General features: G+C 47.0%; 98 protein-coding genes and 1 tRNA gene (2 of these 99 running past the window's edge). 77 read left to right on the forward strand and 22 right to left on the reverse strand.

What is annotated here, in order from left to right; genetic code table 11:
- On the forward strand, positions 1–65 hold the end of the coding sequence (locus MHI14_RS09885) for a hypothetical protein (protein WP_445670334.1). 214 nt of this gene lie to the left of the window's left edge; only the last 65 of its 279 coding nucleotides appear in the window; its start codon lies off the left edge, out of view; it ends in the stop codon at positions 63–65.
- A 75-nt stretch (positions 66–140) separates the two neighbouring features.
- On the opposite strand, the gene MHI14_RS09890 is transcribed toward MHI14_RS09885, so the two are convergent.
- From MHI14_RS09890 to MHI14_RS09900, 3 genes are all read right to left on the reverse strand, one after another.
- Positions 141–377, reverse strand: coding sequence for a DUF3892 domain-containing protein (locus MHI14_RS09890; protein WP_017687389.1), 237 nt, complete (start codon positions 375–377; stop codon positions 141–143).
- Between the two features lie 113 nt (positions 378–490).
- Positions 491–934 (reverse strand): GNAT family N-acetyltransferase, encoded by a 444-nt coding sequence (locus tag MHI14_RS09895; protein WP_338595004.1) that lies wholly within the window; start codon positions 932–934, stop codon positions 491–493.
- 238 nt (positions 935–1,172) lie between these two features.
- A complete protein-coding gene (locus MHI14_RS09900) occupies positions 1,173–1,430 on the reverse strand; it encodes a hypothetical protein (protein ID WP_133385507.1) in 258 nt (85 codons plus the stop codon).
- 129 nt (positions 1,431–1,559) lie between these two features.
- Between MHI14_RS09900 and MHI14_RS09905 the strand changes: the two genes are divergently transcribed.
- The 5 genes from MHI14_RS09905 (at position 1,560) to MHI14_RS09925 (ending at position 6,242) form a co-directional block, all read left to right on the forward strand.
- Positions 1,560–1,631 (forward strand) — tRNA-Val (locus MHI14_RS09905).
- A 243-nt stretch (positions 1,632–1,874) separates the two neighbouring features.
- Positions 1,875–4,085 (forward strand): M1 family metallopeptidase, encoded by a 2,211-nt coding sequence (locus MHI14_RS09910; RefSeq protein ID WP_133385505.1) that lies wholly within the window; start codon positions 1,875–1,877, stop codon positions 4,083–4,085.
- 213 nt (positions 4,086–4,298) lie between these two features.
- Complete coding sequence (locus MHI14_RS09915; protein ID WP_133385504.1) at positions 4,299–4,556, forward strand: hypothetical protein; 258 nt, start codon at positions 4,299–4,301, stop codon at positions 4,554–4,556.
- Between the two features lies 1 nt (position 4,557).
- Entirely contained in the window at positions 4,558–5,553 is a 996-nt protein-coding gene (locus tag MHI14_RS09920; protein WP_341130246.1) for a hypothetical protein, read from the forward strand.
- 2 nt (positions 5,554–5,555) lie between these two features.
- The gene (locus MHI14_RS09925) at positions 5,556–6,242 is read left to right on the forward strand and encodes a hypothetical protein (protein WP_091028587.1); all 687 of its coding nucleotides are present in this window, start codon (positions 5,556–5,558) and stop codon (positions 6,240–6,242) included.
- A gap of 171 nt (positions 6,243–6,413) precedes the next feature.
- Here the strand turns inward: MHI14_RS09925 and MHI14_RS09930 are convergent, their stop codons facing one another.
- Positions 6,414–7,625 carry a chromate transporter gene (locus tag MHI14_RS09930; RefSeq protein WP_091028588.1) on the reverse strand — a complete coding sequence of 404 codons (1,212 nt, stop codon included), beginning with the start codon at positions 7,623–7,625 and terminating at the stop codon, positions 6,414–6,416.
- Between the two features lie 257 nt (positions 7,626–7,882).
- Between MHI14_RS09930 and MHI14_RS09935 the strand changes: the two genes are divergently transcribed.
- From MHI14_RS09935 to MHI14_RS09955, 5 genes are all read left to right on the forward strand, one after another.
- Positions 7,883–8,302, forward strand: a complete 420-nt coding sequence (locus MHI14_RS09935; RefSeq protein ID WP_017687397.1) for an organic hydroperoxide resistance protein — start codon at positions 7,883–7,885, stop codon at positions 8,300–8,302.
- 171 nt (positions 8,303–8,473) lie between these two features.
- The gene (locus MHI14_RS09940; RefSeq protein WP_091034810.1) at positions 8,474–9,040 is read left to right on the forward strand and encodes a YdhK family protein; all 567 of its coding nucleotides are present in this window, start codon (positions 8,474–8,476) and stop codon (positions 9,038–9,040) included.
- 110 nt (positions 9,041–9,150) lie between these two features.
- The gene (locus tag MHI14_RS09945) at positions 9,151–9,330 is read left to right on the forward strand and encodes a hypothetical protein (RefSeq protein ID WP_017687398.1); all 180 of its coding nucleotides are present in this window, start codon (positions 9,151–9,153) and stop codon (positions 9,328–9,330) included.
- 474 nt (positions 9,331–9,804) lie between these two features.
- Positions 9,805–10,359 carry a copper amine oxidase gene (locus MHI14_RS09950; protein ID WP_036614723.1) on the forward strand — a complete coding sequence of 185 codons (555 nt, stop codon included), beginning with the start codon at positions 9,805–9,807 and terminating at the stop codon, positions 10,357–10,359.
- Positions 10,360–10,456: 97 nt separating this feature from the next.
- Positions 10,457–10,774, forward strand: a complete 318-nt coding sequence (locus MHI14_RS09955) for a DUF1292 domain-containing protein (protein WP_036614722.1) — start codon at positions 10,457–10,459, stop codon at positions 10,772–10,774.
- A gap of 209 nt (positions 10,775–10,983) precedes the next feature.
- On the opposite strand, the gene MHI14_RS09960 is transcribed toward MHI14_RS09955, so the two are convergent.
- The gene (locus MHI14_RS09960; RefSeq protein WP_047844430.1) at positions 10,984–12,459 is read right to left on the reverse strand and encodes an aminotransferase class I/II-fold pyridoxal phosphate-dependent enzyme; all 1,476 of its coding nucleotides are present in this window, start codon (positions 12,457–12,459) and stop codon (positions 10,984–10,986) included.
- A gap of 176 nt (positions 12,460–12,635) precedes the next feature.
- Between MHI14_RS09960 and MHI14_RS09965 the strand changes: the two genes are divergently transcribed.
- Together MHI14_RS09965 and MHI14_RS09970 are read left to right on the forward strand one after the other, a co-directional pair.
- Positions 12,636–13,928, forward strand: a complete 1,293-nt coding sequence (locus tag MHI14_RS09965) for an MFS transporter (protein WP_091028592.1) — start codon at positions 12,636–12,638, stop codon at positions 13,926–13,928.
- A 253-nt stretch (positions 13,929–14,181) separates the two neighbouring features.
- A complete protein-coding gene (locus MHI14_RS09970) occupies positions 14,182–14,781 on the forward strand; it encodes a hypothetical protein (RefSeq protein WP_091028595.1) in 600 nt (199 codons plus the stop codon).
- Between the two features lie 76 nt (positions 14,782–14,857).
- Here MHI14_RS09970 and MHI14_RS09975 read toward each other — a convergent pair whose 3' ends face one another.
- Complete coding sequence (locus MHI14_RS09975) at positions 14,858–15,463, reverse strand: suppressor of fused domain protein (protein ID WP_341130247.1); 606 nt, start codon at positions 15,461–15,463, stop codon at positions 14,858–14,860.
- Positions 15,464–15,725: 262 nt separating this feature from the next.
- On the opposite strand from MHI14_RS09975, the gene gndA reads away from it, so the two are divergent.
- A complete protein-coding gene (gene gndA / locus MHI14_RS09980; protein WP_091014235.1) occupies positions 15,726–17,135 on the forward strand; it encodes an NADP-dependent phosphogluconate dehydrogenase in 1,410 nt (469 codons plus the stop codon).
- Between the two features lie 595 nt (positions 17,136–17,730).
- The gene (locus tag MHI14_RS09985; RefSeq protein WP_223868845.1) at positions 17,731–18,240 is read left to right on the forward strand and encodes a shikimate kinase; all 510 of its coding nucleotides are present in this window, start codon (positions 17,731–17,733) and stop codon (positions 18,238–18,240) included.
- Between the two features lie 136 nt (positions 18,241–18,376).
- Here MHI14_RS09985 and MHI14_RS09990 read toward each other — a convergent pair whose 3' ends face one another.
- On the reverse strand, positions 18,377–18,682 hold the full coding sequence (locus tag MHI14_RS09990) for a rhodanese-like domain-containing protein (RefSeq protein ID WP_017687407.1): 306 nt from the start codon (positions 18,680–18,682) through the stop codon (positions 18,377–18,379).
- Between the two features lie 105 nt (positions 18,683–18,787).
- On the opposite strand from MHI14_RS09990, the gene aroA reads away from it, so the two are divergent.
- The 4 genes from aroA to ptsP all read left to right on the forward strand — a co-directional run bounded on the left by aroA (position 18,788) and on the right by ptsP (position 24,411).
- Positions 18,788–20,083 (forward strand): 3-phosphoshikimate 1-carboxyvinyltransferase, encoded by a 1,296-nt coding sequence (gene aroA, locus MHI14_RS09995; protein ID WP_047843705.1) that lies wholly within the window; start codon positions 18,788–18,790, stop codon positions 20,081–20,083.
- A 59-nt stretch (positions 20,084–20,142) separates the two neighbouring features.
- A complete protein-coding gene (locus MHI14_RS10000) occupies positions 20,143–20,577 on the forward strand; it encodes a CoA-binding protein (protein WP_017687409.1) in 435 nt (144 codons plus the stop codon).
- A gap of 196 nt (positions 20,578–20,773) precedes the next feature.
- On the forward strand, positions 20,774–22,654 hold the full coding sequence (locus tag MHI14_RS10005; protein WP_036674872.1) for a glucose PTS transporter subunit IIA: 1,881 nt from the start codon (positions 20,774–20,776) through the stop codon (positions 22,652–22,654).
- Positions 22,651–24,411, forward strand: a complete 1,761-nt coding sequence (ptsP, locus tag MHI14_RS10010; protein WP_036614699.1) for a phosphoenolpyruvate--protein phosphotransferase — start codon at positions 22,651–22,653, stop codon at positions 24,409–24,411. The genes MHI14_RS10005 and ptsP overlap by 4 nt, the downstream gene beginning before the upstream one ends.
- Positions 24,412–24,531: 120 nt before the next feature.
- Here the strand turns inward: ptsP and MHI14_RS10015 are convergent, their stop codons facing one another.
- Positions 24,532–25,056: a type 1 glutamine amidotransferase domain-containing protein gene (locus MHI14_RS10015; RefSeq protein ID WP_341130248.1), complete on the reverse strand. Its 525-nt coding sequence runs from the start codon at positions 25,054–25,056 to the stop codon at positions 24,532–24,534.
- Positions 25,057–25,331: 275 nt separating this feature from the next.
- Here MHI14_RS10015 and MHI14_RS10020 point away from each other — a divergent pair, with 275 nt between their 5' ends.
- The 4 genes from MHI14_RS10020 (at position 25,332) to MHI14_RS10035 (ending at position 28,136) form a co-directional block, all read left to right on the forward strand.
- The gene (locus MHI14_RS10020; protein WP_091014249.1) at positions 25,332–25,745 is read left to right on the forward strand and encodes a hypothetical protein; all 414 of its coding nucleotides are present in this window, start codon (positions 25,332–25,334) and stop codon (positions 25,743–25,745) included.
- Positions 25,746–25,867: 122 nt separating this feature from the next.
- Positions 25,868–26,215 (forward strand): bacillithiol system redox-active protein YtxJ, encoded by a 348-nt coding sequence (ytxJ, locus tag MHI14_RS10025; protein ID WP_091028599.1) that lies wholly within the window; start codon positions 25,868–25,870, stop codon positions 26,213–26,215.
- 92 nt (positions 26,216–26,307) lie between these two features.
- Positions 26,308–27,321: a catabolite control protein A gene (ccpA, locus tag MHI14_RS10030; protein ID WP_062835383.1), complete on the forward strand. Its 1,014-nt coding sequence runs from the start codon at positions 26,308–26,310 to the stop codon at positions 27,319–27,321.
- A 119-nt stretch (positions 27,322–27,440) separates the two neighbouring features.
- Entirely contained in the window at positions 27,441–28,136 is a 696-nt protein-coding gene (locus tag MHI14_RS10035) for a 5'-methylthioadenosine/adenosylhomocysteine nucleosidase (RefSeq protein WP_341130249.1), read from the forward strand.
- 138 nt (positions 28,137–28,274) lie between these two features.
- Here MHI14_RS10035 and MHI14_RS10040 read toward each other — a convergent pair whose 3' ends face one another.
- Positions 28,275–28,907, reverse strand: coding sequence for a GNAT family N-acetyltransferase (locus MHI14_RS10040; RefSeq protein WP_091028605.1), 633 nt, complete (start codon positions 28,905–28,907; stop codon positions 28,275–28,277).
- A gap of 295 nt (positions 28,908–29,202) precedes the next feature.
- Between MHI14_RS10040 and acsA the strand changes: the two genes are divergently transcribed.
- Positions 29,203–30,927: an acetate--CoA ligase gene (gene acsA / locus MHI14_RS10045; RefSeq protein ID WP_341130250.1), complete on the forward strand. Its 1,725-nt coding sequence runs from the start codon at positions 29,203–29,205 to the stop codon at positions 30,925–30,927.
- A gap of 241 nt (positions 30,928–31,168) precedes the next feature.
- On the opposite strand, the gene MHI14_RS10050 is transcribed toward acsA, so the two are convergent.
- The 3 genes from MHI14_RS10050 to rpsD form a co-directional block, all read right to left on the reverse strand.
- Complete coding sequence (locus MHI14_RS10050; RefSeq protein ID WP_341130251.1) at positions 31,169–34,273, reverse strand: transglycosylase domain-containing protein; 3,105 nt, start codon at positions 34,271–34,273, stop codon at positions 31,169–31,171.
- Between the two features lie 229 nt (positions 34,274–34,502).
- On the reverse strand, positions 34,503–36,608 hold the full coding sequence (locus MHI14_RS10055) for a methyl-accepting chemotaxis protein (RefSeq protein WP_341130252.1): 2,106 nt from the start codon (positions 36,606–36,608) through the stop codon (positions 34,503–34,505).
- Between the two features lie 188 nt (positions 36,609–36,796).
- Positions 36,797–37,396, reverse strand: coding sequence for a 30S ribosomal protein S4 (gene rpsD / locus MHI14_RS10060; RefSeq protein WP_062835377.1), 600 nt, complete (start codon positions 37,394–37,396; stop codon positions 36,797–36,799).
- 465 nt (positions 37,397–37,861) lie between these two features.
- On the opposite strand from rpsD, the gene MHI14_RS10065 reads away from it, so the two are divergent.
- The 5 genes from MHI14_RS10065 (at position 37,862) to MHI14_RS10085 (ending at position 42,929) form a co-directional block, all read left to right on the forward strand.
- Positions 37,862–39,853, forward strand: coding sequence for a sensor domain-containing diguanylate cyclase (locus tag MHI14_RS10065; protein ID WP_133385492.1), 1,992 nt, complete (start codon positions 37,862–37,864; stop codon positions 39,851–39,853).
- A 97-nt stretch (positions 39,854–39,950) separates the two neighbouring features.
- A complete protein-coding gene (locus MHI14_RS10070) occupies positions 39,951–40,841 on the forward strand; it encodes a hypothetical protein (RefSeq protein ID WP_341130253.1) in 891 nt (296 codons plus the stop codon).
- A 111-nt stretch (positions 40,842–40,952) separates the two neighbouring features.
- Complete coding sequence (locus tag MHI14_RS10075; RefSeq protein ID WP_341130254.1) at positions 40,953–42,068, forward strand: aminopeptidase; 1,116 nt, start codon at positions 40,953–40,955, stop codon at positions 42,066–42,068.
- A gap of 96 nt (positions 42,069–42,164) precedes the next feature.
- Positions 42,165–42,410: an HPr family phosphocarrier protein gene (locus tag MHI14_RS10080; RefSeq protein WP_036614658.1), complete on the forward strand. Its 246-nt coding sequence runs from the start codon at positions 42,165–42,167 to the stop codon at positions 42,408–42,410.
- A 225-nt stretch (positions 42,411–42,635) separates the two neighbouring features.
- The gene (locus MHI14_RS10085; RefSeq protein ID WP_017687426.1) at positions 42,636–42,929 is read left to right on the forward strand and encodes a YlaN family protein; all 294 of its coding nucleotides are present in this window, start codon (positions 42,636–42,638) and stop codon (positions 42,927–42,929) included.
- 359 nt (positions 42,930–43,288) lie between these two features.
- Here MHI14_RS10085 and cax read toward each other — a convergent pair whose 3' ends face one another.
- Positions 43,289–44,359, reverse strand: coding sequence for a calcium/proton exchanger (gene cax / locus MHI14_RS10090; protein WP_341130255.1), 1,071 nt, complete (start codon positions 44,357–44,359; stop codon positions 43,289–43,291).
- A 183-nt stretch (positions 44,360–44,542) separates the two neighbouring features.
- On the opposite strand from cax, the gene MHI14_RS10095 reads away from it, so the two are divergent.
- On the forward strand, positions 44,543–44,905 hold the full coding sequence (locus MHI14_RS10095; protein WP_017687428.1) for an Asp23/Gls24 family envelope stress response protein: 363 nt from the start codon (positions 44,543–44,545) through the stop codon (positions 44,903–44,905).
- 128 nt (positions 44,906–45,033) lie between these two features.
- Here MHI14_RS10095 and ftsW read toward each other — a convergent pair whose 3' ends face one another.
- Entirely contained in the window at positions 45,034–46,323 is a 1,290-nt protein-coding gene (gene ftsW, locus MHI14_RS10100; RefSeq protein ID WP_091014278.1) for a putative lipid II flippase FtsW, read from the reverse strand.
- Between the two features lie 13 nt (positions 46,324–46,336).
- Positions 46,337–46,684 carry a YugN family protein gene (locus MHI14_RS10105; RefSeq protein WP_017687430.1) on the reverse strand — a complete coding sequence of 116 codons (348 nt, stop codon included), beginning with the start codon at positions 46,682–46,684 and terminating at the stop codon, positions 46,337–46,339.
- 210 nt (positions 46,685–46,894) lie between these two features.
- Between MHI14_RS10105 and MHI14_RS10110 the strand changes: the two genes are divergently transcribed.
- From MHI14_RS10110 to MHI14_RS10145, 8 genes are all read left to right on the forward strand, one after another.
- Entirely contained in the window at positions 46,895–48,064 is a 1,170-nt protein-coding gene (locus tag MHI14_RS10110; protein ID WP_133385489.1) for a M20 family metallopeptidase, read from the forward strand.
- Positions 48,065–48,259: 195 nt separating this feature from the next.
- The gene (locus MHI14_RS10115; RefSeq protein ID WP_133385488.1) at positions 48,260–49,954 is read left to right on the forward strand and encodes a DNA repair helicase XPB; all 1,695 of its coding nucleotides are present in this window, start codon (positions 48,260–48,262) and stop codon (positions 49,952–49,954) included.
- A gap of 35 nt (positions 49,955–49,989) precedes the next feature.
- Positions 49,990–51,708 carry a helicase-associated domain-containing protein gene (locus tag MHI14_RS10120; protein ID WP_133385487.1) on the forward strand — a complete coding sequence of 573 codons (1,719 nt, stop codon included), beginning with the start codon at positions 49,990–49,992 and terminating at the stop codon, positions 51,706–51,708.
- A gap of 152 nt (positions 51,709–51,860) precedes the next feature.
- Complete coding sequence (locus MHI14_RS10125; protein WP_036614642.1) at positions 51,861–52,298, forward strand: YlbF family regulator; 438 nt, start codon at positions 51,861–51,863, stop codon at positions 52,296–52,298.
- Positions 52,299–52,328: 30 nt separating this feature from the next.
- Positions 52,329–52,592, forward strand: a complete 264-nt coding sequence (locus MHI14_RS10130) for a YlbG family protein (protein ID WP_026080981.1) — start codon at positions 52,329–52,331, stop codon at positions 52,590–52,592.
- 165 nt (positions 52,593–52,757) lie between these two features.
- Positions 52,758–53,195, forward strand: coding sequence for a hypothetical protein (locus tag MHI14_RS10135; RefSeq protein ID WP_017687436.1), 438 nt, complete (start codon positions 52,758–52,760; stop codon positions 53,193–53,195).
- A gap of 132 nt (positions 53,196–53,327) precedes the next feature.
- Entirely contained in the window at positions 53,328–54,251 is a 924-nt protein-coding gene (locus tag MHI14_RS10140; protein WP_076211396.1) for a selenium metabolism-associated LysR family transcriptional regulator, read from the forward strand.
- A gap of 67 nt (positions 54,252–54,318) precedes the next feature.
- Positions 54,319–55,188 carry a PHP domain-containing protein gene (locus MHI14_RS10145; protein ID WP_133385486.1) on the forward strand — a complete coding sequence of 290 codons (870 nt, stop codon included), beginning with the start codon at positions 54,319–54,321 and terminating at the stop codon, positions 55,186–55,188.
- 144 nt (positions 55,189–55,332) lie between these two features.
- On the opposite strand, the gene MHI14_RS10150 is transcribed toward MHI14_RS10145, so the two are convergent.
- Both MHI14_RS10150 and MHI14_RS10155 read right to left on the reverse strand, forming a co-directional pair.
- Positions 55,333–55,779 carry a GNAT family N-acetyltransferase gene (locus tag MHI14_RS10150; protein ID WP_091028636.1) on the reverse strand — a complete coding sequence of 149 codons (447 nt, stop codon included), beginning with the start codon at positions 55,777–55,779 and terminating at the stop codon, positions 55,333–55,335.
- 193 nt (positions 55,780–55,972) lie between these two features.
- Complete coding sequence (locus tag MHI14_RS10155) at positions 55,973–57,745, reverse strand: Rqc2 family fibronectin-binding protein (RefSeq protein ID WP_339310008.1); 1,773 nt, start codon at positions 57,743–57,745, stop codon at positions 55,973–55,975.
- A gap of 359 nt (positions 57,746–58,104) precedes the next feature.
- Here MHI14_RS10155 and MHI14_RS10160 point away from each other — a divergent pair, with 359 nt between their 5' ends.
- From MHI14_RS10160 to spoVM, 19 genes are all read left to right on the forward strand, one after another.
- Entirely contained in the window at positions 58,105–60,963 is a 2,859-nt protein-coding gene (locus MHI14_RS10160) for a cation-translocating P-type ATPase (protein ID WP_341130256.1), read from the forward strand.
- 182 nt (positions 60,964–61,145) lie between these two features.
- A complete protein-coding gene (gene dapF, locus MHI14_RS10165; RefSeq protein WP_341131691.1) occupies positions 61,146–61,979 on the forward strand; it encodes a diaminopimelate epimerase in 834 nt (277 codons plus the stop codon).
- Between the two features lie 214 nt (positions 61,980–62,193).
- A complete protein-coding gene (locus MHI14_RS10170) occupies positions 62,194–64,083 on the forward strand; it encodes a bifunctional homocysteine S-methyltransferase/methylenetetrahydrofolate reductase (RefSeq protein ID WP_091028643.1) in 1,890 nt (629 codons plus the stop codon).
- A gap of 19 nt (positions 64,084–64,102) precedes the next feature.
- Positions 64,103–65,002, forward strand: a complete 900-nt coding sequence (locus MHI14_RS10175) for a YicC/YloC family endoribonuclease (protein WP_076211386.1) — start codon at positions 64,103–64,105, stop codon at positions 65,000–65,002.
- A gap of 51 nt (positions 65,003–65,053) precedes the next feature.
- Positions 65,054–65,314 carry an extracellular matrix/biofilm regulator RemA gene (gene remA, locus MHI14_RS10180; RefSeq protein ID WP_006209218.1) on the forward strand — a complete coding sequence of 87 codons (261 nt, stop codon included), beginning with the start codon at positions 65,054–65,056 and terminating at the stop codon, positions 65,312–65,314.
- 13 nt (positions 65,315–65,327) lie between these two features.
- Positions 65,328–65,900: a guanylate kinase gene (gene gmk, locus MHI14_RS10185; protein WP_017687445.1), complete on the forward strand. Its 573-nt coding sequence runs from the start codon at positions 65,328–65,330 to the stop codon at positions 65,898–65,900.
- A 157-nt stretch (positions 65,901–66,057) separates the two neighbouring features.
- A complete protein-coding gene (rpoZ, locus tag MHI14_RS10190) occupies positions 66,058–66,270 on the forward strand; it encodes a DNA-directed RNA polymerase subunit omega (RefSeq protein ID WP_091028645.1) in 213 nt (70 codons plus the stop codon).
- 138 nt (positions 66,271–66,408) lie between these two features.
- The gene (gene coaBC, locus MHI14_RS10195) at positions 66,409–67,644 is read left to right on the forward strand and encodes a bifunctional phosphopantothenoylcysteine decarboxylase/phosphopantothenate--cysteine ligase CoaBC (protein ID WP_341130257.1); all 1,236 of its coding nucleotides are present in this window, start codon (positions 66,409–66,411) and stop codon (positions 67,642–67,644) included.
- Between the two features lie 3 nt (positions 67,645–67,647).
- Entirely contained in the window at positions 67,648–70,197 is a 2,550-nt protein-coding gene (priA, locus tag MHI14_RS10200) for a primosomal protein N' (protein ID WP_133385482.1), read from the forward strand.
- A gap of 116 nt (positions 70,198–70,313) precedes the next feature.
- On the forward strand, positions 70,314–70,802 hold the full coding sequence (gene def, locus MHI14_RS10205; RefSeq protein ID WP_017687449.1) for a peptide deformylase: 489 nt from the start codon (positions 70,314–70,316) through the stop codon (positions 70,800–70,802).
- Positions 70,803–70,814: 12 nt separating this feature from the next.
- The gene (fmt, locus tag MHI14_RS10210) at positions 70,815–71,768 is read left to right on the forward strand and encodes a methionyl-tRNA formyltransferase (RefSeq protein WP_249912202.1); all 954 of its coding nucleotides are present in this window, start codon (positions 70,815–70,817) and stop codon (positions 71,766–71,768) included.
- Positions 71,765–73,243 (forward strand): 16S rRNA (cytosine(967)-C(5))-methyltransferase RsmB, encoded by a 1,479-nt coding sequence (gene rsmB, locus MHI14_RS10215; RefSeq protein WP_341130258.1) that lies wholly within the window; start codon positions 71,765–71,767, stop codon positions 73,241–73,243. Before fmt ends, rsmB begins: the two co-directional genes overlap by 4 nt.
- 253 nt (positions 73,244–73,496) lie before the next feature.
- Positions 73,497–74,537 (forward strand): 23S rRNA (adenine(2503)-C(2))-methyltransferase RlmN, encoded by a 1,041-nt coding sequence (gene rlmN, locus MHI14_RS10220; protein WP_036614609.1) that lies wholly within the window; start codon positions 73,497–73,499, stop codon positions 74,535–74,537.
- Between the two features lie 7 nt (positions 74,538–74,544).
- On the forward strand, positions 74,545–75,321 hold the full coding sequence (locus MHI14_RS10225; protein WP_091028658.1) for a Stp1/IreP family PP2C-type Ser/Thr phosphatase: 777 nt from the start codon (positions 74,545–74,547) through the stop codon (positions 75,319–75,321).
- Positions 75,318–77,528 (forward strand): Stk1 family PASTA domain-containing Ser/Thr kinase, encoded by a 2,211-nt coding sequence (gene pknB / locus MHI14_RS10230; RefSeq protein WP_133385479.1) that lies wholly within the window; start codon positions 75,318–75,320, stop codon positions 77,526–77,528. Before MHI14_RS10225 ends, pknB begins: the two co-directional genes overlap by 4 nt.
- A gap of 61 nt (positions 77,529–77,589) precedes the next feature.
- The gene (rsgA, locus tag MHI14_RS10235) at positions 77,590–78,498 is read left to right on the forward strand and encodes a ribosome small subunit-dependent GTPase A (protein ID WP_017687455.1); all 909 of its coding nucleotides are present in this window, start codon (positions 77,590–77,592) and stop codon (positions 78,496–78,498) included.
- Between the two features lies 1 nt (position 78,499).
- Positions 78,500–79,159 (forward strand): ribulose-phosphate 3-epimerase, encoded by a 660-nt coding sequence (gene rpe / locus MHI14_RS10240; RefSeq protein ID WP_017687456.1) that lies wholly within the window; start codon positions 78,500–78,502, stop codon positions 79,157–79,159.
- A gap of 3 nt (positions 79,160–79,162) precedes the next feature.
- On the forward strand, positions 79,163–79,414 hold the full coding sequence (locus MHI14_RS10245) for a hypothetical protein (protein ID WP_091014322.1): 252 nt from the start codon (positions 79,163–79,165) through the stop codon (positions 79,412–79,414).
- 167 nt (positions 79,415–79,581) lie between these two features.
- Entirely contained in the window at positions 79,582–79,662 is an 81-nt protein-coding gene (gene spoVM / locus MHI14_RS10250; RefSeq protein ID WP_019424875.1) for a stage V sporulation protein SpoVM, read from the forward strand.
- Positions 79,663–79,856: 194 nt separating this feature from the next.
- Here the strand turns inward: spoVM and rpmB are convergent, their stop codons facing one another.
- Complete coding sequence (gene rpmB, locus MHI14_RS10255) at positions 79,857–80,045, reverse strand: 50S ribosomal protein L28 (RefSeq protein ID WP_017687459.1); 189 nt, start codon at positions 80,043–80,045, stop codon at positions 79,857–79,859.
- Positions 80,046–80,446: 401 nt separating this feature from the next.
- On the opposite strand from rpmB, the gene MHI14_RS10260 reads away from it, so the two are divergent.
- The 6 genes from MHI14_RS10260 to MHI14_RS10285 all read left to right on the forward strand — a co-directional run bounded on the left by MHI14_RS10260 (position 80,447) and on the right by MHI14_RS10285 (position 90,919).
- On the forward strand, positions 80,447–80,620 hold the full coding sequence (locus MHI14_RS10260) for a hypothetical protein (RefSeq protein ID WP_155985128.1): 174 nt from the start codon (positions 80,447–80,449) through the stop codon (positions 80,618–80,620).
- A 62-nt stretch (positions 80,621–80,682) separates the two neighbouring features.
- Entirely contained in the window at positions 80,683–82,494 is a 1,812-nt protein-coding gene (locus MHI14_RS10265; RefSeq protein WP_133385478.1) for a DAK2 domain-containing protein, read from the forward strand.
- 28 nt (positions 82,495–82,522) lie between these two features.
- Entirely contained in the window at positions 82,523–83,386 is an 864-nt protein-coding gene (locus MHI14_RS10270; protein WP_091028666.1) for a DegV family protein, read from the forward strand.
- Between the two features lie 10 nt (positions 83,387–83,396).
- On the forward strand, positions 83,397–85,442 hold the full coding sequence (recG, locus tag MHI14_RS10275; RefSeq protein ID WP_076250891.1) for an ATP-dependent DNA helicase RecG: 2,046 nt from the start codon (positions 83,397–83,399) through the stop codon (positions 85,440–85,442).
- Positions 85,443–85,557: 115 nt separating this feature from the next.
- The gene (locus MHI14_RS10280) at positions 85,558–85,845 is read left to right on the forward strand and encodes a stage VI sporulation protein F (RefSeq protein ID WP_036614589.1); all 288 of its coding nucleotides are present in this window, start codon (positions 85,558–85,560) and stop codon (positions 85,843–85,845) included.
- Between the two features lie 616 nt (positions 85,846–86,461).
- A complete protein-coding gene (locus tag MHI14_RS10285; protein ID WP_341130259.1) occupies positions 86,462–90,919 on the forward strand; it encodes a glycoside hydrolase family 3 C-terminal domain-containing protein in 4,458 nt (1,485 codons plus the stop codon).
- 33 nt (positions 90,920–90,952) lie between these two features.
- On the opposite strand, the gene MHI14_RS10290 is transcribed toward MHI14_RS10285, so the two are convergent.
- Both MHI14_RS10290 and MHI14_RS10295 read right to left on the reverse strand, forming a co-directional pair.
- Entirely contained in the window at positions 90,953–92,557 is a 1,605-nt protein-coding gene (locus tag MHI14_RS10290; RefSeq protein ID WP_341130260.1) for a response regulator transcription factor, read from the reverse strand.
- Positions 92,542–94,350 (reverse strand): sensor histidine kinase, encoded by a 1,809-nt coding sequence (locus MHI14_RS10295; protein ID WP_341130261.1) that lies wholly within the window; start codon positions 94,348–94,350, stop codon positions 92,542–92,544. Before MHI14_RS10295 ends, MHI14_RS10290 begins: the two co-directional genes overlap by 16 nt.
- 131 nt (positions 94,351–94,481) lie before the next feature.
- On the opposite strand from MHI14_RS10295, the gene MHI14_RS10300 reads away from it, so the two are divergent.
- The 9 genes from MHI14_RS10300 to glsA all read left to right on the forward strand — a co-directional run bounded on the left by MHI14_RS10300 (position 94,482) and on the right by glsA (position 105,546).
- Positions 94,482–95,813 (forward strand): ABC transporter substrate-binding protein, encoded by a 1,332-nt coding sequence (locus MHI14_RS10300; RefSeq protein ID WP_341130262.1) that lies wholly within the window; start codon positions 94,482–94,484, stop codon positions 95,811–95,813.
- 100 nt (positions 95,814–95,913) lie between these two features.
- Positions 95,914–96,777, forward strand: coding sequence for a carbohydrate ABC transporter permease (locus MHI14_RS10305; RefSeq protein WP_341130263.1), 864 nt, complete (start codon positions 95,914–95,916; stop codon positions 96,775–96,777).
- Positions 96,774–97,610 (forward strand): carbohydrate ABC transporter permease, encoded by an 837-nt coding sequence (locus tag MHI14_RS10310; RefSeq protein ID WP_091028676.1) that lies wholly within the window; start codon positions 96,774–96,776, stop codon positions 97,608–97,610. Before MHI14_RS10305 ends, MHI14_RS10310 begins: the two co-directional genes overlap by 4 nt.
- A 12-nt stretch (positions 97,611–97,622) precedes the next feature.
- Positions 97,623–99,176, forward strand: coding sequence for an alpha-L-rhamnosidase-related protein (locus MHI14_RS10315; protein WP_289389778.1), 1,554 nt, complete (start codon positions 97,623–97,625; stop codon positions 99,174–99,176).
- Positions 99,177–99,845: 669 nt separating this feature from the next.
- Complete coding sequence (locus MHI14_RS10320) at positions 99,846–101,498, forward strand: LytS/YhcK type 5TM receptor domain-containing protein (RefSeq protein WP_091034814.1); 1,653 nt, start codon at positions 99,846–99,848, stop codon at positions 101,496–101,498.
- A gap of 10 nt (positions 101,499–101,508) precedes the next feature.
- A complete protein-coding gene (locus MHI14_RS10325; RefSeq protein WP_341130264.1) occupies positions 101,509–102,309 on the forward strand; it encodes a LytR/AlgR family response regulator transcription factor in 801 nt (266 codons plus the stop codon).
- Between the two features lie 180 nt (positions 102,310–102,489).
- Positions 102,490–103,725: an L-lactate MFS transporter gene (locus MHI14_RS10330; RefSeq protein WP_133386007.1), complete on the forward strand. Its 1,236-nt coding sequence runs from the start codon at positions 102,490–102,492 to the stop codon at positions 103,723–103,725.
- A gap of 260 nt (positions 103,726–103,985) precedes the next feature.
- Positions 103,986–104,468, forward strand: a complete 483-nt coding sequence (locus MHI14_RS10335) for a GNAT family N-acetyltransferase (RefSeq protein WP_133385468.1) — start codon at positions 103,986–103,988, stop codon at positions 104,466–104,468.
- 136 nt (positions 104,469–104,604) lie between these two features.
- The gene (glsA, locus tag MHI14_RS10340) at positions 104,605–105,546 is read left to right on the forward strand and encodes a glutaminase A (RefSeq protein ID WP_017687474.1); all 942 of its coding nucleotides are present in this window, start codon (positions 104,605–104,607) and stop codon (positions 105,544–105,546) included.
- A 215-nt stretch (positions 105,547–105,761) separates the two neighbouring features.
- Here glsA and MHI14_RS10345 read toward each other — a convergent pair whose 3' ends face one another.
- Both MHI14_RS10345 and MHI14_RS10350 read right to left on the reverse strand, forming a co-directional pair.
- Positions 105,762–106,103, reverse strand: a complete 342-nt coding sequence (locus tag MHI14_RS10345) for a YolD-like family protein (protein ID WP_341130265.1) — start codon at positions 106,101–106,103, stop codon at positions 105,762–105,764.
- Positions 106,100–107,344, reverse strand: a complete 1,245-nt coding sequence (locus MHI14_RS10350) for a DNA polymerase IV (RefSeq protein WP_289389773.1) — start codon at positions 107,342–107,344, stop codon at positions 106,100–106,102. Before MHI14_RS10350 ends, MHI14_RS10345 begins: the two co-directional genes overlap by 4 nt.
- Positions 107,345–108,201: 857 nt before the next feature.
- Between MHI14_RS10350 and MHI14_RS10355 the strand changes: the two genes are divergently transcribed.
- The 5 genes from MHI14_RS10355 to MHI14_RS10375 all read left to right on the forward strand — a co-directional run.
- Positions 108,202–110,427 (forward strand): hypothetical protein, encoded by a 2,226-nt coding sequence (locus MHI14_RS10355; protein ID WP_341130266.1) that lies wholly within the window; start codon positions 108,202–108,204, stop codon positions 110,425–110,427.
- A gap of 26 nt (positions 110,428–110,453) precedes the next feature.
- The gene (locus tag MHI14_RS10360; RefSeq protein WP_091018251.1) at positions 110,454–111,662 is read left to right on the forward strand and encodes a HEAT repeat domain-containing protein; all 1,209 of its coding nucleotides are present in this window, start codon (positions 110,454–110,456) and stop codon (positions 111,660–111,662) included.
- Between the two features lie 22 nt (positions 111,663–111,684).
- A complete protein-coding gene (locus MHI14_RS10365) occupies positions 111,685–113,085 on the forward strand; it encodes a glycosyltransferase family 2 protein (RefSeq protein WP_176872555.1) in 1,401 nt (466 codons plus the stop codon).
- Positions 113,086–113,362: 277 nt separating this feature from the next.
- Positions 113,363–114,166 carry a response regulator transcription factor gene (locus tag MHI14_RS10370; protein WP_124116106.1) on the forward strand — a complete coding sequence of 268 codons (804 nt, stop codon included), beginning with the start codon at positions 113,363–113,365 and terminating at the stop codon, positions 114,164–114,166.
- A 92-nt stretch (positions 114,167–114,258) separates the two neighbouring features.
- Positions 114,259–115,343: the 5' portion of a nucleotide sugar dehydrogenase gene (locus MHI14_RS10375; RefSeq protein ID WP_124116107.1), read on the forward strand. 283 nt of this gene lie beyond the right edge of the window; the window shows 1,085 of its 1,368 coding nt (coding positions 1–1,085); it begins with the start codon at positions 114,259–114,261; its stop codon lies off the right edge, out of view.

A 115,343-nucleotide genomic window follows, 5' to 3' on the forward strand; every position in this document is an offset into this window, starting at 1 on the left:
TACAACAGCCGATTCGCAAAAGCCAGCCTTCCGGGGAGTCCGTAAAATATTTTACGGACTACTAATTCTAATAAGAAAACGCCAACCCGGATATCCTGATCGGCGCTTACTGTGTCACACATACGACGTGTGCATCTATTTTAGAAATGGGGAAGTTGGTCCAGGTTGTTGGTTGGGTCACCGTCGGCATCGCCGCGAATGTACATTTCGCCATCCTTGCCTTTAAATACATTCACACCGGCAATAGCTCCAGCCTTTACTTCTGCAAGTGCCTGCTGATAATCCAGTACACGTCCTGCTGAAGTCTGAAATGCTGTCAGGTCACCGTCGCCATTTTTCTGTACGGCTGTGAAACTCTCGCGTGTCGTTTGATCCATGATGTCACACTCTCCTTATATGACGAGATAGGAATCTGTTTACCTGATTAGCGTATCCGAATTCCTCGGAAGTATGCACCATATGCTGATAAAGACCTGCCCACGCCGAGGGTCTACAAGCTCTTTCTCATACGAACATGCAGAATATCTGCATCATAAAAAGGTTCTTCCGAAATCACTTCATAGCCCAGTTTTTCATAGAATTTCTGTGCCTGACATTGCGCATCCAGTACAGAATAGGTTAAGCCAAGTTCACGTGCCAGCTCCTCCATCGCGAGCAGAAGCACTCGTCCATAACCAAAAGAACGATGAGATTCAAGCACCGCGATCCGCTGCATTTTGGCCGTATCTTTGCTGTAATAGATCAGACGTCCTGTGGCTACAGCTTGCCCATCCGTACTTAACAATACATGATGCACATCTGGACTGATGACATCATATTGATCAATCTCAATCTCGGCAGGCACCTGTTGCTCGATCACAAAAACGTGATGGCGAATTTCCAGGGCTTGCTTCAGTTGTTCTTCTGTCGATACATAACTAATCTCAGCTGCCAATTCCATTCCTTCTTTCTGCTCTTGCGCGACATATCAGACTGAATTATACAAAAAAATGTTTTTCCTGTATAGTGAAGTCTGGAACATATTGGGAGAGGAGGGGGTAGTGATGGGCATGGCAGGCATCATGGTCATTACATTGTTAATGTCGGCGGGAATGATTGCTCTGTTGTATTACGTGACCAAGAAAGCATACTCACGCAAGTGGGATGAAGAGGAGTAACTAACCTGTTAACCTTCACGGTAATACTTCACTGCTTCCTCGTGGAGAATATACATCTTGAATAACAGATTTGGAGTATACGTCCAGCCAGACGGGTAGAGATTCAACATTCTCATTGGGTTGATTTAACTGTTGGAATTGAACCGTATGTTCATCCCGCTCCAAGCCGCAACCGGTAACGGTTGTAGTGAGGAACACAACACCAGCAAAGAGAAAGAAGCATTTGGTAAATGTATGTTTATTGGAATTGGACCGTTTTGTTGAGTTTCTCATAGGGGATTCACCTCGTTGTGTAAATGGTAATCTTTCCTTTATTGTGCACCATTTCGGATGAATTATAACCAAATAAATCATTGACAATGAACACGGTTACTTGATATGATACTGTTACTTGATTATTACAGGGCGATAGCTCAGCGGGAGAGCATTATCTTGACAGGGTAAGGGTCGTGGGTTCGATCCCCACTCGTCCTATATGTAAAATTAAAGGCAACTTCTTTTGAGAATTATATCTCAAGAGGAGTTGTTTTTTTTATATAATAATATGGCTACCTCCAATAATATGTGTAGGTGGTTTTTGTTGATAAAAAATTTAATGGTACAGTCTCTCTCTCTTCCTCTTTTTAAACAAAACTTAAATAAAACATAAATTCAGCGTAAGGTTCGTCTTCTATACTTGGTTCTGAGGTCAATATAGAACAGGAGAAGGAGAGAACTATGAATTATTCAAAACCATTTACATCAAAGTTAGCCAGAGTAGGGATCGCGGGTACACTGGCTTTAATACTGGCAGCAAGCCCACTTGCGAACATGAGGGTTGTTACCGCGGAAGCAGACCCAGCACCTGTATCTACGAAGATACATAACACACAGAAAGATTCTCTAGAGCAGACCCCGATTCAATACCAGATCCAGGCTCGGCTGAATGAGAAGGACATGACGATCCAGGGGAGCGAGAAGGTAACGTATCACAACACAAGCAAGGATACCCTCCAGCAGCTGGTCCTTCATACATATGCTGATGCAAACCTCTCCAAGTCTACACAGGCGAGCATGTACCAACAGCATAATGAAAAGATTAGTGAAGATCACCCGGAGAAGACAGCGGAGGACTTTCTGGGTGGCATCGATATTCAGGCTGTAACAGCAGATAGTCAATCGCTGGATTTCCATAAGGAAAACCAAGCGTTGACCGTGCAGTTGAAAGAGCCCGTTCAACCAGGCGAATCGGTATCATTCCAACTGGAGTTTCAGTTGAATATACCCTATGGCTCACAGCGAGTTTCCTACTACATGGACATGATCAATGGTGCGCACTGGTTCCCGGTGATGTCTGTATACGACGAGGTTAAACATCAATGGAACAAGGCACCGTATAGTCGAACATTTGAGAGCGATTATTACACCTCATCGGACTTTGAAGTTCAATTAAATGTTCCTGATGAGTACCAGGTAGCCATGCCAGGCACGATCACCACTCAAGACAGTACAGAACATGGACGTAAGATTGTATCTGCTGTAGCCGAGAATACGAGGGAGTTTGTTTTCTTTGCAAGTCCTAATCTTCAAGTGGAACGCGCTACCCGTAACGGTCTGACGGTGGAATACTATTATTACAACGATGATCCATCCAAGAAAAAGATAGTTGACCGGTACATTAATCAGGCATTCAAGGTCATTGATTTTTATAGTGAGAAATATGGCAAGTATCCTTATCCAGAGTTCCGAATTGTCGAGACTTATGTACAAGGCGTTGCCGTGGAGTATGCGAGGCTCATCCAGATGGGACAGATTCAAAATGGTGCTATTCCAGAAGAAGACACAACATTTGTTCATGAAATAGCGCATCAGTGGTTCCATGCATTGATCGGTAATAACTCGGAGACAGAATCCTTCCTGGATGAAGGCTTTGCTGATTTCTCCATGGTGTATTTTGCCGAGAAACAGGGAGACAAGTTAAATGGGTTCAGATCCATACAGTTTGATACTGCGCCCGTAGATATGGCGATTGCGTCAACAAACGATGAAGCTGGGGATTTGGCAGGTTTGGTATATTATCAGAAGGGAAGACAAGCGATCTATCAGCTTTACCGTTCCGTCGGTGAAGAGAAATTTGACGAGTTGATGAAGACATATTTCAAACGCTACGTGTACCAGAATGCAACGGTAGAGGGGCTGCTTCATACCATTGAAGATGTGCTTAGTAAGGAAGTACGTTCAGAAATGCAGATGGCCCTATATCAGCCTAACTTTGTCTTAAAGCCGGAATACCAATTATCACAGGAAGAGACCGCCGCCTATGTACATGACATGTTACAACAACAGTATCAGGCTGTCATGGGCATGATCCCTAATCTGCCTTATGAAGTGATGAATCGATTGATGGACAAAGTCCTTCAAGGCGAGGAATTAACCATTGTGCTCAGCGATCAGGTGAGTAAGCTTGCAACTAAACAACAGGAAGATATGGTTAATCAGTTGACCGGATTCCTTGATATGACCGGTATGAGATACGACATTATACGGGATCGCAAGGAACTGAAGCAAAAGATGAAAAAAGAGATTGGCAACAGCAATCTTATTGTCATTGGCAGTGCCAAGTCAAACGGATTGGTGCAGGCTTTAAAATTTAACATTATTGATCGGACGAAACAGACGGGTTTTCCTTGGAAAAATACCATGAATCAACCTCTCGCCGCGGGTGCATATGTTATCAAACATCCCTATAACCAGAATCGATTGATGCTTCACTATTTCTGGAATGAGGATCATCTGAGTGATGCGGCATTTGAAGCTTTTAAGCTGAAAATACAGGAGTCTATCGGATTCACTAACGACCTTTACCAGTACTATGTATTGGATAACCAAGGCAAAGAGAAATCCAATAAAAAAATAGCGAATCCCATATCTTCATTTTTTGCGGAGTAATAAGTAATTGGTTTTGCAGTTTCTTCGTTTAAACAGGTTAGCCAATTCGTATTGGTTAGCCTGTTTTCTGTTTAGTCATGTTTAACATAAGCAAACGGTTAGTTATATGAAAACCAGACTGAGAATAATAGGCTGTAAGATGGGCATAATGCTTTAACACAAAGGCAACTTCATGAATATACTTATCGGGAGAAAACAATAGGAGGGATTAATATGAAGGATCAACATTATCCGGGCATGCCATGGAAAGAGACAGTCACTGATCACAACGGTAAGAAAAGCAAAGGAATGAACAAAATGAAAGCGTATTCATATAATGCAGGCATTCGCTCTATCATTCGTTTTATTCAGGGGCCGGCTGCGAATATGGGTAATGTTGTTGATCTCTCAAATCTACTAAAGGGCACATCGGAATTAGTATACTTCTCTCCATTGGACATTGTCACCCTGCATGTTAAGGAGGTTGTGTAACATGTCAATGGTTGGAAAAAATATCCAGGCAGAACAGACTGCTAATGCAGCCAACAGTGTCACTTCGCCTTATGATTATTGCGATGCAGAAACCAGACGGATGTACACACCTCAATTTGATAAAAAAATGGACAATCCTATGTATACCGCTGCAATGGCGGGTCTTCAATCGATCTATTGGTTTCGGGCGATCAAGGTAAAGGGGCTTATCCCTGATGCAAAAGCAGATTATTATGCTACGTATTCTACCAACCATAATCACATCGGAGGAATTGGACTAGCCTATTCGAACAGCCCGACAGGACCATGGACCAAACACGGACAGGTGTATCTCGATACTGTGGTTGGGAATTCAACGGAAACTCCATTTGTGATCTGGAACGATGAAGAACAATTGTTCTTTATGTATTATCAACAAAACGGACTGGGGATCAATCAATCAACGGCACTTGCGACCTCTGTAGACATGATTAACTGGACAAGAGTGGGTTTGATTTTGGACAAACCTCCCGGGTTCCCAGGTGATGGTCATACTGGTTACTTCTCGTGTTTCAGAAATGGCGGCAAATGGATCGGTTTCTCAGTGATGGGCGGCGGTGACTTTGGTCGTAAATGTATCTGGCATTCACATGACGGACGTAGCTGGTTAGCTGATCCAAGACCATTAATGGGTGGTAATGATGCCACTTTAACAGCGGGAGAAAACATTTCGAGATCCAATGCTGGTGTATTTATGTACAAAGGGAGCATGTGGTGGCTGGGCATGTTATCGGCTTATGCTTCCGGTGGGGTTACGACAGTAGCTCGACCTGCCATTGCCAAGATCAGCGCAGACTTTCGTCAACTGCTGGACAAACCTACAGATATATATTTTCCGGCATTGACTTGGGAGACGACCAACATGCAATCCTTGATGGTGTCCGTTATGGACGGTGTAGTGTACGTGTATTACAATACCGATCATAATATCGGTGTAGCCTATTCGGTGGGGGTGTAGAGATGGTTATACGTGATGCAGCGGGTCAGATCGTGCCCTTTGGAAAGGTCCACAAACAGCTTGTGGCCGATTTTCTTTACGGAACGTTACCGGATTGGGTGGAGGTGGTGGGCACCCCTACGTTTGAGCCTTTGCCCGACAGAGGAACCATAACCGTTACAACACCGACAACGGCAGGAGCCACGGCAGAGTTGAAAATGAAACATCTGATTGACAGCTCGAAAGTAACAGCAATTGCAATCACTTTGGAAGCGCTACAATTAAACGGGAACATTGGAATCTCAGTTCAGGTTGGCATTAAATCGAAGGATAGCAAGGCCGGAATCACTTTTTTTCAAAACGTAAATCAGAAGTATGGTATGGTCCGTGCCTATAAAGCAGATGGAACGTACACGGATTTTAATCAAAACATGGTGTTCTTCACTACACATGGCGTAGCAGGAGATGAAGCACAGAACCGTAAGAATCTCACTGTGCTACTCTGTACCGGATTACAGTTCTCAGCTGGACTCGAGAGACCGTCCGTATGGCTTGGTGCGGATGATCAGTATGGTGGTGTTGCTGCTGACCTTAGCGGTGGGTTGTTCCAACATGGAGAACTGCAATGTCTTTTGAAACTGACTACAAGCAAGGCAGAGGCCAAGTATTTCAAATGTGCACAGATGAAAGTGGATATCTGGAGTAACTAATTAAACTGGAGAGATGTCTGAAGATGAACTAGGTGCATGATTTGAATTGGAATGCCGAAGAGAATAAATAGATAATCTGCATGGATCGGTAAAAAGACATACGTGCAGTGATTTGGTACCTAAGCACGGACACTTTGAAAAAGAAGTGCAGTGTTTGGGTACCTTTTTTATTTAGAGAAGGTTCATGATTGTACCGCCTGCTGCACCAGCAGCGACAACGATCCACGGTGGTACTTTCCAAAAAACGAGCATTAGAAACAACATACATACCAGTGCAAAATCAACAGGAGTTAGGATCGCAGTTGTCCAAAGCGGATCGTACAACGATGCCAACAAAATACCTACAACGGCTGCATTAATTCCGATTAATGCTCCTTGAATTTTTGAACTTTTACATAAAGAATTCCAGAAGGGCAATGCTCCTACGGTCAGAAGGAACGCTGGCAAAAAGATAGCAATCGTTGCAACCAAAGTACCTGGAACCCCACGCATCATCGCACCTAAATAACTGGCAAAGGTGAACAATGGTCCAGGTACAGCTTGTGCTGCTCCATATCCCGCCAAAAAGTCGGATTTGTTCATCAGACCTGCAGGGACGAATTCACGTTCCAGTAACGGAAGTACAACATGCCCTCCACCAAATACAAGTGAGCCTGAACGGTAGAAGCTATCAAAGAATAACAGCCACCCCGAACGATCAAAGGGTGTGAGTAACGGGAGAAGAACCAGGATTCCAAAGAACGTAGCCAAACAAATGATTGCCAACTTACGACTCACAGGGACAGACAAGTCTACTGTATTAATCCCTGTCATTTTTCTAAAATAGATCATACCTATCATGCCTGCAATAACAATAAAAAGGATTGGGGTGAACGCAGTTGGCCACACAAGAGTCGCCGCTGCAGTAAAGATAGCGATGGTTGCCCTGTAACGATCAGGAGTTAGTTTCTGCCCCATACCCAATATCGCCTGAGCGACAATAGCTACAGCAACAATTTTCAGACCGTGAATCCAGCCAGTACTGCTGATATCAAATCCTTGCATAAGGAAAGCAAACAAAACTAACGCAATGACAGAAGGAAGTGTGAAACCAAGCCAAGCCATCAGTCCCCCCAGCAAACCGCCGCGGATGATGCCAATTCCAATCCCGACTTGACTGCTGGCAGGCCCGGGCAAAAATTGACATAGCGCAACTAAATCTGCATAGCTTCGTTCATTCATCCACTTTCTACGGCGAACATATTCTTCATGAAAGTAACCAAGATGAGCGATTGGTCCTCCAAATGAAGTCAGGCCAAGTTTGGTTGATACAGCCAACACCTCAGAAAGTGCTCTGACTGTATGTTTGGGCTTGTCCGGGGTTAGAAATGAATTATTCTCCAAACGTGTTATTCCTCCTTAACGGTTCGATTTAGGTTATCCGATGGATGAAAGTTAAGGAAGGATACATTTCCTCTACCGATAACTACATTATAATCCTCCTCATCGCTATTCATTTAAACGCAGCATTAAACTATATTATTTTTTTATATTAGCTATTTACATACACAATTTAATTGTGTACAATGTAATTGTTGGTGATACAAAAGAGATCGAAATGTAGTCAAAATAAATCTAATTAACTAAAGGAGTTTTCACAAATGAAAACATTATATGAAACAACAGTCATTAATACAGGCGGACGTCAAGGAATCGTACAATCCCCAGATAACGTGTTTATGTTGGATGTTGCTGCACCACCTGAACTCGGAGGACAAGTGACGACAGCTACCAATCCGGAGCAGTTGTTTGCAGCAGGGTATAGTGCTTGTTTTAACTCCGCACTGGAGTTTCAATTGAAGAAACACAAAGTTGAAATTGAAAGAAGTACAGTAGCTGCTACTGTAATGTTGGTGACGGACTCTGAGGACAACGGTGTGAAGCTTCAAGTCGATTTGGAAGTTAAGATTCTCGGTCTGGATGAGGAAACAGCACAGAAATTTGTGAAACTTGCCCATGACTACTGCCCATATTCCAAAGGAATCAAAGGGAACGTGAATGTTAACGTGGAATTGGCGTAATCATTGAAACTATTTGTTGTTATAAGAAGCCTCCGAGAAATCGGAGGTTTTTTTGTATTATTTTGCTCCATTGTAAGATGTGCTTTGCCCAGAAAAAGCAATAATAATGATTACAATATACCTATAGGGGGTATAATGAATGATACAAATAGAATTAAAGGAGTGCAAACCATGAAAAAATATTTACTGACCCTATCGACTATATTGATTACAGGCAGTTTGATTTTGAGTGGTTGTGGCAAGGAGACTCGGCAAACTATTGAAAGCAACGATGACAGTCATACAGCTACCGCAGGTGAGATGCACCATTCTGAATCGGGAGAGCTACCGGAAGGACTGCGGGAAAAAAACAATCCCACCTTCCCAGTAGGAAGCCAGGCGCTGATGAGTGCCGACCACATGTCAGGCATGAAGGGTGCAAAAGCAAAGATCGTTGGAGCATATGAAACTACGGTATATGCAGTTACGTATACACCAACAACAGGCGGAGATCCCGTGCAAAATCATAAATGGGTTATCCATGAGGAAATACAGGACCATAAGGAACAACCGTATGCGGCAGGTTCTGAGGTAGTGTTGAGCGCTGATCACATGAAAGGGATGAAGGGTGTGAAGGCCACAATTGATTCTGCTGAAGAGACAACGGTATATATGGTTGATTATACCCCGACAACAGGGGGAGATTTGATTAAGAATCACAAATGGGTCACAGAAGAAGAATTAACTGCTATCCAATAGAACCATTTGTATAAAACAGCCCTTTTTATACAGAAAAATCAATTTAATACTCAATTATGGGTTATAATGGTATTAAGATTATACAAAACTGCTGAAAGGGGAATGTACTTATGATGGATTTTAGCAAACCGCCCCATGGCTCTGAGACCGATACCCACCGTCAGCGTCATCAGGAGAATGAACAGAAATACCTGTCCGGAGGCAAGAGCATTTGGTATGAAATCAGCAACTGGCTCATTCTTGGAGGTATCCTCCTTGTCATATTTTTATTATTTAAATACGTTTTCTAAATAGACACACAACCGGGCGAATCCCCATATGATGCATTACATCAGTAAGCACTTGGGGAAATGGGGAATCCGGGATGGCAAAGGCAAAAGGAAAGAAAGCTCCCGCATTAAAGAGTGATAAAATACGTGTATCCATGAAGTTGGTCACTTCGGATGTATGTGAGAGATGTAAGACACCATGTACACGAGGCATGGATTATGCTGCACGTATGAGAATTGAAGGGGCTTTAGGCAAGGGCGTTCCTTGTATATTGACCCGGCATACTTCTTCATAACTCTTCGTATAATCCCGTGTATATAACAATTATAGATCAGGGGCATCCTTTAATGAGGATCGCCTCTTTTTGTGCATTCCAAGGGGTGGAAAAAATTCTGGATAAAAAATGAAAAATGATGAAAAACAGCGCAACTTTGTGGATGAATCTGCAGTATAAATGTACAACAGCTAGCAGCAGGGGAGGGAATATTGACGGGATGAAATGGAAACGAATATTGCTTTGTGTCACGGTATTCTCCTTGCTCGGCGGGTCTTTATTGTTTGCAGATTCGGTGAACGAGAAGATTCGTGTTCTCATTAACGGCAAGGAAGCAGCTGATGGAGGTTATCTCATTGATGGAACGACCTATGTACCTGTGAGGGAAGCCGGAGGCGTCGTCAAATGGGACAGCAGTAACAAGAGAGTAACGGTGATCAAACCGAATGTACATATTTTTCTCTTCAAGGGAGACACTGTATTTGGCAACGTTAACGTAGGTAAGCTGAAATTCAATGTATTTTCTCAAGTGGACAGTCTGACAGCAGATGTAGCTGCGGTGAAAGTAACAATTACCAATCCAAGCGGTCAGGTGAAGGATATCCAGTCACAGGAGCTTACGACACAGAAGGATAACTTCTGGTTCCGCACATACGATTTTACGTACGATTTCAGTCGTGCCGGCAAGTATCAGGTCGGCTTTCATATTAAAGAAAATGCAAACAGCAGCTACGTCCTGGTAGCGGAGAAAATCATTACAGCGCTGAACGATTGAAGCGAAAATTACCCTGTGAGTTAAATTGACCTGGGTCATTGAACATGTTACGATATGCAAGGTTACACAATTTCTATTTATAAAGCGAGGTATTTCAATGAGCGATCACACACATGAACACGGCGATGGCTGCGGATGCGGGCAAGACCACGACCACGACCACGAGCATGAAGAAGTCCTTCTCACATTAACAGACGAGAACGGCCAAGACGTGGAGATGGTTTTGGTGGAGACGTTTGACGTGGAGAAGCATGTTTATGCGCTCCTGCTGGAACGTAATAATCCTGAAGCTGACGGCATCATCCTGCGTATGGAAGAAGAAGACGAGGAAATGGTGCTCTACAATATTGAAGACGAAGAAGAGTGGAACCGCGTTGAAGCGGCTTACAACGAACTCGTTGCATCACAAGAATAGTCATTCTTTTGGAACATAACATGAAGGCTCCTTGATCTCAGGGGGCCTTTTGTTTGTTTTTTAAGAGGTATACGAGCATTTACACCACCGATTTGAACGACGAAATAGACGGGAAAATGCAAACTCGCTTGTCCCATAAAATAAAAAAGGACCAAGCTTAAGGCTTGGTCCTTTAAGTTCATCCCATTTACAGCGCAAATGGGGTTGTTTTAGAAAATGGCATCGGCTTCCACGATCACTTTAACGTTGGTTACGCTGCGATCTTCGGGTCCTTTGACGGGTAATCCAACTTCGACATGATCGATGATGTAGTCGATGTTTTCCTGGGTGATAACCTCACCCGGTAACAGGATCGGAATTCCTGGCGGATAGACATAGATGAATTCCGAGATAATACGTCCTGCGGATTCCTTAAACGGAATCACTTCGGTATCACCGTAGAATGCATCACGTGGAGTCAGCATCAACTGTGGAATGTCCGGAACTTTTACGACCAGTTCATGGGCCGGGTTCACTTGATAATAGGTACGGGAGAGATCCTGCAAAGCGTTCAGCAAGATATCCACACTGTCATCCGTATCTCCTGGCGTGATGAGACACAGAATATTGTACATATCACTAAGTTCGACCTCGATGTTGTAATGTTCACGCAGCCAGTTCTCTGTCTCATACCCTGTAATGCCCAGATGGCGAACATGGATCGTTACTTTGGTTGGATCATAGTTGAAGGTTGCTTCTGTACCCAGCAACTCTCTACCGAAGCAATACAGGCCATCCATATCATTAATCGAACGTCTGGCAAACTCAGCTAGTTCAATGGCCTTCTGTGCAATTTCACGACCGTGGAGTGCCAGGTTACGTCTTGACGTATCGAGTGAAGCAAGCAAAATGTATGAAGTTGATGTTGAGGTGAGCAGACTCAGAATCGTCTGTACACGCTGTGGATTCACGAACCCATTCTTTGTATTCAAGTTGAGTACGGAACTCTGTGTCATGGAGCCACCAAGCTTGTGAACACTGGTTGCAGCCATATCGGCACCTGCTGCCATCGCAGACAACGGCAGATCCTCATGGAAATGAATGAGTACACCGTGTGCTTCATCAACGAGGACAGGGACTTGATAGCTGTGTGCAAGCTCAACAATCTCTTTTAGATCGGTAACCACGCCGTAATAGGTCGGGTTAATTACAAGCAATGCCTTGGCATCTGGATGACGCTCAAGTGCGCGACGGATAGACTGTGTAGTCACTCCGTGGTCAATGCCCAGATTGGCATCTTGTGAAGGAGAAACAAATACGGGTTTGGCGCCTGAGAAAATAATGGCGGACAAAACTGATTTATGCACATTACGGGGCACAATAATTTTGTCACCCGGTGAACATACAGACAGAATCATGGTCATAATGGCACTGCTTGTGCCTTGTACACTAAAATAGGTATAATCGGCTCCGAAGGCATCTGCTGCCAAAATTTGTGCTTCCTGAATGACACCGGTTGGCTGATGCAGGTCATCCAACGGTGCGATGTTAATCAAATCTATGGAGAAGGCATTATCGCCAATAAATTCACGGAATTCGGTATCCGCTCCCAATCCTTTTTTATGGCCCGGAATATGAAACTGTACCGGATTGAGTGCCGCATGATTTTTTAAAGCGGTAAACAGCGGCGTACGGTGGTGATTCATCAGTGCTGTCACAACCCTTCCTAATAAAATTGGTAAACAAAGATGAGTATAGCAAATTAAGAACCGAATGCAACAGTATAATCGACAATTTTTTGAATTGCCGAGATTTGGACACATTCCCCACGGTTACACTAAGGATAGGGAATAGGCAATTGAACGGCGAAAGGGGAAAAAGAATGCAAACCGATACAAAACCAGCCAAAATTTTGCGATCACCATTTTTTATCGCGATGTGGCTGACACTTTTTCTAGTTGAAATTATCAAAGGGGCCTTGTTGGTAGCTGTTTTGCCCGTCTATATGGACAATATACTGGGTCTGTCCGCAGGCGTCATTGGTGTGGCATTTGCTCTTCAATATCTGGGAGATAATCTGTTCCGGGCGCCTTCCGGCTGGGCAGCAGAACGGATCGGGTTCCGCGCAACGATGGTTACAGCACTAATCTGTACCTTAATCGCTGTTATTATGATCCTTTTTCTCAAAAGTGCCTTTGGCCTGGCCATGGCCTGTCTCATTCTTGGCATTGGTACGTCACCACTTTGGCCTTGCGCCATGACAGGGGTGACGGCGATGTCTGGCCCACAGAACAAAAATGGTACAGCAATGGGGGCGCTGGAGATGGCTGCTCTCGGCGGAACGGGACTTGGACCAATAGGCATGAACTGGCTGCTGGAGCGCACGCATCATGATTATCGAACTATATTCCTCGTGCTGATGGGTTGTGCCATTCTCGTTATTCTGGTGGCCATGATTCTTCCCGGACGTGTCATTGTTGAAGGCGAGCATGCCGAGCAAGCGGCGAAGAATAGCGATGCGAAATATCCAGCCAAACCGAATCTGCTCACACCGTTCATCCGGCTGCAAAAGAGTGTGAAGGGCACACTGCAACGGGTACGCAGCACGCTTAATGTTAATCCACTGGTGTATCCTGCCTTGTTTATGCAGTCGTTTGTCATCGGGCTGCTCAGTCCAGTCATCACGCTATATACACGCACAGACCTGCACATCTCACCGAACCTTTACAGTTTGTTGCTGATTGCGGGTGGTGGAATAACCGTTATTGCCTTACTGCCTGTTGGTAAAATGGTAGACAGGTTTGGCACGAAACCGTTCCTGAACGTTGGTTTTTTGATGGCGGCGGCGAGTCTGTTCGCATTCTCCTCCATAACATCCATTCCGGTGGTGTTTGGTGTTGTCATGCTGGTGGGGATCAGTTATGCCATGATTTTGCCCGCCTGGAATGCTTTTGTAGCCACTCTGATTCCCAAAGGGGAGCGGGGAGCAATCTGGGGATTCTTCCTTACATTGCAGGGATCTGGCATGGTTGTAGGCCCTATTGTTTCCGGGTTGCTGTGGGACCACGTTAGCCATCCGGCCCCATTCATTGGCAGTGCCATCGTCATGGCAGGACTTGCCGTTGTGCACTTTGTGTTATCCCGCAATCCGTTTCGCACCGCTCCGGCCAAATAAGCAAAAGAAAAGGGAGTTCCACCAACCGTCTTGGTTGTGGAGCTCCCTTTTTCGCGTCCATTATATCACGATAATCGGGGGCTTGCCCCTGTGCGTCTGCGGAAAGCTGCAATCCTGCGGTCCTTTCGGTGAAAAATAGTCAAATAACCAAGTACCCTTACATAAAATGAAGTATAAAATAGGGTAAGCCGATTGAGTAGAAGCGATTGAAGACGAGGGCCGGAGTTGATCCGGTACAGATGGAGGGAGTGCCGTGAATAAGAGTTATGAAGTTGAATATTGCAATCTGGAGCTGCGGTTCAACCGTCGGCATATCCAAAATTTGATCAGAGACCTTATTCGTGAGGGATATTCACTATATTGGAGCGAGGACGAATCCTTTTTTATCCTGTCAGTCCGGACCGGCCGCAAGCTGGTAAAGCTCCGCTTTCAACAGACACGCACGGGGAACTACAAGATGACTGGAGATTATATCATTAAGGATGCAAAACTTGCAGAGTGGCTGGAGAAGCTGATTGGAGATACACGCGGGCATGCGGTTGTGAAGCGGTTCAAGGATCAGCAGATGACCGTGGAGAATATTTTATTCGGTGAAGTCATTCGGCTCGTGGAAGTTTCCGGATTCAAACAGCGTGTCATTTTTCAAAAGGAACCTGCGCCGACGGCGGAAGAGATGGAAGAAATGTTCCTCTCGCGTGAAGGCGAGGAAAGGCTCATGTTGTTGCGCATGGAAGTGGACGATGAACTGGAGCGCCTGTATACGGCTGTTCAACTGAATAATACGGAAAAGGCAAATGCCTGCCGCGAAGCATTGAAACAGTTGTCTGGACATCTGTTAATGCTGGAAGGTTGATGAATATTTCTTTTGAAAGTCATCTATACCAAAGCCCCGGCGCAAGCCAGGGCTCTATTTTTGTGCCTAACGGGCATCACGGACGACAGGGGTTGATGATGGAATATTGCGAGCTTTCAATCCAGGCATCAAATTCATCCAATCCTTTGGTGAGCAACAGGTTGGCTTCAAAAGAAGTGATGGGTACTGCCCACAGTAATGCTATCGTTTCATGACCCACATGAATCTGTTCGAGGGATTCTTTTTCTCCCCGCAATTCATCAATGAGAAAGGCATTCGCATTCCATCGGGCTGGTGCTAATTCGCTTGATTCCATCACACGGGGAACCGTCGAATCCGGCACATTTTCGATGTGATGGGAGATCAGATCGACCAGGTACGTGTTGACACGCTCCACCTCTTCACCGCCAAGATCCGGTTGCAGCGCAAGCATCCATTCAGCAGCTACAAGCTCTCCTGAGGGCCGCGTTGCCTGAGACAACCCTACCGTCACGAATCTTGCGATGCCAGATTGAATTGTGGCCGGAAAATAATAGATTTCTACATGAATGTTTCTGTCTGGCTTCGAAAGAACGATCCTGAGCTCTGGCACCCCCCATTCATTCATATACGCCCCCAGAAGAAATGTTCTTCGAATATCCAGGGAAATCCGTTCCTCTTTTGAGAGCTGCTCTAACGCCATTATGTACAATCCTCCTTTTTGTTCGAACTTCATTGGATATAATTATAACATTGTACAATACAATATTGGATTACTTTGGCATGATGTATTGCCTTCACGGTTCTATTTATGAAAATACGATGAACACCTCAGCAGATTGGGGTGTTTTATCGTTGCGTAACGGTGTCACGGGGTTCACTTCTATACATAAAACCGTTAAAATAGGAGTATTGTTGAGAATTTATTTCAATAAAATTAATTGGAGCAAAGGATGGAGGACCAGATGACAAAACAACAAATTGGCGTAATTGGCCTGGCTGTCATGGGCAAAAATTTGGCCCTTAACATTGAAAGCAAAGGTTTCTCAGTATCGGTATATAACCGTTCCCCGGAGAAAACCAATGATCTTCTGAAAGAAGCTGAAGGTAAAAACCTGACAGGCTCATTCTCCATTGAAGAGTTCGTAGCATCCCTGGAATCCCCGCGCAAAATTTTGATCATGGTACAAGCCGGCAAAGCGACCGACGCTACCATTGAACAACTGCTTCCTCACCTGGATGAGGGCGACATCATCATTGATGGAGGGAACGCATACTTCCCTGACACGCAACGTCGCAGCAAAGAGTTGGAAGACAAAGGCATTCGCTTCATCGGTACAGGTGTATCCGGTGGTGAAGAAGGCGCACTGAAAGGCCCGTCCATCATGCCTGGTGGACAGGAAAGTGCTTATAAACTGGTTGAACCGATCCTGACGGCGATCTCGGCCAAAGTCGGTGACGATCCATGTTGTACATATATTGGACCTGATGGTGCCGGACACTATGTTAAAATGGTGCATAACGGTATCGAGTACGGAGACATGCAGTTGATTGGTGAAGCGTACCACTTGCTCAAATCCGTTTTAAACGTTTCTGTTGAAGAGCTTCATGCGATCTTTACGGAATGGAATCAAGGGGAGCTGGACAGCTACCTGATCGAAATCACTGCAGATATCTTCTCCAAATACGATCCGGAAACGGGCAAACCAATGGTTGACGTTATTCTGGACGCGGCTGGACAAAAAGGAACAGGTAAATGGACAAGCCAAAGTGCGCTGGATCTCGGCGTACCATTGTCCATGATTACAGAATCCGTATTCTCCCGTTTCCTGTCTGCCATGAAGGACGAGCGTGTAGCAGCTAGCAAAATCCTGAATGGACCAGCGACTGAAGCGTTCTCCGGCGACAAAAAAGCGTTCATCGAGAGCGTGCGTAAAGCCCTCTTTGCAAGTAAAATCGTATCCTACGCACAAGGATTTGCACAAATGCGTGCAGCTTCCGACGAGTATGGCTGGGATCTGAAATACGGCAACATTGCCATGATCTTCCGTGGCGGCTGCATCATCCGTTCGCAGTTCCTGCAAAACATCAAGGAAGCTTATGATAAAGACGCAGCTCTGAAAAACTTGCTCTTGGATCCTTACTTCCAAAACATCGTTGAGTCTTATCAAGGCGCATGGCGTGAAGTCGTAGCGGCTGCTGTAAAACAAGGTGTTCCGGTACCTGGCTTCTCCAGCGCTCTTTCTTACTACGACAGCTACCGTACAGAGCGTTTGCCAGCAAACTTGCTGCAAGCTCAACGTGACTACTTCGGTGCTCACACGTTCAAACGTGTGGACAAAGAAGGCAGCTTCCACCACAACTGGATGGAGTAGTACCACATATACTACAAGGCTATTAGATTTGGCCAAAGTGCCCTTAAGCAGGAGCTTTAGCCTGCTAAGGGGCTCAAAAGAGGTTTGGCGTTCCGGTGATTGCCGGTTAACGCTGGGCCTCTTTTTTTACTTTGTTATAAGTAATAGTGTTGATGGAGACGATATGTAGCTGATTCTAGACCTAATGAACAGGAGACACTCTATTTTGGCAAAATGAGCCGGTTCAATTTTTTAACGAACTCAGAAGGCACTATTTCAATAATTCGCAGCGAGATTTCGCTGTTTTGACGGTGATTTTTTGAAATAAGCTTACTGAGATTCGTTAGAAGTTTAACTGCGCCTATTTTACGTAAATAAGTTCATTGGAGTTCGTTAGTTTCCTGGGATGGTTACTGATTGAGACGTATGTGGGCTCAAAACTGCTTAAGGTGATCTAACGTAGGCTTAGATGCCGGGAGTTACTTGATCTGTCTTGGAAGTACTTGCGGATGGTCGAAAGGAAGTCGGTAAGGAGATGGTCTTTCCCAGTCCGCAGGGCTGTGTTATGATAGGACAAAAGTGCTCACGAATTGCTTGAATTAAAGGAGTGTACACCTTGAGCAAGTCTAACAATATTATTCTCATTGGTATGATGGGAACCGGCAAATCAACCGTCGCTGACATGCTTGCACGCGAGCTTGGTTATCGATTGATTGATGTAGACGCCGCGGTGGAAAAAGAGGAAGGCTGTACGATTCCAGAATTGTTCACTGGCAAGGGAGAGACGTATTTCCGTGATGCCGAGAGCCGCATGTTGTGCTCGATGCTGGAGAAGAAGTCACAGGTCATAGCGACCGGAGGTGGCGTAGTGCTGCGTTCGGATAATTGTGACGTGATGTTGAAAAATGGATGGGTTGTTGCCTTGACTGCTGATCCGGCAGTGATTGTAGAGCGTGTTAGTGGCTGTGACAATCGTCCACTCCTCGCAGGCAATGCAGAGGAACGCATTCAGGCAATTATGGAAGAACGGAAAGACGCATATCGGTTCGCACATTATACGGTGGATACAACGGAGTTATCCGCTGCTGAAGTGACTCGTTTAATTTTAGCGCATTACCGCGTCTAAGCTTGTTATCATCGAAGTTTGATGGTTGATAGGTGGTGGCAGATATAACAAAACGGGCCATATAGGCCCGTTTCTAGAAGTGGAGCAGAGCAGAAGTCATAAGGCTACAAATGACTTCGCTTCTCTCCTAGTTTCTCTAGTCTTCCTGTTGCCACTGAAGCATACCGCCGACCATGTTTGTACAGCCTTCATATCCCAGTTGCTGCAGATATTCACAGGCACGCTCACTGCGGTAACCGCTACGACAGATGATCACGATCTCGCCTGATTTCTCAATCTCAGACAGTCGGTCCGGAATCTGTCCAAGCGGAATATGCTTGGCTCCTTCGATCATGCCTTGCGCGACTTCATCGTCCTCGCGGACGTCTATCATCTGCAGCTTCTCTCCCGCCTGTAAACGGCGGCGCAGCTCAGACGTTTCAATTTCAGCTATTTGTGTCATATTCAGGTCCTCTTTTCTGTATGGACTTAACGCTATAATGATACCCAAGCGATGCACGGAATGTCAATTTGGCCACAATATAATCAATGAAGGAGAATTTCATCCATGGACGTTATTGTTAAACCAACCCCCACTCTGAACGGGGAAATCGGGGCTCTGTCCTCCAAAAACTACACGACTCGCTATTTGCTTGCTGCTGCGCTGGCAGAAGGCACAAGTACCATTCATTTCCCGGCACACAGTGAAGACAGTGACGCGATGCGCAGATGTATTCGCGATCTGGGGGCAGTACTTGAAGAAGACGACAGCAAGATTGTGATCCAGGGATTTGGCAGTCATCCCCGTGATGTACGTGAATTGAATGTCGGGAATGCGGGTGCTGTACTTCGTTTCCTGATGGGCGTTACAGCGCTCTGCCCTGACGTTACATTTGTGAACACGTACCCTGATTCGCTAGGCAAACGCCCTCATGATGACCTGATCGATGCGCTTGGCCAATTGGGTGTAGATGTACAACACGAACAAGGACGCCTGCCGATTACAATCAAGGGTGGCAATGCCAAGGGTGGACACATTCGTGTATCCGGCTCCGTCAGCTCCCAATATCTGAGTGCATTGTTGTTTGTTACGCCGTTGCTTGCAGAAGACAGCACCATCGAAGTGCTGAATGACCTGAAGTCCAAGGTTGTTATCGGACAGACCCTGGAAGTGCTGGAGCAGGCAGGCATCGTTATCCATGCAAGTGATGATTACATGTCCTTCCGTGTACCAGGTGGACAGGCTTACCAGCCAACGACCTACACGGTTCAAGGGGACTACCCGGGCTCGGCAGCCGTTCTTGCCGCAGCAGCGGTTACACAGTCTGATGTGAAAATTCTGCGCCTGATGGAGCAGAGCAAACAGGGTGAACGTGCCATCGTTGACGTGCTGCGCATGATGGAAGTGCCATTGACACATGAGAACGATGTTGTACACGTTCAAGGTAATGGCAGACTGAAAGCGATCGAATTCGACGGGGATGCCGCGACGGACGCCGTTTTGGCTATGGTAGCCGCAGCTGTGTTTGCGGAAGGAACGTCACGGTTCTATAATGTAGAGAACCTGCGTTACAAGGAATGTGACCGAATCACCGATTACTTGAACGAACTGCGGAAGGCAGGAGCGAACGTTGAAGAGCGTCAAGCTGAGATTATCGTACACGGACGTCCAGAAGGCGTTGAAGGCGGCGTTGAGATTAACGCTCACTACGATCATCGCGTAATTATGGCGCTCACTGTTGTTGGTCTGCGTTCCAAGGAGCCGCTTCGTATTCGGGATGCACACCATGTAGCCAAGTCTTATCCGCAATATTTCGATCATTTGCAGGCGCTTGGCGCCTCGGTTCAATGGGTAAAAGAGTAAATAACTGAAAATCAGTCTTTTGAACACGCACTTTAATCAGAAAAGGATGGTGCTTGAACATGGAATTTAACAACCCTACTCGTGAAGAAATTGGACAACTTTTGCGCAAGGCAGGCAACATCGCAGTCGTCGGCTTATCAGACAAATCAGATCGCACTTCCTATATGGTGGCAGAAGCCATGCAGAGCAGAGGTTATCGCATCATCCCGGTTAATCCACAGGTGCAAGGTGAAATCCTTGGCGAGACGGTATATGCCACACTCGCGGATATTCCAGAGCCGGTAGACATTGTCAATGTGTTTCGTCGCGAAGAGTTTTGCGCGGATGTCGCTCGTGACGCCGCTGCCATCAAAGCCAATGTGCTGTGGCTGCAGCTTGGCATCCATAGTGATGAAGCGGTCCAGATTGCTGCAGAGAATGGCATGACAGCGGTAACGAATCGTTGTATCAAGGTAGAGGATTCCATCGTTCTGCGCGGCGCTGGACGCGGCTGAGAGGCTCGTTCACCTGTGATCGAATGATCTCCTGATCTGAACCAATTGAATGATTATAGGATGAATCCCGTTAACTTGAAGTTGACGGGATTTTTTCTGCTCTATTTTTGCCGTTATAATTACCAATTGGTTACTGTTTTGCTTTGACAAAACGTTGCGTAAAGCTTACCATCTAGGATAGAAAGGAGAGGTCGCCATGAATTGGCTCGGATCCTTGCAGCAGCTCGGACGAGCGGTAATGCTGCCTACAATGGTCCTGCCCGCAGCCGCAATTTTGCTCAGTGTTGGCAGTCTGCCTTGGGACGCCTGGGGATTGGATATTGTCGGTGAAGTGTCTACCGTGGCCGGACACGGTATTTTTTATTTCTTACCGTATTTGTTCGCTGTCGGTGTAGCACTGGGACTCTCCAACCAGGCCGGACAAGCGGGACTTGCTGCTCTGGCTGGTATCGTGATATATGATCAGGTGACTCGGAACTTCGGGGATGGCACCGTTCAGCCCGCTTCCTTAATCGGAATCATACTCGGCGCGCTTGCCGGTGGGATGCATAATCGGTTTAAAAGCATTAAACTGCCTGAAATTTTACAATTTTTTGGAGGTTCAAGGTTTGTTTTGCTCATCGTCGGACTCTGTTCGGCATTGTTCTCCTGTTTTATGTTATGGCTCGCTCCGATCCTACAGCATGGATTGAACGGCATTGCTACTTGGGAATACAGTCTCGGGGGTTTTGGACTGTTCATTTACGGGGTGTTATACAGGGTGCTGGTGGCTTTCGGGCTTCATCACCTGCTTAACAATGTGTTTTGGTTCCAGTTAGGGACGTTTGAAACGCCTGATGGTAACATTGTGCAAGGGGATTTGCCCCGATTTTTTGCAGGTGATCCAACGGCAGGATTCTTTATGGCGGGTTTGTTTCCCATCATGATGTTTGCCATTCCGGCAATAGCCTTTGCTATTATTCAGGAAGCCAGGGAAGATCTGAAACCAAAAATCAAGAAAACTTTTCTGACATCGGCACTCGTTTGTTTTCTAACCGGGGTATCGGAACAGATTGAGTTTGCTTTTTTGTTCGCGGCACCTTATCTGTTCATCGTGCATGCAGTGATGTCCGGCGTTGCCATGTGGATTAGTTACTGGCTTGATATCCGGCATGGATTTTCTTACTCCGCAGGTATTATTGATTACATACTCAATTTCCATCTATCGGAGAATGCTTGGAAGCTCATTCCGATTGGCATACTATATGGGCTGGTTTACTACTTCCTGTTCCGATGGGCGATTCGTACGTTCAAGATTCCAACACCAGGACGTGAAGAGGGCTCCATGCTGGAAGATTGGGTAGGTAACATTCCTTATCAAGCACCTTTAATCCTCGAAGCATTGGGTGGGAAGAGTAACATTGTACAGGTTGAAGCATGTATTACACGTCTTCGCCTGACTGTGCATGATGACCGCCTGATCGACACGGGTGCCATGAAGAGTATGGGGTCCGCTGGGCTGATCAAGTTGGGTGGCGGTAACGTACAGGTGGTATTCGGGACCTACTCGGAATTGATTCGGGAAGAAATCGCGAAGCTGCTGGAAAGAGATCTGCAACAGGTTCTGTTCTGTGCCCCCGTTCAGGGCAAAATGCTCCCAATTGAAGAGGTGCCGGATCAGATCTTTGCAGCCAAGCTTGTGGGTGATGGTGTAGCCTTTGTTCCGGAAAAGGGAGAGCTGGTCTCACCCGTGTACGGAACGATTATGCACTTGTACCCGACCATGCATGCCTTGGGTATTTCTACCCGTGAGGGGCTTGAGGTGTTACTGCATATCGGCATCGATACCTCTCAATTGAAAGGCCATTTTGAAGCTTTTGTTCAGGAGGGCGATACGGTGGAGCCAGGGCAGTTGTTAATCAAGTTTGATCTGGCAGTACTCCGCGAGCAAGCGGCGTCACTGACAACACCAATGGTAATTACGAATCCGGATCGTGTAAAATCATGGAGTTTTGCTCCATTTAAGCAAGTTAAGAAAGGTCAGGCATCCGTTATGTCCGTGGTGCTCTATGACAGGAACGTTGGAGGGGTAGAATGAAGATACAAGGCATCAACGGAGCTGCAGGCATAGCCATCGGCAAAGCATTTGTCCTGCCCAGTTGGGAATGGGATCTGCCGGATCAGAAGATGGATTCGGTAGATCTCGCCCAAGAGTTCGAACGGCTGTATGAGGGCATACGGACATCTAAGGATGAGATCGAATATATCAAAAATGAGTTCAAGGAAGTTGTTGGTCCGGAGGAGTCCAGTATTTTTGATGCACATCTTGCAATCCTCGAAGATCCAGTATTCATGAACGAAATTCGCGGCATTATCGAGCGTCAATATAAGGCAGCAGAAGTGGCGGTCAAAGAAGCCATTGATCACTTTGTCACGATGTTTGACTTGCTGGAAGACGAGTATATGAAGGAGCGGGCAATTGACATCAAGGATGTGGGTAACCGTCTGCTCAAGCATTTGCTCGGTGCACCGGAGATTACACTTCCTTCGGATACCCAGCCGTATGTGCTCGTTGCCAAAGAACTGTCGCCATCTCAACTGGCGCATCTGAATCCGACCCATGTACTAGGCATTGTGACCTTGATTGGCGGGAAAACATCACATTCTGCGATTATGGCTCGTGCCCTTGGTATTCCTCTCGTTTCCGGTCTGGAAGCGAGTCTTGGCATGCCGGTAGAGACAGGGGATATGCTTGTGGTGGATGGTGACAATGGCTTGGTATTTACGGACCCGGATCGCAAGACGATTGAACGGTATACCATGCTTCGCAGCAAACAACTGAAGAAAAAGGAACAACTTCAAGTCCTTGCTACCGTGGATGCCGTAACCAAAGATGGGGCCGTTTTGCACTTGGCTTCCAATATCAGTTCGGTGAAGGAATTGGACCTTGCTTTGAAACAAGGAGCCAAAGGTGTGGGCTTGTTCCGAACAGAGTTTTTGTATATGGACCGTGCTACGTTCCCGGGTGAGCAAGAACAGTATGAGGTGTATCGTCTTGTGGCAGAGAAAACAGCAGGACAATCTGTTGTTATTCGTACACTGGATATCGGTGGTGACAAGCAACTCGATTACTTTGAACTGCCGGAGGAAGACAATCCGTTTCTGGGGTACCGTGCCATTCGGATTAGTCTGGACCGCAAGGATCTGTTCAAAACACAGCTTACAGCCATTCTGCGTGCCAGCGCTGCTGGAAATGTCAAAATCATGTACCCGATGATCTCTTCGGTGGAGGAACTTCAGCAGGCCAATGAGATTCTCCGTGAGGCGATGTCTGATCTGGACGAGCGCGGATTATCATACGACCCTCACATTCAGGTGGGAATTATGATCGAAGTTCCTGCAGCGGTGATGATTGCTGATCTGCTCGCAGAGGAAGCTGATTTCTTCAGTATTGGTACGAACGACCTGGTTCAATATGTACTGGCAGTAGATCGAATGAATGAGCAGATTGCTCATATGTATCACCCCTATCATCCGGCTGTTCTGCGGATGCTTCGTGCGACAGCAGATGCGGCTCATACGGCTGGAATTGATGTCAGTGTGTGCGGAGAGATGGCAGGGGACGAACGCGCCATTCCGCTTTGGTTGGAGCTTGGCATTCGCCACTTGAGTATGTCTCCACAATCCCTGTTACGTGTGAAGCACAGAGTGCTGAACACAACAGCATCAGCTGCCAAAGAAGAAGCGCGAAAGTGCTTCGCCTTACGGACCAGCGGAGATATTGAGGAGCGACTGCAAGTCTTTAATGACTCCACGGGAAGTCCAGATGAACAAAGTGGTTCGAACGCATCATGATTAGGTAAAATGGATATAAATACCTTTAAGTTAATATATTTACATTTGTGATAATTATTTATTGGAAAACTTGTTATATAAAATAACCCCAATGTGCATGAGAGCACAATGGGGTTATTTTTACTTGTCAGCGAGTGCATCACAGAATGCCTTGCCATAAGGTGGAAGGTCAGGCGGACGACGTGCCGAGATGATATGTCCATCAACAAGAACCGCTTCATCTTTCCAGATCGCACCTGCATTTTCCATGTCATCCCGAATGCCTGGTGTAGAGGTTACTGTAACTCCGTCCAGAATTTTGGCTGAAATCAGCACCCAGCCCGCATGACAGATCTGTCCAATCGGTTTCCGGTCTGCATTCATTTCCTTCACAAGCTCCAGTACTTTGGGATAACGACGCAGCTTGTCTGGCGCCCAACCGCCTGGCACGAGAATACCATCGTAATCTGAACTGTCGAGTTCATCGAAACTGTATTCGGCTTCAGCAGGCACACCGTATTTGCCAATATAGGTTTTTCCTTTTTTCTCACCAGCAAGATGCACTTCTGCACCTTCTTCACGAACCCGATGTACAGGGTACCACAATTCTAAATCCTCGAATTCTTCATCGACCAGAGCGATGACTTTTTTACCGGTTAACCTCATGTCCATCTCTCCTTTTTGCGGTGATATATCTGTTGCGTCTTTAATTGTAACAGATTCTCCAAGGGACTTCATGGAAGTGCATATTCAGTTTGGAGGAAGCGATTACAAGTCAGTAACTGCCTGCGTTCGACAACCTTCATCTGGAGGGAGTGGTAATTTGTGCAACCTTTCGTATATAGCAGGATTTGAGCCGAAATAGGTCGAATGGTACTTATATAGAGTATAGAACGAATGAGGTGATGGTGGTGCGCAAGTCGTGCAGATGTGGACATGTAATGGAGTTGGAATTAAGAACAGTGGTATACGCCAAAAAAGTGGAGATTCGAAACGTACCCGTATTTGCGTGTACAGACTGTGTATCATACGAAGTGCTTCCGCCGGTCAAGCCGGACTTAACAGAATGCATAAACACATTGGGTGAACAGCCCGTGAAGCAAGACGTATCTTTTGGTGAACGTAATGAACTGGCAGACCTGTTTCATGAGCTACTGCTGGCCTGGCCGGATGCGACCGATCGGGAGATGGAATATCGAATGCAGCAAGCAGTGGAGGAGCGTATCAATCTGTTGCTGGACATTATGGGTTACGCAACGAAGTCTGGTGATACAGCGTGGATTGAGACCACGGAGCGCAGATTAAGTCAATTATCCGGATTTGTGTGGCAGGAGTACTTCTCAAATGCTGTCTAATTTTGACGTGTAAAATGCTTGTTTTCATGAAAATTGGCTTTTTCGCGCACTTTTTGTTAAGATATCGAAGAGTGAAAACGCTCAACATAGCGGTATTCCTGGTAAAGGGGGATGTATATCTAATGGCTGACATGACTAAAATGACAAGTATTGAACAGCTAAACTCCGCAGTGGAGGCTACCGAGGATCAACCCTTGCTTCTGTTTAAGCATAGCACGCGCTGTCCGATCAGCTCGAACGCTTATCAGGAGATGAACGATTATTTGCTTAACAATGCCAATGAACAAGTGAAATATGGCATCATCTATGTTGTGGAAGATCGCCCGGTATCCAATGAAGCAGCAGACAAGCTGGGTGTTAAGCACGAATCTCCACAGGCAATCCTGATCAAAAAGGGAATTCCTGTATGGCATACTTCCCATTCAGATATTACTAGAACCACACTTACGAATGTTTTGAGTGAGTCCTAAAGCCTATTTTAATTGATTAATGCAAAAATTTGTCGTAATATAAATCTTAATGAAAATGGTATGAAAATTTACTGGTAATGGAGAGAAGTACTGTGACGGTAACCATTTATGATGTGGCACGTGAAGCTGGAGTGTCTATGGCAACGGTATCACGGGTAGTTAATAATAACCCTAATGTCAAACCGCAAACGCGGAAAAAAGTATATGAAGCCATCGAACGGTTGGGATATCGTCCGAATGCGGTAGCCAGAGGTCTGGCAAGCAAGAAGACAACCACGGTCGGGGTCGTTATTCCAGATATTTCGAACTCAACCTTCGCGGAGATTGCCCGCGGAATTGAAGATATTGCGAATATGTATCACTACAATATTATTTTGTGTAATGCAGATAAGAAGAAAGAAAAAGAAATTCGTGTTATCAACACGTTGCTCGAAAAGCAAGTAGACGGACTGCTCTTCATGGGTGGAACAGTAACGGACGAACACATTCAGGCGTTCCAGTCTGCGGCTGTGCCGATCGTACTTTGTGCAACGAGTGATGAGAAGGGCACATTCCCTTCGGTGGATATTGACCATGAGGCGGCTGCGTTTGACGCGGTAAACACCCTGATTCGTCATGGACACAAGGAAATTGCGATGATCAGTGGTACACTGCAAGATCCGGCGAATGGATATGCCCGTTTCCAAGGTTACAAGAAAGCACTGGAAGCAGCAGGCATGGAATACCAAGAAGATCTGGTACGTATCGGTAACTATCGTTACGAATCCGGTGTGGAAGCGATGAAATATTTCCTCGGACTGAAGAAGAAACCGTCGGCGATCTTTGCTGCAACAGATGAAATGGCGATTGGTGCCATTCACAGCATTCAGGATGAAGGTCTGAAAGTACCGGATGATTTCTCCATTATTAGTGTGGATAACATCCGTATGGCTTCCATGGTGCGTCCTCAGTTGACAACAGTGGCTCAGCCAATGTACGACCTGGGTGCAGTAGCGATGCGTTTGCTGACCAAGTTGATGAAGAAAGAAAATGTGGAGAACCCACGGGTTATTTTGCCGCATGAAACGATTCTTCGTCTGTCTGTAAGTCACGCAGATGTAGTTTAATCGGGATTATATACAGTAAGGGAGAAGTCATTCTCTCTACATAGTGGATATGCGAAAGCTCCGGAGACGGAGCTTTTGTGCTGAATGAGGTTAAAAGTGAAAACAGGAGGTATCGGAAGATGCGTGAAACGATTGGGATTATCGGAGCGATGGATGAGGAAGTCGAGCTTTTGCTGGCAGGCATGAAGCAGCTTGAGACGGTCAAACAAACCGGGATTACATACGTTGCAGGCGAGTGGCTGGGCAAGCAAATTGTCGTGTGCAAATCCGGCGTAGGTAAAGTCAATGCAGCAGTTACGACGCAGATTTTGATTGATCGTTTTCAAGTTGATCGTATTATCTTCACAGGTGTTGCGGGTGCAGTTAACCCGGAGCTGAACATTGGAGATATGGTTATATCGTCTGTATGTATTCAGCACGACATGGATGTAACGCCACTGGGGTTCGCACGCGGGGTTATTCCTTACCAAGAGACATCTGCATTCCCTGCCGAGGCTTCGCTTATTACATTGGCTGAAGAAGCGTGTAAAGCTCAGGGAGCCAATTACCTGATCGGTAAAGTGTTATCGGGAGACCAATTTATTGCGAATAAAGATACGGTTAACATGTTATATACGGAAATGGACGGTGCATGTGCTGAGATGGAAGGGGCTGCAGTTGCTCAGGTCTGTTACATGAATCGTGTACCATTTGTTGTCCTGCGTGGGATGTCAGATAAAGCGGATGGTTCGGCGCATGTTAACTTTGCTGAATTTACCGTGGAATCTTCTCAGCGTTCACACCGTATTGTGGAACATATGTTAGAAAATATGTAATGGCATAAGCTTCAGTTACAAAATCCATCCAAAATCAATGAAAAACCGCCTTTCGATTAGCTGTTCCATGAAGTATGGAGCAACGCTGCGAGAGGCGGTTTTTGTTATGTATATCTTTTTTTCGAGCAGATCATCGAATTAGTACATGAACCGATGGCGAAAGCGTACACGATCAAACTGTTCTTCCGATGTGATGGGCACCTGACTTCCGATACGTACCATCAAACAGTTCGCAGGATGTGAACAGATTTCGGGGTCGTCTGTTGCATACCACGTCATGTCGATCGTTTCCATCAGCCTCTCCATCATTTTGCGATAATCCCATACGTTTAGTCCGCTGCCCTTCAGATCCCAATGCCAATAATATTCTGTGGTGAAAATAATGTAGTTCTCCATGTATTTATCTTCCAAAGAGGTAAGCAACATCTCACGTCCAATGCCAAGCGAGCGATAGTCGTCCGCAACCTCGATTGCCCCAAGCTCAATCAGATCAGTCATATTACCCTCGGACCAGCGTTCACAATCATCCGCATAGTGAAAGGTTACATAACCAATAATCGTCTCATTTTCATGTGCAATGATAATTCGACCTTCAGGTAATGCAGCGATCTCTGCGAGAGCTTCCTGCTGCTCCGTTGGGCGCCGAAAGGCATCCAGATCCGGATGGAAGGCAAGACGGGTTATCTCCTCGGCCTGCACGGGGCCTTCAACAGTAATCCGGTGGCCGGACTTGAAGATGGAACGCATGTGATGTTCTTTGATATGTTCCATGGTTCATGCTCCTCTCTCTCCTACTTATAGAGGTTGTTCAAAAAGTCCGCTATAGCAAAAATCCAAAAAATTGAAAAGCCATAGACGACAATTGAAAAGATTTGCTATAATTGCGTAGACAAAAAATGTTCACAATTCAATACAGTATAGTTAACATCTGTTTGGCCGAGCAAGTACATGATGAGAAGTTCTCTCTACTAATGTAAGCGCTAACTGGAAGTTCAGTCAACACAAAGGCAATGAGAAATGACCCCTAACGGGAATCGAAATGTCGAGTTGAAGGAGGCTGGCAAGCATGAGTCAAGCACATGGTGAGATGCTGCAAACGGTTGTGTCTGAATCTAATCTGGGCGATTACACGGAGGCGAGAAGCCGGTTCGATTGGGAATCGGTGGAAAGGCACTTTACGTGGCACGCCAGCGGAAAAGTAAACATGGCGCATGAAGCGATTGATCGTCATGTACTGGAAGGAAGGGGCGGGAAAACCGCTTTATTGTATAGCGATGCTTCACGTGAAGAGTCCTATACTTTCGCTGATCTGAGTGAACAGTCGAGTCGGTTCGGGAATGTTCTCCGCAAATATGGCATAGCCAAAGGGGAGCGAGTGTTTATTTTTATGCCTCGAAGTCCTGAGCTGTATTTTAGTCTTCTGGGCATATTGAAAGCTGGAGCCATCGCGGGCCCTTTGTTCGAAGCTTTTATGGAAACGGCTGTGAAGGATCGGCTGGAAGATAGCGGAGCAGTAGCACTCGTCACAACTCCAGAATTACTGAAACGCATCAAACGTTCCGAGTTGCCCGAACTCAAACATATATTTATCGTGGGTGGGGGCGTACAGACTGAAGAAGGACTCATCGATTTTGATGCAGAGATGTCTGCCGCTTCGGATGAGATGGAAGTAGAGTGGCTGAATCGTGAGGATGGTTTGCTTATTCATTATACCTCAGGCTCTACGGGTAAACCCAAAGGGGTGTACCATGTTCAAAATGCCATGATTCAGCACTATTATACAGGTAAGGTTGTTCTGGATTTACGTGAGGATGATGTGTACTGGTGCACTGCTGACCCTGGTTGGGTGACAGGGACTTCTTACGGTATCTTTGCTCCATGGCTCAACGGAGTGACCAATGTGATACGGGGCGGTCGTTTCAGCCCTCAAGATTGGTACAGCACCATCCAGAAGAACAAAGTCACGATCTGGTACAGTGCACCAACGGCCTTCCGTATGCTGATGGGAGCGGGAGAAGAGACCATCGCCCAGTTTGATCTGAGCAGTCTGCGTCATGTCATGTCTGTCGGTGAACCGCTCAATCCGGAGGTTGTTCGTTGGGGATGGAAAGCCTATGGTCAGCGAATTCATGATACATGGTGGATGACGGAAACAGGTGCACAGTTGATCTGTAACTATCCCGGAATGCCGATCAAGCCTGGCTCCATGGGACGACCATTGCCTGGCATCGAAGCAGCGATTATTGATGATCGCGGGCAGGAATTGCCGCCGTACAGTATGGGTAATCTGGCCATACGAGCACCTTGGCCATCCATGATGGCGAAGATCTGGAATAACCCTGTGAAATACGAGGAGTATTTCAGGCTTACGGGTTGGTATGTATCCGGTGACTCTGCTTATATGGACGAAGAAGGCTATTTCTGGTTCCAGGGACGGATTGATGATGTGATTAATTCGTCAGGCGAGCGCATCGGACCCTTTGAGGTGGAGAGCAAGCTTGTGGAGCATCCTGCGGTAGCAGAGGCGGGTGTAATCGGTAAGCCGGATGTGACACGTGGGGAGATCATCAAGGCCTTTGTGGCGCTTCGTGAAGGATATGAGGCGACACCGGAGCTGAAAGAAGAGATCTATCGTTTTGTCAAAGAGGGCTTGTCTGCCCACGCTGCTCCGCGTGAGATTGAGTTTAAGGATAAACTGCCCAAGACACGTTCTGGCAAGATCATGAGGCGTGTATTGAAAGCCTGGGAGCTTGATCTGCCAGCAGGGGATTTGTCCACCATTGAAGACTAACGCAATAGTGCCAGGATCATCAATGTGTTGGTATCGATGCCGATACAAATGAGTGTGGGGAAGAGGTTAATACTCTGCGAATCCTAATACGGTGACTCTACCAATTAAAATCGGTTGTAAAAGCCTGCTTTATGCCAATGGCATGAAAGCAGGCTTTTTTAGCTGCTGCACAACCAAATAAAAAGCCGCACCCTCAGATACGGTCTGAGGATGCGGCTTGTTTTAGATCGCTATGCCTGAATCAGGGTTGAAAATGTACGGCCGCAGAAGGTTCGGACTCACCCGCACTGTTACTGGCAGATACCTTAAACCATCCACTGGTAGACGCAGGCACTCCATAATCCATGGTAGTTCCCGACGTTGTTCCAATTTTGGTATAAGGAGCTGAGCCTGTTTCACTGTAATATACAGCATAACTATCTGCGTTTGGAGTTGACGCCCATTGAATGCGCAGTCCTTGAGTGAGAGCAGATACGCTGACTTGACCAGGTGTGCCTGGGGCTGTCGTTGTTGTATTATCGGTCTGCGTTTCTCCCGGCGTAATGACTGTGCCTGGAACTTCAATCGGCTCATTAATCTCTTCTTCCACAGGAGGAGGTACACTTCCAGCACTATTTACTGTAGCGCTAGGAGCAGACTCTCTGCCTGCAACATCCACTGCGGTTACATAGAAGGCAAAGTTGCCACCTTGCGCTGCATATGCAGAGAATGATCTGGATTCACCAGTCAGGACAACCTGACCCTGGTTCTGGAATCCTCCACCGTTTACAGAACGGTACAGACGATAACCGACGACATCATTTTCAGGTGTGGCATTAAATGTAATGACTGCTCTGTCACCTGAGGTTGAGATGCGTACGTTGCCTGGTGCATCAGGAGCTTTGCCGTTATCTGTCCTTGGATCAATCTGTGTTGGCATGTCTGCATCAGCATCTTCAGGAAGGTAATAAGCAAGTGACTCATGTCGACTCATACGTGAGAATGCATTTTGCAATTCTTTGATGAGATCCGAGATTGGTTTTTTACGCTTGATTACTGTTTTTTCCTTCAACATGTCCGAAGGTGTTCCGTCACGCGGAATATAGTTTACACCATTGTAAGTAATGTACCTGGCTTTGGCTACACCGTCATCGCTATCCTTCGGAACAAACTTGCTGTTGAAAATATCCGTAACAAATTTGTCAGTCATGGATGTTGGCAACTTGCCGCTGTATGCCGACACCGTGCGTGTTTCGATGCCAGATGGTTTTTTGAACGAATCCGTGACGAACAGATCTTTTTGCGTATCGATCACTTCGTTCAGGATTTTCGACCACAGTTGCTGCGCACGTTTTCTCTGTGATTTACTTTCCAGCGTATTCACCGGCTGTTTGTATCCAACCCACACGCCAAGTGTGACATCTGGTGTATAACCTTCAAACCAGACATCTGCGTAGTTTTGAGTGGAACCCGTTTTACCTACGATTGGTACACTCTTGGAATATTTGTAATTTTCACGTACTTTATCTGCCGTTCCTTCTGTAATAACGCTCCGCAGCATATCGGTCATCAGGTATGCTGTCTGCTCCGAGAAGGCTTGGACAGGTTCAGTATCGTGTTTATAAACGATGTTGCCTTTGGAATCTACAATTTTGCTAATCATGTAAGAATCGTTATATACACCATTATTGGCGATCGCACCATAGGCACTGGTTAATTCTTCAACGGTTACACCGTATTGGAGACCTCCGAGAACACCGGTCTGAGCCTGATAGTCTTCCTTCTGAATGGTGGTAATACCCAGTTTCTTGGCGAAGGTCCAAGCCTTCTCGATTCCTACTTCTTCATTAAACAACTTCAGAGCCGGTATATTAAGAGAATAATTCAGTGCTCTGCGGGCAGTGACCAGTCCCTGATACCGGTTATTGGCATTCTTGGCAATGTGGTAGCCGCTCGGACCATTTTTGAGAATGATCGGTGAGTCATCAATAATAGAAGCAGGTTGGACAAGACCTTCATCTAGCGCAGGAAGATAAGCGGCTATAGGTTTCATCGTTGAACCTGGCTGACGTATCATCTGCGTTGCGTAGTTCATCTGTTCATCCTGGAAATTCCGGCCCTCAATCATACCCAGAATAGCACCCGTTTTGTGATTAATCAGCATGGCAGCAGTTTGTTCTTTTCCTTTGACAGGATCATCTGCTGAGAAATTGCTGTCATCTTCCGCAATGGTACGCATCGTTTTGTAGATACTTTTGTTGATGGTCGTGTAGATACGATATCCACCTGTCCGCAGTTGCGTCTGAGCTTCCTCTAATAATGCACTGCTTTCCTTTTGAGGTGTGTCTGCATCCGTAGCTTTGTCTGTGTCTGTAGATTCACCTGTGTCGGAATTCAACTGTTTCATCAAAATCTGTGCAGCTTGTCGTTCCGTTTCCATCATAAGATATGGATAAGTGTTGTAAGCCTTGATGGTCTTCGGAGCGAGAGAGCTTTTGATATCAAAAGCAAGAGCTTTGTCATACTCGGACTGATTGATTTTGCCCAGTTCAAGCATACGACGCAGTACCAGATGCTGACGGTTGATTGCGCGGTCAAAATTCTCCTCTACAAAATCACCTTTACCGTTAAAAGCGGAGTAAGAGGAGGGGAGTTGTGGCAATCCAGCAAGATAAGCAGCTTGAGCGATGTTGATTTTATCCAGATCGTTAATATTGAACAATCCTTTGGCGGCCGCTTTGATTCCGTAAACGTTGTATCCGCTGGAACCATTACCAAAAGGAACTTTGTTCAGATAGGCTGTCATGATCTCGTCTTTGGTCAGGAAACGTTCGAGTCGGAGTGAGAGCAAAATTTCTTTCACTTTCCGATCTTCTGTGCGATCCAGATTCAAAAACACACGACGCGCCAATTGCTGAGTCAGTGTGCTACCGCCGGTTTGTACTGATTCTTTCAGCACTTTCTGTTTCACGGCACGTAGTGTTCCGCTCATGTCTACACCTTTATGTTCGTAAAAATGATTGTCTTCAATCGAAATGACAGCATCAATAACCTTCTGTGGGATCTGGTCCGTAGTGACCGGACGCCTGTCTTCTTCCGTACGTAATTGACCGATCGGACTGCCGTCGGCAAAGTAAGCAAAGCCTGTGATGGAGTTTTCGCTGACTTTTTGTTCAATCAGGGCCCTTGAACGGACAGGCTCGTCTTTCACAATGGAACTGACGTATCCCATCAAAGCACCGCCTACAAATAGTGCCCCCATAAATCCAAGGACAACCATCCATTTGACGAAACTTCCCAGTCTGCGGGCAAAGCTGCGTTTGCGTACAGGCTGTTCATCGGGCTTTTTCTTATTAACATCAACCATTCAGTGTCTTCCTCCTTTTAACAGCACTTATTATAGCATAAAAAGGCGGGTTTGCATGCCTGAGAAATACAAGTAATGGTCGAAATTTGCCATTCTGCCATGCATTATGCTATATATGATGCGATATTGAAGCACATTTCATGAGTTGTAAGCCAAAATAAGCAGGCCACCTCCATGCTGAGGTGCATAGGGTGGCCTGAATGATTTGTCGTTTTGGAGGTCTCCTACATTAGGTTTTGAAGCGTTGAATCAGTTCTAATAGTTCCTGGGTAAGATTAGCCAGTGAGGCAGATGCCGCCGTAATCTCTTCCATGGATGCGAGTTGTTCTTCAGAGGCAGAGGCAACACGAGTTGCATGATCTGCTGTCTCATGACCAATGGTTTTGAGTTGCGCTAACGTGGCATCAACCTGCTGTGATCCAGCTGACATCTGCTGCGCAATGGCTGAGACATGCTCAATCTGCTCATTAACATCTGTAATCTGTGATGAAATGGAGAGGAATAGTTCACCACTCTCATTAATCACTTCCGCTATATGGCTTACCTCGGCGTTCCCCTGTTCCATATTTTCAACGAGAGAAAGGACCTCTTGCTGAACGCTATGAATCAACGCTGCAATCTGCGCTGCTGATGTTCTGGATTGTTCAGCCAGATTACGGATCTCGGAAGCAACAACACCAAAGCCACGCCCGTGTTCACCTGCTCGTGATGCTTCAATGGAAGCATTAAGGGCAAGAAGATTAGTTTGACGGCTAACTTCCGTGATCATGCCTGTAATATGACCAATCTCTTCAGAACGTTGACGGAAATTCTCCAGTGCGGTCATGGACGTCTGCACAGAAGAGGTGGCACTATCGACCATACGCATGGCGGACTGAATCTTATCGGTTCCGACAGTTGTTCGCTCAGCCACAGCTCGCGATGAATCCGATACATCGGAGGCAGCCTTTGCAATTCTTCCGATCCCTGCAGATATTTCATTCATGGAACGGGAGGACTCTTGCAGCTCCTGCACCTGTTTACCTGCTTTATCTGCAACTTCAACTCCTGTTAATGCAATCAGTTCGGCTGCTTTACCTGTTTCTTCGGCACCTGCGGTCAATTGTTGAGAAGTGGAGCCGACAGATAAAGCATGTTCGGATATAACCGAGATGGTATGTCGCAGTGTATCCATCATCTGATTCATATGACCCGCCATGACGCCAAATTCATCTTTGGATCGTACAGGTAACTTTTGTGTCAAATCCCCGCCAGCGAGCTGTCCAGCGACAATATTGACTTGATTCAACTGCCTTACAATGGAGACGATAGTGTAGGTAACCACACCTGCAAGCAGAAGTACTGCCAGTGCGGCAATCAGAATGGACCAATTCAAGCTGTCATAGAAAGGTTGAAGGATGTGGCTCTTTGGCAGCGCCGATACAAGGTACCAGTTTGAATCCGTTCCTTGTAACCTGGCGGGCTCGGCAATAAACAGTTCTTCCCCTACTTCAGGGTCTGTAGCGTAAAACTGGGACTCGCCAGACTGTATACGCTGAATGACTGTCTTCGTTTCAGATGGAATTACGGCTCCTTCATTAGCCAGTTCCGGTTTGGAGCCATGTGCAGCAATCTGTCCTTCACTAGTAATAAGCATGGCATAACCCTGATCCGGATTAAGTGATGCTATATTTTGCTGAAAACGATCAATGGTAAAGTCGGCCCCCACAATGCCCAGAAAAGTTTTGTTTTCATCTAATAGAGGGAGGACAATCGAAACGAGCAGTGTTTCTTTACCACCAACCGTATAGGTAACAGGCTCGGACCAATAGATGGATTTGGTTTTCTTTGGTTGCTGATAGTAAGTACTAGTTTCACCGCTTCCCTCATAAGTAGGCATTGGCTCAAAATGCAGGGAGTTGCCATCGCGTATAACGTATGGAACGAATCGACCCGTAGCATCATCATATTCATTTTTGTTGACGTGATCCGCATCGTTTCCATCAAAGGCGTCAGGTTCCCAACCCGTATAAAAGCCAAAAACTTTCTCGTCCTTTTTCAGATATTGTTCAAGAAGTCTGACGATTTCTTCACGGTTGAGTGATCCGTTCTGAGCAGCATCCAATAACGTGGTACTCATGGTGTCCAACGTGTTTTTGACCTGATTAATGTCAGTCATAAACTCATTCGTAGCCCGGTTTGCTGCCTGTCCAGCAACGGTTTCGCCGTACTGGAGGCTTTTGTCGTAAATGGATTTGGTATTAAATGCAATCAGGGCTCCAATACAACAGATTAATACGATCCCGAGTAAAAGTCCAAGCTTAACAGCGAGCTTGCGGTTGCGAAAAAAATGCATGTTTTAATCCCCCTCGATGTCATTCTTGTGATGTATATATGGATGTGTGCTTCTCCTGAAGGGAGTCTATATTTTATATCGTTATTTACGTTCCTATAATGAAGATAATTAAAAAAAAGCATAGAAAAACAGCTGCCGAGAAAATCTCGACAGCTGTTTGGATTGAAACTTTAATGTGATTGCAACGATTAACGGTTGTAGAACTCGACGATTTGTTTTTCATCGATGTCTTGGGACAATTCAGCACGCTCAGGCAAGCGGATGAATTTACCTTCTACAGCTGCTTCGTTGTATTCAACGTATGCTGGAAGATGCGAACGACCTTCCAAAGCTTCTTTAACGGAAGAAAGAGCGCGGCTCTTCTCACGCAAGCCGATTACATCGCCAGTGCTTACTTGGTAAGAAGCGATATCGACTTTTTTGCCGTTTACAGTTACGTGACCGTGTGCTACCAACTGACGCGCTCCAGCGCGGGAGTTAGCAAACCCAAGGCGGTAAACGAGGTTGTCAAGGCGGCACTCAAGCAAGAACATGAAGTTCTCACCGGCAATACCTTGCATTTTTTGAGCTTTAGAGAACAGTGTGCGGAATTGTTTCTCGCCCAAACCGTACATGTGGCGCAATTTTTGTTTTTCTTGCAATTGCATACCGTAGTTGCTCATTTTTCTGCGTTGGTTAGCTCCGTGCTGACCTGGAGGGAAAGGGCGTTTCAATTCTTTGCCTGTTCCGCTAAGGGAAATGCCGAGGCGACGGCTCAATTTAAATTTAGGACCAGTGTAACGTGCCATGTTTAAAGTAGCTCCTTTTTAGTTAAAGTTCATATTAGGGCTCTGTTTGCGCTCCAATTTGTTGATGCGGGCTTGGCCTCGCATAGAACGATCAGGAAAGTTCAGCCGCTGTCCTGAAAGCAACAAAAAGAATGAGGGTGACACAACCGGTAATGCCCAAATTTAAAGACCCATTAGTAGTCTTCATCAACAATTTATATTACAGTTTAAGAGAAACAAAGTCAAGCGTAGAATAAAAGCAAAAAAACGTCTAAATTTGTCGATAGGTCATTGGGCCTAAAATAATGGGACAATTTTCTGAAATATGGATGCAAAAAAGCTTTAAACAGAGTAAAATAGATTGTATCTTAACTTTAAATCATCTTTATGTAACAAGGTTATCGCAACAAATTTGCAGGTTTGCGATAACGTCTGCAGATTAATGCATCCTTGTGGATGCAAAAACGGTGCAAAGGAGCGCCTGACATGTTAGAACATCTAAGAAGTTTACCTGCCAGCTTGAATTCACGAAGTTCGGGCGATTCCGCATCTTTTGCCGCTCCTCGTTCTCATGAAGAGCATGTGTTGTGGATGCAAAAAATGGATATCACACCTTTTGATTTTTCATATTTGGGCAGCTTGCTAGAGCAGGCATACAGTGACTGGAACTCCAGAGTGGGTTCAAGGCTGGCCAGAACATCAACCTTTTACAGCGTGTGGAACACGGAAGGTGATTGCATAGGATACGATAGCGATCATGAAGCTGATCCGGGCGTAAATGCACGCAGGCTGGTATTGGAATGTTTGGATAAGAGACAGGTCCTGTCCCTTAAAGGGACAAGCGAACACGGAGAATATCTTATAATAACACATCCCTTATTCTCCAGAACAAACAAGGATATGTTTGCCGTATTCACTGCTGTGATCTATGAATCCAATGGATATGAAACGTCTGAAGCTGTGGTTCAATCTGAGGCATTGCATTATCGCACCTGCTTTTACCGAAGATTTGAATACATATTTATGACGGACCTGTTACATGCTCATGAACAAACAGCCCGTGAGGAACACCGGAGGTCCATCCTCTTTCAGATTGTTCAGCGAATGCATGACAAAATGGATGTCGAGGCTATATTGGATGAGGTATTTGACAGTATGGACTACTTGTACCCGGCGACTTATATCAAATTGTATATGTCTCAGGATCAGAGCAACTCTGATCCACGGATTAAACCGTTGCTTGTCCACGAGCGAGGAGAAGATATTTGTGTGCGTTCATTTATGGAAGGTAAGCTGATCGTTGCTCGCTCACATGATGCAGAGAACCGCATTGTAGATGTAGGGATTCCGCTGAAAGGCAAACAAGGCATATACGGTGTGTTCCATATCGAAATGAATGAAGAGATTATGGAAGAATCGGACTTGCAATTGATTACGATGATGGTAGACACTGCAGGAACGGCCTTTGAGAACGCCAAGTTGCATGAACAATCCAATATGTTAATTCAGGAACTTCGTTTAATTAATGATCTTACACAGCGGTTGAACAAAAGCCTGCATCTTTCGGAGATTTATCAACTATCCGAGCAAGAGTTGAAGGAAATATTCCAGGCCGAAACGTGTTGCATTCTTCAACTCAATGACAGTACCAATGACTTCGAAGTCATGTCTTCTAACGTGAAAGATGTTTTTCACCAATCCTTTTCTGTAGACTACGGTATCGCAGGCTTGGTGTACCGAACAGAGGAACCGCTTATTATAGTCAATTATGCGCAATATGATAAAGTGTCCTCCTTTTTCATGGAAGATACGGGATCCATGTCACTGATTGCATCACCGATCAGAGTTAATGGTGAAGTGAAGGGTGCCATTTTGCTTGGACACAGTAGAGAGCACTACTTTTCATATGATAACTATCGGCTCTTGCAGATGTTATCCATTCATATCGGGCTTGCCCTGTCGAATGCCACACTGCATGCCGAGGTTCGGCGCTTGGCTAATCTGGATATGTTGACAGGTCTGTACGTAAGGCATTATCTGGATAGTGTTATCCACGAGCGACAGGCTCATGAATTCTGTGGCTCTCTCATTGTGGTGGATATTGATCAGTTCAAACAGGTGAATGATACATTCGGACACCAGACGGGGGATCAAGTATTGAAACAAGTGAGTGAGATCGTCACCAGCTCTGTTCGCCCGGAAGATGTCTGCGCCAGATGGGGTGGAGAAGAACTGGCGATCTACATGCCACAGGTGAGTGTAAGGCAGGCGCTGGACTATGCGGAAGTGATTCGAAAGAGAGTTGCAGAAGAGACCAGACCGCTCGTCACGGTATCCAGTGGCATCGCAGAGTGGAATTGGATGGATGAAAAGGTCAGTGTAGAGTCCTTGTTTTATCGGGCTGATATGGCTTTGTACAGCGCGAAGAATGGTGGTCGGAACAGAATCGTTGTAGAGGAACAGGATGTAACGCGTTAAGAGAGAACAATTCCAATTGCGGAGTCGTTCTCTTTTTTTCGTCGGAGATCAAGTTGTGTATAGAAGGAAGTATAAGCGTATACGGGCGGGGCAATCTATGGAGAAAGTTCATGGAAGGGTGAAGATAGATATGCTTAACCGCCATTCGGTACGTACATTGTGGTTATTTGTGAGCATCGTGATTATTGGTGTTCCGGGTTGTGGATTCATCCAGCGAGATCGAACGCCCGAAGAGGTTTTTTCCCTGGCTTTATCGGGGATAGCGGGAAAAGAAAAATTGAGTTTTGAAGGAGAGGCAGGGCTTCGACGGGAGAACAGCGGGCTGTTCGAGAATCAGTTCAAATTTGAAGGCAAGCTGGAGAATCATGATCGTCTGACCCTTCAGACCCGATTACCTGGAGAAGTGACCGCTGTGGGCACAGGCATTCAAACAACTGCCGTAAAAAATAATGGACAGCCCAGTGGGTTTAGCGCCTCTTTCGAGCGGAAACAAGGGCAATGGATGGCATTGTCAGCGCAGCATGAGCCGCTGCGTGGGTCTCTTTCTCGTTTTAATCCAATTGCCCAATTGGAGAAGATCGATGGGATGCACAAAACCATTCAATCCGAGTATGGTGCTGGTCGTCGAACCAGAACATTACGGATTGAACTTGCTCCGGAAGACGCCAAATCATGGGCTGTAGCCCAGCTAAACGACGAGATGAACGCCATTCGGGCAGAATATATGCATAAGGCAGCTACGGTGAAAGGGGCGCGTAAGGAGAAGCTTGAGAAGGATCTGGAGAAAGTTTGGAAACAGGGTGAAACAACGATGCAACAGATGATGAAACAAGCGAGCGTGCAGACGGTATATCATCTCACGGTAGATCGGAAGAGCAGTCTGCCTCTTCGCTTATCCTCTGAAAGTCAGATGAGTTACACGGACAACAACCGTAAAAGTAACAAAGAAGCCCTTGTCACCGATGTTAACTTCAAGTCATATCAATAAACGAAGTGAGGGACTGCCTGCTGACGGGATGACTGTTCGCGTGCTACAATAGTATCGTAATTTACCGTTGTTCAATTCAAGTATGGCAGATGACAGGAGGATTTTACCAAGATGAAAGACCCGAGAATTCAAAAGCTTGCAGCAAACCTGGTGGGCTATTCAGTAGATGTACAGCCTGGTGAAAATGTATTGGTTGAGATGATTGGATCGGAACGTGATCTGATTAACGCCATTATTGAAGAGGTAGGCAAAAAAGGTGGTAACGTCTTTGTACAGTTGACTGATAAAACCGTACAGCGTGCGATGCTGAAAAATGCCACAGAAGAAATGATGAAAACATGGGCAGAGATTGATCTGAACCGGATGAAACAGATGGATTGTTATATCGGTATTCGTGCGGGAGAAAATGTGAATGATCTGTCCGATGTGCCGGAAGAAAAAATGAAAATGTACAATTCATTGTACTCCCACCCGGTACATAGTGAACAACGTGTCAAACATACAAAATGGGTTGTACTTCGTTACCCTAACGCAAGTATGGCGCAACTCGCCAACACGAGTACAGAAGCGTTTGAAGATTTCTACTTCGACGTATGTAACCTGGATTACGCCAAAATGGACAAAGCGCAGGACTCGCTCGCTAACCTGATGAAGCGGACGGACAAAGTTCGTATCACCGGACCAGGAACAGAGCTGAGCTTCTCCATTAAAGATATCGGTGCAGAGAAATGTTCTGGCCAAAAAAATATCCCGGATGGCGAAGTGTACAGTGCCCCTGTGCGTAATTCCGTGAACGGAACGATTAGTTATAACTCGCCAACGCTGTATAACGGAGTGACATTTGAAAATATCAAATTCACGTTCGAGAATGGAAAAATCATTGAAGCGACAAGCAACGATACAGATCGTTTGAATGAAATCCTGAATTCGGATGAGGGTGCTCGTCATATCGGTGAGTTTGCGATTGGATTTAACCCGCATATTCTTCATCCGATGAAAGACATCCTGTTCGATGAAAAAATCGCAGGTAGCTTGCACTTTACACCGGGTCAGGCATACGAAGAAACGGACAATGGCAACCGCTCGTCCATCCACTGGGATCTGGTGTTGATCCAGCGTCCGGATTATGGCGGCGGGGAGATTTATTTTGACGATGTGCTGATTCGTAAAGACGGTATTTTTGTTATTCCTGAGCTGGAATGCCTGAATCCGGACCGTTTGAAATAGGAACAGGATTTTGCTGTTGCTAGGAAAGCGGATTCACGGTATCATGTAGTGGTAATTAATAGATGATACCAATAGTAAAAAGACGGAGGGATTCCTATGTCGAGTAATAACGCGGCTGTAGTGGAAATTGCTCAAACAGCAGGCAAGTTTACTTCTTCAATCGTGCTTCATTCGGAGAACAAGTATATCGATGTGAAAAGTATTCTCGGATTGTTTACAACGCTAATCAGCACGCACAGCTATGAACTGCATGTTCATGGTCCAGATGCAGTTGAAGCGAAAGCAGCCATGTCAGAAGTATTTGCCAAGCATGGACTGAATGTAAGCATCGCATCTGAGTAATAGCTCTCAAGAAGCACCTTTGCCTTTTTAGGCAGGGGTGTTTTTTGGCATGGAATGATCTGAATACTCGTCTGGACGTGACTGGAACAGGTGGATTAAGCTTCAACAGAAGGCTTAACTTTGCGGGCTTATTTTGGTCAGGTTCTTGTATTAGCTCTTCATTTCGTCTAATATTAGAGGTAGAACGTCTTTACGCGATTTTTGGGACATAGGGGGGAAAAATGCATGACTTCATCTGATCTGCAGGACCAGCTGAATTTGAAAGCGATCAGTCTTCTTCAAGAAGATGCAGATAAAATACAGAAGCTTATTGAAGTACAGATGGAGAATCTGGCTACCCGCTACTGCCCTCTCTATGAGGAAGTATTGGATACACAGATGTATGGGTTCTCCAAGGAAGTTGATTTTGCTGTTCGTGCAGGGCTCCTTCCAGAAGGTGCAGGTAAGCAGCTGGTTAGCGCGCTTGAGCGGAATTTGGCAATTCTATATGAAGCCTTGAACAAGAAGAATGAGCAATAGCCTGCAGATGCGCGGGTCAGAATAGAAGGCATGCAGGCGTTTATGCATGCTTTTTTTGTGCGTCTGAACGGGATGGGGATGCAAGCCAGCCGGAAGGCGTATACAAGCAAAGAGACAGCACCGAAGGTAAATTCGGGCTGCCTCTTTTGTTATATAAATTAAACTAAACATTTACACAAAACGGAGAGGACAGAAATAACCTGAAGAAGCGGAGCGTTCGCCTTTATCCCCGGATTTAACCCTTTATAAAAGGAATCAAAAAAATCTGGGGATAACAGCGATCGGAAGGTTGTTCTGTTATCGGAGTGTCCAGTGTAAATATTCTTTAGTTCAACTTATATAGCTTGGTGAGGGCCTGGTTACACCAAGAAGAAGGATACACCGAGTATGATATATACCACGAGCAGGAGTAAACCTTCGTACCAATTCGTTGAACCATCTTGGGTAATGGACTTTGCAATAAATACGGATACGCCGATGGCGACCAGTTCAATCGTTGTGAATACGATATCCATGGTTCTGCCTGTGAAGTAGCTGACAAAAATCAGAACAGGAGCGACGAAGAGCGCGATCTGCAGGCTGCTGCCAACCGCAATCTCGACGGCTGCTCCGATTTTATTTTTCATGGCAAGCATGATGGCTGCACTGTGTTCGGCCGCATTACCGATGATGGCCACAAGGAATGCACCGACAAACAGCTCGCTAAGTCCAAATTCCGAAGTGAAGACTTCGAGCGTGCCCACCAGCCATTCACTGACAAAGGCAACCATGATTGTTGCGAGCACCAGGTAGAGAATAGATTTTTTCTTGGACCATGCCGGAGCATGCTCGTGGGGTAGCTCTTCATCGCGATCCTCAGTAACGTCTGCAAGGTAGTTCTTATGCGTCACCATGGAGAATAGCAACCAAGCAATATACGCGAGAATGAGCAATCCGGCTACAATGAGACTAAGGGTATTCGTGTCTTTCTGTGTAATGGAATGTGTATTAAGAAAGACTGCCGGGATAAACAGGGCAATGATGGCAACAATCATCAGGGAACCATTCAGACCTGCAAGTGAGACATTATAATTCTGAATTTTGAACTTGAGTCCTCCGGCAAAAATACTTAACCCAAGCACTAACAGCAGATTTCCGATAATGGAACCTGTCAGACTTGCTTTGACCATGTCGAACAGTCCCTCTTTCACGAGGAAAATGGCGATGATCAATTCGGCTGCATTGCCGAAGGTTGCATTCAAGAATCCACCCAGCCGCTGTCCGGCGTAGTGGGCCACATTTTCGGTGGCTTTGCCTAAAAAACCGGCCACAAAAATAACCGAAATGGCTGATATCACGAACTGTAGAATCGAATCCCATTTCAAGTAGTGGGCGATGGCACTGAGTGCAAAGAAAGCAATCAGCAAAATGGATGAAATCCGGTTTCTCACAACAAACACCTCGGTTATAAATTATTTTGTTTTAAATTACACTGTAAATCGCTTATGAGATTATTTTCATATTTCAATATAACCAAATGGTGGTAGGTTGTAAACGCATCTTTTTGAGTTTAATTTGCTTTTTGGGGTGGAAAGGATTTAAAATACGAGTAACGAAGTGAAGGAGGATGTGGCATGGCAGAACAACTTCAACTGGAGAGCGGAAACATCCGGATTGCCGATGACGTGGTTGCAAAAATTGCCGGAATGGCTGCAATGGAAACGCCCGGAATTGCCGCAATGTCTGGAGGTTTGTCAGAGGGCTGGGCGAAGCGACTCAGCGGTAAAAACGTACAGAAAGGCGTGAGCGTTGAGGTCGGCCAGCTGGAAGCAGCCATTGACCTGCGCATCATCGTCCTGTACGAAACCCCGATTCATGAAGTTTCCCGTATGCTTCAGCAGAATGTAAGAGAAGCGGTAGAGACCATGACCGGATTACGCGTGGTTGAAGTCAATGTAAAGGTAGAAGGCGTATCTTTCAAAGGCGACGATCTGTAGAAATCGCAATCCGCAATGGAGGACAGAGTCATATTGACCTGTTCTTCATCTTGATAGACAGAATAGTACCGAGTACACAGAAAAAGGCTGCGCATCCATTAGGTGCACAGCCTTTTTTGTGTTGTTCTTTATCGAATCCGACGGATGGACTCCCGTGAACGAAGAGCAGGAGAGGTACGAGTCTGTGTCTGTACAGTCACGGACTTCGTTTTCTCTTCCTTGATCACGTCCAGATTGTTGGTGCGTGAGATACTGAGCAGAATGCCCATGGCAACCATCATCACAAAGAGTGAGGTGCCTCCATAACTGATGAACGGAAGCGTAACCCCCGTCACCGGTATGGTCTGAGTTACACCACCAATGTTGATAAATGCTTGAATCGCAATCAGTCCCATGATACCTATGCCGACCAATGTTCCGAATGGATCGGGACAGCGGAGAGAGACAATAATTCCGCGCCAGATGAAGTACAGGTAAACAAGCAGGAATAATGCACTTCCTATGAATCCAAGTTCTTCCCCAATTACGGAGAAAATAAAGTCATTATAAGCATTTGGCAAATAGTGCAGCTTCATCGTACCTTGTCCAATCCCGGAACCTGTCATACCGCCATCACCAATGGCAACAAGGGAACGGTAGAGGTTAAGACTTCCGCCATTAATATCGGATAATGGATTCAGGAAAGCTTGAATACGTCCGATCTTGTAGTTCTGCTCCGCAGTGACTGCTGTTGTAGCAGTTGTTGTGTCGGAAGGAGACATGGAAGAAAACAGAGAATTCGCTCCAAACGCCAGTGCCCCACCGAGTACAACCAGGAGAATGGAACCCAGGATATGTTTCATACTGGCTCCACCGGCATAGATCAAGAGACCACAGGTGGACACCAGGATAAAGGTGGTACCGAAGTCTGGTTGCAGCATAATCAGTCCTGCGATGAATCCAACGATGAACAAGACGGGAAAATACCCTGTCTTGAAAACCCTGAATTTCTCACCTTTTTTGGTAATAAGAGCAGAGAGATAGAGAATAATAGCAATTTTCGCGAACTCTGCAGGCTGAAGACTAAAACCGAAAATGTGAATCCAGCTTCGTGCACCGTTCAATACTGCACCTGAGATCAAAACAATCACCAGCATGACCGTAGTGAGCAGGAAAAAGGGTGCATAGAGCTTTTTGTACTTGTTGAAGCGGATATTCATGGCAAAAAACATGCCAAATAGACCGATAATCGCCCACATAAGTTGTTTTTTCGTGAAGTAAAGGGCATCATTGTTAAATTTATCGCTTGCGATTGCAATGCTGGAACTGGAGCTGAATACCATCACCAGTCCAAAGCCCACCAACAATAAAGTGAGGATTAGCAGTTGAAAATCCGGCGTGCCTCTCTTCGTTTTCGTTTGGGCCGTTTGTTGTTTCATCGTTTGGCCCAGCCTATGCTTCCAGCAGTTCTTTGAGCTGCTGTAATTTTTGGGCTGCCAGCTTCACGACTGGTTGCGGAACGGAAGAGTCATAATCCAGGCCGTGAGGGAAAGTGGCTTTGCCAAGGTATACTGCTTCAACAGCAAGAACGGTATCCGGTTTTTCCAATTTGCCTTCCACAGCGCGGGTATTAATGCGTACAAAGTATTCTGAGTTGGTTTGTTCATCTTCAATTTTGTAGTCATATGTAGCACGGTAATATTCCCATTGCCACCGGACAAATCCGACTTTCTCGGCGCTCTCATCCAGGTATGCCAAGTCGCTCTTCAAGCCATCCAAGCCTGTATTCTCAAAAATCATAAGCGTTTGATCCTCCTCATAAGCTTCCGAGTATAATTTCTCGAGTATTTCTCTAGTTCATGATAGTATGTTTCCCCTTCCCGTGCAAGCTTTCCGAAGGCGTTTCGTATCGGTTTTCTTCCAATTCTGCTACAATATACAGCAATAGGTTTGAAGAGGAAGGTTCGGGCTTGATATAAGTCCCGTTCAAGATTGAAAGGGTGGAGAGAAATGACTAATAATATATGGTGGGAAGATCTGCAGATCCACATGGTGGAATGGCGGCGTCACCTTCATCGCAATCCAGAGGTTTCCTTTCATGAGGAGAAGACATCCTCTTTTGTAGCGGATATGTTGGAGAGTTTTGGCGTGGAAGTGAGGCGTCATGTTGGTGGTCACGGGGTCATCGGTACCCTTCGTGGGGACAAGCCGGGTCCTGTCGTCATGCTGCGAGCTGATATGGACGCACTTCCAATTCAGGATGAGAAGAATATCGAGTATGCATCACAACAAGCAGGAGCGATGCATGCATGTGGCCACGATGGTCATATCTCAATCTTGCTCGGTACGGCATTGTATTTCAGCCGTCACAAGCAGGAGATTCAAGGCGAGATTCGCTTTTTGTTCCAGCCAGCAGAAGAGCTGCTTCCGGGCGGTGCAGTCCAGGTCATTGCGGATGGTGCGCTTGAAGGCGTGGATGTTATATACGGAATTCATCTGTGGACCCCGCTGCCTGTAGGTGTTGTTGCCAGTAAAGCAGGACCGATGATGGCTGCGGCGGACGATTTTTACATTGAGATCAAAGGCAAAGGTGGACATGGCGGGATGCCACAATCCACGATAGATAGTCTTATTGCGGGTTCTGCGCTTGTGATGCAGCTTCAGACCGTTGTCAGTCGTTCGGTTGATCCATTGCAACCCGCGGTGCTGACCATTGGTACAATGCAGGCGGGCTCGGCTCAGAATGTAATTGCAGAGCAATGCAAAATGAGCGGTACGGTAAGAACGTTTGATGAAGAGACCCGAAACGGGATGAAAGAGCGCGTGCTTACCATGGTAGCCCAGACAGGGGCAGCTTATGGGGCAGAGACGCAAGTGAAATATATTATGGGATATCCGCCTGTGGTGAACGATGAACAGGAGACAGCGCGTTTCTTCAGAGAAGCTACAGAATTATTTGGGACAGAACGAGTGCAAGCATCCCCCATGCTGATGCCAGCGGAAGATTTTGCGTATTATCTGCAGAAGGTGCCAGGGTGCTTTATGTTTGTTGGAGCAGGCAACCCGGATAAAAATGCGATCTATCCGCATCATCATCCGATGTTTGATTTTGATGAAGACGCGATGCAGACTGCCGTAAGATTATTTATCGCCATGGCCAAGGGTTACACAGCCGAATGACTTTATAGCTAGTTGGGCATCCTGTTCATACCGAGGTATGGGCAGGATGTTTTTTTTGTGGATTTTTATAAATGTTGTTCAAAAAGTCCATCTTCTCGGTACTGAAAACCAGACTTTTTGAACTCGCAATTATACAGGTTCATTTTCGGAAGCTGCCGGAACTGGACTTTTTTTGTGATAGGAGGAAGGCTCCAAATGGAAGGAACAGAACATATGGTAAGGACAGATGCTTGTATCGTTCAGCGAGATTTTACAGTTTTGCTGGAAGTTGGCCACCCCGGATTCGAAAGAGCAAGAGAGCAGCTTGGGATGTATTCAGAACTGGTTAAGACACCGGCAGCGTTCCATACTTACCGAATCACTCCGTTATCGCTCTGGAATGCGGCTGCGCTGGGATGGAATGCAGATCAAGTCATCGCAAGTCTGGAGCTGGTATCCCGCTGGAACGTGCCTGCTGCACTAATACAGGATGTTCGGAGAATCATGGATCAGTATGGCAAATTAAAGCTGCATTCCGAAGCAGATCACACCAGAATGCGTCTTTACAGTGAGGATGAGCGGTTGCTGGATGAATTAAGTGGATTGAAAACGATAGCTGCCTTTCGGATGGAACGCAAGGACGCTCATGAACTTCTGCTCCCAGGAGAACAGCGAGGGTTATTAAAAAGGGAATTAACACGATTGGGTTACCCTGTGCTTGATTACGTGGGGTATCGGGAGGGAACCAAACTTTCATTTGATTGGCGGTCTAATGATCCAGGGGACCACTCTGAGCGATTTGCGCTGCGTTCTTACCAGAGAGAGGCTGTAGATGCATTCGAAGGCAGTGAGGGCATGGGAGGAAGTGGTTTACTCGTACTTCCTTGCGGGGCAGGAAAAACGGTCATTGGCATGGCGGTGCTGGAGCGGCTTCAATGTGAATGCCTTATTTTGACGTCCAATACAACGTCTGTGCGACAGTGGATTCAGGAAATTCAAGACAAAACCACGATTACCAGCGAACAGATTGGTGAGTATTCAGGTCAGAAAAAACAGGTGAAACCTGTGACTGTAGCTACATATCAGATTCTTACCCACCGGAAATCAAAGAACGCTGATTTTACCCACATCAAACTGCTCAGTGAGCGGCAATGGGGGCTGATCATATATGATGAAGTACATTTGCTGCCAGCACCAGTGTTTCGTGCAACTGCGGATATTCAAGCTACGCGAAGACTGGGATTAACGGCTACATTGGTTCGAGAGGATGGCTGTGAACAGGATGTTTTCTCGTTAATTGGTCCGAAGCTCTATGATATGCCGTGGAAACAACTGGAGCAGCAAGGGTGGATTGCTGATGTACAATGCCAGGAGATACGTATCCCATTTTCCCCGGAACTAAGATCGAATTATCTGCAAGCCGAGGTTAAGCACCAATTTCGATTGGCTGCAGAGAATCCGGCGAAAGTAAGTGTAGTCAAGCGTTTGCTTGAACGTCATCGGGATTTGCCTGCACTTGTGATTGGACAATATCTGGATCAACTCGAGTTGATTGCCCGGGAAATTGAAGCACCTCTAATCTCGGGGACCATGTCACAGCAAGAGCGAATCAAGTGGTTTGCCGCTTTTCGACGAGGAGAGATTAAAACGATTGTGGTATCCAAGGTTGCCAATTTTGCTGTGGATCTGCCCGATGCTGCTGTTGCGCTTGAGATATCCGGGAGTTTCGGGTCAAGGCAGGAAGAGGCACAGCGTTTGGGGAGAATTCTGAGACCGAAAGCTGGAGAAAATAAAGCATATTTCTATGCGCTGGTATCAGAGGATAGTAAGGAACAGGAGTTTGCATTAAACCGTCAGATGTTCTTGGTGGAGCAGGGATATGAATATGCCATCGTTCATGAGAACGAATAGTCCATTTATACTCGCGAAAAGAGGAGGATTGGGATATGTCTTCATTTGAACCAATAGATGAGCCTGTGGTACTGAACCTTGATTCATGGTCAAAGCTTGCTTTGGTGGAACAAAAAGTGCTTGGTGCAATTTTTCACAAACATGCGGGTCAGCCTTTTTCCTCCCTCCTGCCGCGAGAACAGTGGGCCATTGAAGGACTAAGTGTCGCAGAAGCCAAATCTTCATTCGCCAACCTTAGGCAGCAAAGATGGATTGAATCTGTATATAAGAGTTGGGGGGAGCGATTATTCTATATTCCTGCTTCGCTGATGGAGACGTTGACGATTGCTTACGCACAAAGAGTGGGTATAACTGTTGAAAAGATGGCACAGCATGCTCATGTACTTCAGGAAGGAAAGCCGGATCTCGCTGCAGAGTTGATTCATCTGATCGCTTGGATCCCAAGAGAAGGACTTCCTTTGACAGGTAAAGGTACGATACATAAGAGAATGGTTCAAAAATTAAGTGCAATAACAGTACTATCCGCCACAGACTTTGATGGTTTGGGCATCCAATATGAACATTCGGATTTGTATCCGACCCACGTAGCTATCCTTCTCGATCTACTGCTCAGTCTGAATCTCGTTCAGAAGTCAGATGATCGAATTCAGATTGTAGATCATCGATTACAAAAATGGTTGAAGCTCTCGTGGAGACAGATGCATCGGGAAATATATCAAGCGTGTATGGAAAGATACGGAGAAGCTGAACCCGCGTTGCAGCATTTCCGTTATCAATTGGCATTGTTTGCTCCAGAAAAAAACATATGGTGCCATATAGAGAATTCGGAATTGAAACCACGGGTCAGGGGCTGGCTTTGCGCACTAGCTTGCTGGGGTTATGGTGAAGTAGGAGAAGATCAGTCGGGAGAGCTGGCATTTCGCTGGCTGATCGAACCGCAGAGCCTGTTAAATCGGGAACAAGAGATGGTAAGTGAGAGGGAGCCGTCTGGATTTTACATGCAGCCTGATTTTGAAATGTTGGTGCCGCCGGAAGCAGGGCCTGATGTGATCTGGATGCTGGAGCAATACGCAGAACGGGTGACACGTGATCGAATGTCGATCTACCGTTTGACAAGAGAACGATTCATTTCGGCCATAGCCAGAGGGTATGGGTTACCTGAAGTGATAGAGTTTCTGGATCAATATGCGCTAACAGGTATACCGGAGAATGTACGGATTGCGTTAGCAGATTGGGGCAAGGAGACGGATGCTGCACCATTGACTGTAGATAGAAGTATGGAGGTAATGGAGGAAAGTACAGGCTCCACAGATGATCCGAAGTTATTAGAAAAAGATATGTTTAGCGGTGTATATTCTTCTTTCTACACACCGGATAATCAAGGTCTGGTTGATGTCCCTGCATTTCTGCATGGGTTGGAGCGTGATCATTCTGTCATTGAGAAGAAGTTCTCTCTGTTGGGATTTGAGGAGATACCGGAGACCTGGTACAGGGAGTGGCGTCGATATCATAGTTCAACAGCGCGACAGATTGCTACCAAAGCCATTGAGTGGCAGACCAAGCTGGGGATACAACAGGAAAATCGTACGCAATACCTCATTCCACATCAGGTAGAGGGTCATGAACAATGGACTTTAAGCGGTTGGTGCATGCTGGATTCAAATGAACATACATCAGAGACGGAATGGCGTACATTCTCCCCGTCAGAGTGGGATACAATGCGTCTTATCTTGCCAGATGATGTCATAACCTGACTATTTCACGTAAATATCAGGTTGAAAGGCGAATTTTCGAGCTCCCCCTATTTCTAATTGCAGGAAAAACTCTTCTTAACTATTCATGGATATGCTATGATGAGGTAGTCTACGTTAAGTAGAACTTTATATATAGATAGGATGAATATTTCATGAGCGTAGCGGAAATGAACACGGTCGATATGGCCCAAGTGTTAACGGGCGCATATGAACTGGGCGACATGATTAACCAATCTGCCGAAGTATCGGATTATTTATATTGGAAGCAGCAAGTCGAGACTACCCCTGAGATTCAGATGGGGATTCGGAAGCTGAATGCCAAGAAGGAATTGTTTGAAGAAACACAGCGCTTCGGTCATTTTCACCCGGATTATCATGCAGCAAAAGACCAGGTGAAGGCTCTGGAACAGGAGTTGGAAAATTTCGAGGCGGTAATCCGCTTCAAACAGGCAGAGAAGTCCCTGGATGATATGTTATTCCAGATGTCAGAGACCATTGCATTCGCAGTGTCAACAACCATTAAAGTACCGAGCAATGACCCGAATCCGAAGGGCGGCTGCGGTAGTGGCGGCAAGTGTGGTTGCAGTTAAGTAATCATTATAGAAGGGCGGGGAACGATGATGTTTGCGGAAAGGACAGGATTCATTATTTGGGTCAGTGATTTGAAGGCTGCCCGTAATCTCGAAAAATATGGCACCGTGCATTATATCTCCCGCCGTATGCATTATGTAGTCATGTATGTTAATGCAGAACGGGCTGATGATACGATGAAAAATGTGAAGCGACTTTCCTATGTGCGCAAGATCGAACGCTCGTATCGTAATGAGATCAAAACCGAGTATGCCAGCAAAACGATGGACAAAACGAGCTTTTACGGAATATAGACGAGAAACTGGAGGGACCCTTTGGGGTCGCTCTTTTCTTGAATTATGCACAAATGGACTCTTATGAAAAAAAGTTAAACTTACGCCTTGAGGTTGCGGGACTAATGTTGTAATATATTTGGTAATAAATAGATAGAAAGTCCTATCTGGTGGAGAGTGATTCCCATGCGTGATAAGGTGATGCAACGTTGGAGCACCTACGAGCCGTTTTTCGTGGCTCTTGGAGACAAGAAAGTGGCCGACATCGTCATTACCCATCATGCCAAGATGCGGTATGCAGACCGTATTGAGCCTGCACGTAGTGATGATGACCATATTGCGGCGTGGTTATGGGAGTGTCTGAAGCAGGACCGTATAACACCATACTACCGTAATGAACAGGACGTCTACCTGATTGATGAGGATCTGGTGGTGGTCGCCGAATTTTCCGAACTTGAAGGAGAATATGATATTGCGGGCAACCCGCTGCACAAAATGATTGTGGTTACGTTTCTGGGACGTATGTCGGAGACCATTGAGTTGAGGGACCTGAAATCATATTATTCATGGTTAAGACATTCAAGAAGAATGACGTTGGTCAAAAATAGCCGCAAGCATAAGTAAGCCTGAGTAGATTCAATATGTTGAAATCATAGATTCAAGTATTATCGCATGCAGACAAGCTGCATGCTTTTTTTGTTGCCAAGCGGGAAATCGGCTACAATGTAGAGAGTGTAATCGAAGAGGGGCGAAGATATGAATTTTCACCAATTGCATATTTTTTATACGGTAGCAGAGAAGGGGAGTTTCTCGGCTGCTGCACAAGCATTACATATGACTCAACCGGCAGTAACGATGCAGATTCAATCATTGGAGGACTATTTTGGGACAAAGTTACTGCATCGTTCCACCAAAAAAATAGAATTATCCGAGGCTGGCCGGACTTTATTGCCTCATGCGAAACGGAGTGTAGAGCTGGTCAGACAGACGGACGAAGCGATGTCGGCGTTTACTCAGATGTTACAAGGTCGACTCCAGCTGGGAGCCAGTTTAACAATCGGGGAATATGTGCTTCCGCGCATGCTCGGACCATTTGCGCTTCAATATCCGGATATTTCAATCGTCATGAAAGTGATGAATACAACGCAAATTATGGATGATATATTAAAGCACCAGCTTAATTTTGGTCTGATTGAAGCGCCAGTGCACCACCCGGACATGATTGTAGAGCCTGTCATGCAGGACGAGCTGAAACTGATTGTACCTGCCGGGCATGATCTGGCTAAGCGTAGCAAAGTGAATATTGAGGATGTCATGAATTATCCTTTTGTGCTGCGTGAGAAGGGCTCGGGTACTCGTCAGGTGATGGAAGACCAATTGCAAAAGAAAAAGATTGATCCACAGGATATGAATGTTGTAATGGAACTTGGCAGTACAGGAGCGGTAAAATCAGCCGTGGAGGCAGGGGTAGGTATTACGATGTTATCTCCTTCTTCGGTGCAGCATGAACTGGCTCTGGGACTTGTTCATATTGTGGATATCCGCGGACTCGAATTCAAAAGGCAGTTCTATGCCATCCATCTAAAATCGTCCTTGTTGCCCCTGTCAGCAGTCGCTTTCCTGAATTATCTGCGTCAGCAGGAGCAGCCTGAGTCGGTACATAAGACGGGAAAGGCATAATAGTTGGCAACATCAATGATAGATAAGATTGAATCATAATCAATTTTACACAAAGGAGCTGTTGTTCATGGATCAGCGCCAAGGACGCTGTGATCTTCATACGCATAGTCAGGCTTCCGATGGAATGCAGCCACCTGCTGATAATGTGAAGCTTGCCAAACAAAAAGGTCTATCTGCGGTTGCCCTAACGGACCATGATACAGTAGCTGGTGTAGCGGAAGCTCAGCAAGCGGGAAAAGAGTACGATATTGATGTTGTTGCCGGAGTGGAGATCAGCACTCGGGCTGGTGGGAAAGATATTCATGTGCTCGGGTATTATGTGAATACAGAGGATGAGCAGTTCCTGCAACGGTTGCGCGGATTACGAGAAGCACGAGATGAGCGAAATCATCTGATTATTGGCAAGCTGCAGGAACTCGGGCTTGATATAAGCTGGCAGGAGGTACTCGATGAGCTAGGACGGCCGTTAGAGCCGGATGAGAGTATCGGCAGACCTCATATGGCTGATGTGTTGGTGAAGAAGGGATATGCTGTAGACATGCGGGATGCATTTGATCGATATCTTGCTGAAGGCAAGCCTGGCTTCGTATCTGTACCCCGAGTTGCACCCGAGGATGCGTGTGAGTGGATCAGAGCCGCTGGTGGAGCCGCTGTGATTGCCCATCCGGGTCTCTATAATGATGATGAATTGGTGCGACGTATCATCGAAGACTCTCGTCCAGATGGCATTGAGGTGTTTCATTCGGACCATGGCCCGGAAGAGGAACGCAGGTATGGTAAGCTGGCCAAGGAATACGACCTCATTGAAACAGGTGGATCTGATTATCATGGCAAACGGCAAGGTGTTGTTTTCCACGGGGATCTTGGTAGCAAGACCGTGACGGTTGATGTGTTGGAAAGGCTGAAGGCAGCTGCTTCACAGCAAAAAGTAGAGTAAGCGAGACGTTGCAACGCTCTATCTGACTATAATAAATTCTGTATTACTGGCTACATTTTAAGATCGAAGGAGAAAAGGACATGCAATCATGATAGGGCTGAACCTTCATGTTTGCATGTCCCTTTTTTTTGTTTTCAAAAGAGTCTACGTAATGGAATAGTTTACCCAAGCGCCACGGTTAGCCCCAAGACGTTCGAATAATTGCTGTGCCCGCTCATTGGTCACTGCTGTGATCCAAGACATATATGCACATCCATGGTCACGCGTATACTGCTGACAGTGTGCAAATAATTTGGCTTCTGCTTCGCCCTCTCTGAATGTTTCCGTAACAAATAGGTCATTCATGATGGCGACACGCTCTGCTTTCATCGTGCTGTAAGTAAAGAACAGGGTGGAAAATCCGATAAGCTTCCCGTCCTCTTCTGCCACGAATTGAGCACCGATCTGCTGATTAAGCAGGTTGTTGATCAAAAGCTGGATGGATTGATCACCAGGCCAAGGGTTGTTGTAGAATCCCACCACATAGTCATGCATTAATGCCATCAGGGGTTTCAGATCATCAGGTTGAGTTTCTCTGATATGTATGGTCATGATACACTTCCTTAACAGTAGTTTTAATTATCACAATTGAATTATTATACATATAAATGAATTAATATTCAATGAGGAAACTAAATAAGCTGAGCTTCACATAACATTGAAACAAGTAGTGAAACCACAAAAATCCCCTGAACCGTTAATGGTCAGGGGATTCTGTCTTTGTTACTGTTACATCTATATAGCCTTATCCATTTTTAATGGTTGATGGCAGACTTTTGATCAATTCATCATTTGGAGTGACAAACAAGGTCTTCTGGTGATCATAGATCACAAAACCAGGCTTCGCACCACTTGGTTTGCGCACATGACGGATAAACGTGTAATCCACAGGCACACTGCTGGACTCCTTGGCTTGGCTGAAATAGGCAGCAAGCTGTGCTGCTTCTTCCAATGTAGCTTCACCAAAGTCCGTACTGCGAATAACGACATGTGAACCTGGAATGTCTTTGGTATGCAGCCAGGTGTCGTTGGAAGAAGCAAGACGGTTGGTCACATACTCATTTTGCAGGTTGTTTTTGCCCACAAGAATATCAATTCCCTCAGAAGAGGTAAACTGGTGTACGGTCGGACGGTCACTTTTCTTCTTCTTTTTACCCTTTTTATTGCGATCACGAAGGTATCCCTGTTGCACAAGCTCATCCCGTATTTCCTCAATATCGTTCATAGATGCGATGGACAATTGCTGCAACAGGTTATCGAGATAGTCAATCTCGTCTTTGGTTTTGCCAAGCTGCTCATGAATGACAGCCAGACTGTTCTTGTATTTGTTATACCGCTTGAAATAACGTTGTGCGTTGTCAGACGGTGTGAGCAGTGGATCAAGCTGAATGGTAATGTTGGCTTGGTCTTCATCGTAGAAGTTCACAAGCTCCACGCTCTTGTCCCCTTTGTGGACCTGATGCAGGGAGGCGAATAGCAACTCACCCCATAGTCTGAACTTGTCTGCATCGTCCGCTTCCAGCAGGTCCTTGTTCAGGTTGTCCAGCTTTTTGATGTTTTTGCTTCGCTCATTCTGCAGAAAACGGAGCAGATCACTTACTCTTTGTTTTACCGTGTCCCGCTCAGCTTTGTCTCCGTAATAATCTTCCATGCACTTGCTCATCGTGTCATAGGTTTTCTCCAAGTCCTGAATGCTCTGAAGATGAACGGCCGAGAAAATCATTTTGCCTTTGGCGTTTGTTCCGGTTACAGGCGTGTAGATATGATCTCTGACAGGTCCCATCACGGCTTCAAAAGCGTTCCAGAGTGCACCAGCCTCAACTCGGCTCTCACCCTCAACCACATCTGGAGTGCTCACGGTGCCTTCAAGAGCAATCCCACGGGCAGCAATCTCTCCCGCAATTAACGGGCTAAGACCGCTAAAGGAATTCACAAGCCAGCGTGATGCCTCTTCTTCAACGGCATGATAGCTGTCCTCGAATGCTGTCCGGCTCACTTCGAGCGGATTACTTTTATGTTGTTCGGGTGGAGCGGTATACGAGAATCCAGGCATGATTACCCGGTAGCTGCTGATGGAAGGAGTCACATGATGAATGCCATCCAGAATCGTTTCTGTAACGGGATCAAGCAAAATAATGTTACTGTGACGCCCCATCAATTCAATGATGATCCGTTTAACCGATACATCCCCTAGTTCGTCACGCTGGCGCACATTGATGTGGATGATACGTTCCATGCCAATCTGACGGATCTCCTCAATGATTGCACCTTCACAGTGCTTGCGGAGCAGCATGCAGAACATGGGTGCTTCCGTAGGGTTAAGGAATGTCTTTTCCGTAAAATGCACACGGGGATAGGTTGGGCTTGCCGAAACAAGCAATTTACTATTACCGCGTTGAGCACGTAGGGTGAGAACTACGTCATGGCCATTCGGCTGATGGATTTTGCTGATGCGTCCACCAATGCAGCCTTGCAGTTCATGAACAATGGCCCGTGTTACAATGCCGTCCAATGCCATTTTTTCCACTTCCTCTCTCTATCGAGCATCTGCATTTATCATGCCAAATGCTTCATCTATATAACTGAAACCGTGCAACCAGGTATGTAAAAAAACAAGGACTGGCTGCAGATTCTTCGTTGCTTGCCTGTTGAACGCTGGAATCGGTACTGCGCAGAACATCGCAGACTTTTATTTTAGCCTATTCTGTCCATCAGGGAAAGGATTCACCTTCCGGGTGCTAATCACAGACCTGTCCGAATACATATAGAGCAGGTAGTTTGTCCGGCATAGTGTACAGCCTGTCGACCAGCACGCCGGTGAAACATGTGAGCTTATTTTTTGCAGATGAAATACAGACTGGGAGGGAAACTTGAAGCATGGAACATACCAAGTGGCATCAACTTAGTGATGAAGAGCTTCGTAACACTCTTGGCGTCAGCCCGCAGGAAGGATTGACGGATGAAGCTGTAGCAGAGAAGAGGAAAGTGGTCGGTTCGAATGAGCTGAGCGAGGGGAAACGCATATCTCCGATTACATTGCTCTTGAATCAGTTCAAGGATTTTATGGTGCTGGTGTTGATGGGAGCAACGTTGGTATCCGGATTGTTGGGTGAGTATCTGGATGCAGTAACGATTGTGGCTATTATCGTACTGAATGCGATTCTGGGGTTTGTACAGGAATTCCGGGCTGAACGATCTCTTCGTGCATTGAAACAGTTGTCTGCACCTCTTGCCAAAGTGCTTCGTTCAGGCCAGGAAGTACACCTTGCCGCCAAACAACTTGTCCCCGGGGATATTATTATGGTGGAGAGTGGGGATCGTATACCCGCTGATGTGCGCTGGCTGCAAACAAACAGTCTGGATGTTGAGGAGTCAGCACTTACCGGGGAATCGGTTCCTGTAAGCAAACATTGCCTTCCGATTGCGGACGAGGATGTTCCGCTGGGTGATCAAAAGAATATTGGTTTTATGGGTACCATGGTCACTCGTGGTACAGCCAAAGGCGTGGTTATCCGTACGGGGATGGAGACGGAGATGGGCAAAATCGCCGATCTGATCCAGAATACGGAGGAGCAGGAAACACCGTTACAGCACAGGCTGGAACAACTGGGCAAAATTCTGATTTTTGTCGCATTGGGATTAACCATTATGGTTGTCGTCGCCGGGATATTACACGGTCAACCAGCCGTTGGCATGTTTCTGGCAGGGGTTAGCCTCGCGGTGGCTGCCATACCGGAGGGTCTGCCGGCTATTGTAACCATTGCACTCGCACTTGGCGTGCAGCGTATGATCAAACGTAAAGCCATTGTACGCAAACTGCCTTCCGTCGAAACTCTGGGCTGTGCATCCGTAATATGTTCGGATAAGACTGGCACGCTCACCCAGAACAAGATGACGGTAACGGATGTGTGGCTGGAGGGACGCAGCATCAAGGTTACCGGAGATGGTTACGCACCTGAAGGGCAGATGCTGGAGAACGGTCGAACGGTGGAACTGAAGAGTGATCAATCCCTACGCAGAATGCTCCAGATCAGCGCACTTTGCAACAATGCCAGTATTGTTGAGAGTGTTGCAAGCGAGGTGGGGAGCAAGAAAAAGGGCAAGGATAATAAAAAGGACGGCAAGAAAAACACGAAAAAAGGTGATCTCCAAGAAGAAACGGTCAAGCGAGACAATGTATTCTGGCAGCTGAAAGGTGATCCGACGGAAGGGGCACTGGTCACACTGGCCTCCAAAATGGGGCTTACTCCTGCCGGACTCAAAGAGTTGTATGCCCGCCAGCAGGAATTCCCGTTTGATTCGGAGCGGAAACGCATGTCGGTCCTGGTTCATCATCAGGGGGGCCGAATGATCTACACCAAAGGTGCACCGGATGTGTTAATCGGACACTGTAGTTATATTTTGTGGGAAGGTAAGGTCGTGCCTTTCACTGGAACACTGCGACAGAAAGTGATGGCAGCTAACGAGAGCATGGCTGGAGCAGCACTGCGTGTCCTCGGAATGGCCTACCGTGAAGTGCGGCCGGAAGAAAAAGTGGCTGACGAACACGCCGCCGAAAGTCAACTTGTCTTCGTAGGACTTGCAGGTATGATAGATCCACCGCGTCGTGAAGTGCGAGATGCAATTGCCACATGCCGCAAAGCGGGCATTCGTACCGTCATGATCACAGGTGATCATGGAACAACGGCAGAAGCCATTGCTCATCAGCTGGGGATTCTTCCCCGCGGAGGCGCGTCGTTAAGTGGTCAACAACTGGCAGGCATGACAGACGAGCAACTGGATAAACAGGTAGAGGGCATCTACGTGTTCTCAAGGGTATCTCCAGAACACAAGCTTCGCATCGTAAAATCGTTACAGCGCAAAGGGCATGTCGTCGCCATGACAGGAGATGGAGTCAATGATGCTCCAGCCATTAAAGCGGCAGACATCGGGATTGCGATGGGTATTACGGGTACAGATGTCACGAAGGAAGCTTCGGCGCTGATTCTGAGTGATGATAACTTCTCAACCATTGTGGCTGCCATTGAAGAAGGCCGTAATATTTATGAGAACATTCGCAAATTTATCCGTTATTTGCTGGCATCAAACGTGGGTGAGATTTTGACGATGTTCTTTGCAATGATGATGGGCCTGCCACTGCCGCTTGTACCTATTCAGATTCTGTGGGTTAACCTGGTGACGGATGGTTTGCCTGCAATGGCGCTCGGGGTAGATCAGCCGGAAAAAGATTTGATGGAACACAAACCCCGTGGAGCCAAGGAGAATATCTTTGCCCGCAGACTGGGTTGGAAAATCGTCAGCCGGGGTGTGTTAATTGGATTATGTACACTCGGAGCATTCTGGCTTACCCTTCAGGCTGCACCGGATAATCCGGGTCAACTCATCAAGGCACAGTCTGTAGCTTTTGCTACACTCGTTTTGGCGCAGCTTATTCATGTCTTTGATTGCCGTAGTTCGCGGTCCATCTTCCACCGGAATCCTTTACAGAACAAATATCTGGTTCTTGCCGTGATTTCATCGGTTGTACTGATGCTGGTTGTCATGTACGTTGAACCGTTGCAGCCGATCTTCAAAACCGTACCACTTGGCTTGCGTGAATGGGCGATCTGCATCGTTGCAGCGGGCATTCCAACGTTCCTTATGGGCGCAGGCAGCGTCTGGGGTGGTCGTCGTAACCGCCGCCGTATGGGTGGTTCTGGCCGCTTCGTACCGAAAAGTACAAAGTTTTCGGCATAAAATCAATACCTTTTCCTGACCTATTTCGTTATGCTATCCTCAAAATGATTCGAAGCGGGAGCTTTGGCATTTTGCAGGATAGCTTTTTTGTGTAAATGTTGAATATGAATTTCTATGGTAATCCTGTAGAAGAGCAAGAATATAGCTTTGGCAGCAGACTGCCAAAAGGAGTGGGCAAGATTATGGAATTTACGAAAATGCATGGACTTGGTAACGATTTTATCGTTGTATTTGGTGAAAAGGAGCTTCCGGCAGATGCAGCAGAACTGGCTGTGAAATGGTGTAACCGTTTCTTTGGCATCGGTGCGGACGGCCTGGTTTATATACTGCCTTCGGAGAAGGCGGACTTTCTGATGCGCATCATGAATTCGGACGGTTCGGAAGCAGAGCAGTGCGGTAATGCCATTCGCTGTGTATCCAAATATGTATACGATCATGGTCACGTGAACCAGGAGCAGATCACCATTGAAACGATTGGTGCAGGGGTACAACCTGTGAGTCTCAACATTCGTGATGGTAAAGTGGAAACGGTTCGTGTCGATATGGGTGAGCCGATTCTGAACGGTCTTCAAGTGCCTACAACGGTGGATGCCAACCCAGTGGTTGATCACTACATTGAAGCGAATGGACATGCGTTCAAATTCACTGCCGTATCCATGGGTAACCCGCATGCGGTTATCTATGTTGATGATGCTGTGAATTTTGACCTCACAACTTGGGGCCCACTTCTTGAAGTACATCCGATGTTCCCGAAAAAAATCAATGTGGAATTCGCCACAGTTCGTGACCGTGGATATGTGGACATGCGTGTATGGGAACGCGGAGCTGGTCCAACACTTGCTTGCGGAACCGGAGCTTGTGCAACACTGGTATCCTCTGTCCTGAATGGACATACGGATCGTACAGCAATCATCAGCCTTAAGGGTGGGGATCTCCACATTGAGTGGAATGAAGCTGACAATCATGTATACATGACTGGACCTGCTGAAGTTGTTTTTAAGGGAATCACTTCATAAAAAGTGGAAGGTTTAACCAAAGAGGCCTGTGGGCCTCTTTTTTTGTCAAAAAGGACAGGTCGTGTCTCCTGTACAGAGACATATTGGGGGCTGTATGGCAAGAAAGTCCATATGAGCTGGATACTCATCAAAAACCTGTGTTTTTCTTCGTTTTTTAGCGTTTTTTGTGTTACATTAGTATGTAAATGATCACAGCTAGGCGGGGGGAAATGGGATGAAGGCGGATTTGCGCAAAGTTATGCAGGAACGGGTTCTCGTTGGAGATGGGGCCATGGGAACATATCTGTACCAAATGGGGTTTCCAGTGGGGATTTCATATGAAGAATTGAACTTGATTTCACCTGAAGTAGTGGCGGATGTACATCGCCGTTATCGGGATGCAGGTACAGAAATATTTGAAACAAATACGTATTCTGCCAATTACGACAAGTTGTCCAAGTTCGGTCTGGAGTCCAAGGTGGAGGACGTGAACCGTGCCGGCGTACGCATTGCCAAAGAGGTAGCTGGGGATACCGGTTATGTGCTTGGTGCAGTTGGTTCCATCCGAGGTGGCAAGCGGACGAACGTGTCAACGAGTGAACTGAAGCGCTTTTATCAACAACAGATCTCTGCACTGCTTGATGAAGGCGTGGATGGCATTTTGCTTGAGACCTTCTATGATATCGAGGAAATGGATATTGCTCTTTTGCAAGCGCGCAAGCTAAGTGATCTGCCCGTGATTGGACAGTTCGCCGTAGAGGATGTAGGGCATACACTGGACGGATATACGATGCCTGAAGCCTTCCGGATCATGCGGGAGCAGGGCGCGGACGTCATTGGTTTTAACTGTCGCTCAGGTCCAAACGGGATTATGCGTGCCATGGAAACCGTCTCCGGACGTATTGGTATTCCAATGTCTGTTTATCCAAATGCGGGTGCTGCAGATTATGTAGATGGTCAGTTCCGTTATGGTGCAACTCCGGAGTACTTTGGTCAGACGGCAGTGCAATTTGCCGAACTGGGCGCTCGTATTATCGGCGGTTGCTGTGGTACGACACCTGATCATATTACCGCTATGAAAGAGGCGCTTGCTGACTATATACCTTCGCCTATTTTGGAGCCTGATCCGTCAGAATCCAAACCGCGTATTGTGTTGCATGAACATGTGGATGAGCGTTCCGGGCGTGGAGGACAGCCTACGATCGTTGATCTGGTCAAGCAGCGTCACACGGTCATTGTTGAACTCGACCCGCCGCGTGACTTGGACATTGCCAAGTTCATGAAAGGTGCCGAGACATTAAAAGCAGCAGGAGCCGATGCCCTGACACTGGCCGATAATTCACTCGCGGTTACACGGATGAGCAACATGGCACTGGGTCACCTTGTTCAGGATCGCACGGGCCTTCGTCCACTTGTGCACATTGCCTGCCGTGACCGGAACCTGATTGGAACACAGTCCCACATGATGGGGTTTGATGCTCTGGGCATCAATCATGTACTGGCTGTAACAGGAGATCCTGCAAGATTTGGTGATCTGCCGGGTTCAAGCTCGGTATACGATCTGACTTCTTTTGAAATCATACGCATGATCAAACAGTTGAACGATGGAGTGGCTTTCTCTGGTAAACCGCTGAAGCAAAAAGCGGGTTTTGTCATCGGAGCAGCATTTAATCCTAATGTGAAATATTTGGAAAAAGCTGTACAGCGTCTGGAGAAGAAAATTGCCTCTGGTGCAGATTACATTATGACACAACCGATCTATGATCCTGAGTTGATTGTAGCGATGCACGAGGCGACCAAACATCTGGATGTGCCCATTTTTGTAGGTGTAATGCCGCTGGCGAGTGGACGGAATGCAGAGTATCTGCACAACGAGGTTCCCGGAATTCAGCTTTCGGATGAAGTGCGTTCCCGTATGGCAGGTCTGGAAGGCGAAGAAGGCCGTGCGATGGGGGTAAAAATTGCCAAAGAATTGCTGGACGTAGCAACAGCGCATTTCAAAGGCATCTATCTTATGACACCGTTTATGTTCTACGGCATGACGGCCGAACTGACTCAATACGTATGGGAGAAGTCGGAGCATCAATGTCCTACTTGTTTCAACCCTAATAATCAATTACAATAGTAAAACGGATGTGATGCCGATGTCATTCAGTATGACCGGATACGGTCAATCCGCCTTTCATTTTGGCGGCTATAAGGTACAATTAGAGATCAAATCTGTTAATCATCGTTATTGCGAAGTGATGATGCGTCTGCCAAGAGAGTGGACGTATTATGAAGACGGTTTGAGGAAAATCGTACAGAGTCGTTTGAAACGTGGGCGGATTGATGTTTATGTAATGAAAGAAAAAGAGGAAGACCAGGCTCTTCCCGCTGTTCTGAATGAACAGACGGTCAGGGCCTATCTGCAGGCTGCAGAGCAACTGGAGACCCAATATGGAATGCAGGGCAAACCAAGTATTGTGGATATGCTTGGTCTGCCGGACGTCATGGTTCATTCGGATGGGACAAGTTCCATTCCCGAAGAGCAGAAGGACGAATGGGAGCGAGTTCTGCAGGAAGGATTGAAAGAGGCTCTGTCCAGCCTTGAACAGATGCGCGCTCGCGAGGGTCTTCATCTGGCCAGTGACCTGGAACGGCGGATTACCCGTCTGGAGTCACTGCATACCGAGATGCTTGATCTTGCACCGACTGTGGTAAGTGATTATCGCAACAAGCTAAGACAAAGGCTTACGGAAATGCAGGAAGAAGGCTCTTTCCCTTTTGATGAGCATAAATTGGGTATGGAAATTGCAATGTTTGCCGATCGTTCTAACATAGAAGAGGAGCTTACGCGTCTACAGAGTCACTTTGGACAGAGCAGGGAACTGCTGAAGAGTGATGAGCCGGTAGGTCGTAAGTTGGACTTTCTAATTCAAGAGATGAATCGGGAAGTCAATACGATTGGATCAAAAGCCAACCATTTGGCTCTGGTGAATCGTGTTGTCGAGATGAAGGCGGAACTGGAGAAGATTCGCGAGCAAGCTGCGAATATCGAATGATCGGCCAAATTTCGGCAAAAGAGTCGCATGTATAGGGGGAAGAACCTGATTATGGCAATCAAACTCATTAACATTGGATTCGGTAACATCGTATCGGCGAACCGGATTATATCCATCGTGAGTCCGGAATCGGCGCCGATCAAGAGAATTATACAAGAGGCAAGAGATCGTCACATGCTGATTGATGCAACGTACGGAAGACGTACTCGTGCCGTAATTATTACGGATAGCGATCATGTCATTTTGTCTGCAGTTCAGCCTGAGACGGTCGCCCATCGTCTTTCTTCGAAAGATGATGATAACGACGAATAAAATGGAGTGTAATATGTCTAAGGGATTACTGGTAGTGTTGTCCGGCCCATCTGGGGTCGGGAAGGGTACTGTATGCAGCGCTTTGCGCAAACGGGTTCCGGAATTGATCTATTCCGTATCGGCAACAACCCGTCAGCCTCGTCTTGGTGAAGAACATGGTGTGAACTATTTCTTCAGAAGTCATGAAGAGTTCCAGAACATGATTGCTGAAGATCAATTGTTGGAACATGCGGAGTATGTTGGTAATTATTACGGAACACCGCGTGATTTTGTAGAGAAAACGATTAACGAAGGCCGCGATATCATTCTGGAGATTGAGGTTCAAGGCGCGTTAAAAGTGAAAGAGAAATTCCCGGAAGGGATCTTTGTTTTCCTGCTTCCTCCTTCATTGGACGAGCTGAAAGATCGCATTCAGGGCCGTGGTACCGAAAGCCAAGCGACCATTGATCACCGGATGTCCGTGGCGGTTGATGAGATCAGTCTGCTGGAGCAGTATGATTACGCTGTTGTTAATGATGAAATTGATTTGGCGTGCAAGAGAATAGAAAGCATCATAATCGCCGAACATTGTAAGATCAATAAATAATCCCTTTTGCCGCTGCAGAATGCGATATAAGTGGGGCAGTTGTCATATCATCTACTGAAGCACTCCTTCTCGGAATGCCCGGGTGTGAAGACATGCCACATCAGTTCTGTCAGGCGGCAACTTGCGATTATACTAATGCGAAGAGGTGTTTGTTAATATGCTGTATCCTTCTATTGATGAAATGATGAACAAAGTCGACAGCAAGTATTCCCTTGTTGTTGCTGCTTCCCGCCGGGCTAGACAGCTACGTGAAGGTGAAAAATCGGATTTAAGAGGTGCGAGATCCCATAAACAAGTGGGCGTTGCACTGGAAGAAATCTATGGAGACCTGCTCGTTGTCATCAAAGGACAGGACGAAGAAGAAGAGTAAGCCGCCTACGGCTGCTCTTCAACTGCATACGGCGCAAGCCGGATTAATTGACAACCGCGAGGTTGTTATTTTTTTACGAATAAGCATATTTTAACGGAATCTTACTTAGACGTCGTATAAATATCGGGGGAAATAAACATGTTGAACGGTAAAAAAATCGTGCTTGGTGTGACTGGCGGCATAGCCGCTTACAAAGCGGCAACATTATGCAGCAGACTGGTACAAAAGGGAGCGGATGTTCATGTAATTATGACAGCTTCCGCTACACAGTTTATTACCGAATTGACGCTGCAAACGTTGACCCGAAACACCGTATATACCGATACATTTGATGAGCGTGAACCAGCAGTCGTATCTCATATTCATCTGGCCGATCTGGCGGATCTTGTTCTGGTTGCTCCGGCAACAGCCAATGTAATTGCCAAGATGGCGCATGGCATGGCAGATGATATGCTCTCAACAACTCTTCTTGCCACGACAGCCCCTGTCATGATTGCTCCAGCGATGAATGTACATATGTATGATCATCCAGCTGTACAGCATAATATGAACCTGCTTGTTGAACGGGGCGCTATGATGATTGAACCAGGTGAAGGTCTGCTTGCGTGTGGATATGTGGGCAAGGGACGTCTGGAAGAACCGGAGAGCATTGTGGATGTGGTGGAACGTTTCTTTGAACAGCGCAAGTCTGCAGACATTAGTCGGCAGGGACAAGCTTCATTGTTACAAGGCAAGAAGGTTGTTGTTACGGCTGGCGGTACGATTGAGCGCATTGACCCAGTACGATACATTACGAACGATTCATCTGGCAAAATGGGATTTGCCATAGCCGCAGCTGCGCGTGATCTGGGGGCAGATGTGAAATTGGTTATGGGCAATACCCAAGCCAAGCCACCGGAGAACGTTGAGTTGATCCTTGTACAGTCTGCGCAGGATATGTATGAAGCCGTAACACGCGAGTGGGACGATGCTGATATCGTGGTTAAGGCGGCGGCAGTTGCCGATTATCGTCCAAAGGAAGTTTATACCGAGAAGATCAAGAAGAAAGGCGACACATTGTCGCTCGAACTTGTTAAAAATATAGATATTCTTGAAACGCTGGGCAAAGAGAAGACCCATCAGTTTTTGATTGGTTTTGCTGCAGAGACTCAGTCGGTTGAGATGTATGCACGTGAGAAATTGGAACGGAAAAACTGTGATCTGATCGTAGCCAATGATGTAACCCGCACGGGTGCAGGATTTGGAACAGACACCAACGCGGTACATATCTATGACCGGGAAGGTTTGGTGGAGGAGCTTCCAGTGATAGCCAAGGACGATGTGGCTCATCGGTTGCTCCGGATTGCGGCGGAGCGCATTGCCGGGAGGAATTAGGATATGGAGATTGCCAAGGTCATAGTCGATGTTCCCGTGAAGGAAACAGACCGGCCGTTTGATTACCTGGTACCTGAATCGATGAGGGAATGGATCGAGATTGGCAGCCGGGTGGGTGTACCTTTTGGTCATCGGACGGTGCAGGGATTCGTGATTGATCTTGTGCCGCGTACCGGAGAGGAATCATTCAAGCTTAAGCAGATTCAGGAGTTGCTGGACATTGTTCCACCGTTGTCAAAGGATTTGGTTGAGTTGGCCGAATGGATGAGTGGACGTTATGCCAGTAACCGGATTTTGTCATTGCAGGTCATGGTGCCGACGGCATTGAAAGGTAAAGCAGAGCGATACATCTCGCTGGGAGATGCACTTGATGGACAGATGGCGGGTGCACAACCGGATGATGAGGTGTTATTTGTTTGGGGAGAAGAGTCTACGACTGAGAAAGTACAGCAGGATATCATCCGTTTTGTCAAGAGTCGGGGTCAGGTACCGCTGCAACAACTGAGTCGAAAATATCCCAATCATGCTGCACTAATTAAGAAATTATTGCTTGGTGGCGTGCTGCTGGAAAGTCAGGCCATCAAGGACAAGTTAAATAAAAAAACGATGAAGTCCGTTGATCTGGCTGTAGATATTGCTGCTGCTGAGGAAGCACTTGCTTCATTCCCGGCGAAAGCACAGCGACAGAAGGAGATTCTGGCTTTTTTGCTGGAAATGAAAGAACTGCTGCCCATGCCGATGAAAGAAGTGTTATCTACACTACAGGTATCGGCTGCAACGATTAAGGGGCTTGAGGATAAGGGACTGATCGTCACCGAGGACGTTGAGGTCTTTCGTGACCCTTATCAGGGCAGGAAGTTCAAAGCGACTGAACCGCTGGTTCTGACTGATGAGCAAAAACTTGTCTACGACAATATCAATGGCCGATTGCAGGAACAACGCCACGGGGTATTTTTGTTACATGGTGTTACGGGAAGTGGCAAGACGGAAGTCTATCTTCAAACCATTCAACAATGCATCGAGCAGGATCGGCAGGCTATCGTTCTGGTTCCCGAGATTGCACTCACACCACAGATGGTAGAACGTTTTAAAGGGCGATTTGGGGACCAAGTTGCTGTTATGCACAGTCGTCTGTCTGGCGGTGAACGTTATGATGAATGGCGCAAGATTCGTGAAGGTCAGGTGAAGGTTGCGATTGGGGCGCGTTCAGCCGTATTTGCTCCATTCAGTCGGCTTGGGTTGATCATTATGGATGAAGAACACGAGACTTCCTACAAACAGGAAGAAACTCCGAAATATCATGCCCGTGATGTGGCGGTAAAAAGAGCACAGCAGCATCAGGCCGTGGTTGTTCTGGGTTCAGCGACACCTTCGCTGGAAAGTTATTATGCGGCACGCTCGCAAAGTAATGATGATTTTGCACCACTTTTACTGGAGATGCCAACACGGGCACTGGGTAACAAGTTGCCTGAAGTGCGAATCGTTGACATGCGTGAAGAGTTGAAGGATGGCAACCGCTCCATGTTCAGCAGGGCTTTGCACAAAGGGTTGGAGGAGCGCTTGGAACGTGGTGAACAGACGGTGCTTCTGCTGAATCGCCGTGGATATTCGACCTTTGTTATGTGCCGAAGTTGTGGATATGTGGCAGGTTGTCCCGAATGTGATATTTCATTAACGTACCATCAGCGCTCGAATAATCTTCGTTGTCATTACTGCGGGTATGCGGAAGCGGCTCCGGAAGTGTGTCCGGACTGTGGAAGTGAGCATATTCGATACTTTGGTACAGGTACACAGCGAGTCGAGGAAGAGCTTGCCAAGCTCTTTCCGGGTATTCGGGTCATTCGGATGGATGTGGATACAACAACGGAAAAAGGGGCTCACGAGAAGCTGCTGAAACAGTTTCGTGAGAAAAAGGCGGATGTATTGCTGGGCACCCAGATGGTTGCGAAGGGACTTGATTTCCCGGATGTAACCCTGGTTGGCGTGATAACAGCCGATTCAGCGTTGAATTTACCTGATTTCCGGGCTGCGGAAAAAACGTTTCAGTTACTAACACAGGTAGCGGGCCGAGCTGGTCGGCACCAATTGCCTGGTGAAGTGTTTGTTCAGTCCTATACGCCGGAGCACTACTCCATTGGTCATGCGAGTCAGCATGACTACGTGTCGTTTGTACGTGAGGAATTGCTGCACCGTCGCAATTTGCAATATCCGCCATACTGTCGCCTGATTCTGGTGACCTTTTCGCATGAGCAGCTTCCGGTATTGATTCGTCTTGCCGAGAACTATACGCGAATACTGAAAGAGAAGGCTAATGCGGCCGGATGGCTCGGCAGTCTGGATCGTTTCAGCAATGATGCCTTTGATGTACTGGGGCCGGTAGCATCCCCAATTCCACGGATCAAGAATAGATACAGATTCCAATGTATGATAAAATGGCGGGGGGATGTAGACGCCATAGGACTCGCTCTGGCTACGGCCCGGCGCATGGACGATGATGTTCAGGCGCAGAAATTGCTTATTAGTCTGGATGTAGACCCGCAAATGTTAATGTAAGCATTTTGCAGCAATGCGGATGTAAACAAGCGGTATAAACATAGATTAAAATGAATACCCCAAAAATACAGATATCGTCCTGAAATTATGATGAGGATTAGGAAGGTGCTTACAACATGTCGATTCGCATTATCGTGCAAGAACCAGATGAGGTGCTCCACAAGAGAGCCAAAGAAGTAACTAAAATTACACCGAACGTACAAAAATTGCTGGATGATATGGCTGATACCATGTACGATGCGGAAGGTGTAGGTCTTGCTGCGCCGCAGGTTGGAATTTTGAAACGTCTGATTGTTATCGACGCAGGTGATGAGCAAGGGCTGATCAAGATGATTAACCCGGAGATCATTGCAAGTGAGGGAGAACAATTTGGACCGGAAGGTTGTCTGAGTATCCCTGGAATTAATGGTGATGTTCGCCGTTTCGAGACCGTTACGGTTAAAGGTCTGGATCGTGAAGGCAAAGAGTTGATTATTACGGGTAGTGGCTTGCTGTCCCGTGCATTCCAGCATGAGATTGATCATCTGGATGGCGTACTCTTTACGGATGTCGCCGAGAAAGTGTACGAAATTGCAGCCGATCAAACGGGACCGCGTCGTAATTAAGGAGTGATCGATTTGAATATTGTTTTTATGGGAACACCTGAATTTGCAGTTCCTTCTCTCGATATGCTGATGGCAGAGGGATACAATGTGGTGGGTGTGGTCACTCAGCCTGATAAACCACAGGGACGCAAAAAAGTACTTACGCCAACACCGGTTAAGGCCGCGGCAGAACGCCACGGTCTGCCGGTGTTTCAACCTGTTAAATTGCGTGATCCGGAAGCCGTAGCCCGCTTGGCTGAATGGAAGCCGGATCTGATCGTGACCGCGGCCTTTGGACAGATTCTGCCCAAAGCCGTGCTGGATATGCCTGTTCGCGGTTGTGTGAACGTGCATGGCTCACTTTTGCCAAAATATCGCGGTGGAGCCCCGATCCAACGTTCTATTATTAACGGTGAATCCGTGACAGGAGTCACATTGATGTATATGGCCGAAGGCCTGGACACCGGAGATATGATCTCTCGTGTGGAACTGCCAATTACGGATGAAGATACATCAGGATCGATGTTTGATAAATTAAGTGAGGCGGGTTCCAAACTGCTTCAGGCAGAAATGCCACGATTGATTGCAGGCGAGACAACGGCTGTCCCTCAGGATGATGCCGAGGCTTCGTATGCTCGCAATCTGACTCGGGATGACGAGAAGATGGACTGGAGTCGTACTTCACGCGAATTGTTCAATCAGATCCGCGGCCTTGTACCGTTCTCCGGTGCATTTACGATGTGGGAAGATCAGGTCTTCAAAGTCTGGGCTGCGGCTAACCCCAATCAGGTGGATCAGGCAACTTCTTCGGATGCTGGACAAGCAGAGCCGGGAACCGTGCTTCAATTGGGCAAGGCAGGGATTGAAGTTCGCACAGGCGATGGGTCCCTCTGGTTGACTGAAGTGCAACCTGCAGGCAAAAAGGTGATGCAAGCTGCTGACTTTGCTCGCGGTGGTACACTTAAACCTGGAACGGTGCTGCGATGAGCGGTAACATACCAGGTCGTTCGTCAGGAAAAGGCCAGAAAGCTACTGGAAATTCATCCGGGCGTGAAGGAAACCGTCGTCCGAATTCGGGTAAATCGGATGGTGCATCTCGCTCCCAGAAACCCAAAACATCTGCTCGTGCATTGGCAGTCAAAGTTCTGAGTGCTGTTGAGCAAGATGGAGCATACAGTAATCTGGAGTTGAACCGTCGTCTGAAAGAGGCAGATTTAAGCCCCGCAGATGCTGGACTCGCTACCGAATTGGTGTATGGAACAATCGCCAGATTGAATACACTTGATTATTTTCTGGAACGTTACGTGGCCAAAGGAGTATCCAAACTGCAACCATGGGTTCGTAGCCTGCTGCGAATCAGCGTATACCAGATGATATACCTGGATCGTATTCCGGAACATGCCGTGGTGAGCGAAGCGGTTAATCTGGCGAAGAAACTGGGCCATCAGGGAATCTCGGGCATGGTGAATGGTGTACTTCGCAATATGATCCGTAATCGGGATGAACTTCGTATTCCAGAACATCTGCCCGTTGCCGAACGTATTTCACTGGAGCATTCCCACCCGTTATGGATGGTTAAACGTTGGATTGCCCAGTACGGCGAAGAGACGGCAGAAGCGATCTGTCGTGCGAATAACGAGCCGCCAGCGGTGAGTGTTCGGGTCAACACCACAATGACCACACGGGAGAAACTGATGCATGAGATGGCCAGCACAGGTGCAGTCGTTGAAGCTTCTCGCCTGAGTTCCGATGGTATTCTTGTACGTAGTGGCGGAAATATGGCTCTAACGTCCTGGTATCGGGATGGCCTGTTCTCTGTACAGGACGAAAGTTCCATGCTTGTCGCTGAAGCCGTTGCGCCGGAAGAAGACCAACTTGTATTGGATTGCTGCGCAGCTCCAGGTGGTAAAACAGCTCACATGGCGGAGAAAATGCAGGATCGCGGTCGTATTGTCGCGAATGATGTACATGCTCACAAGCGCCAGCTGATCCTGGATCAGGCGGATCGTCTCGGTCTGAGCTGCATCGATGCTGTAACTGGAGATGCTCTTGATCTGAACGAACGGTATCCGGAAGCGTCGTTTGACCGCATTTTGCTGGATGCACCATGTTCAGGTCTCGGTGTTATTCGCCGCAAGCCAGATGTGAAATGGACCAAAACTGTAGAAGATATCGAAGATATCGCAGGCTTGCAGCGTGAATTGCTTGATCAGGTTGCGCCGTTGTTAAAACCAGGGGGTATTCTGGTGTATAGCACGTGTACGATTGAGCCTGCTGAGAATGAGGATATGGTTGCAGACTTCTTGAATCGACATCCGGAATATAATCCAGCAGAAGCATCGGTCTGGTCTGAATCGGAGACAGCGAACTTGAAGGCAGTGAACGGTGGTATTCAGATTTTGCCACAATACGCTCACAGCGACGGATTTTTCATCGCACGGTTGACAAAAACAGCGAAATAACAGTTTAATAGAGCACGGAAGCATGACCGCCGAGGGGAACTTCGGCGGATTTCTTTGTGATGGGACTTCGATATAATTGTCAGAGAAAAGTGATGACAGGGTGCGATGGCAGCATTGAGGTGTTATAATGCATGAAGTACAGATATCAAGGGTATACATGGATGTAACGTGGGCTTTGTGATAGAATAGGACGAATGGAACGAAAAGAAGGAAGCCAACGAAAAGAAAAGAAGGAATAGGTGTTGACAACAAAATGAAACCTTTTATATATGATTATTCTCTGGAACAACTACAGCAATGGGCCGTTGAGAATGGGGAGCCGGCGTTTCGCGGTGGCCAAATCTTTGACTGGATTTATGTAAAACGCGTGAATGATTTCAGTGAAATGACCAATCTGTCCAAGCCATTGCGTGAAAAACTGACAGAGCAATTTGAATTCGTAACACTTAAGGAAATTACCAAGTTTGAATCCAAGGATGGAACGGTTAAATTCCTCTTTGGTCTTCATGATGATCATGCCATTGAGACGGTAATCATGAAGCATAACTACGGGAACAGCATCTGTGTAACCACTCAGGTTGGTTGCCGTATTGGTTGTACGTTCTGTGCATCCACATTGGGTGGTCTCAAGCGTAACCTTACGGCTGGGGAGATTGTTGCCCAGGTTGTGCAGGCTCAGAAAATTTTGGATGAACGCGGCGAGCGTGTCAGCAGCATTGTAATCATGGGTTCGGGTGAACCTTTCGAAAACTATGAAGCTACGATGACTTTCCTGCGCATTATGATTCATGAAAAAGGGCTGAACATCGGTCAGCGTCACATCACGGTATCCACGAGCGGAATCGTTCCGAACATCTACAAGTTTGCAGATGAAGATACACAGATTAACCTCGCCATTTCGATCCATGCACCAAATGATGCACTGCGTTCGAAATTGATGCCGGTTAACCGTCGTTTTCCTTTTGAAGACGTGATGGAGTCCCTTCGTTATTATCTGGCCAAAACAGGTCGGAGAATTACGTTCGAGTATGCACTTATTGGTGGGGTAAACGATCAGCCAGAGCATGCAGCAGAACTGGCAAGTGTGCTTAAGAACATGTTGTGCCACGTGAATCTGATTCCGGTTAACCATGTACCTGAACGCAAATATGTAAGAACATCGAGAAGTGATATTTTCAATTTTCAGAAGATTCTCTCGGAACAGGGTGTTAATGTAACCATTCGTCGTGAACAGGGACATGATATTGCTGCCGCTTGCGGTCAGCTTCGTGCAAAGCATATGGAGTTGAGGTGAGAACGTTTTGATCAAAACAGTTCATGTGAGCCATATCGGACGAGTGCGTTCGGTGAATGAAGATTCAGCCTGGATTCGTAATCTCGATACAGGATATATTCTGGGTATTGTTGCCGATGGCATGGGTGGACATCTTGCAGGGGATACGGCAAGCCGCTTGGCAGTAGAGACGTTGGTACAAGATCTGGGAACTTTGGAACCAGGTCTGTCGCATGCGTCTCTGTCTGCAGCTCTCAGCGATGCTATTTTGCATGCCAACGAAGTTATCTTCCGCACGGCATCCACAGATGACAAGTATCACAACATGGGTACAACGGTGGTTGCGGCATTATTGAACGATACGGAAGGTGTTATTGGACACATCGGTGATAGCAGAGCCTACAAAATTGCGAACAAAGCTGTGATCCAGCTAACCGAGGACCATACACTGGTGAATGAATTGTTCAAAAATGGTCAGATTAGCAAAGAGGATGTGTCCCATCATCCACGTCGCAACGTGTTAACTCGTGCGCTTGGAACAGATGCCGAGGTGAAGGTAGATCTGGATACCGTCAAGTTGGAGGAAGGCGAAGTTCTTCTCCTGTGCAGCGATGGTCTCAGTAACCTGGTCAGTAATGAGCAGATTATTCAGGTTGCCGGCAATCTGGAACTGGCATTGGAAGATCGTGCAGACCGACTGCTCCAGTTGGCTTTACTTGCTGGGGGAGACGACAATATCACGGTTGCCTTGTTTGAGTTGCAGAGGGAAGGTTCCGTGGATACGGAAACGGGGTGTGAGTCATGATTGGGCACCAGCTAGGCGGACGCTATGAAGTGATTGAGCGTGTCGGCGGTGGCGGCATGGCTCTTGTGTACAAAGCACAGGATCTTCTGTTAAACCGGAATGTAGCGATTAAAGTCCTTAGACAACAGTTTGTGCATGACGAAGAGTTTATTCGCCGTTTCCGCAGGGAAGCACAATCGGCGGCATCACTGTCTCATCCGAATGTAGTTAGCATTTATGACGTGGGGCAGGAAGATGACGTTCATTATATTGTCATGGAGTACGTGGAAGGCAAAAACCTGAATGAAATTATTAAAGAACGTGCGCCGCTGCAAGTGGACGAATCTGTCCGAATCGCTTCCCAGATTGCAGATGCTCTTGATCATGCACATCATAATCAAATTATTCATCGGGATATCAAACCCCACAATATATTAATAGGCCGGAATGGCCGTGTGAAAGTAACGGATTTCGGGATTGCCCGTGCCGTTACATCTACAACGATTACGCAGACGGGTTCTGTAGTTGGTTCTGTACATTATTTCTCACCGGAACATGCCAAAGGCATCGTTACTGGTGAAAAATCGGACTTATATTCTCTTGGTATCGTACTTTACCAAATGCTTACCGGGCAACTTCCGTTTCTGGGTGAAAGTCCAATCAGTGTGGCATTGAAACATTTGCAGGAAGAGTTCGATGAACCACGCAAATTCAATCCATTGATTCCGCAAAGTGTGGAAAATGTCATCTTAAAATCCATGCGTAAAAATCCGCAGGAACGTTATCAGTCGGCCAAAGAAATGCAGACCGATCTGGAAACTTGCCTGATGCCGGAGAGACGTAATGAAACGAAGATTGATTTTCCGGATGAGGATGATATAGACCAGACTCGCGTTATGCCAGCCATCAAGCCTGAACCTCGCGGAGTTACATCGACGGGGGCAGTGCCTGTGATGGAGTCTGACGAAGAAACTGGCAAGGGTAAGACAAAATCGAAGAGCTGGAAGAAGCCAGCTCTACTCATTTCATTAACCGTTCTTATTCTAATCGCCATGGTGGGCGTTGTATGGTATGTCAAGGGTATGCTCGTTGTACCTGAAGTAACCGTACCTAACGTGATTACCCAGACGGAAGAAAAGGCTCGTGAAATGCTTGAGGAGAAAGGACTCGTCGTCAGTGATGAGGTCATCCGTATGTACCAGGAAGGTGTTGAACCGGGTATCGTCTATGACCAGAGCAGAAAAGAAGGCGATGTCGTCAAAGAAGGTTCGGAGGTCCAGATCAGTGTTGGTGCAGAAAAAGAACTGGTGAAGATGATTGATGTCAAACAAGTAACTTATGATGAGGCTGTCAAGAAGTTGACTGCGCTTGGCATTAAGGAAGATCAGATTCAGCGGAAAGATGACTTCTCCAATGATGTGGCTTCAGGTTCTGTTATTTCCCAGACACCGGGTGTGAATGAGGAATTTGATCCTGCGACAGTTCAGATTGAGTTAACCGTAAGTAAAGGTACTGAAACGGTCAAAATGCCTGATCTGAAAAATCTTACCCGCAGTGAAGCTGAAGAAAAACTTAAATCTGCTGGACTGGAACTTGCTCAGGTGCAGGAAGAACCAAGCTATACGATAGAAAAGGGCAAAGTGACGCAGCAATGGCCTGTGGAAGCGGGCACAGAGGTGAGTCCTGGTGATAAGATTACGATCTTTATCAGTACAGGGTATCCGCCTGAAGCGCTGCAATATCCTTTTAATATCAATGTGTCACCCAAAGAAGAGGGCAAAAACAGTAAAATTCGTATCACATATGAAGATGCACGCGGCAAGAATCAGGAATGGGGAACACGCACCGTGAACTCAACCCAGACCTTGACCATTCCACTTGTGCTCGCTCCAAATGAAAATGGGGCTGTGTCCGTATATCGTGATGGACAGTTCCTGGATACGTATCTTGTCTCCTACAGTGACGCCAAAAACGGAACAGTAAATGTACCTTCCATTGACCCGGAACAAAGCACTGAGACGCCGCCAGAAAATGAGCCTGATCCAGGTGAAGGTAGCGTTGATGAAGGCAGTGTTGATCCCAATCAGGAAGGTGAACCTGAGTCCACACCGGCAGACGGTGAAGGTGACAGTGTAGATGAGGACACTTCTGCCATGAATAATGGTAAGGGGCACGGTAAGGAAAAAGAGAAGAAAAAGGAAGTCATTAACGCATCAAGCCGTCCATAAGGGCGGCTTATGCTGGCGTCTGGAGTAAATGTACCACCATCTAAAGGAGGGCGACGGAGCTATGCCAGAAGGTATCATCGTTAAAGCGCTAAGCGGTTACTATTATGTCATGCCAGTGGAAGACAACGGGGTTCCTTCGGTTGAAGGTTCCGCCGTTCAATGTCGAGCCAGAGGTATCTTCAGAAAACGGGGAACATCACCGCTTGTAGGTGACCGCGTCAGCTACATGTTGACAGAGAACGGAGAAGGAACGGTAGATGAAATCCGGAAGCGTGAGACGGAACTTATCCGTCCTCCTGTAGCCAATGTAAGTTTGGCTGTTCTCGTGTTCTCTGTGAAGGAACCGGATATGAACCTGAACCTGTTGGACAAGTTCCTTGTTCACATCGAGCAGGCGGGGCTGGATGCACTCATTGTGTTGACCAAACTGGATTTGGCTGATCCAGCCAAAGACACTGTTGCTGAAGTGAAAGCATTGTATGAACAGGTTGGTTATGAAGTGATCTCCACAAGTTCACGTACCGGTGAAGGCAGTGAACTGCTCAGAGACCGTCTGGCTGGTAAGATCAGCGTATTCTCCGGACAATCCGGTGTAGGCAAGTCTTCGATGTTAAATGCATTGATGCCGGGCCTGACGCTGGAGACAAATGCGATCAGCATGCGTCTAGGACGAGGGAAACACACCACCAGGCACGTGGAGCTTATTCCGTTGGATAATGGTGGATTTGTTGCGGATACGCCAGGATTCAGCCAACTGGACTTTTTGGAGATCGGTGTGGAGGAACTCTCCACTTGTTTCCGGGAATTCGCCCAGTTTGCAGATCAGTGCAAATTCCGAGGTTGTACCCATACACATGAACCAGGCTGTCGTGTGCTTGCGGCCAAGGAGGAAGGTCTGATCTCCGAAAGCCGATATCAGCACTATGTGCTGTTCCTGACCGAAATGAAAGATAAGAAGCGGAGGTATTAACATGATTAAAATTGCCCCATCGATATTATCAGCTGATTTTGCCCGCCTTGGTGCGGAAGTTGCAGAAGCTCAAGCTGCAGGAGGAGACTGGATTCATGTTGACGTTATGGACGGTCATTTCGTCCCTAATATTACGCTTGGACCTGCGATTGTGAAGGCAATCGCTCCACATACAAGCTTGCCGCTCGATGTGCATTTGATGATTGAGAATCCGGAGCGTTATGTTGAGGAATTTGCCAAAGCGGGTGCAGCGGTAATTACCGTTCATGCTGAGGCTTGTGTGCATCTGCACCGGGTTATTCACCTTATCAAGGAGCAGGGTGTGAAGGCAGGAGTTGCCCTTAATCCGGGAACGCCAGCGTCTGCCATTCTCGAAGTGCTGGATGATGTGGACATGGTTCTTGTTATGACGGTCAATCCTGGCTTTGGCGGACAGGCATTTATCTCGGGTACCATGAACAAAATCAAGCAGATTCGTACCTGGTTGAACGAAAAGGGACGCCATGATGTACATATCGAAGTAGATGGCGGAATTGCAGCCGATACAGCCCCGCTTGTGGTGGAAGCTGGAGCAGATGTGCTCGTTGCCGGGAGTGCCGTATTTGGCCGTGAGGATCGTGCTGCCGCGATTACTGAAATTCGCCGTAGCTACGGAGGCTGATCTATGACCCTTAAGGAGACACTGTGGACGATGGCTGCGAGTCTCGTGACGGGACTTGTGCTTGCTTTGTTTGCGGTTATTCAATCCCCGTTTAATGCCATTACGTCATTAATCGGGGTGGGCGTTGTTATTATGTATTTCCGCAAATTTGATCGTACCGGACATCGGGTTACTTTTGTTATATTCAGCATACTGTATTATGTACTGAGTGTTTTCATGATCGCTGTCTATCAATATATTCCTGCCCAAACGTAAATGACCTGATCTTCGGGCTTGTCATTGTGGAATAGGGATCGAAGGTTCCGCATAAATATGGTTACATGAGCAGGTTTCTCATGTAGCCTTTTTTGTCGTGTTTGAGGTAAAGAAGGCCTGAAGCATAGGATACGGCGGACGCATGAGCATGATGGGGAGGGTGAATTATGAAATTTTACACATTCAAACTGCCGAAGTTTTTGGGAGGGTTTGTAAAGGCGATTCTTAATACGTTTCAAAAGAACTGATCCGATTGATAAGGTAACAGGGAATACCGCCGCTTTGGCTCAGGCTTATCTGGAATTCGTACCTGCGAAGCGCCATGCGGCGGCCATTCACATGTTAATGAGCGTATTCAAGAATCCCTTTTTTGAATACCAAAAAAGCACCTGCAAGGAACAAGGTGCTTTTTGCTTACCCGATTTATAGTAGCTTTGCGTGATTATACGCGAGTCACTTTACCGGCTTTCAGTGCACGGGTGCTTACGTATACACGTTTTGGTTTGCCGTCAACGAGAATGCGGACCTTCTGAACGTTTACGCCCCAAGTACGACGGTTACGGTTGTTAGCGTGGGATACGTGGTTACCGGTGCCCGGTTTCTTACCTGTCACATAACATTTGCGAGACATAGATTACACCTCCTATCCTAAAATAACCAGTTGCCTTCAGAAACGAAAAGTCATTCCATAAGGGCTAAATTGTTCTTCCCGATCATAAAGATCAGGTTTCAGTAGCTAATGGCGTTGTTTAAGCCGGCATGAACCGGATCATTTCCATTACTTAACCTGCATAAAACAATACTTGAATATAATATCATAATTAAAAAAGCTTCGTCAACTGATCCAAAAACTTTATTTATTTCTCCTGTCTAATATAGTACAATGTTGAGTAGTCCATAATACAGTGGTGAACAGGCTGTTGCCGCGAGGAAGTCGGAGAATAAACCGTACTTAGAGGTCGGTGGTCTGCTTTTTGGCAACGCTGTGAGCTGCGGCATTCCATCATTGGCACCAGTCTCCATGCGGCATTCATGCCGGCTCTTGATACCGGTGCATATCCGTATGCCCCGAAGTTAGGGGTGCAGAGAGTGCAGGATATTGGTAGCCCGGCCGCCCAGACCGTTAATCCGGCTGACATGTTGTATTGTATGCCTGTGCCGGACAAGGTATGGACGAAGAATAACGCAGTCCGCGTTAGCGCATGAACAGACCAGACACATCTTGGTGCAAGGTGTTCGTGTATCAAGCTAGGAAGGGGAATTCTCACTTGAGTATACGTTCTTTAAATGGAACAGATTTCACCGCAATGGTACTTGCCGGAGCGGAACAACTTGGACAGCATGCAGAGCACGTCAATTCCCTGAATGTTTTCCCTGTGCCGGATGGTGACACGGGAACGAACATGAATTTGACAATGAGTGCAGGAGTTGCAGAGATTAAAAGAAAAAGTTCTGCCTCCATCGGCGAAGCTGCCGGTATTCTATCGAAAGGCCTGCTTATGGGCGCACGGGGGAATTCAGGAGTTATTCTGTCGCAATTGTTCCGTGGGTTTAGTCGTTCAGCTGCTCCCTATGAGGAACTGAATACGCTCCAATTTGCAGCAGCCCTGCAGAACGGTGTTGACGCAGCTTACAAAGCAGTCGTAAAGCCCGTTGAAGGGACCATTCTTACCGTAGCCAAGGAAGCGGCGAAACATGCCAACTACTACGCAAGACGGACGAATGATATTACTGAATTAATGAATGAAGTTTTGTTAAAAGCAAAAGAAGCACTGGCAATGACTCCGGAATTACTGCCTGTACTGAAACAGGTTGGTGTTGTGGATTCAGGTGGTCAGGGGCTTGTATATATCTACGAGGGCTTTATGGAAGTATTGCTGCAAAGTGACGGAGTAAGTCGTACTTCGCTGAACAAAGAAGTAAACCCCTCCGTGGGAGCATCTGCTTTGAAACCGGCTGCACCGGCAGAAGTGGATATCAAGAAGCCTGCACAGCAGCAGGTGATTGCGCCGGAGATGCCATTATCTGCTCAGGCGAGATTGGAAACGGAAGATATTGAATTCCTGTATGATATGGAATTCTTCATTAATCGTGAGCTTGGAGAGAACGCAGGAGTGGCATTCGATGACGAAGCATTCCGGAAAGCGTTGTCAGTTAATGGGGATTCGATCATTATCATTGCCGATGATGAAGTCATCAAAGTTCATGTCCATTCCAAGACACCAGGCGATGTATTAAACCTGGCGCTGCATTATGGTGAGATTACACAGATTCATATTCTCAATATGCGTGAACAGCACCGGGATCTCCTGACAGCAGGCATGGACATTGCTCCATCACCTGAATTGTTTGCAGAGATTCCACCTGAGGCAGCGCGCAGTATGGAAGAGGCTGTGCTTCCAGCAGATGAGATGGCACCGTATGGTTTTATTGCGGTATCCTCCGGTGACGGTATTGCAGAGATTTTCCAGAGTCTTGGCGTTGATGTAGTTCTGTCCGGTGGACAGACGATGAATCCGAGTACTGAGGATTTTGTAAAAGCCGTTCGTTCCATTGCTGCGGAGCAGGTATTTATACTCCCGAATAACTCGAATATTGTACTGGCTGCGGAGCAGGCTCGTGAACTGCTTGAAGATGAGCGCCGGATTACGGTTATACCAAGTAAGACCATTCCACAGGGGATGGCTGCTGCCTTTGCTTTCCAGGAAGATGAGTCTGCGGAAACAAACCGTGACCAAATGTTGGAAGCCATTAGCCGGGTACAGTCCGGTCAAGTGACTCATGCGGTTCGTGATACGCAATATGATGAATTGGATATTAAGGCGGGGCACTATATCGGTATTCATAACTCCAAAATTGTAGCGACAGATGAAACCATGCTTCAAGCATGTGAAGGTCTGCTCAAACAGATGATGGAGAGTGGAGATGAAGTGGTGACGATCCTTGAAGGGGACGAAGCTGACCCTGAGGTTACTGCTGCCCTCGCTGCATGGCTTGAAGTACAGTATCCTGATGCTGAGGTAGAGGTACATCTTGGAGGACAGCCGGTGTATTATTATTTGTTCTCCGTAGAGTCCTAATAGCACTCTAGCGAAGAGGAGGAGAGTCATGAGCCACAAGGTTGCGATAGTAACAGACAGTACGGCGGATATTCCCGAAGAACTCATTCGCAAATACGGGATTCACATTGTTCCGCTGCGTGTACTGTTCGGAGAAGAGACCTATGCAGATGGTATTGATCTGACTTCGGAACAGTTCTACGAAAAGTTGAAGAAAGTATCTGTGTTGCCTACAACTTCACAGCCATCTCCAACCGATTTCATGAATGTATATCAAGCTTTGCTTGATGAGAACCCGGAACGCCCGATTGTATCGATCCACCTGTCATCTGGCATGAGTGGTACCTACCAATCGGCCATGCTTGGCAAGTCTTTGCTGGAGCGTGAGGGTGACATCACCGTGCTGGATTCGAAGTCAGCATCGTATGGATACGGTCTAATGGTAGTACAGGCTGCTGAACTTGCCGAACAGGGCAAGTCAGCAGTCGAAATCACTGCTGCCATTGAAGGGATGCAACAATCTCGCAAATTGTTCTTTCTCGTGGATACCCTTGAGTATCTGCAAAAGGGCGGTCGGATTGGCAAAGCTTCAGCCATCTTGGGAACGTTGCTTAACATTAAGCCGATCCTGTCTATTGATGAAGAAGGCGTTATCTACGCAGTTGAGAAAGTCAGAGGTCATAAAAAAGCAATGGCACGCATTATTGAGCTGTTCCAGAAGGATCTTGCAGGCAAACGGGTTAACCTGGCGGTAGGTCATACCGCTGACCCGGGATCAGCGATCGCTTGTGCAGAGCAGCTGCGGGGTCATTTTACACTGAACGAAGTGATCTATACCAATATTGGAGCCGTAATAGGCAGTCATGTTGGACCTGGTGTCATTGCGATCTTTATGTGGCCTGTTCCGGAATGAGGGATTAGACATGAAATTGGAAGAAATATCAGTTAAGCAAATTAACGGCGTGAGTGCTCTCAAAGAGGGAGAGCTTCACGCCTTTGGCATCTCTACTGTTAAAGACCTGCTTGAATATTATCCGTTCCGTTACGAGGATTATCGTCTGCGTTCACTTAGTGAAGTGAAGGATGGGGACAAGATTACGGTCCAGGGACAGGTGATGGGTATTCCTGTATTACAACGATACGGTAAAAAGTCCCGTCTCACCTGTAAGATCATGACGGAAGAGTGGATGATTACAGCCACCTGGTTCAATCGCCATTTCCTCAAAGAACAACTTACCCCCAATCGGGAGATTGTGATTACGGGCAAATGGGAACAAAAACGCATGCAGATGACAGTTACTGACTCGGAGTTCCCCGATAAAGGCGATGGGCGTTCAGGCACACTGCAACCTGTATATTCGGTAACCGGCAAGTTGACGCAACAATGGATGCGGAAAACGATCAATCAGGGACTAATCCAATTCGGAGATATGATTCCTGAGATTCTGCCTCAGTCCTTGATGAAGAAATACAGCTTGATGCCTCGTAAACAAGCGATTGCTGGAATCCACCGTCCACAGGACAACCGGGAAGGTCAGCAGGCCAGACAGCGGATGGTGTACGAGGAGCTGTTTCTGTTCCAGTTGAAAATGCAGGCGTATCGTGCGCTCAACCGAAATCGCATGGATGGTGTGGTACATACAACGGACAATACGACGATCCGTGAGTTTGTACGCAGTTTACCTTTTGAATTAACAGATGCTCAGAAAAAGGTGGAGCTTGAAATTCTGCATGATATGCGTTCGCCCTATGCAATGAATCGGTTATTGCAGGGTGATGTAGGATCGGGTAAAACGGTTATTGCGGCAATTGCACTATACACGACTGTTCGATCCGGTTTCCAAGGGGCTCTGATGGTGCCTACGGAGATTCTGGCGGAGCAGCATATGCGCTCACTGCAAAAGCTGTTTGAACCGTTTGGGGTAACCGTAGGGCTGTTAACGGGCAGTGTAAATGGGCGTAAACGTAAAGATCTGATCGCCTCGTTGCAAATGGGCATGATTGATATCGTGGTAGGTACACACGCCCTGATTCAGGAAGATGTTTTCTTCCGTGATCTGGGTCTTGTGGTGACGGACGAGCAGCATCGCTTCGGGGTGAATCAGCGCAGCGTTTTACGACGCAAAGGATATAACCCGGATGTGTTAACGATGACGGCAACGCCAATTCCACGGACTCTTGCCATTACCGCTTTTGGGGATATTGAGGTATCCACGATCTCGGAACGTCCGAAAGGACGGATTCCGATCTCTACGTATTGGGTTAAGCACGATATGATGGAGCGGGTGCTCGGGTTTATCTCCAGAGAAGTGGATCAGGGCCGTCAGGCCTATCTAATCTGTCCACTCATTGAAGAGTCGGAGAAGCTGGATGTGCAGAATGCCATTGATCTGCATGTGCAGATGCAGCAGAACTTTCCGAAATATCGTGTAGGGCTGTTGCATGGCCGGATGACGGCTGCGGAGAAAGAAGAGATGATGCGCGACTTCTACAGCAATGATATTCAGTTGCTTGTCTCCACCACCGTTGTCGAGGTTGGGGTCGATGTGCCAAATGCAACGTTGATGGTCATTATGGACGCGGACCGCTTCGGTCTCTCCCAGCTGCATCAGCTTCGTGGTCGGGTCGGTCGTGGTGCACATGCTTCCTATTGTGTACTCATTGCTGATCCCAAGACGGAGGTTGGACAAGAACGTATGAAGGTCATGACGGAAACGGAGGATGGATTCGAGGTATCCCGGCGGGACCTGGATCTCCGGGGTCCGGGTGACTTCTTTGGTACCAAACAGAGCGGACTACCCGAGTTCCGTCTTGCCGATATGGTTGCTGATTTTGCTGTGCTGGAACAGGCCAGAGATGACGTGACCCACTTAATTGAGGATGCGACCTTCTGGACCTCTATGGACTATGCACCTCTGCGTGATTTCCTACAGCAACAGCAAGTATTCAAGGGTGATCTGATTGACTAATGTTTGCCATGATAGCGGTTTTTGCGTATTAACTTTGTAAAAAAAGACAAGTGTACAAGCCCTCCCGACATATGAATAAGAAGTGAGTTCATTCTTTTGGGAGGTGCTATACGTTTTGGGTTATCAACAATATGGAATTAGTCCGCAGCTGGTGGAGCGGATCAAATTAAAGATGAAAAATCCCGCTGTCAAAGAGCGTATCAAAAAGTTGATTGATGGCGTGACCAAGTCTGATCTGCAAGATAAGGCCAAGGTCAGAAGGTTGGTCAAGTCTTCAGCTGTTATTATGAATGAGAATTTCTCTCCGGCGCAGGAGGAGCAGTTTGTTGCGTTTGTACTCGCGCAGAAGATTGATCCGAACAATACGTTTCATTTGATTAAGCTGTGGGGGATGTTTAGGTAGGGATTCTATGTCATGTTGGGTGGGGTAAAATGAACTACAGGGTGTTACACATGGCCACTACGAGTGCAGTACCATCTTTCGATCGCTGTTATCCCCGGATTTTTTTGAATCACCCTTTGAAAGGGTAAAATCCGGGGATAAAGGCGAGCGCTTCGCTTCTCCAGATTGGTTCTGCACTCTTCGTTACTGTGTAGCTGGAGTTCATTTTATAAAAAACCAAATTACATCGAATGTTTATGAAGTAATTTTAGTGGGTGGGGCGTTCCATAAGTCAGGAAGATGACTTATGGAACGCCTTTTTGATTGTTATAACTAGAGACAAGCCTTGTGACATTACTCGGTTGAATATTCGTTGAAGTTATCGAACCTAGCTTGTGTTACCGCAGAAACAAAGTTTTCAATGAGTTGTTATGTTGGTTGAATCGAGCATCTTAGTAAAGTGATTGATGGAGTATGAGGCTTATATTTAATATAAATCCAAATTTATCCTTTAACGATACATAACCGTAATATCTAAAAATACTGTACCTCAACCCATAAACAAAATGTACCATTCCTCCAACTATAATGAGTGAGTACCAAATTGTAAGCGATTACAAATAAAGGAGGGGTAACATTGACTTTGACTAGAGGTTTCAAGCAGAAGATTAGCGGCAAAGTGATTGCGGTCATCACCGTGGTCAGTCTGACATGGGGGTCCTGGGGAGCCACGCCACTATCAGCATCTACGACAAGTACGTTAAAGTTCCAAACTCAGCAGGGAGGTGTCTTTGACGGGATGCCATTATTCGATGGCGTGCCAGAGCATCTGGATGCATACGTAGACACCTATTTCGAATACACTGGCCTCGAAGGCCCAGCCGTTTATGTGACGGGTTCGCGAAACCATTACACATTGAAGCAGGGGAAACATGCAGGCAAGGTCATTCCGGGAGCGTTATCCGCTGCAGATAATGTTCAGGGTGTCTCGACCGATTTTCCTGCTCTGATCGGCATGGGACAGAGCTGGAACAAAGAACTTTTGTCCGATATCGGTGAAGTGATGGGGAACGAGAAAATCAGCAAATTAAAGGTCAAGCAAGGCGAATCCAACATTCATGGGGGCAACGATCCTTCCCTCAGCGTGGCGTTCAGTGTGGTCAGTGATATGCGTATCAATCCGCTTAGCGGTCGTTTCGATGAAGGGTTCTCTGAAGATCCCAATATGGCCGGAGTCTTGATCGACAAGATGGCTTCGGGTCTTAGCGGAATTGATCAGTCCACCAGCGAAGATGGATTCTGGATGAGGGCAGCGGTGGGGACAAAGCATTACTCCGTATATAACGCGCAGTGGTTCAGGCAGACAGCGAATAACAGTGCAAGCGCGCGTTCTTTGTTTGAGTACCAAACCAGAGCCGCGCTCCCTGGATTTGAATCAGGTGCGCTGGCGGGCACAATGACATCTTATGGCCGGACTAACGGCATTCCAAACATCCTTTCCCCGTTACAATTATTGGCCAATTTGGACGCGAAATATGGTGTATACAGCTCGCCTGATTTCAATGGAGATGCAATTGTATCCAACGCGAACCAACTCGGAAATGGATATGACGACCGCTATGCCGTGGACCGCGGTCATGCAACCGTTCTCATGGCGCTTGCTCAGGCGAATGCGGGTCGGCCGTCAGGGACGACACCTGCGGATGTGACCGATCTCGTGGCGCTCGTAGAGCAAGGGGAATATGGAATTACCGAGGAAGAACTTATAGAAGCAGCCAGACCACATGTAAACCAGCTGGTACGTTTGGGGATTTTCAATGAAACTGATGAGCAGGGCATACCGAAAAACTACCCTTTTGCCCAGGAAGCAAGAGACGTCAGGACGTCTCCGCCTTCCGATTATAACCAAGTGAACCATCAGGAAATAGCACTTCAAGCGGCACAGGAGAGCGTTGTTTTGTTGAAAAATGACGGCACACTTCCGCTGGAAAAAGGAAATGACGCTGCTGTTTCTGGGGTGTATGCCGACGCACGCTTCAAGACAACGTATTCAGTTGGCACGACACCTGCGCTGGAAAACTCCGGTGAATCTCCACTGCTCTCAATCATTAAAATGAATGGTAGCAGTAACGTAAACTATGCCACAGGAAATGAAGTCATTGCACTAACCTCTAAAGCGAATCAACAAACGGTCACGGCAGACGTGTACAGCCCGAATGCTGGTATGGAAGGAGCGCAGCTCATCACAACTTCGGATGCCCCAGATGAGGCCAGTTTCTCCCACTTGTTCCGAGTTTACGATTGGGGTCAGGCGGGTTCAAGTTTATTGTCGCTGTATAACCAGCGTTGGGTGACTTCCCCTGCGACAAATCATGCCGCAGTTGGCAATACGGATCGTACCAGCCTCAATCTGACGAAAAATGATTGGAACCTTCCTGAGATGATGGGTGATACGAGTGCCATACCCCCAACATTACGAATGGAAACGAACGAGGATGGCTCAATGTCTATTGTTACCAATGGGTACCGTACCGGATTCTCTGGTGACTTTACCAACTGGTATTATGCCAACGGACGTTTTATCAAGGTAGATGATGCTGGTAAGCTCGTGACTACATCATCTCCACTGGGAAGCAAGGATAATGCTGCGAATCGCCCGGACGGGGTGAAGTTTGAGAAGGCCGTGGTGAAGAACGTGGGCGAAGAGGCGGTAGCAAGAGCCACGGAAGACGATTACGCCATCGTCTTTGTCGGAGCAATTCCACGACATAGTGCAGGAGAAGGTAACGACCGGTCTACCCTCGATATGGGCGAGGCAGATTATGAACTGGTCGACAAAGTATCTGCTGCCTTTGCAACCCAGGGCAAGAAAACCGTTGTCGTGGTTAAATCGAGCTTCCCTGTAAACATGGAGCGCATTCAGAACAACCCTAACGTCTCGGCGATCGTTTACCAGCCATATGGCGGTCAATACGATTCGTATGCTCTGGCCCAGGTATTGTACGGAGATTACGCGCCGACAGGCCGCCTGACGTCCACATGGTATGCAGGCATGGATGCATTCCCTTCCATTAGTCCATATGTTATACCAGAAGGTAACATTACTGGCCTTGACGACATCGACCCCCGATTTATGGTTGATATGACGAATGCAGACCCCATTGAATCTGAGTTGACTTATATGTATACAGATGCCACGGTGACCTATCCGTTTGGTTACGGGTTATCATATGCTGATTTTACGTACGATTCCCTGACCGTACCGTCTTCTGTAACGGGAGATGAACCATTCACGGTGTCGGTCCGCGTAACCAATACAGGAGATGTGGCCACTTCCGAGGTCGTGCAGCTGTACGCCCGTAACAGCAACTCTGCATACGGCGAACATGCACCTAAAAAGAAGCTGGTTTCATTTGAGAAGATCCATCTCACTCCGGGTGAAACAAAAGAAGTCCTGTTGCAGGTCGATCCACAAACGCTGGCATTATGGGATGTGAATCAGAGCGAATGGATCGTTGAACAGGGCAGTTATGAATTCATGATCGGAACCTCAGCTGGTGATGCAGACGTGCAAGTATCGAAGGCATTAAGCATTGGTGGGAAGTCGGTTTCGACCTTACCCCTTACCCAGCCTATAAATGTATTTGATCATGCGTTTGCTTCGAACGAGGTCGTTTACCACGAAGTATCCAAGGAACGCACGGCAGCCCAATTAAAAGCCAAAGCGATTGTTGGAGGTTATTATGCAGTTCGGTCCAAACAAAATGGATCGTGGATCGCGTTGCCTAAGGCTGACTTGACAGGTGCGCAGAAGGTGAAGGCAACTGTCGCATCTAATGTGCAGGGTGGCACGATCTCGTTGCATGCGGATGCGCTCGATACTGCACCGCTTGCTGTATGGAACGTACCGGTGACAGAACCTGACTCCTACAAGATTAGCAATGCTAACGTAACGGTCAAGGAATTAGGGTACGTTGACGTAGAGGCGGATATTTCTGCTGCCGTGAGCGGCGTACATGATCTGTATCTGGTGTTTCATGAACCGGATCTTCGGATTGACAGTTTGTCATTTACGTTGAAAGAGCTGGGAACAAATCCAGGAAGTCCAGGCACAAATCCAGGAACAAATCCAGATTCGCCAAGCACGCCTGGATCAGGTAGTGTTGGAACTCCTGTTAAGCCACCAGCATCCGGGTCCGAGACTGAAGGCGAAACGGATTCGGAGGGCAATGTTTCTGCTGTCGTGACCGTGCAAACGGGGGATGTTGCTGATCAAGCTAAGGTAGCAAGTATCCGTTCATCTGGCATCCGGGTTATCGGCGATCCATGGAATGTATCCATCAAAGATAAGCAGAACACGTATGTCATTGCAGCGCTGCCTGTTAACGATGTCGTAGCTGCAAACTCCACAACAATCGCATACGTTGGGAAAGGAGGACAACTTACGCCGGTGCCTGGCGTGTTGACCAAAGACACAAACGGAAACAAGGTATGGAAAGTACTGTTAAACCAAGGAGGCACGTACGTTGCGATTCACTCGCTCTGCGAATTTGTTGATGTTAAGCCTTCAGCTTGGTATGCCAAAGATATTGCCAAAGCCAACAGCTTGCTGTTGATCAATGGCGTATCGGAACGCCGCATGCAACCCCAAGGAACGACAACATCGGCCCAAACGTTGATGGCTGCCTTGAATGCGTTAGGAATTGAACCGATGGGAGCGGCAGCAAACGAGAAATGGTTTGATCCGATTTTACGAGCCTCCAAGGAATATGGCCTGATGGAAGAAGGGCAGTACCTGCCAAATGCCCCAATGTCACGTGAGGACATGGCAATGGTGCTCGTTCGTGCGCTGAACTTGTCTGGGGTGGATACGAAACTGCCGGAAGCAGAGGTTGAATCATGGCTGGAAGATTTTAAGGATCAGGCCCAGCTGACACCAAATAACCGGGCAGTCATGGCAACGGCCATTCAGCTTGGTATATTCCAAGGTACGCCGGATAAACTGTTACAACCACAGAGCACCCTTACACGGGCACAACTTGCAACTGTTATTGTCCGTGTGCATGAGCGGATAATAGAACGGCTGGATCACTAAGAACCAGAACAACGAAAATAAGGAACTGGGCCATCATGCATGGCCTGGTTCCTTGTTATTTGCGGTGAAGGATTTGTGTTGCTTTCGGTATTCCTCCGGAGTCCAACCGGTCAATTTTTTAAACACCCGAAAAAAATATTTTGGATTGTCGTAACCTAGCTGTTTGGCAACCCGGTAGATTTTATCGTCTGTGCTCGTTAAGAGCTGCTTGGCTTGCCTGATCCGTAGTCGGTTTACGTAATCAGTGAAGTTCTCGGATGTCTTTTCTTTAAATAAATGACTGAGGTAACTCGGGTTCAGGTAGAACAGGGACGATACCCATTCCAACGTTAAATCCTTGGTATAGTGATTATCGATATATGTCCTGACGTTGTCGATCACTTGATCTGATGCGTAGGGGTTGTCTTCCTTAAGCAGAAGAGCTGTTCCCGTCAGCACCTTTACCATGTAATGCCTAATGCACTCCATATCGAACGAGACGTTCAGGACGGCCTCCAAGCTGGAAGAGGCGCTACTGTTACCTCCATTCTGGATATAGTTACTCAGCAGCCGTTTGGTTTCCGTGATAATGTCTCTGCACTGCTCCTTCAGGTGGGCAAGCAAAGCGTCAGGCTGGCGTATGTAGAAAGCAAAGAAATCGGTGATGAGCTCTTCCACCTTCGGTACATTCCCGCTCTCTATAAAAAATAACAGTTCATACATTCGAGCCCACTTCAGTTGATGTAAAGGAATTTGCTCCCGTGAAAATACGTAACATTTTCCAAAATCGGTAATGGCTCGTTCGTCCAACGCAAGGATCGTTTGATGATGAGCTTCTCGGACCCCACCAATGCCTGTATGAGGCAAGCTGATCCCCACACAACAATCCGTAGTTTCAGATTTGGTCAAAATTATACTTGCTGTTTGTTCCGCCATTTTCTGCAAATCAAGCTGGCCTGAGCAACCCAGATCATGCATCAGGAAAAACAATAGCTGATCCGTTTGTGGATGAGGAATGTACAGGCCATTCGAAAAGGTAGGCAGTTGCTGTGCTGTAAGCGGTTGAGGACCATAAATCGTCAAGAAAATGAACTGGTCAGAAGCCATGATGGCGGCAAATTCCGCAGAGCGGAACACAGGTGTTTTGATGGATGAATGGGGAGCCAGCACATAATTCAGGAAGGCTTGCATGTCTGCATCCCTTTTCATCTGCTCCGTTTCTACTTCTCTTAGAACGACTTCCCGCTGAAGAGAGCGCTCCTGTTCGATGGCTTGGATGGCTTGGTGAAGAGTACCGTGAATCTCGTCCCGGCTAAAAGGCTTCAGCAGGTAATTTACAACTTTCGCAGAGATTGCCTCCTGCATATAATCAAAATCGGTATGTCCGCTAATGACAATTAACTTGATGCGCGGATATTGCTGGCATACTGTCCTGATCAACAGCTTGCCGTCGACCTCAGGCATGCGCATGTCCGTAAAGATAATGTCCGGCTTGAACGATTCAATCAAAGCTAGGGCATCTGCTCCGTTATCTGCTTCGCCTAAGAGTTCAAGCGAGTGCTCAAAAGTCCCGATTTTTTTCAACAAACCTTTGCGGATCAAGGGTTCATCGTCCACAACGATATACGTGTACATCTCTTTGGTCACCTCTTTTCCCAATTGGACGGAATTTCGAGTGTAATTCGAGTTCCTGTATTCAAATCGGTATGAAACGAAAGGCCATAACCCTCTCCGTAATACAAAGCAATTCGTGAATGCACGTTTTTGATGCCGATGCTTTGTTTATGCCTTTGACCAACGGCGACGAATTCAGGTGGCTGCTGGAGCAATTGTCGAAGTTCTTCCGCTTGTGTTGAGGACATGCCCACGCCATCGTCCCAGATCTCGAACACGATGCTGTCCCCCTGAAACAAACCGGTAATGGTAACGGAACCCTTCCCACGTTTGTTCTCCAACCCGTGATAGATGGCATTTTCCACGAGTGGTTGCAACAGAAGTTTCAGCATGCGACGACTCCGAATTTCCGGGTCTACATTAAGGTTGAACGCGAACTTGTCACCATACCGAATCTGCTGGATGGCCATGTAGTTTTCTACATGTTGAAGTTCTTCGCTGACCGGGACCAGCTCGCTATCCGTTTTGATGCTGTAGCGGAACATGTCCCCGAGTGACTTGGTCATCACCACAATACTCTCAACTTCTTCGATCTCGGCAATGCTATTAATCGACTCCAGCGTATTGTAGAGGAAATGGGAGTTGATCTGTGCTTCCAATGCCTTCATCTGGGAGTCCAGCATGAGGATTTTATTCTGGTAACTTTCTCGGATATGCGTATCGATGTCTTTCATCATTTTGTTGAACTCATGGTAAAGTATTCCAATCTCGTCGACTTGCCTTGTTACTTGAGGCTTGATGGTCACAAAACGATGAGATTTGGTTTTGCGCATCAGTTTGGTCAATTCGATGATGGGTTTGGTGATCAGGTTGGACAAGAAAAAGGAAAGTAGAAGGAAAATGACGGAACAGCTTACGGCCACGTATAACAGCAACTTTTGTGAGATGTTGTACTCCTCATAGAGCCGATCCATAGAGATGTTGGCAATCACGTTCCAATTGCGACCGGGAACTTTCTGGATTACCGTCATCATGTTATCTTGGATTGATTTGTACTGTGAACTGTTGCCGACTTGATGCGTTGCCGCAGCCAGAGTATCGGAGAGAGGAGTGCCAACTCTACTTCCGTCGCTGGAGTACAGGATCTCGCCAGCGTCGTTCGCCAGATATAGATTGGACAAGCTTGGTGCCGGATTACGTTTTAGACCGTCAAAAATGTTCATACTGCAATCCAGCATAAACACGCCTAGGAACTCGTTGTTGTTGGGATCGTAGAGAGCTCTGGAGAAGCCAATGGATTCCTTGGCGTTAATGATGTAAGGTTTGACGCCTACTTCACCAATATACATATCGCCTTTTCGCTGGATCGTATCCAGATACCACTCATCGCGAAGTGCGACATAATCGAGGCGTAGGTCTGTGCCGCTACTGCCATAGCTTATCCATTTCCCATCAGGTGTGAAAAGGTACAAACCATTGATGTAATTGTAACCAAGCAGAATGTTTTCAAAGATCAGTTTCAATTTGCTGCGGATCATGAAGATTTCATATTGATCGTTGGTACCGTTCAACTTGATTAGTTCATCACTCACAGTGCTGTAAGCGGTTGCATTGGAAGACTGCTGAAGGAGTGTGACGGAGATCCGGTCGATGTTCTGCAAAATTTCCTCCATGCTCTTGACCGAATTGCCTATAGTTGTCGACGTCACGAGAGAGGTCTGCTCATTCACCAGCTTCGTGTAACTGCGATAGGAACTGACAGAAACAACGATAATTGGCACGATCGATACAAGGACGAGGACCAGAAAAAGTTTAGTTTTGATGTTGAACAGAATCATACGTGCTCCTCCCGCCATTTGTCAATTCTAAAAATAGTGCACCATACGAGCCAAAGCAAATGCACTTTTGCCCACCGTATGATGAGAATGTGCACAAAGCAAGAATAAACATGAATTGGGGGAATGACAAGATGAAAAAAAGAAAACGACTGTGGTCCCTAACTTTGGTACTGCTCATGATGTTTCTGAGCGCATGTAGCTCCAGTAGTCAGGAGGGGAGCGGTACGGATACCAATAACGGGAGTACAGATGAGTCAGGAAAGCCAATTACGCTGACGATGATGCTTTCGGGAAACAAGGCATCCGAGGGAGAGGATTTTGAGCTGGAGACCTTGCCGCGCCTAGTCAAAGAGAAGTTCCCGAACATTAACTTGGAAGTACAAAAGTTGCCTGATGATCAATACAATACATCTGTTCGAACCAAGCTTGCGGCTGGACAGGGACCGGACATTTTCTGGATTTTTCCGAAAAATGCGGCTGGCGGTGTCATTGATTTTGCAAAGGCAGGCTTCGCTGCGGATCTGTCAGATCTGAAGTTCTGGGACAACATCAGCCAAGGAGCGAAGGAAGATATGTCCTATGAGGGTAAACCTTACGGCGTGGCCGAAGGACTGGACTTCCTCGGCGTTTACTACAACAAGGAGTTGTTACAGCAGGCAGGATATTCCGAGTTTCCGAAGGATTGGCCTTCGTTTCTGGATTTGTGTCAAAAGTTGCAGGCAGCGGGCGTAACACCAATTGCGATGGGTGACAAGGACCCTTGGATGATCCAATTCGGTATGTATCCGATTGCAGCCAATGTCGTGTATCCGAATGAGCTGGATTTTGATGTCAAACTGCAGAACGGCGAAAAATCGCTGACTGATCCAAAGTGGGTTCAAACCATATCCAAATACAAAGAGCTCTATGATAACAACTACGTCGTCAAAAACTCGCTTGGCATTGGTAGTGCCCAATCTGCGCAGTTGTTTATCGACGGGAAAGCAGCAATGACCTTTACGGGAACATGGGATTATGCCTCCATGACGTCCAAAGGCGCTACCGATTTTACTCGCGGATTCGCTTCATTGCCAGGTAACGAGTCGGAACAGCCGGTGTTTGTATCTGCTGCAACATCTGCCGGATACGCTTTGAACGCCAAATCGGCAAACCTGGATGCAGCCAAGGAAGTACTGAACTACCTGTTTGATGGTGAATCAGATCTGTTCAAAGCATTTGTGGAAGCCAACAGTTCCATCAGCGTGTATAAGGACGTAGAACTTGAAAATGAATTGTTCAAGGAAGTGAATGACAACTATCAACAAACTGGAAATTCCGTCTACTTCAGCAACCAGATGTGGCCAGCTGGAGTATCGGACGTCATGCAGGCAAAGTTTGCCGAAATTATTGCTGGACAGAAAACAACACCAGAAGATGTGGCAAACGCCATGGAAACCAAGTTCAGAGAGCTGTGGAAAAATTAGAACAAAACGATGCTGTCTGCTGTAAAGGGGAGAATGATTGTCCTTCTTCCCTTGCCGCAGGCCCTCTTGGAAAGGATGGAGCAGGATGAGCTCTACTGTAATGAAAAAGTCCATGTACTGGTTTGCTTTGCCGGCATTGATCTTCTACCTGACCTTCTGGATCTTCCCGATCCTGCGGTTGTTCCAGTACAGTATAACGGACTATAACGGGTACGCCCAAGCCTATAACTATATCGGTTTCGACAACTATAAGGAATTGTTCCGGAGCGACATCCTAGGCATTTCTTTAAAAAATACACTGATCTATACGTTCGTCACCGTCATAGCTGGCAATATCATCGGTTTGGCAATGGCATTGCTGTTAAACATGAAAATAAGAGGAACCGGGATTTACCGTTCCCTGGCGTATATTCCCACTTTGTTCAGTGCGATTGTCGTCGGCTTTTTGTGGAGCTACGTCTATATGCCGGATTACGGGCTGATTTCTTCCTTTCTCGATAAACTGGGTATCGCAAATGAACTGAATTTCCTGGGTGATTACTCGACCGCGCTGTATTCTATTATCTTCGTGGAAATCTGGAAGACGATCGGAACGACAATGATTATCTTCCTTGCAGGACTACAGACTGTTCCGAGTGACCTTTTGGAAGCCGGACGGATTGATGGCTGCGGCTCATGGAGATTGCTGCGACATGTAAAAATTCCATTACTGGCAACAGCGATTACAATCAACGTGACGTTAAGTTTGATCAATGGACTCAAAGCGTTCGACTTCCCGTTTATCATGACGAATGGCGGTCCCGGCACGGCTACCAACACGCTGATTTATACCATCTACAAGATGGCATTTACCGAACAACTCTTTGGTAAAGCTTCGGCTCTTGGTGTCATTTCCTTTGCCGTGATCATCGTCATTACCGCTGTCTTTGTCCTGAAAATGAACAAACGGGAGGTGTCGGCATGACGCTTCGTAAAGTTTTGGGGAAAGGGTCCGTTCAGGTCGTCGTGTTGTTGGTGATGGTGTTAAATCTGATTCCATTAATTATTGCCTTTTCGACATCACTCCGCGATCCAAGCAACAACACAAATCCGCTGGTCCTGTTCCGGGAGATGTCCTTTGCAAGTTACAAGGCTGCCTTCGACCGCATGCACTTTCCGGAAGCACTATGGAACAGCGTGGTGTTAACCGGGGTATCGGTCGTGTTCGTTGTCCTGTTTGCGGCGATGGCGTCCTACCCGATGGCCCGTTTGAAGACAAAGCTAAGTAAGTTCATGTATTTGTTTTTTTTGTCCGGACTCGTGGTACCTGCGCAAATGGTATTGATACCGATTGTGCAAATGATTAATGCGCTACATATTCCAACGAATCAATATACGCCTATTTTCATGTTCATTACGTGCAGTCTGCCGTTTTCAACTTTCCTGTACACGGGCTTCATTCGAAGCGGTGTGCCTGAGGAGGTAGAAGAAGCGGCGCACATCGACGGGGCGGGATTATTCCAACGGTTCTGGACCGTCGTATTCCCTTTGCTCATTCCGGTAACGGTATCGGTCATTATTACGCAAGGTGTCTGGATCTGGAACGATTATTTCTTCAATATGATCTTTATTTCCAGCGCAGGAGATTCACCCTTACCGCTGGCCATGCTCGGATTTTTGGGCGATCAGCAAAACCCCACGCAGTGGAATGTCCTGTTTGCAGCGTGCTTTCTGTGCGCACTACCGTTGCTGCTGGCGTTTCTGTTCCTGCAAAAATATTTTATCGGTGGCATGACCGTTGGGGCGGTCAAAGGATAAGGAGGCATTGTAATGCGTGAAAAAGTGATAAACACAGCCTGGCTGGAGAAGGCCCAAGAGCTGATTCCGGAGCTTCACCAGCAAAAGGTCTATCCGGAACATATCGTGAGCGCAGTTCCGGATGCAGCGGCTTTTCAGGGATGGCGTATTGAGCCGCTTGGCCCAGCGGAGCACTTGTCCGATCAAGTGCTGTGTAAGGGAGACAGTGTTACGCTGGATTTCGGGGAGCATCTCGTCGGTTTTCTGACCTTGTCGCTACTTAACGAGCGCAGTAATGCAGATGCACCTCTCAGATTGAAGCTCACATTCGGAGAAATGCCCTGTGAGGTCGGTGAGGATTTTGCAACATATTCGGGTTGGCTTAGCCGTTCGTGGCTTCAGGATGAGATTGTGAATGTGGACGTGTTACCCAGTACGCTAACACTTAACCGTCGGTATGCCTTTCGGTATCTGAAAATCGAAGTCGTAGAAACGTCGATTCGTTACGATATTCGAATTAACGATGTATATTGCATGACGGTGACCTCAGCAGACATGAGGTCAGTACCTCGATTGCCTGAAGGTATCGACATGGAGCTGGTGGAAATGGATCGCGTGTCCGTGAAGACACTCGGGGATTGCATGCAGACGGTATTCGAAGATGGGCCGAAGCGTGATCGACGTTTATGGATTGGGGATCTTCGCCTTCAGGCCCTCGTCAATTATGAAACATTCGGCTGTAATGATCTTGTCAAGCGCTGTCTGTATCTCTTTGCCGGAACGAGATTGGAAGGCGGCCAGGTAGGAGCCTGTTTGTACGAACAACCGGAACCGTACGTGGACGATATTTACCTATATGACTATGCGTTATTCTTTATTGCGACGTTATGGGACTATTTTGAAGCTACCAAGGACAGGAAAACGCTGGAAGAACTTTGGCCGGTGGCTCGAGAACAGATTGACATTTCACTGAGTCGGCTTGATGAGCGGGGCATCGTGCAGGATGACGATACGTGGTATTGTTTTCTGGACTGGCATGAAGAATTAAATAAACAGGCTGGTGCTCAGGCAGTTCTCATCTATAGTATGAAAAGGGGAAGGTCGATTGCCAAAGAACTAGGGCTGCCGGAGTATGAGGAATGGATTAACGCATACATCAAAGACGCTGAGCAAGCAGCCCTCACATATCTGTGGGATGGTGATCAGGGGTTTTTCGTCAGTGGTGAAAAAAGACAGGTATCCTGGGCATCGCAAGTATGGATGGTTCTGGCTGAGATCATGGATGCTCCGACGGCCCGGCAATTACTTGATCGGTTAACGGGTAACGGAGAAGCTATTGGCATGACCACGCCGTACATGGTTCATCATTATGTTGATGCATTGCTTATGTGCGGGGAAGAGGAGAAGGCACTGGAGCAGATCCGAAGGTATTGGGGCGGTATGCTGAAGGATGGAGCGGACACTTTCTGGGAGCTCTACGACCCGGACGACAAAACGTATTCTCCTTATGGCAGCAATTTGGTCAACAGTTATTGCCATGCTTGGAGCTGCACACCAAGTTATTTTATCAGGCGAAATTTTTTATAATTTTGGACTTGAGGTCAACCGGGAACGTCTGGTTGGCCTTTTTGGATTAGTTTCAGGTAGCATAGAGCCTGCCATGGCCTATTGTTTTTATTTATCTGTTTTTGTTCGTACCGTTAAAAGAACGAGTGGCTATTAATGAAGCGATTAATACGAATATTAAAATAAAGTTATATGGGTTTCCTTTAAGTATGTAGACTTGAACGATGAGTGTCAGAGTTGAGATGCTTAAGATTATTCGCAGGACAATCGCCGATGAGCGATCAGGATGATGGCTTCGTTTGGAGATAAAGTACAGGGTGTACCATAGAAAACTAAAAAGCAGAAGTGAACCCAGGAGTAGAATGGCAAGCATGCATGAACACCTTTCTGTAATTAATTTCACTCAATAATTGGAATAACATGACAACTAATTATAACATAGGTTTTTCTGGAATCGCAGATTTTCATAGAAGTTAAGGGATGAACTATTGTGTGCTTGGTGCAGTCTTGTTGATGCATTTTCACAAGATGGACTTTGCTTTCCTCTGGGGGGAGCGGTAAACTGTTGCATACGAGTATAAGAGCCTTATGGTTTAATGTCCTGGATGTTCTTTCAAAAAGGCGTGGCTGTGTTGGTATGCATGTTATTTTCAGACAGATGTGGAGGAAGTACGATTGGAAATGTTTACGATGCTGCTGGGTTTGTTTGAACGGGCGGCGCTGTTGATTATATTTTTATTCTTTCTGTCGAGGGTGCCGAGATTTAGGCAGATTCTGCAAAAGGGGAAATTAAGGTGGCAGGAGTCTATTGCGGTTACCTTGTTATTCTGTGCTTTTGCCATTTTCGGGACATATACGGGCATTAATGTTGAAGGTTCACTGGTGAATGTACGGATCATCGCCGTGTTATCGGGTGGTATTTTGTTCGGAGCGCCTGTGGGTATTATTACGGGGATTGTCTCCGGGGTGCATCGGTATTTGATCGATATGGATGGCGTCACAGCCATACCTTGTCTCATTACAAGTATTCTTGCGGGTCTGGTCTCCGGATATATACATAAGTACACGCCCAAGCCCAAGCGATGGATTATCGGTATTGGTGCCGGAATGATCTGTGAAGCGCTCACGATGTTATTCATCCTGCTATTTTCCTATCCCGATCCACTGGGTGCCGACATTGTTTCGAAGATTGCGCTGCCTATGATTCTGGGTGAAGTCAACATTGGGCTGATTGTGCTCTTGGTACAGAGTGTCGAAGGGGAAAAGGAAATGATTGCAGCCCGTCAGGCGAAGCTCGCGCTGGAGATTGCAAACAAAACCTTGCCGTATTTCCGTTCGATTGACGAGGATTCTCTGCGCAAAATCTGCCGGATTATTCAGGAGGATATTCAGGCTGATGCGGTTGCAATTACGGATACCCGGAATGTACTGGCTTATGTAGGATTTGGTGAGGAACGATATCATATCGGTAATGAAATTATAAGTGAGATGACCAAGAAGACGATATCCAGCGGGGAGATTACGATCAGTAATGATGTCATTGATGAAAAAACACCCGATATCCACTCGCTGTTAATCATTCCGCTCAAAGAACGAGGAGACATTACAGGTGCGCTCAAAATCTATTATCGCAAAGCGTACAAAATTACGTATCCATTACAAACGATGGCTGTAGGTCTGTCGCAGATCATCTCAACCCAGATGGAGGTATCGCGGGTAGAGGAGATCAAGGCTGCTGCCAACAAAGCGGAGCTGCGTGCGTTACAGACAACTATTCATCCTCATTTTCTGTTTAATGCGTTAAATGCGATTGCTTCGTCCATCCGAACCAAACCGGATCGAGCACGCGAGCTGATTGTGAATCTATCCGGGTACATGCGTTACAATCTGGAGCTGTCGGATGAGTTGATCGATATTCATAAGGAACTAGAGCAGGTCCGTAATTATGTAGAGATTGAGAAAGCTCGCTTTGGTAGCCGACTTAACGTGATCTATGACATTGATGAGGTCGCGGTGCATATTCCGAGTCTTGTTATCCAACCGCTCGTCGAAAATGCAATTATTCATGGCATTCTCAAGGTCAAAGGACCCGGGACTGTTCGAATTCGGGTACAGGATTATCCGGAGTTTGTGCGAATCAGTGTCAGTGATACAGGGGCAGGCATCAGTGCAGATATTATTGAACGTGTCTACCATGACCGTATGCCTGGTAACCAGATCGGGCTATATAATGTGCATCGCCGCGTTAAGCTTATCTACGGACAAGGTGTAACCATTACAAGGCTGGAACAAGGAACTGATATTTTATTTGATGTGCCCAAAGGAGATGTCGTAACAAGGTGATGATGGATCAATGAGAGCTCTTATTGTGGAAGACGAGATTCTGGCAAGCGAGGAATTGAATTATTTAATCCAGGAACATAGTCAGATTGAGGTGGTTGACCGCCTTGAAGATGGGCTGGATGTACTGAAGTTTTTGCAGGAACAAGAAGTAGATGTTATTTTTCTCGATATCAATATTCCTTCGCTGGACGGTATGATGCTGGCCCATCATATTGGAAAGTTTGCAACGAAACCCTACATTGTATTTACTACGGCGTATAAGGAACATGCAGCGGAAGCCTTTGAGTTGGAGGCGTTTGATTATATTCTGAAGCCGTATGACGAGAAACGAATTGCTGCAATGCTCCATAAGCTGGAGATGGCTTTCAAACGTGATCATGCGCCGGTGGAGCCACATGTTGAGGATGGACCAGTTACTATGATGGACGGATCTGCTGCACAGGGAGATCTGTTACGAGAACGAGATACGAATTCCCATACGGACAGAAGAATTAATCTGCTGCGGAATGACAATATTATTGTTACGGATACGGCAGACATCTACTATGCGGAAGCGCAAGAGAAAGTGACGAAGGTATATACCAAAAATGGGGAGTTCACCATGCCAGTGAGCATATCGGATTTTCACAGCCGTCTGCCACAGGACACGTTCTTTCGCTGCCACCGTTCGTACGTTGTAAATCTGTCGCAAATCCGTGAAATAGTGCCTTGGTTTAACAATACGTATCTGCTTCGCCTGCGCGATCTGGAAGCTGAAGTACCTGTCAGTCGTGGGAAGGTCAAAGAATTCAGGCAACTCATGCGCATCTAGAAGCATTTCATTCCGCATCTGATGCAACTCATGCTCAAAACGGTGTAATGAATCCCCTTTCATGTATGATTAGCTTGTGAACGCATTCATGTATATGACATCGGCAAAGGGGAGATCACGATGAAAGCAACCATTTCATCCGTTTCATCAACACCTGAATCAACATGTGCACCTACAAAAATGAACCGCTGGCTTATTGTTTTGGGGACCATCATTGTACAAATGGGTCTTGGAACCATCTATACTTGGAGTTTATTTAATCAACCGTTGTCTGATCGTTTCGGATGGGACGTCAGCTCGGTCGCGATAACTTTTTCAATTACCAGTTTTGCTTTGGCATTTGCCACATTGTTCGCAGGACGGTTACAGGAACGTTGGGGTCTTCAGCGCCTGATCCGTGTAGCCGGGGTTGTGCTTGGGTTGGGTCTCATTTTGAGTTCTCAAGTCACCTCGTTAACACTGCTGTACATTTTGGCTGGATTTGTTGTTGGTTTTGCAGATGGTACGGCGTACATTACGTCACTGTCTAATCTGATCAAATGGTTCCCGGAGCGTAAAGGTCTGATCTCGGGGATCTCGGTCGGCGCCTTTGGTACCGGTAGTTTATTGTTCAAATATGTGAACTCGGCATTAATTGGTTCCGTTGGTCCTGCTCAGGCATTTATGTACTGGGGCATTATCGTTCTGGTTCTGGTCGTTGCGGGATCATTCCTGATCCGTGAAGCGGTTGTTCGTGAACAGGCTCCGGCAAGCAAGGAAGGATCCAAACAAGTTGTGGCACGTCATGATTACACGGTGAAAGAGATGCTGCGGACAAAAGAAGCGTACATGCTGTTTGTTATTTTCTTCACGGCGTGTATGAGCGGTTTGTATCTGATCGGTATTGTCAAAGATATCGGTGTACAGCTCGCTGGACTTGATGTAGCTACCGCTGCAAACGCAGTGGCCATGGTTGCGATCTTTAACACGGCAGGACGTATTATTCTCGGTGCGCTGTCGGATAAAGTAGGACGAATGAAGGTCATCGCTGGTGCGCTGCTGGTTACAGCCGTAGCTGTCATGACACTTAGTCTTGTTCCACTGACCTTCGGGATTTTCTTCGCCTGTGTCGCGGCCGTTGCATTCTGCTTTGGCGGTAACATTACGGTGTTCCCGGCGATTGTGGCCGATTACTTCGGACTGAAGAATCAGAGCAAAAACTATGGCGTGATCTATCAGGGATTTGGATTTGGTGCCTTGGCAGGATCATTTATCAGCGCCCTGTTGGGCGGATTCCATCTAACCTTCATCGTGATTGCTGTACTCTGCGCTGTCTCGCTGTTGCTCGCACTGATCATTACACCTCCGGGTCAAGGTCGTCGTGCACGTCAACGTGAAAAACAGATGAACCTTAACCCTTCATCACGGGCAAGCTGACACATGCACTGGAAGTACGGAACAGAGAATATTTCTTCATCTTAAAAAGCAAATTAAAAAACAAAGTAAACAAAGCGGTCTCCAGACGAGGCCGCTTTTTGGTATCTACAGTTGTCAGATTGCTGACTTGTTGGCCTAGCGGACCATCTGGCTGCCTGCGAGCGTGGTGCCCTGTGTGCATTCCATCATTCGCATCTGTTATACTCTAGATGAATTCATCAAGACTAAGACCAAGTTATGTACCCCAGAGGAGGCATATCATGAAGTTCATTAAATACACACAACCTGATTTTGATGATTATTATGCATTGGTTTCCAATATGGAAGTAATGAAACAGATTACAGAACGTGCAATACCGGAGCAAGAGGCGAGAACGCAATTTGAGTCCATGCTGGAGTTTAATGAGCGTTCCACTTGCGGACATTACCGGGTATTTAGTGAAGATGGTGCCGGTGTGGCGTATGCCAAATTGATTCCGGATCAAGAGGACCCGACCAAGGCTGAGATAGGTTACATGATCCTGCCTGAACATTGGGGCAAAGGTCAAGGCACATCCATAGCATCACGGTTGATTATTCAGGCACAAGCCGCAGGGATTGGATCACTCTATGCAGTTATCGATCCGGGTAACGCTGCTTCCCGCCGGATCTTGACCCGCCAGAATTTTGTATCCACCTGGACAGGCGATTACGATGGTCTTCCCGGCGAGATTTTGGAGTTGAATCTTCAAATGAAGCGGTAAAGGAACTGTTCTGAGGGTAATCAGATAATATATGGCATCTTGCATGATGCAGATGGGGCTCATTATCATCATGGTGCATGGGTTCAACATTTCATGCAAGATGCTTGCTTATATAGAGATGTGGAGGAGATGACATATGAGCAATTCAACCATGGAACGTCTGAATGCATTACTGCCGGAGTGGCTGGAGACCAGTCGTTTGCACACCGGTCAGGGTAAGGTGGCTTCTTATATCCCAGAGCTTGTCAAAGCCTCTCAGGATGAGCTTGGTATACATATCATGGACGCCGAAGGAAACCATGTGTCGGCAGGGGATTGCGGTGTTCCATTTACGATGCAAAGTATCTCCAAAGTATTTACCCTTATTCTGGCCCTGATGGATCATGGGGAAGAAGCGGTTTTCTTTAATGTAGGAAAAGAACCGACAGGCGACGATTACGATTCGATGATCAAGCTTGAATTGGTTGAACCCGGTATTCCGTTCAATCCATTAATCAATGCAGGTGCGATTACGGTGTCCTCGCTTGTTGGAGGAGACTGTAAGGAAGAAAAATCACGCCGCATTCTGGAGTTTTTCCGCAAACTGGCGAATAATGATCAGCTGGGCTATAACGAAGAGGTATTCCAGTCCGAATCGGAGAGCGGTCATATGAATCGTTCACTTGGCTACTTTTTGAAGCACAACGGGGTCATTAAGGATGACGTTGAAGACGTGCTTGCCGTGTATTTCCGTCATTGCTCCATTGAAGTGACGTGTGCAGATCTGTCTCGAATGTCACTCGTTCTGGCCTATAATGGAACAGATCCAATTACGGGAGAAGAACTCATCCCTCGTCGCTATGTTCAGATTGCCAAAACCTTCATGACCACCTGTGGTATGTATAATGCATCAGGCGAATTTGCCATCGAGGTCGGCTTACCCGCCAAAAGTGGAGTATCCGGAGGCATATTGACCCTTGTACCGGGACAATTCGGCATAGGTCTTGTTGGCCCGGCTCTGAATCGCAAAGGCAACAGTATTGCCGGCGTGCATCTGCTCGAGCGTCTGTCAAAGGAATTTGACTGGAGCTTTTTCTAAAAGTTTTTCAGAAAAAAGAAGCTTTACCCTTATATGTAGCCGATGAATCACTTATCTGATATTTTGCTTCTTTAGAACGAAGTGAATGGTCAGGATATGTCTCGTCGGCTGCTTTTGGTATTCACCAGGAAGTGTAGGAAGACAGTCCTGCATGGCAACGGCAATGCTGCATCTATCATGGAATATCCACAACACCGGGGTGGGTGTATACCCCTTCATTCATTGGCAAGCGCCACATCCGTAATGAGGTTCATCTGAATATCCCGGGACCCATCTTCCATCAGTAGTCTGAGGGTCCGGGCAGGACGGTCCTGCCGAAGCACCTGCCCCGTGTAACGGATATCGTCATGTTCGTGAAACAACGTAATAGTGACCCTATCTCCAAGCATCATCGAGTTGCTGAGCAAACGGGACATTTCTTCCGCGGCCTGGGCATCCAGGGATGGGCGGGTACGAGGAGCAAGTTGTTCCTGATGAAGAATGTAAGCTTCCCGGTGTTCGGGGAGCATCATGCGTGAGGACTCGAAGATACCGTTTTGCTGCAATTTTTTACTCATTTATAATGACCTCCAATTTTATGAGAACGTTCATGGGCTTGCGCGGACGAGCAGAGGGAGGATGCCCGCATGATGGCGGTATCTCCGTACCTGCGCTTGATATCATCCGTGGCACGTTCCAATTCTCTTTTACGTTCACGGTCATCAAACCAGGACAGCTGTACTTCAGAATCGGGTACAAGTCCGGTCAATGACACGCTGATGCGGCGGATGGGTAATCCGTCCCAATGGCGCAGGAACAGAGCTGCTGCCGCATCGTATACTTCATCCGTAATGTTGGTGGGTTCATTCACCTTCATCTGGCGGGAGAAACCGGTTGGCCGATCATAATCCTGTCCGCGACAACCAACCGAGACCACATGGCCCATGAGTGATTTGTCCCGGGAACGTCGACTGACGAGTTCCGCCAGTTCAAGCAGTACCACTTTGATATCTTCCCAGGAGTCATAGTCCCTGGGCAGCGTCATCTGATGTCCGATCCCCTGCTGCTGATGAGCATATGTCCCGGGTTTGACCGGGGAATCGTCAATACCGCGGGCGATACGCCACAGTACCTCACCATTCACACCCCAACGTTCTCTCAGTCGGGACAATGGGGTCTGGGCCAGATCACCGATCGTATGGACGCCCATCTTGTAGAGATGCTGTGCCATGCGGGAACCAACCATGAACATGTCTCGCACAGGCTTCTCCCAGATGGTTGAAGGCAGATCTTTGCGAGGCAGCGTGCAGATGCCTCCAGGGATTTTTTTGGCATATAGATCACAGGCCATCTTGCTAACGACCTTCGTATCACTGATACCGATCCGAATGTACACACCCGTCTCATCCATCACCCTCGATTGAATGCTACGGGCAATCGTCTCGGGACTACCGAACAGATCCAGGCTTCCGGTGACATCGAGAAACTGTTCGTCAATACTATAGGGTTCCACCAGATCGGTGTAAGACTGAAGGATACGCGTAATATGAAGGGACACCCGAATGTACTCGGCCATCCGAGGGCGAACAACAACAACATCCGGACATTTGGCAAGCGCTTCGCCTAGTCGTTCTGCTGTCGTAATTCCATAGGACTTGGCGAGTGGACAGGCCGCAAGAATAATACCCGAACGGCGCGCCGGATCTCCCGCAACAACGAGGGGGCGGTCCTTGTATTCGGGGTGTGCAGACTTCTCCACACTGGCATAGAATGACTGGCAGTCTGCCAGCATGATGACACGTCTGTCTTGGCGGGGCATAAGACTTCTCTCCTTATCCGTGATGCTAAGCTCATCTGTTAAGTATCAATGATCTTCATTTGAACATCGATAATTAACAGTTTATTTACAGTATGGAACAAGTGTTCCTGTTTTATAAGCATATCCGACAATTCGAAATGCAGCAACCGGAATTATTTTGCAAATTGGACACAATTATGGGTTAGCTATATTAGAGGCAGAAATTAGGAAATAAGATGTGCTTTTTTACATTTAATGTGAGAGATCTGTGACCTCTGGGTGATGACCGGGCGTTCATTTGGGTTTTTGTAAAAGGGTTATAAATGGGCACAGTCCTATAGAGGGGGACTGATGTCCTTTTTTGATTTTCTGCATTTTTCAGAAAACCTTGATGTGACGCGGAATATCGCTGATGCGTTATCGGACTATAGTATCAATTTTGTAATCTTTATGGTTAATACTGTAAAAAGGTCCGCAACTTTAAAATATAACTCGCGTTTAATGGGGTATGTGTTCAAACGGCAAACGTTGCCTGTACCCGCGTTGCACATAACAATAAAGGTTCCAGAAGTGCAAGATCAGCAGGGTATCTAATCCATGCGATTCCAGCAAATATTAGTGTTTGGGAAGCAGACGTATTCTGGAGGCTTTCGGATGCTAGTTGATGGCGCTTTTTACGAATTATGGGCAGAATGTTCCATTTCATGTTTGCTTCCATCAGCCTAGTTACAAATGCAGAGTCTTAGCGCTATAGTGAGAACTACACCGCTGACATCTCTACCAAGCGGACATCCGAAGCGGAATGATTCGTAAACTTCATGTTGGACCATTCGATGTTGAAGCAGGATGCATATTAGAGAGGTGAGCAATCTAAAGACATGAGCAGACAAAGACGAAGACGCTGGCTATTAACGGTGTTGACAGGAGCAGTGGTGGTGACCGGTGGGATATTTGCCGGATGGCACTATATGCAACCCAAGCTCGTTACGTACACAGCGGAGAACGGCACGGAGATGAAATTCAAGACCGATGGAGACCGGTTCATGGAATACGGGCCAGATGGAACGTGGAGGGAGATGTTCGTCAAAGGTGTCAACCTGGGCGCAACTTCACCGGGGCATTACCCGGGAGAATTCCCGCTGACCAAAGAGGATTACTTGCGGTGGTTCCAGCAGATCGAGGATCTGGGAGCCAATGTAATCCGGGTATACACGGTTCACGAACCCATTTTCTACTCCGCATTAGTCGAATATAACCGCGGCCGGGAGCAACCGTTATATTTTATACAGGGCATATGGTCACCTGAAGAAGAGTTGATTGAGAAACAGGATGCCTATGCAGCCCATATTGAGCAGACGTTCAAGCAGGAGATTGAAAAGGCCGTATCTGCTGTCTATGGCGATGCGGACATTCCTGCCAAGCAGGGAGAGTCCAGCGGCAAATACAAAACGAATGCAGGAAAATACCTGATGGCCTGGCATGTGGGGACGGAATGGGACCCGGCGATGGTAGACAACACAAACGCAAAACATGCGGACGTGCCGCAGTACAAGGGAGCTTATTTCTCGGCGAGTCCAGAAGCGTCACCGTTCGAGAACTGGCTCGCAGAGTTACTGGATCATGCGGCGGTCTTGGAGAAGAAGTATGGATGGGAACATCCGATGACCTTCACCAATTGGGTAACGACCGATGTGCTGGATCATCCCGGCGAGCCGCTGTATGAAGAGGATCTCGTCAGTGTGGATGCCCGACATATTCAGCCGGAGGCATGGCAGGGAGGTTATTTTGCAGCCTACCATGTGTACCCGTATTACCCGGATTTGTTCCATATCGATAAAACACTCCAAACGATCAAGGATGAGAACGGTGAGTACAACACGTACAAAAGTTATCTGCGCAAGCTGAAAGCCGAGTTTTCCGATATGCCTGTAATGATTACAGAGTATGGCGTACCCTCTTCTCTTGGTATTTCCCATCTGGGTATGGGAGGACGGAATCAGGGTGGACATAACGAAGTAGAGCAGGGAGATATTGACGCGTCACTGACGCAGGATATCTATGATGAAGGATACTCGGGAGCGATTGTGTTCATGTGGCAGGATGAATGGTTCAAAAAAACATGGAACACGATGCCACTGGAAATCCCGGCTGATCGCCGTGCATATTGGCTGAACGTGCTGACAAACGAGAAGATGTTTGGTCTGCTTGCCATGGACCCCGGTAAACAGGAACAGTTGACCATCGACGGATCACTGGATGACTGGAATGATCTGAAGGATGAAGAGGTCACGACCTGGCAGGGCCAAGTGGACGGCATTCAGGAAATGAAGATGACCCATGATGAAGCTTATCTGTATATTGGGCTGACCTTGGATCAACCGTTTGACCCGGCTAAGACAGTGTTACGAATTGGGACCGATACACTTGCTGGAGGCAGTCAGCCTGACAAGTTACTCCCGGGCCGGACGCTCAGTGATGGTCTTGAGACGGTGATTACACTGGGGCAGGATGAAGAATCACAGGTGGAGATTGCCAAGGATTATGACTTTAATCAGCGTCTGTACGGCAAAGAAGGATACGACATGCTGCCAGATCAGCAGTCAGACTCCGCAGATCCGTTCCACCCATGGAATCTGGCAGTCAGCCTGAGGATGACACCTCCGGATACCCGATCTGCTCAACCGTTCATGAATGAAAAGGTCGGAACATTGAAGCGGGGAACGACGGCTCCCGGTCAGCCCGATACGGATTCATTAACGGCATGGCAGTATAACGGCAATCAGGTGGAGATGCGAATTCCCTGGATGCTGCTTGGGTTCGGTGATCCGAGTTCGCTGCAAGCGATCGACTATGGGCCGCTCAAGAATGGACGTGAGTTCTCCACAGTTGCTGTGGAAGGTGTTACCCTCATTCCGTGGTTAACGGACCGCGCCACGAAGAAAGTATCTTGGCCTGGGGGTGAACAGACGACCCTGGATCTGAAGACATTGCCCGTATATAGCTGGCAGCCTTGGGAGCAGGTGCAGTATAGTGAACGCCTGAAGCTAAGCTACGAAAAAATGAAGAAGAGCTATGAAAAAATTCCTAGTTTTCAGATCGAATAAATGAGTATAAAGGAGGACCTTTTCACATGTTTCCAAGTTTGGCTTTGGCCTATCTGTTTTTGTACATCTGTATCGCACTTGTTGTTGTAGGCGTCATCGTATTGTTTGCCATGAAAATGTCCCACAATGGCAAACGACGCAAGACGGCGTTTTATGAATTGAAGCAGCGTGACTACTTCACCTATCTGCAAACGGCCTTGACCGAAAATAGTCCGCTCAAATTGCCACCAGGCAAACTGGCTCCGCTGGAACGCAGAGTCATTCAGGACAGGCTGATTGAATGGATCGACCAGTTCAAGGGTGAGTATCGTGATAAATTAATCGCACTATGCCGTGAAGCAGGATTCGTAGAGCATGATCTGAAGGAACTGGGCCGTCTGCGTTATGGTCGCCAGATTGATGCGGCTTATCGCTTGGGTGGCATGCGTTGTCCCGAAGCCGTTCCGGGTTTGATGGAATTGCTGAAGGATGAGAAACCGGGCCCGATGGCCATTATGATTGGTCGGTCCATCTCCAGATGTACGACTCGGCAAGGTGAACTGAAAGACATGCTGGCATTGCTGTTAACGAAAGGTAAGTCCATTCACCATCTGGCAGCAGATATTCTGCTCGAAACGAGTCTGGATACGAGCAGAATTCTAATTGAATTGCTGGAAGACCGGAATCCTGATTTTGTTAAAGTCGGACTGGTTGCTATGTGGGGACAAGCTGTACCTGAAGTGATGCCTGCACTCGACAGACTGGTAGGCGCAGAACATCAGGATGTACGTGCCGAAGCGGTGAAGCTGTATCTTAGCGCAAGTCCGGCGCTCCGGGATGAGACGATTCTGAAGCTGATTCAGGACCCTGACCCGGAAGTTCGCGCCGAAGTGGTACAAGCGCTTGGTTCGAAACATGCATCTGGCAGCATTCCATTACTGCGCAAAGCGCTGCGGGATGAAGACTGGAGAGTTCGCTATAACAGTGCGGAGAGTCTGAGCAAGCTCGGTGAACCGGGATTCGAAGCGCTGTGTCAGGCTGCGGTGCAAGGTACAGTTGCTGAGCGCGAGATTGCGATGCAGCAGATTGAGAGTACCATGCAGCACACGAGAACCGATGACAGAGCTGTAGAGCAGATGATTGCACATAACAAAAAAAGACTGCTGTACGATCGCTATTTTGGCCCTGTACGAGAGAACAGAACCAGCAAGAAACGTACAGGTGTCGCTACGGTAGGAGGGGATTACACTGCTTAGGGATCTACTATTAATCTACGGCATGGTCGCAATCTACTATGTTGTTTTTGTAAATACGCTCTATTTTTCCATTCTGGCTTTATCGTTCCGTAATATCTGGACGATCTTCCGACGGTCGCATTATTCCAAATACAATACATTGTCAGGCTCGGAACTGGTGCCTTCGGTCTCTCTGCTGGTACCGGCGTACAACGAGGAACTGACGATTATTGAAAATGTGAACTGTCTGATGACGCTGAATTATCCAACATATGAAGTCATTGTTGTAAATGATGGCTCCAGTGATGCGACACTGAATATCCTGTTGAAAGAATATCGTCTGAAGCCAGTACCCAATACGAAGATTCGGGGTAAGATCGCCTGTCAGAAAATTCGTGGGATCTACCACAATCCAGAGTTCCCGGATCTGTATGTCATTGACAAGGAAAACGGCGGTAAGGCCGATTCCCTCAATGCCGGGATCAACCTGTCCCATTATCCGTTGATCTCTTCCATCGATGCTGATTCGTTGCTGGAGAAGGATGCCCTGATCCGCATGGCTCGCATGTATATGGAGAATCCGGAAGAGACAGTAGCCATCGGTGGAGATGTAAGGATCGCTAATGGCTGCAAAATTGAAAACGGGGCAGTGCAAGATGTATCGCTGCCACGCAAGATCTGGCCCATGTTCCAGTCGATCGAATATCTCAAAGCCTTCCTGGGTGGACGGATTGGCTGGAGTCACATGAACGGTCTGATCATTGTCTCTGGTGCCTTCGGCATGTTCCGCAAGGACGCAGTAATCGCCGTAGGCGGATACCGGGATGGTTATCCTGGGGAAGACATGAACATCATCATTAAACTTCACCGTTACATGCTGGAAAACAAATTGAAGTATCGCATTGCCTTCTGCCCTGAGGCTGTGTGCTGGACGCAGGCACCGGATTCCTACCGGATCTTGTCCAGTCAGCGCAAGCGCTGGGGCCGTGGGAACCTGAAGAACATGCTGGAGAATCGGGGCATGCTGTTCAATCCGAAATATAAGGTTATGGGTATGGTGACCATGCCATATAACGTCCTTTTTGAAGCGTTGAACCCGTATTTCCGGATTACCGGACTTCTGGCACTCGCCGGATATGTGCTTCTGGATATGACGCAATGGCCGATTCTGGTTCTGTTCGGACTGCTGAACTTTGTGAGTGGTTATCTGCTGAGTGTAGGCGCACTTGTTCTGGAGGAGATTGCTTTCAAGCGTTACAACAAACTCTCCGATCTGGTCAAAATGCTCGTCTACTCCGCGCTGAAATTCGTGGGTTACCATCAGCTGGGCGTACTGTGGAGATTGCAGGGACATGTGCAGTTCATGCAAAACAACAACTCATGGGGTACCATGACACGGCAAAGCTGGTCCGAGGATGAGAAGAAAACAAGCGAAGCCGCTTGATTAAAGAATAATCAAAGCAATTATATGTCCAACTAGACATTTACACGATAACGGAGAGGGCAGAAAAAGCCTGAAGAAGCGAAGCGTGCACCTAAAAGCTTTCTGAAAGAAAGCTGCATCGAAAGCATACGCTTATTCCCGGATTTCCCCTTGTATAAAGGAATCAAAAAAATCTGGGGATAACAGTGATCGAAAGGTTGTTCTGTCATCGGAGTGTCAGTGTAAATAACATTTTTTGGACTTATATAGATAATCGAGGAGAAGGGTGGAAAAGAACATGCCAAATACGGCGACATTGCAGCGTGAGGCTGCCGTTAATGTGTACCGAAGTGTAGAACAGGGATTGAAGGAAACGGGTGCCGAAACATGCGGCTTAATGTTCATCCATTGTGCAGGAAACTCTCAACCTGAGCAGCAGGTCAGGACACATCTGGAGCAGACGAGCGGGACAGCCTTCCAGGTGTGGAAGGATGGGGCCACTCAGGCGATTGCCGTCCTGCTGCCAGGGTTGTCACTGGATGAAGTTCATTATGAAGGACTTCGAATCAAGCATGAACTGCAAGAGACTGTACCCGGTGCCGATCCACAGATTACACTGGCCAGTTTCCCGGAAGGGGAGCGCCCTTCGAAGGCAACTATTCAGCATATGGCTGAATCCTCGAAGCTCGTAGATTCGTCGGAGATTCATATCTACACGCTGGACAATACGGCGGACGAACCGGAACGCATTTTGATTGTGGACAACGATCCTACGGTACGCGAATTCCTGCAATTGCGGTTGAAGATGCAGGGGTACGAAACCTATGAAGCTGTCGATGGACTGGCTGCACTGGAGTTGATCGAGAAGGTTACACCAGACCTGGTGCTCACGGAGCTGAATCTGTATGGCATCGACGGTCTGCCATTCATCCATCATATCCAGAACCTGGAGATGGAGCAGCCACCCAAAATTGTCGTGTTGACCGAGCAACGTGTCGAGCAGACGATTAGTCAATGCTTCCGCAGCGGCGTGGATGATTACATGACCAAACCGTTTTCGCCTGTAGAGCTGGATGCCCGAATCAGACGCTGCCTTCATTAGAAGATAGATTAGAGCAACATTTAGAGCACAGACACTCATCTATTTATATGGATTTTAAGCACCAACAAAATACACTGCCCGGAGGGAATATCATGGAGAATCAACAATTCCACACATTACTGAATGCGATTGAAAATAAAGAAGCTGTACTCGGCGTCGTCGGGCTCGGTTACGTAGGACTTCCACTTGCCGTGGAAATGGTCAATCAAGGTTTCACGGTAATCGGAATTGATCTGGATGCGTCCAAAGTAGAAAGTATCTATCAAGGAGATTCCTATATTCACGATATTTCGTCCGATGAGTTGAAAAAAGTAATGCAAAGCGGTCGTTTCCAGCCAACGACAGATTACAGTATGCTGCGCGTGATCGACGCACTCAGTATCTGCGTACCGACACCGCTTAGTGAAAATCAGGACCCGGATACGTCTTACATCGAGACTGTTGTGGATCAGATCAAACTGCATATGAAACCAGGCATGCTGATTACGCTGGAGAGCACTACTTATCCAGGTACAACCGAAGAGCTGATCCAGGATGAGCTGGACAAAATTGGACATGAAGCAGGAAAAGATTACTTCCTGTGCTTCTCGCCTGAGCGTGTGGACCCGTCGAACGGACGTTTCACAACATTTAATACGCCGAAAGTGATTGGGGGCACGACCGAAGCTTGCTTGAAACTCGGAACAGCGTTATATAGCAAATATGTAGAAACTGTAGTACCGGTATCTTCGCCAAAAGTGGCTGAGATGTCCAAACTGCTGGAGAACACATTCCGTAGCGTGAACATTGCCTTTGTGAATGAAATGGCGATGATGTGCGACCGCATGGGAATCGATATCTGGGAAGTTATTGATGCGGCGGCAACGAAACCGTTTGGTTTCATGCCATTCTATCCGGGCCCAGGCATCGGTGGACACTGCATTCCGCTTGATCCGATGTACCTGTCATGGAAGGCCAAAGGCTTCCGTTTCTATAGCAAATTCATTGAGCTGGCGCAATCCACCAATGACAACATGCCATATTATGTGTTGAACAAAACGTCAACGATTCTGAACGAATACGCTAAATCCGTACGTAAATCCAATATTCTGCTCCTCGGTATGTCGTACAAACCGAATATTGCCGACCTGCGTGAATCACCAGGACTGGAAGTATATGAACTGTTCAAGGAAAGTGG

It is taken from the genome of Paenibacillus sp. FSL K6-2393 (assembly GCF_038002545.1).
Lineage (GTDB): Bacteria > Bacillota > Bacilli > Paenibacillales > Paenibacillaceae > Paenibacillus.

What these genes read in the sequence shown, in the direction of transcription:
- MHI14_RS10015 (WP_341130248.1), bottom strand. Translation starts at nt 25,056, where the DNA reads ATGAGGTTAACCGGTAAAAAAGTCATCGCTCTGGTCGATGAAGAATTC.
- MHI14_RS10310 (WP_091028676.1), top strand. Translation starts at nt 96,774, where the DNA reads ATGACGCTTCGTAAAGTTTTGGGGAAAGGGTCCGTTCAGGTCGTCGTG.
- MHI14_RS10320 (WP_091034814.1), top strand. Translation starts at nt 99,846, where the DNA reads ATGCTGCTGGGTTTGTTTGAACGGGCGGCGCTGTTGATTATATTTTTA.
- MHI14_RS09925 (WP_091028587.1), top strand. Translation starts at nt 5,556, where the DNA reads ATGGTTATACGTGATGCAGCGGGTCAGATCGTGCCCTTTGGAAAGGTC.
- MHI14_RS09960 (WP_047844430.1), bottom strand. Translation starts at nt 12,459, where the DNA reads ATGAATCACCACCGTACGCCGCTGTTTACCGCTTTAAAAAATCATGCG.
- MHI14_RS10155 (WP_339310008.1), bottom strand. Translation starts at nt 57,745, where the DNA reads ATGGCATTGGACGGCATTGTAACACGGGCCATTGTTCATGAACTGCAA.
- MHI14_RS10000 (WP_017687409.1), top strand. Translation starts at nt 20,143, where the DNA reads ATGGAATTTAACAACCCTACTCGTGAAGAAATTGGACAACTTTTGCGC.
- MHI14_RS10270 (WP_091028666.1), top strand. Translation starts at nt 82,523, where the DNA reads ATGAGCCACAAGGTTGCGATAGTAACAGACAGTACGGCGGATATTCCC.
- MHI14_RS09900 (WP_133385507.1), bottom strand. Translation starts at nt 1,430, where the DNA reads ATGAGAAACTCAACAAAACGGTCCAATTCCAATAAACATACATTTACC.
- MHI14_RS10105 (WP_017687430.1), bottom strand. Translation starts at nt 46,684, where the DNA reads ATGATTTTTGAGAATACAGGCTTGGATGGCTTGAAGAGCGACTTGGCA.
- MHI14_RS09990 (WP_017687407.1), bottom strand. Translation starts at nt 18,682, where the DNA reads ATGACACAAATAGCTGAAATTGAAACGTCTGAGCTGCGCCGCCGTTTA.
- gmk (WP_017687445.1), top strand. Translation starts at nt 65,328, where the DNA reads ATGTCTAAGGGATTACTGGTAGTGTTGTCCGGCCCATCTGGGGTCGGG.
- def (WP_017687449.1), top strand. Translation starts at nt 70,314, where the DNA reads ATGTCGATTCGCATTATCGTGCAAGAACCAGATGAGGTGCTCCACAAG.
- MHI14_RS10130 (WP_026080981.1), top strand. Translation starts at nt 52,329, where the DNA reads ATGTTTGCGGAAAGGACAGGATTCATTATTTGGGTCAGTGATTTGAAG.
- ptsP (WP_036614699.1), top strand. Translation starts at nt 22,651, where the DNA reads ATGAAGATACAAGGCATCAACGGAGCTGCAGGCATAGCCATCGGCAAA.
- MHI14_RS10245 (WP_091014322.1), top strand. Translation starts at nt 79,163, where the DNA reads ATGACCCTTAAGGAGACACTGTGGACGATGGCTGCGAGTCTCGTGACG.
- MHI14_RS09915 (WP_133385504.1), top strand. Translation starts at nt 4,299, where the DNA reads ATGAAGGATCAACATTATCCGGGCATGCCATGGAAAGAGACAGTCACT.
- ytxJ (WP_091028599.1), top strand. Translation starts at nt 25,868, where the DNA reads ATGGCTGACATGACTAAAATGACAAGTATTGAACAGCTAAACTCCGCA.
- MHI14_RS09910 (WP_133385505.1), top strand. Translation starts at nt 1,875, where the DNA reads ATGAATTATTCAAAACCATTTACATCAAAGTTAGCCAGAGTAGGGATC.
- MHI14_RS10260 (WP_155985128.1), top strand. Translation starts at nt 80,447, where the DNA reads ATGCCGGCTCTTGATACCGGTGCATATCCGTATGCCCCGAAGTTAGGG.
- MHI14_RS10360 (WP_091018251.1), top strand. Translation starts at nt 110,454, where the DNA reads ATGTTTCCAAGTTTGGCTTTGGCCTATCTGTTTTTGTACATCTGTATC.
- MHI14_RS10370 (WP_124116106.1), top strand. Translation starts at nt 113,363, where the DNA reads ATGCCAAATACGGCGACATTGCAGCGTGAGGCTGCCGTTAATGTGTAC.
- rpmB (WP_017687459.1), bottom strand. Translation starts at nt 80,045, where the DNA reads ATGTCTCGCAAATGTTATGTGACAGGTAAGAAACCGGGCACCGGTAAC.
- rsmB (WP_341130258.1), top strand. Translation starts at nt 71,765, where the DNA reads ATGAGCGGTAACATACCAGGTCGTTCGTCAGGAAAAGGCCAGAAAGCT.
- remA (WP_006209218.1), top strand. Translation starts at nt 65,054, where the DNA reads ATGGCAATCAAACTCATTAACATTGGATTCGGTAACATCGTATCGGCG.
- MHI14_RS09965 (WP_091028592.1), top strand. Translation starts at nt 12,636, where the DNA reads ATGCAAACCGATACAAAACCAGCCAAAATTTTGCGATCACCATTTTTT.
- MHI14_RS10055 (WP_341130252.1), bottom strand. Translation starts at nt 36,608, where the DNA reads ATGCATTTTTTTCGCAACCGCAAGCTCGCTGTTAAGCTTGGACTTTTA.
- MHI14_RS10050 (WP_341130251.1), bottom strand. Translation starts at nt 34,273, where the DNA reads ATGGTTGATGTTAATAAGAAAAAGCCCGATGAACAGCCTGTACGCAAA.
- MHI14_RS10020 (WP_091014249.1), top strand. Translation starts at nt 25,332, where the DNA reads ATGGAGTTGGAATTAAGAACAGTGGTATACGCCAAAAAAGTGGAGATT.
- dapF (WP_341131691.1), top strand. Translation starts at nt 61,146, where the DNA reads ATGGAATTTACGAAAATGCATGGACTTGGTAACGATTTTATCGTTGTA.
- pknB (WP_133385479.1), top strand. Translation starts at nt 75,318, where the DNA reads ATGATTGGGCACCAGCTAGGCGGACGCTATGAAGTGATTGAGCGTGTC.
- MHI14_RS09920 (WP_341130246.1), top strand. Translation starts at nt 4,558, where the DNA reads ATGTCAATGGTTGGAAAAAATATCCAGGCAGAACAGACTGCTAATGCA.
- ftsW (WP_091014278.1), bottom strand. Translation starts at nt 46,323, where the DNA reads ATGAAACAACAAACGGCCCAAACGAAAACGAAGAGAGGCACGCCGGAT.
- MHI14_RS10110 (WP_133385489.1), top strand. Translation starts at nt 46,895, where the DNA reads ATGACTAATAATATATGGTGGGAAGATCTGCAGATCCACATGGTGGAA.
- recG (WP_076250891.1), top strand. Translation starts at nt 83,397, where the DNA reads ATGAAATTGGAAGAAATATCAGTTAAGCAAATTAACGGCGTGAGTGCT.
- MHI14_RS10175 (WP_076211386.1), top strand. Translation starts at nt 64,103, where the DNA reads ATGTCATTCAGTATGACCGGATACGGTCAATCCGCCTTTCATTTTGGC.
- gndA (WP_091014235.1), top strand. Translation starts at nt 15,726, where the DNA reads ATGACAAAACAACAAATTGGCGTAATTGGCCTGGCTGTCATGGGCAAA.
- coaBC (WP_341130257.1), top strand. Translation starts at nt 66,409, where the DNA reads ATGTTGAACGGTAAAAAAATCGTGCTTGGTGTGACTGGCGGCATAGCC.
- MHI14_RS10345 (WP_341130265.1), bottom strand. Translation starts at nt 106,103, where the DNA reads ATGAGTAAAAAATTGCAGCAAAACGGTATCTTCGAGTCCTCACGCATG.
- MHI14_RS10040 (WP_091028605.1), bottom strand. Translation starts at nt 28,907, where the DNA reads ATGGAACATATCAAAGAACATCACATGCGTTCCATCTTCAAGTCCGGC.
- spoVM (WP_019424875.1), top strand. Translation starts at nt 79,582, where the DNA reads ATGAAATTTTACACATTCAAACTGCCGAAGTTTTTGGGAGGGTTTGTA.
- MHI14_RS10120 (WP_133385487.1), top strand. Translation starts at nt 49,990, where the DNA reads ATGTCTTCATTTGAACCAATAGATGAGCCTGTGGTACTGAACCTTGAT.
- MHI14_RS09945 (WP_017687398.1), top strand. Translation starts at nt 9,151, where the DNA reads ATGATGGATTTTAGCAAACCGCCCCATGGCTCTGAGACCGATACCCAC.
- MHI14_RS09950 (WP_036614723.1), top strand. Translation starts at nt 9,805, where the DNA reads ATGAAATGGAAACGAATATTGCTTTGTGTCACGGTATTCTCCTTGCTC.
- MHI14_RS10300 (WP_341130262.1), top strand. Translation starts at nt 94,482, where the DNA reads ATGAAAAAAAGAAAACGACTGTGGTCCCTAACTTTGGTACTGCTCATG.
- MHI14_RS10135 (WP_017687436.1), top strand. Translation starts at nt 52,758, where the DNA reads ATGCGTGATAAGGTGATGCAACGTTGGAGCACCTACGAGCCGTTTTTC.
- MHI14_RS10325 (WP_341130264.1), top strand. Translation starts at nt 101,509, where the DNA reads ATGAGAGCTCTTATTGTGGAAGACGAGATTCTGGCAAGCGAGGAATTG.
- MHI14_RS10065 (WP_133385492.1), top strand. Translation starts at nt 37,862, where the DNA reads ATGTTAGAACATCTAAGAAGTTTACCTGCCAGCTTGAATTCACGAAGT.
- MHI14_RS10070 (WP_341130253.1), top strand. Translation starts at nt 39,951, where the DNA reads ATGGAGAAAGTTCATGGAAGGGTGAAGATAGATATGCTTAACCGCCAT.
- MHI14_RS09955 (WP_036614722.1), top strand. Translation starts at nt 10,457, where the DNA reads ATGAGCGATCACACACATGAACACGGCGATGGCTGCGGATGCGGGCAA.
- MHI14_RS10140 (WP_076211396.1), top strand. Translation starts at nt 53,328, where the DNA reads ATGAATTTTCACCAATTGCATATTTTTTATACGGTAGCAGAGAAGGGG.
- MHI14_RS10160 (WP_341130256.1), top strand. Translation starts at nt 58,105, where the DNA reads ATGGAACATACCAAGTGGCATCAACTTAGTGATGAAGAGCTTCGTAAC.
- rsgA (WP_017687455.1), top strand. Translation starts at nt 77,590, where the DNA reads ATGCCAGAAGGTATCATCGTTAAAGCGCTAAGCGGTTACTATTATGTC.
- MHI14_RS10295 (WP_341130261.1), bottom strand. Translation starts at nt 94,350, where the DNA reads ATGATTCTGTTCAACATCAAAACTAAACTTTTTCTGGTCCTCGTCCTT.
- MHI14_RS09890 (WP_017687389.1), bottom strand. Translation starts at nt 377, where the DNA reads ATGGATCAAACGACACGCGAGAGTTTCACAGCCGTACAGAAAAATGGC.
- MHI14_RS10335 (WP_133385468.1), top strand. Translation starts at nt 103,986, where the DNA reads ATGAAGTTCATTAAATACACACAACCTGATTTTGATGATTATTATGCA.
- priA (WP_133385482.1), top strand. Translation starts at nt 67,648, where the DNA reads ATGGAGATTGCCAAGGTCATAGTCGATGTTCCCGTGAAGGAAACAGAC.
- glsA (WP_017687474.1), top strand. Translation starts at nt 104,605, where the DNA reads ATGAGCAATTCAACCATGGAACGTCTGAATGCATTACTGCCGGAGTGG.
- MHI14_RS10080 (WP_036614658.1), top strand. Translation starts at nt 42,165, where the DNA reads ATGTCGAGTAATAACGCGGCTGTAGTGGAAATTGCTCAAACAGCAGGC.
- rpoZ (WP_091028645.1), top strand. Translation starts at nt 66,058, where the DNA reads ATGCTGTATCCTTCTATTGATGAAATGATGAACAAAGTCGACAGCAAG.
- MHI14_RS10350 (WP_289389773.1), bottom strand. Translation starts at nt 107,344, where the DNA reads ATGCCCCGCCAAGACAGACGTGTCATCATGCTGGCAGACTGCCAGTCA.
- MHI14_RS10035 (WP_341130249.1), top strand. Translation starts at nt 27,441, where the DNA reads ATGCGTGAAACGATTGGGATTATCGGAGCGATGGATGAGGAAGTCGAG.
- rpsD (WP_062835377.1), bottom strand. Translation starts at nt 37,396, where the DNA reads ATGGCACGTTACACTGGTCCTAAATTTAAATTGAGCCGTCGCCTCGGC.
- MHI14_RS10085 (WP_017687426.1), top strand. Translation starts at nt 42,636, where the DNA reads ATGACTTCATCTGATCTGCAGGACCAGCTGAATTTGAAAGCGATCAGT.
- MHI14_RS10330 (WP_133386007.1), top strand. Translation starts at nt 102,490, where the DNA reads ATGAACCGCTGGCTTATTGTTTTGGGGACCATCATTGTACAAATGGGT.
- MHI14_RS10365 (WP_176872555.1), top strand. Translation starts at nt 111,685, where the DNA reads ATGGTCGCAATCTACTATGTTGTTTTTGTAAATACGCTCTATTTTTCC.
- MHI14_RS10170 (WP_091028643.1), top strand. Translation starts at nt 62,194, where the DNA reads ATGAAGGCGGATTTGCGCAAAGTTATGCAGGAACGGGTTCTCGTTGGA.
- MHI14_RS10355 (WP_341130266.1), top strand. Translation starts at nt 108,202, where the DNA reads ATGAGCAGACAAAGACGAAGACGCTGGCTATTAACGGTGTTGACAGGA.
- MHI14_RS09940 (WP_091034810.1), top strand. Translation starts at nt 8,474, where the DNA reads ATGAAAAAATATTTACTGACCCTATCGACTATATTGATTACAGGCAGT.
- MHI14_RS10145 (WP_133385486.1), top strand. Translation starts at nt 54,319, where the DNA reads ATGGATCAGCGCCAAGGACGCTGTGATCTTCATACGCATAGTCAGGCT.
- aroA (WP_047843705.1), top strand. Translation starts at nt 18,788, where the DNA reads ATGGACGTTATTGTTAAACCAACCCCCACTCTGAACGGGGAAATCGGG.
- acsA (WP_341130250.1), top strand. Translation starts at nt 29,203, where the DNA reads ATGAGTCAAGCACATGGTGAGATGCTGCAAACGGTTGTGTCTGAATCT.
- MHI14_RS10075 (WP_341130254.1), top strand. Translation starts at nt 40,953, where the DNA reads ATGAAAGACCCGAGAATTCAAAAGCTTGCAGCAAACCTGGTGGGCTAT.
- MHI14_RS09975 (WP_341130247.1), bottom strand. Translation starts at nt 15,463, where the DNA reads ATGGCGTTAGAGCAGCTCTCAAAAGAGGAACGGATTTCCCTGGATATT.
- MHI14_RS10305 (WP_341130263.1), top strand. Translation starts at nt 95,914, where the DNA reads ATGAAAAAGTCCATGTACTGGTTTGCTTTGCCGGCATTGATCTTCTAC.
- MHI14_RS10115 (WP_133385488.1), top strand. Translation starts at nt 48,260, where the DNA reads ATGGAAGGAACAGAACATATGGTAAGGACAGATGCTTGTATCGTTCAG.
- rlmN (WP_036614609.1), top strand. Translation starts at nt 73,497, where the DNA reads ATGAAACCTTTTATATATGATTATTCTCTGGAACAACTACAGCAATGG.
- MHI14_RS10125 (WP_036614642.1), top strand. Translation starts at nt 51,861, where the DNA reads ATGAGCGTAGCGGAAATGAACACGGTCGATATGGCCCAAGTGTTAACG.
- MHI14_RS10005 (WP_036674872.1), top strand. Translation starts at nt 20,774, where the DNA reads ATGAATTGGCTCGGATCCTTGCAGCAGCTCGGACGAGCGGTAATGCTG.
- MHI14_RS10095 (WP_017687428.1), top strand. Translation starts at nt 44,543, where the DNA reads ATGGCAGAACAACTTCAACTGGAGAGCGGAAACATCCGGATTGCCGAT.
- MHI14_RS10315 (WP_289389778.1), top strand. Translation starts at nt 97,623, where the DNA reads ATGCGTGAAAAAGTGATAAACACAGCCTGGCTGGAGAAGGCCCAAGAG.
- MHI14_RS09935 (WP_017687397.1), top strand. Translation starts at nt 7,883, where the DNA reads ATGAAAACATTATATGAAACAACAGTCATTAATACAGGCGGACGTCAA.
- MHI14_RS10150 (WP_091028636.1), bottom strand. Translation starts at nt 55,779, where the DNA reads ATGACCATACATATCAGAGAAACTCAACCTGATGATCTGAAACCCCTG.
- rpe (WP_017687456.1), top strand. Translation starts at nt 78,500, where the DNA reads ATGATTAAAATTGCCCCATCGATATTATCAGCTGATTTTGCCCGCCTT.